The sequence below is a fragment of the Halobacteriovoraceae bacterium genome, from assembly GCA_020635115.1.
Lineage (GTDB): Bacteria > Bdellovibrionota > Bacteriovoracia > Bacteriovoracales > Bacteriovoracaceae > JACKAK01.
Genome location: JACKAK010000005.1, coordinates 115,343 through 230,685, shown reverse-complemented (window position 1 = coordinate 230,685; position 115,343 = coordinate 115,343). Strand labels below are relative to the sequence as shown.

Sequence of the window (115,343 nt, the reverse complement as noted above, 5' to 3'; positions counted from 1 at the left end):
AGATTTTTTATCTAAGTATATTGGTTTATTTTTTTGTTCTCGCAAAGATGCAAAATGTCAAAAAACTTAACTGTATATATAATGATTTCAAAACAGGAGCGTGAGATCTAAATAAAGAGGTATAAAAGAGTATGCGTAACTTAATGATATTAATCATCTATTCATCAATTTTATCGAATTCTTATGCTGCTCTTAAAAGTGATAAATTCCTGCGTATTTGCAAGAAAATATTTGCAAAAGCACCTGTCTTACAACCAAAGTTTGAAAATTATATTAAGGTCGACTTAAACAAAGAAGATGAACATTATACTGTCACCCGCAGAGCATATCAGAATATTGGGATTGGAGTGATAGATACTATTTTTTTAGATGTTTTGGGATTTCATCCTGCATTAAAGAAAATAGCTGATTTATATCAAGTTAAAGGTATAGAAAAAGAAATAGTTAAAACAAATAAAGATGGTGAGTATGTTGATTTCACTTATAAGCTCCCCAACTTTGAGCACTTTATTGATATAATGATGGAGCAAAGAAAAATATATCAACAAACGACTGGAAAAGATGGTGTACCTTGTTTATTTGATTTTTATCCAGTTACTGCTGTCGTAAATAATATTGTCTATCTCGAAAGATTTCTTAAAAATGAACTGCCTATCGGTGATGATTCTAAATGGTTTGCTCACGATTATGTTCTTCATAGCTTTAATAATCAACTGTTCGAAGGTCGATTTTTCATACCGATAAAGAGTATAGTCAGTACTTTTCTTTCTCTTAGGGAAACGACGATAAATCTTAAAAAAGAATATGCTCCAAAAAAATGGAAGAGTTTAGGAGGGCCAACATTAGAACAAATTTTATTAAAATGGGAAGATGAATTATCTTCAAAAGTTGATACCTATACCTTTTATCCTCTCAGACCATTTACTTATAACTATAAATCTCAAGTGTTATTGATTAAAGCTCTAAAAGAAGAATTTCATAAATCACTTCATTTTAAACCAAGTTATGTTCAAAATCCAACAACATTAACCACAAATGGCCAGGATTTATTGAATTCAATATTTCAGCTCAGTAAGAGAGGGAAATTTAGTTCAATACTCGCTGATGAAGTGACTAAAAGGACCCGATATCTACTAACTTCAGACATTCTCTTCGAAATACGTCTAAATGAAAATGTTGAAAATAATATTTTCGAAAATATGAAAAATAAATTGTTTCTTTTCGATTAATACCTTTATAAAGATTAATCTGATCTTTTTTTTAAAAATACATTTCTCTATAGAAATATTTAAACTTAGGTTATTCTACTCTGTATGAAGAGTTTGTATCTTATTTTCTTGATCCAATTTTTAGCAATGGACGCTAATACTCAGGATTATTTTGATTTGAATAATATATGTACTCAAGTCACAAATGTTCCACAAAGAAATGATAACACTGTTGAAATTCTTACTAATAAATTATGTAATATTCAATTCCAATATTCTCAGAACCAGGACATTGTCACAAAGGCACAAGAGATTAGCCAAATCTTAATCAAATATTCTCCCTCTGAAAAGGTAAATAATCTTAAAGAATTAAATACTCTTTTTACTGATCTTACTCAACTTACGAGTTTGATTAATGATGTTGATTTAAAGCAACTTAATTCCTCTGTAGATTATAATGAATTTCCTCAGAAAAAGGTGATATTTGATTTTTTTAGTAAATATAATGATTATAATAAAAGAATAGGACTGTTGGATAATCTCCAAATGGCCAATGGATATGTAAAAGAGTTAGAAAAGATAATTTCGATGAGTAAGATCGGCAAAGAGGTTTTAGAGTGTTTTTATAAAGACACTCCTGAGAGTCAAAGAGAGATAAAAATTCTTGATCCCAAGAAAGACAATAATAAATCTATGGGATTAGTTGAAGAATACAATAATGGGAAAGTTTATAAAAAAATCTATTTTTCACTAGTGATTGATCCAATATATGCTTTAATTGCGCTAGTGCATGAATTAAAGCATAGTTGTGCCATTCATGAACAAAGAGAAAGTGTGCAACTAATCGAAGAATATGAAAAAATTGATGAAGTATATCAAAATAAGTATAAGTCTGATGAACATTTTAAGAATACTGTTAACCAATTTATTATGTTAGAAGAAAATAAAACAAAAGTTTCTATTCTTATAGATCAGAAAGCAAAAAAAGTTCAATTAGAGAAAATGATAAAAATCAAAGCAGACATTGAGGATAGAATCAGAATTTTATCTGAAAAAGATAAATCCATAATTGATACCTATAAGCAAAGAAAAAAAATATCTAAAGCTAAAAATGCAGATAAATTAAATTATGATCAACTTAGGGCAATAGATGAGCTGAAGGCATATAGATATGGAGTGCATTACTTTTCAACTTTAGCTCAGTTAATGCCAGAATTTTTTTGTAAGGCCAGTCTTTTCAGCCCAAGTGCTATGGGGGGACAACTTTTGAATTATGGAGGTTTTAATATTTACATGTCAAAAATGCTTAGGAGTGGATTTTTCGCCCAAGAAATGCTCTTGAGGTATGTTAGCATTGGACTTTATGATTCTCAAAACATTTTTAAACTTGATGAATTTGGAAACATTATAATGGACTCAAATGGATGTGCAATTTTTACAGATGAATTTTCTAAGAAGGTTAAAAAAGATCCAGAGTTAAAAGATGTGAGTTTGAAATGTGGTTAAAACAAAAATATGTACTTATATTTATTTTGAGTTTTAAACTTCTTGGGAATGAACCGAGTATAATAGATAAGATTGTTCATGATCTTAAGATTAATAAAAATCAAATTCATATTGCACCAAGAAAATCGATCTTTGGTGATATTCAAATCTATCAGATATTTTTTAAAGAGAATTTTCATAAAAATGGTGTACTGATTGCGAAATTGAAAACGAATGAATTGAAATATTTTTATTTAAATTCAAAATTGGAAGATTATATAAAATTTATAAATGATTTAGTTGAATTAGAATCAGTAATGATCAACGAAATTAAACTCGAAACATATTTAAAAATTTATTTTTCACCCTGGCCTGGAGGCCTAAATTTTCAATGTTTGACAGATGGAAAATGTGAAATTAGAAAGAGAGCAGAAGCAAGAATGAAAGTGTACATTGTAAAACGTAGCACAAATGGAAAATTAATTATTAATGAGAATTCATAAAAAATAAATGAACTTCCTAAAAGGTTGCTAAAAATGATTCAGGCCGTTTCAATAGTCTTTCGTCATAAAGAAGAAGTCTATCTTATTAAAAGACAAGAAAACCTTAGAGACTTTCCAGGATATTCAGCGTTTGTGGGAGGGAAAGTTGAAAAAGAAGATTTCAAAGAATCAATTAATCCTTTATTCCCATACATTGAAGATCAAATCGAGCTTTTAAATTGTTTAGTGAGAGAAGTTAAAGAGGAAGTTTTATATGACCTCACTCATTCTCAAAATATACTTAGTATAAAAAAAATCGCAACGACTTATTCTCCGCAATTTATTCCAAAACGTATGCATATAAGTTATTTTTTAATTGAACTTAAAGAGAAGGTTGACTTTAAATTTTCTCCTCATGAAATCGTACAAGCCCAGTGGATTAATCCAATTCTTGCAATGAAACAGTGGGAGAACTGTGAACGTTTAATGGTACCACCTACACAGAAAATACTAAAGGCAATGGGAAGTCATCAAGCAATTGATTACTGCTTGGACCTTTCTTTAAGCTCCCCAGAGGATAAAACGCCAATCGTAGGCCCTTTAAACGGGTTATTTCAGATATTACCATTTAGCAATACTCTTCCACCGGCCGAGATTACGAATTGTTTTGTTTTAGGTACGGAAAAAAATGGTTATTTTGTAGTAGATCCATCTCCGAGAGATGAATTTGAATATCTTAAACTAAAAAAAAGACTCCATGATTTTAAACTGAATTTTATATTTATTACTCATCACCATCCAGATCATCATGAAAGGGCCGTTCAGTTGTCTAAGGAATTAAATATTCCTATAAAAATGTCAAATTTGACTAAAAAGTGGATTGTTGAAAAGTTTGGTGAAGATTATCTTAAAAACTCTCAGCTAAAGACAATCATTGATGGGGAGATTTTATTTGATTGTGTTGACTATAAACTCCTTGCGATGAGTATTCCAGGCCATGATAGCGGACAGATGGCCATACATCGAGATGATTTTAAATGGATGATAGTGGGAGATCTTTTTCAAGGGATTGGGAGTGTTGTTATTGCAAATCCAGAAGGAGATATGAATATGTATTTCCGTACACTGGAGAAAATAATTAAAATATCCCCAAATGTCATTATACCCTCACATGGAATTGCATTAGGCGGAGTTCATTATTTGAAAAATCTACTTAAACATCGTCTTGAGAGAGAAAAAAAGATTTATGAAACTCAAAAAGATGGAAACTCTCTAGAGGAAATTTTAGAAATAGTTTATGGCCCACTACCACAGGCCTTAAAACCTTATGCAATGAAAAATATTATTACACATTTAGAGAAAATTAAAAAACATGGAATTGGTTAAAACCAGATTATAAAATTATTTTAACTTCCAAGTCATTGCATAGTTATTGTATCGTCCTCCAATATAAAGAGTTGAATCTGAGGATTTATAAGAGGCCGACCAACCTCCATTAAAATCGTCATTGGTTTGCACACTATCCCCAGCGATTTTAAAAAGGTGTCCACTTTCTCCAAAGTTTGTATCCAGTGTTCCACTGGTATCAAATTTTGAAACGATTAAATGCCCGAAACCGGAGGTGTGTAGCGTACCACTTACATATCCAACTGCATAAAAATTTCCATTTCCATCAGGGATAATTTTCAAATAGGTAATTTTACTGTTTGCATTAAACCCTGTGTAGTTCAATTGATAAAGGATCTTACCATCCGAATCGAAGTCGGTGTTAGCGGTTCCATCGAGATTTATACTATACACATATCCATCATTTCCGGGGATATATAATTTATCATTATGGAGAATCATATCATACTCATTTGAGGTTGTTAAAAAAGTGTATTTATAGTGTCCTGAAGTTCCAAAACTTGTATCTAAGGCACCACTGCTGTTATATTTATAGACTGTCCAATTAAAACGTATATATAAGTTTCCGGAAGTATCTTCAACCAAGTAAGTGTAGGTTGAGCCACTTGAAGTCGCACCGATTAAGACAGGGGAAAAACCTACATCATCAGTCCCATCTAGATTTAATTTATCAAAATAAAGATTAAAATTTGCGAAATCATAATAATGATAAGTAAATACAAGCTTATTATTTTGATCTATGATGAGATCATAAATGGCAGAAGGATTGATTGCTGTTGTCCAGATACCAGTTCCATTGAAACTGGTATCTAATTGGCCAGTTGAAGTGTCTATTTTCCAAATAGTCGCGTAAGAAAATGAACTAGGTGTGACGTGCCCATACACATAAATATTTTCACTGGCATCAAAAATCATACCTTTAGCGTTTAATACGCCTGACACTGGTGATACCGACATCTTTCCATCACCACTGAATGAAGTATCTAAATTGCCATTGCTGTCATATTTCCAAATAATATAAGAAGGTGCATTTGAAGGTGCAACTCCAAGATAATATTGATTTCCAGCTGAATCAATTAACGTATCTTTGATAAAAAAGTCTTCACCTGTATCACTTTTATAATCAGAAATAACAGCAATTGAAGAAATGTTTAAACTGTAGGTTGTTGCATTTGAGTCAAGACCATCATTTGCTCGGTATGTAAAAGAGTCAGATCCGATGAAACCTGAATTTGGAATATAATTACATGTTAAGTCATCACTACCGGTAGAACCTGATTGATTCATACAATCAACCAGCTGCCCATGACTTGGAGCTTGTTCAAGAGTGTAGGATATTGGGTTTCCTTCCACAGAGGTAGCTGAGTTAAGAGTAATTGAAGTTGTCGTATCACTTGGAGCGCTAATACTGGCATTGCTTGCTGCAGTTGGAGGTGAGCTACTTGAAATATCCATACTGATAGGTACTTCTAAATTTGAAGATGAAGAAGTGATAGAAATATCTACGTTCGCACTTTTTTGTCCAGGTGAAGCAGACGGATTAGATTCTATTGAAATAGTACATTGTCCTCCTGGTGGGATGGTTTGAGATGTACATGAATCTGAAGCAATCGTAAACTCAGAATTATCTGCACCAGTTATACTAACAGATCCAATCTGAATTGCACTGTTGGTGTTATTTTCAATCACAATTGGATCATTTTTATTTATGCCTGCACCAACTGATCCAAAATCAACAATAGATTGTGAGAGTGATATGGTTTCATTTGCTTCAGAGGTAGTGTTGATAAATGGAACTGCGTGAATTGAACTCTTTCCACAAGAGGACAAGATAGCTGTGATTAGGATGAAGCTAAAGATATTGATTAATTGTATTTTGCTTATAATACTTCTCATATGGATGAGATTTTAACTCAATTTAGATTTTTCTGCTAATTTTTCTGCTAAATAGATGAAATGACAATACTAGTTTTTGTTATAAACTTATGACAAGCGCCAATTTTTCAAGCTATAGTGATTTTTCTAACTGTGATATTTCTAGTCATGCACATAGTGAGATAAACCTAACAATATTCTACATATGTCTATTATTTGATCAATTAGTTGACATACTCCAAATTCGTTTTTAATAAGTTTCAATTGGTTAAAGGTATGGCATTTGTTTTGCATAATTATTGGAAACTGAACGGGAGATTATATGAGAAAACTACTTTTTGTATTTGTATTAATTAGCACTTCAAATATTTCATTTGCTCTTAGTTGTAGTGACCTTAAGCAAAACCATGAGAGTTTAAAACATGAATTTGAAGTTATTCTACAAGATACAAAATTAGACATTGAGCGTAAAGATCTGAGAGCTTATTCAGATATAGAAAATATAAAAGAAGACCTAAACGAAAATTTAGTTTATCTTGAATCACTTAGAACTCGTTTTGAATATTTAAAAGAACCTATAGAAAAAAGTGAGTGTGAAGACGTTGGAGATGAAATCAAAAAAATTAATGAGAAAATTGAAAGTCTAGATTATTGGATATTGATAGTCAATATGATTATAAATAATTTGGGCGTGACAAGCATTCAACAAAAGAATAAGACAAATGAAAATTTGGCCAACATATTGACCAGATTTGACAAACTTTCTGAACTTGCCGTTTTGCAATCTGTATCAAATCCAGAGTATGATCCAATTAATGTTGATTTTCAAAGAACACTTGAGAATAAGAATATTATGGAAGATAGAGATGATAATTTTGTAAAAGACTTAAGTATTTTGACTACGACATGATCTAAGAGTTTTTCTATACAGTATGATTGGAATGATAACAATATTTAGCTTTTAGATAATTTAAAGATAATTATTTCACCACAACTTGAAAAAAAGCGACGTTAAGTCGATCCGCCCACTTAAACTTTAATAATAATTCAATGACTGAGCATCTATTTTTGTATTAATCAAAGTGCCAACCACAGTACACATATTGTGATTTTCTTCCGTCAGGAAGTATATCGTAATATCAGGATGTTAGACTTCTAAGAGTATTTTAGAAATGAATATTTTGATCTATTCATAAAATGATCCAGAATATCGATAAGGGTTATAGGGTTTTGTTTTGAGGTTTGATATGTCTGTGAGAGGGGTTCTAAAAAAAATTATTTTAATGATATTAAGTTCATTTTTATCCATGAATTTAATATTAGGCAATGATGCTGATATGTCCGGTCCCTGTTTGTTCTCTACAAACTCACCTTATTCCACCCAAATCTCAGACTTAACCAATTATATAGGGTTTTCTGTTCAAGAACTAAAAGAATGCTCAGCATTTAATTTTAAGTCTCAAACAGATTTTAATTCCAATCAGAAACTAAATAATTTGTACAGCGCCTTTTTCACAGGGGATCTCCAATCTGATCAAAAACAAAAAACACTCGGAAATAAAATGAGAAAACTGATGTGCGACTGTCAGTATAAACTTTTTGAGAAATATACAGAAAATGTTGAAATCCTGATGGAGGAGTCTTTAATAGATTCTTCACAGGTTTATCTAGAATATCTCAAAAATATGAGTATAGATGTAGATCTCTACGAATCAATTGCTGGAGAAAAAAAAGGAAAATCAAAAAATGAGTGTGCTGGAGAAAAATATTTAACAGATTTGTTTCTTTCTAATAAAAAATCAGGAAAGGCATGTTCAACTATTGAATTATCAGATTTTAAAAATAAGGTATCCGCACTTGTTATTAATCAAACTGCATTTTATACATCAACAAATGAAGAAGGAAGCAGTCCAGTTATATCTTCTCAAGGTTTTGTTTTTGAGTATTCTAAAGGTGATATCGAGAGTTCAAATTTAATTGCTCAAGATGCAAAACAGTTCTTTTCTCTTGATAAAACTTTAGAGCAAAACAAGGGTACTCCTCAAAAAGAATTAGTTGAATTGTTTATAGAAGAATATCAAAGAGATAAGTACTCTAATAAAGAAAATTTAAAACGATGTGCACAAGAAGGAAATTTAGACTTCAATTTAATTCGTTTTGCAGGTGATGAGACTCTGAAAACAGCTTTAAGTAATATCGATCAAGCGAATAAGGTAATTTCAGGGATCAATCTTGATAATCTTACCAGAAATTTGGCAGCAGATATCTCTTCAGATAGAAATACTAATTTAGATTATTACAAAGAACAGATGAAAAAGGCGTTAAGTTCGGTTCAGAAAATTTTAATAGAGATGACTGAAAACTTACCTGAATTTAAGGAATTTGAAAAAAATAAAAAAAATGAATTTTCAAAAGATGAACCCTTAAGGAAATATTCTGAATTTATAAATGATTCCAAGACTTTACATCTATTTGCTGTAACAAATCCCATGATCGATGTACTTTTAAAGTCTGGCATTCGTAAAGTATTCGACAAAAGATTTGATCAAGTACAGGACTCAAATGACTCGAATCGTGTATTTGAGAGTCTTAATGATCTCAGAAATATTCAAATGCAGATAACGTATGCTTCAAAATTAGCAAAAGAGCAAGATAAGGAGAATCCATACAAGGCACACTGTGAAAAATCAAAATTGGTTGTAGATCGATTATGTAAAGTATTTACTGGCAAAGTTCTCTTAGATGAATTAGCAATGGCGCCAGGGTCAGATGTAAATAGACAATACTATCAGAAGATAACTAGCGATCAAAAAGAAGTTGATAATTCTCCATATTTATATACCAGTAATATTTTATGGTGCTCTAAAAATGTTCCAGAATTTAAAATTTCTAATAATGAGATCGATTATTATTTTAATCAGTCAAAAAAAAGAACAAGTATTGATCGTCTCGATACGGTAGTTGATGAAGAATTAGAAAAACTTGCTAGTAATAATTTTCTAAATGAAGATAGTGATGAACATTTTTCGCAAACTCAAAAAACAGAAGAAGATAGGGATGAATTTCACAAGTTTAAAGATTTTGAAAATCATTTTAATAAAGAAAAATGTATAGGTATGTTAGATAATTTTAAGTTAATGATTGAAAAAAAGAATGTGCCGGCAGGGGATGAAGAGCAAAAAAGTAAAATTAAGGCATATATTGAAAAATTGGAAAAAGGAATAAAAGAAGTTCAAGAGGATAAAACTGGAATATATTCAAATAGAAATCAAGCAAGAGATTACGCAGCAAATATGAGAAAACAGTTAAGTGGAAATTCCTCTGAAAGACATGAAGTTTCACAATCAAAATCAGACCCTGAGAAAATTGTGAAGAGCAACAGTAATTTGATAAGAGAAACTTCTGGAGTTATGCAAAATACAATCCAACCACAAAATAATGGGCAACTGCCACAAACAGATGTTTCAGGTTTTGTAGCAAGTTCAGATAATTCAGAACATATTGGAATTTCAGATGATTCAGACTCACGTGCATTAATGAAAACCTATGACGATCAATTAAAAGAGAAGCAGCAGAAACTTGAAGAACTTGAAAAAAGCATAAATGAGCAAAACGAAAAATTAAATGATCTGGAAAAGAAAAAACAAAAAGAAGAGATTACAAAAGCAAATAAAGAGGTTGAAGCTTTAAAAAATAAAATGGAAAAAGTGAAAAAAGAAAAAGAAGAGATTTCTAAATTAATTGAAGAAGAAAGAAAAAAGAACTCAAGAAAAATACTTCCACCTAAAACTGTAAAACCAAAGGCATCAGATTCATCTTCGGATGGAGTTGGAAACTCTAAAGCTTATACTCCTAGTAGCTCGGAAACTTCACAATCAACAACCTCTCAGGGCATTAGCTCTCGACAGCAGCAAGGGGAGGCAATTCATCCGTTGATTGGAGAAAAACCTAAGGTAACACAAACAAATATTTCAGTTTATAACTCTGGAAATGGTTTTTTCAGCTTATCTGTAAATGGAGGGTATGGAGATTTACTTGCTGAAATTGATGAAAAAAAGGAATTTTATATCATTAGACCTGATCTCAGCAAAATGCCCCTTGAAGAATACTTTAAGGAATTCTGGGAGAATGTAAAACCTGATTTTATTAAAAAAGTGAAAGAAAGCATTCTTAAAAATAACAAAGAAGAGAGTATTAAGAAGACTGAAAAACTCGGTAATTCTAAACAGACAAAAATAGAGTCAGCAAAAGAATTTTACAGAGTTAAGGGAATTAATTTGATTATAGATGAAGCAAGAGAATGATTCTATCTAGGTTTTATCATAAACCTTTAAAGTCGGTTAAGAGACAGATTTATCTAAATGCATTTAAGTTTTTTGTCGATAGGCAAATAATGAAAGCATTTGTAGTCTTATATTCCGCTCTTAGATTGTGTTTAATATTAGAATTGGGCGATTTATATGCTGAAAATTTCTTCACACAAAGTAAAAGATTAAAAGACATCAAGTGGCAGAGTTCTGAGATTGAGCAAGAATCATTTCTTGGTGTTCAAAGCAATACATGTGGATTTAATTTTTCAACGATACCTGATTTAGAATACATATCAAGTGAAATAGGTCTAAGTGTTTCTCAAATTAAAGATTGTTCAGCGTTTAAAATTGATAATTCCAACATAAAAAAAAATATGGAAAGACTAGACATGTACAATAAGTATTTAAAAAATCAGTTTCTTTCTGATAAATCGCAAAGGATATTAGCTGAAGAATTTCAAAAGTTGACATGTAATTGTCTGTCTAATAACTCAGTTATCAGTATTAAAAATTCAAGTGAAATATCAAAGAATTTGCTTTTAGAATCTCTTATAGATTCATCACTTGTCTATATTGATTATATCAAAAAATTAGAAAGAGAAATTGATATGTTGCCAGGTGAAGGTTCGGGTTTATCATGTAGTTCAGATACCTTTCTTTCTACTCTTTACGAATCCTCAAAAAAAAGGGGAGGTTCTTGTTCAAATGTTAGTCGAGAGGATTTTAAAAACAAAGTAGCAGCACTCGTAAGTAATTCTAAGGAGGCTTTACTTATTGAAGATGGTTTTGAATTGTTTAAAAATGGTTATAAGTATAATTACAAGAAAGAAGACATTGAAAAAGCTGTTTCTCAATCATTATATATGAATCAAGGATTTGTTGTTAATGAAGGTTTAAGCTCAGAAGAAAAAGTTAACTTAATTTTTAATAAATTTAATTCTGATAAAACTGGAAGAAATGAAAATTTAAAAAAATGTATTGATAAGGCAAAATTAGATTTAACTACGATCAATCAGATAAATTCTTCTGTCATTAATAGCTTTACATCTGAAATTAAATCTTTGAGCAAGAGTCACCGTGAAGAATTAGATTTTTGGATAAATGAATTAAGTACAAATCTATCTACAGAAAAAGATACAAATTTAAATATCTATGCAACGACTCTTGATCTTAAGGTGCATAAAATTAGAGACATCTTATTAAAAAGCTTTAAGGATCTACCTGATTTTAAACAAATTCCGCAAGAAGACAAACAAATTGGAAGATACTATGAATATTTTCGGGATTCTCCATACGTAAATCTTATTGGTTCAACCAATCCTTACTTTGGAACATTACTTGAAAATGGTATTGGTAATGTTTTTAGTCCTTATTTTGAAAATGCTGTTAAAGGAGATGATCCAAAAAAACTTTTAAAACAATTGGAAAATATTCGAGAAATTTACAGTCAACTCGAATTTATTAACGCTTATACACAGCAAAAAGATTTAAATCAATTAAGACAAAAAAAATGTCAACATTCAAATGTTGCGGTAGAGAAACTTTGCGATATCTTCTCCGGAAAAATTAATTTTAGAGATCTGCCTATGAGTGCAGGCAATGATGTTTCAAGACAATATACTCAGAATGAATTCGAGGCAGATCAAAATAAGTTGAATTCTTTTATTCAAAATAATAGATTTTGGTGTGAGTTGAATATAGGGGAAGACGCTCTTTCTAAAAATGCTCCAGAAATGATTCAAGAAATTGGCGAAGAAGAAGATTTACAATTTATTCCAGAACAACAAGGTCCTTCAATGATTTCTGATGAAGTTTTAAACTTTGCAGAAAATAGATTTAATTCTCGAAATAGTTTTAATAATATTTCAAAACCAAGAATAAAAAGGGATTATGAGAATGATGAAAAAAGCAAAGTAATGTGTAGAGAATTGCTTTTAAACTTAGAAACATTTGTAGATAGTTCTACAAATTTTACAAGTGATAAGAAAAAAAGTCTTATTGCAATGTTAAAAAAAGGTTTCAAAGAGATTGACTCTATTGAAGGGAACTCATTACATCAAAAAACACAGAGTGTTTCAGGCAAATTAAGTCCACAAGAATCACCTCCGCGACCATTTAGCTATACTCCTCCTATTAGTAAGCCTACTCCTGGGTCTGTTTCGGAAATTGATGAAATAAAACCTATTCAAACTCCAACCCCTTCAAGTTTAGGGCCACTTGCAACACAACCTATAACAGAATCAAATCAACAAAATACCCAAACTCCACCACCTCTACAGAATGATGATGAAATTCAAAAAAGAATCAGTGATCTCGAAGAAAAATTAAAGGCAAGTGATGCTCAAATTTCTAAACTTAACACAGAATTAGAGAGGAAAAAAACTGAAGGATTAGAAAAGAAAAAAATAGAAGAATTAGAACAAAACCTAAGAGAAGAAAGGGAAAAAAAGAAAAAACTTAAAGAAGAACTTGCTTCAATCAAAAATAATCCTGAAAATAATATTAAAAATAATTCAGATAAAAACGATTCTCAACCCACTCAGATTCCAACTACTAACATTAATTCAGGAAAAGGTTCTGGAGGACAACAAACTGTAAGTACACAAAATGGATCTGATTCAAATAGTTTTTTAGGTTCTTCTTCAACTTCCACATCTGGCCCGATTTCGAGAACTGGTCCTGAAAATGTCATTAAAATCCGGCAATCGATTGATCCGGTCGTAACACAAGATGTGCAAAATGGAAGTTTTTCACTGAGAATTTCACCTGACGATATAAGAAGTTTTCAAGTGATAAAAAATGAGAAGGATGAATATTTTGTCTCTTTTAAAGATGATCTAGATAATAAAAAATTTAAAAAATTAGATGAATATCTTACAAAATATATACAAGATTCATATACAGGAATAACTCCTGATAGCATTATTGAAACGATTACAAAGATAAAAAAACGAATTATAGAATCTTATAATATTTCTCAGGGACCAAAAGACGAAGATGTTAAAGAAGTAAAGCAACCAGATGAAAATACTCGAAAATTCTATAGAGTAGATGACCTAAACAAAGCATTTACACCCTTAGAATAAAACTGCAACACACCGAAAACATTCTATAACGATCAATATTTGACATTATAATGTAAAAAATGCAAAGAGTCTTTCATCAAAAGAGATAATCAGCTATTTTGAATCATTCGAAATTTTTGGAGGTTTATTATGTCAAAATTTATTTTGTTTTTAGTTCTAGGTGTATTACTTCACAGTAATGGTTATTCAATCACGAGAGAAGACGCTATTAAAGAATTGGAACAGATGATTTTAAAAAAACATCACATTCATGTTAGTCCTGCTTATAATGATGCTTGTATGGAACATCTTCTTGGTGAACATTTTTTTCAAGATAGTCATAATAAATTTTTAGAATTCATAATTGATTTATTAGATAATGTTTATTACAAGTTTGGCGGTGATTACTCAACTACTGAAATCGATAAAGGTTATGTAGTTTTAACTGAAGTTTATACAGCTTTTAAAAGATTTCTTAAACCAAATCTTAGCGAGCAAAAAATGAAACAAATATTTAAACAGAAGCTTGGCAATTGGGAAAATGGTGGAAAAACATATGAATTATGTAATATGTTCAATTTAGAAGATAAAAATTAATATATACCTGAGAAAGAAAAAAACTGAATAAGTGGAATTTTTTCTTTCTCAATTTTTTTTTTCAATTTTTCATGCACAATAATTTCTGTATTGTGATCACGCATCCTAAAAAACATTTTTTTAGCTGCTAGATCAACTTCACCCTGATCAACAAAACCTATAGTTTTAAACGCTTGATACTCATCTGATATTATTTCTCCTGATTGCGATTCCAATATTACCGGATAGAAATTGATGTCAACAATACCCATTAATAATATTATCTCTTTCATCCTATGATTTAGTATTGGTACAGGCGTTCCATCAAAGCTTGGAAGTGGAGCATGTTGTGGAGACTTTTGAAAGATTAAATGTATAGGAGTTTCAGGCAACCTTTTATGAGCATATTTTTCACTAGGATCTGTACTGAACTCTAATCCATCTGTCCAGCTCATACCTCTAACAGGATTTTTCAACTTAAAACTGTGCATTTTTCCTTTGGCATCAGTATCACTATCCATTATGTAGAACATAAAATTTCCTTGATCAAAGAGATATCACTCATCTGCGCAATCAAAATAATATCTAAAAATTATTTTAAATCAAATTTTAAAAATAATTTCCAGTTTGAATTTACAAATCTAATGCATTGAGGTGTGTAGCGTTACTACATTTTTGGTAAGATCGTGACGTATACAAAGATAATTTGGAGAATAAAAATGGACGTGATTTCGAGGCCCGTTGATAAAAATTCAAAACAGTTTAAAGAAAATAAGGCCTACAATGTTAATTTAGTCAATTCTTTAAAGGAAGCACTAGAAAAAGTTAAATTAGGTGGTGGTGAAAAATATGTTCAAAAACATAGAGATCGCAAAAAACTACTTCCAAGGGAGAGAATAGAAAGAATTATCGACGAGGAATCACCTTTTTTAGAATTATCCCCACTTGCAGCACACTGCCTATATCATGATGATGTTCCTGCTGCAGGCATCGTTTGTGGAATCGGGAGAGTACACGGGGTTGAATGTATGTTTATAGCAAATGACGCAACAGTAAAAGGGGGGACTTACTTTCCAATGACTGTTAAAAAACATCTAAGGGCCCAAAAGATTGCCCTTGAAAACAGACTTCCCTGTATCTATCTTGTAGATTCAGGTGGAGCATTTCTACCTATGCAAGATGAAGTCTTTCCTGATGAGAACCATTTTGGGCGTATTTTTTATAATCAAGCTCAAATGTCTGCTGCAGGAATCCCCCAAATTGCTATCGTTTGTGGCTCTTGTACTGCCGGAGGGGCCTATGTTCCAGCAATGAGTGATGAAACAGTTATTGTTAAAAAAAATGGAACAATTTTTTTAGCTGGCCCTCCTCTCGTCAAGGCCGCGACTGGTGAAGAAGTAACTGCTGAAGAACTTGGCGGGGCCAAAGTTCATACCCATGAAAGTGGCGTCGCAGATTATTTTGCTGAAGATGAAGAACATGCGCTTCATTTAGGTCGAAATATTATAGAAAACTTGAATTACAAGTCTGAAGGTGGCCTTTTAGGTCAGAAAGATAATTCCAATTTTGAAGAACCACTATACCCAATTGATGATATTTATGGAATTCTCTCTAAAGATACAAAAATACCTTTTGATGTTCGTGAAATTATCGCTCGCCTAGTTGATGGATCAAAGTTTAGTGAATTCAAAAAAAATTTCGGCACTACTTTAGTATGTGGTTTTGCAAATATATACGGGCAAAAAATTGGAATTGTCGCTAATAATGGAATCCTCTTTAGTGAAAGTGCAGTAAAAGGTGCACATTTTATTGAGCTCTGTGGACAAAGGAAAATACCTCTCGTGTTTTTACAAAATATAACTGGTTTCATGGTTGGGAAAAAATACGAATCCGAAGGTATCGCAAGACATGGCGCCAAAATGGTCACGGCCGTTTCAACTGTGAGTGTACCAAAATTTACAGTTATCATCGGAGGATCCTTTGGCGCCGGAAACTATGGAATGTGCGGTCGTGCTTATTCTCCACGATTTCTTTGGATGTGGCCAAACGCCCGAATTTCAGTAATGGGAGGGGAGCAAGCTGCAGGAGTTCTTACAACTGTTCGCCAAGGATCTTTGTCCCATAGTGGAAAAGCAGAGATGACAAAAGAAGAAGTTGATGAATTTCAAAAACCAATTTTAGAAAAATATGAACGAGAAGGAAGCGCTTACTATAGTAGTGCTCGCCTTTGGGATGATGGTATTATTGATCCAATTGACACCAGAAAAGTTCTAGGTCTGGCCATTAGTGCCTCTTTGAATGCCAAAATAGAAAAAACCAATTTCGGAATATTTAGGATGTAATATGAACAAATTTATCGAAGTTATTCAAAATAGCGGTGTTGTCACAATTTCACTCAATAGACCTGAGATACACAATGCTTTCAATAGTGAGATGATTGGCCAATTAATCAAAGTATTCAAGGATATCGAAACTAACAAAGAAGTTAGAGCTGTTGTCTTAACTGGCAATGGGAAGTCATTTTGTGCTGGAGCAGATCTCAATTGGATGTCTGAAATGATTCACTTTTCTCAAGAAGAAAATCTCATCGATAGTTTGAAACTTGCAAATCTTTTTAAGCAAATTAATCATTGTCCGGTACCTATTATAGGTAAAATCAACGGTTCTGCCTTGGGTGGCGGAGTTGGACTGTGTGCAGTTTGTGACTATGTCGTTGCAATTGAAAACGCTAGTTTTGGATTCACAGAAGTTAAACTTGGACTTATTCCTGCAGTGATTTCACCCTACGTCATTAGTAAAATTGGTGAATCGAATGCGAGAAATCTATTTTTATCTGGAAAGCGTTTTAACACGACATTGGCAAAACAAATTGGTCTAATCCATGAGGTTGCCAGTAGTGATACCGACCTCAATAATTTTGTGAATGAATATATAAAAGAAGTACTATCTTCTGGCCCTGAAGCTGTAAAAAGTGCAAAGTCCCTCATTAAAAGTGTCATTAATATTCGACACGATGGAGAAGAGGCCCTGAATCAATTTACGAGCGAGTTTATTGCCAAAGTAAGAACGCGCAATGAAGGACAAGAAGGTATGAAAGCGCTTTTAGAAAAAAGAAGACCAAACTGGAGATCTTCAGATGAAAGCTATTAAAAGAATTCTCATTGCAAACCGAGCTGAAATTGCTTTAAGGGTGATGAGAACTTGCAGAGCAATGGGAATTGAAACAGTTACAATATTTCATGAAGATGAAATCGGACTTCCTCATACATTTGAAGCAGATTATTCTATTTGTTTGGGAAATGGAGAACTCAAAGAGACCTATTTAAATATTTCAAAAATCATAAATATTGCAAAAGATTTTAAGGTAGATGCTATTCATCCAGGTTATGGTTTTTTATCTGAAAATGCAGAATTTGCAGCACAGGTCGTTAAGGCCGGAATCATATTCATAGGGCCAAGACCTGAAAATATTGTCATTATGGGTGATAAAAAGACTTCAAAACTTGCTCTTGAAAAAATAAATGCACCACTCATACCTGGTTATCATGGCGATAATCAAGACAGTAAGTTCTTAAAAGAACAAGCGAAAAAAATTGGTATACCTGTTCTAATAAAGGCCTCCGCTGGTGGAGGTGGGAAAGGGATGAAGATCGTCGAGCGGATTGAAGATTTTTTACCTCAGCTTGAAAGCGCAAAACGAGAGGCCCTAAAAGCATTTGGTGATGATACTGTATTAATCGAAAAATATATTCAAAATCCTAGACATATAGAAGTTCAAATAGTCTCAGACAATCATGGACAACATTTTCATTTTTATGAAAGAGAATGTTCTATTCAAAGAAGACACCAAAAAATTATTGAAGAAACACCTTCCATGGCCCTTGATGATTCACTCAGAAAAAAGATCTGTGAATCCGCAGTTGAAATGGCCAAAGGAATAAATTATCTTGGTGCCGGAACGGTTGAGTTTATTTTATCTCCAGACAATGAATTTTTCTTTTTAGAAATGAATACGAGATTGCAAGTTGAGCACCCGATTACAGAAGAAGTGACAGGGTTTGATTTAGTTGAGTTACAAATTAAAATTGCTAAAGGAGTAAAACTTAATCTCAAGCAAAAAGATATCAAACAAAAGGGACATGCACTTGAAGTAAGGGTCTACGCTGAAGACCCGGATAATAATTTTTTGCCTACTGTTGGTAAGATTTCATATTTAGGTAAAAGTGAACATTGTAGATTAGACATTGGTATAAAATCTGGTAATCAAGTACTTTTAAATTTCGATCCAATGCTTGGGAAAATTATTACTCATGGAAATACAAGAACACAGGCCATAAATAAAATGAAAAAGGCCCTCACTGAAATTCCATTTTTAGGGACAAAAACAAATATTCAATACCTCTTAAGGATTTTAGATCATCCTAATTTCAAAGAGGCAGAAACATATACAAGTTTTGTTGAAACACATAAAAGTGATCTTTTGCCAGCTAAGTTAAATAATGAACAACTCTCTCTCGCTCTTGCTGCTTTTCATCTTTCAGAAAAAGAAAGTCAAAAATTGTGTATCGAAAAAAGAGACGACATTTGGGAAAAACTGAACTCATTTAGGAATGCATGATGAAAAAAAAGATCAATAATGAATTGGTAGAATATCAAATTCACAGAACAAACTCATCATTAAGTATTATGATTGATGATACAGAGTATAAATATGAGCTTGTCTATCAAGATGAAAATTCAATTGTTTTAAAAGACTCACAAAATAAACTTCAAAAGGTTTTTAAATCTAATCATCTCTTATCAATCAATGGCGAATCATTTGAAATCACTTCTGATAAATACATTTTACAAGGAGCTTCTGAACATCACGAAGGCGAAATGATCTCACCTATGCCTGGAAAAATCGTAAGCGTTCTTGTGAATAAAGGACAAGAAGTTAAAAGAGGTGATAAACTTGTCATCATGGAGGCCATGAAAATGGAGCACACCATTCTTGCAAGTGAAGATGGAATTGTTCAAGAAGTCTTTTGTCGACCAGGAGATCAAGTCGATGGGGGAGTTGAGTTGATAGGACTCAAAGTGTAACAAAGGAGGTTAAATGGATTTTAATCGTTTTCCTAAAGAAGTCACAATTATTGAAGTGGGGGCCAGAGATGGCCTACAAAATGAAAAAAAATCCATTTCAACTGAAAAAAAAGTCGAGTTTATCAATGGACTTTTAGATAGTGGGATAACAGAAATAGAAATCACTAGCTTTGTAAGACCCAATAAAATTCCTCAACTATCTGATGCTACAGAGGTCTACACTCAACTGAAGCCTAGAATCAAAAAAGAAAAAATCAGAGGGATCTGTTTAATTCCTAATTTAAAAGGAATGGAAAATGCCGTTGGTTGTAATGTGAAATCAATTGCACTATTTACGGCCACAAGTAATGAGTTCAATAAAAAAAACATTAACGCAACAATTGAAGAATCAAAGATTCGAATTAAAGAAGTCTGTCAAATGGCCAGGGAAAATTCAATTGAGATGCGAGGCTATATCTCTACCGTGTTTGGGTGCCCCTACGAGGGAGAAACATCATTTAAGAATTTAGTCGATTTATGTCAATTTTTTAAATCCGAAGGTGTTCAAGAAGTATCACTCGGAGACACGACAGGCATTGCAAGACCAAAGCAGGTAAGTCAATATCTAGATGATTTACTGAAAGAATTTGATAAAGATTATTTCTCTATGCATTTCCACGATACTTACTCACTAGCACTTCCCAATACACTTATCTCTCTCGAAAAAGGAATCACTCGATTTGACTCTTCTGCTGGAGGATTAGGTGGCTGCCCTTACGCTAGGGGAGCAACTGGAAACTTAGCGACTGAAGATCTTGTCTATTTTCTTCAAAAACTAGGTGTCAATTGTGGAGTAGATCTTGAAAAACTTACCCAAGCATCAGAAAGAATTATCGAAGAAATTAAAAAAATATCTATGTCTAAAGTACATAACACTCTAACAAAGTAGGATAGATGAGTAAAAAACTTGTTTTAAAAGAAGTGAGAGACTCTGTCTGTTGGTTAACTCTAAATCGCCCAAATCAAAGCAATGCTCTGAACTCTCAACTAATTCATGAGTTTATTGAAGAACTAAACATATGCGAAAGAGATGCCTCCATTAGATGTGTTGTTGTTACAGGTGCTGGAAAAAATTTTTGCGCAGGTGGGGACATTGATAAAATGCTTACAAAGGAAGATATTTTTGCTGGTGAATCTAATGAACTCCGAAATCTTTACGCTCAAAATATTCAAAAAATCCCACAAACAATAGAGTCAATGCAGACTCCAATTATTGCTTATATCAATGGAGCGGCCGTCGGCGCTGGTCTAGACTTGGCCTGTATGTGTGATATTCGTGTTGGAACAGTGAACTCCCGCATGGGTGAAACTTTTGCCAACCTTTCTCTAGTCCCAGGTGACGGAGGTACTTTTTTTCTGAGCAGAATTGTAGGTTTTGCAAAAGCAATGGAAATGTTTTTAACGTGCGATATTTTGTCTTATGAGGAATCTTTAAAAGTAGGTCTTTTAAATCATGTCTATGATATTGATACAGCAAGAAAAGACTGTCAGAAATTGGCCCTAAAGATAGCTTCTAAAGCACCTGTTGGTATTGCCCTAACAAAACAGGCCCTAAAGCAAGCTCAGAATTCAAATCTATATGATCATTTGCAATTACTTGCCGCTTTCCAAGGAATTGCTCAAAGAACACAAGATCATTTTGAAGGGCTAAGGGCATTTAGAGAAAAGCGAGATCCTAAGTTTTTCGGAATTTAAAATAAAGAGGATACCTTTAAATTACAATAGGTTATGAATTAGATGACTTCGCTTTTTGACAAAAAAGATAGACTCTTACGCTTTAATTTTCCAGAACCAGATAGTCTCCCTGTTTGACTTGCTGAACGAGGTGAATAGGAAATCGAACTAAAATTCTGTCACACGAAATTAATCAGACAAACTGAACAATTGTCCAATAAGGTGCTGATTTTATTAACAATTTCATATATATCATTACTCGATTGTAATGTTCTGAGTTGACAGAAATAGTTGGCTTAATCCCAATGTTTCTATTGTCATAATTCTGAGAGTTATTATTACTTCTAGAAGGGTAAATCCATAATTTCCCAACGTTCTATTATTTTTTCAAAAATATGCTTCCTTCTAAATTTTTAAGATTAATGTACAATGTTATTTATATATAGTGAAACTGAGAAATAAAATCTATGCAAAATATATTTTTATATTCGTTTTTAATTCTCTTGTTATTTAAAAATTCTGCTTTTGCTGTTCCATTGTCAGCGGTCAACTTGCAAGATTGCACTCCCAAACTTAATGACACCAACTGCAAAAGTGTAACTTGTGGTGAAACATGTTATTATGCTTCTTGTTCTAGTAATAGAAATGAGAACATTAACATTACGAAAATGCCTTTCACATTTTCTGTAAGTGATCTAAACGAATGTTCTACGGCCACAGTATATAATTTAACAGAAATTCCAAAAACGATAACAACACCTGCGGGATCAAGCGTTCAAATAAGTGAAATAATCAAAAATTTTCAATTGGATTATTTTATTTGTCAGCCTCTGACAATTTCTTGGCCAAAAACAAATCCTGGTTGGTCATTAGTGAGTAGTGGATCTGGCTGTAATACTGGTTGTCCATGTGGGGGCAATAGAGGATCTAATCATAGAACATATACTCAAAACACTTGTTCTAACTCGACTCCTAATCCCTATAATTTAACTAATGGGCAAAGTGGACAGTGTTGTGAATATAGTGCAGATCCATCCGTCGGTAATACTTGTCCTGCTTGTTACTGTGCACCGACTCCTACACCGACTCCTACACCGACACCGACTCCTACACCGACTCCTACACCGACACCGACTCCAACAACTTGTGATCAAACAGTAACGAAAAGTTGGGGCATGACCTATGGAACGATAACATTTTCATGTTCTGGAAATCTGAGTTCTATGACTTCCCCTGTTCCGAATGGAAACTATACTTTTCATGACACTACATCTTCTAATGCTAGAGGGCTTGCTGTTTACTCATGTTCAAATGGCTCTTGGAGTAGTAATCCAACTTCTCCAGCATGTGGTTGTCGTTCAGGTTCAAACGTAGGTGGTGGAAGTTGTACTGAAGTATTTTGCCCTGAATGGGGTAACACAACTTGTGGATGTCCATCAATCCCAAGCTCCAATTGGGTCTTTACTGGTTGGGGGGGATCAGGCCCAAGTTGCGGTTACACTGGTGTTGTTAGTAATCAAAGATACAGCTCTTCGACAGGACTCTTAATTGGTTTTGACTGTATCTGCAATTAAGCAATAAAGACCTTGCTCATTTAATAAGGCCAAAAAGTCTTGGCCTTATTTTTTTGTTTTTCTGTTTTGTCTGCGTCTAGTGTCTTGGTCTTCTAGGAGGTCTATTTTCAGGAAAAAATACAATTCTCTCAACAAACAATTCCCCTTGATTCACTACCAATTGCCATGGGCCACGTGCTTGCCAAGGATTTACGTAAAAAACGAGCGGGCCAAAATCTCTATAGAAAGAACTTTTTGATCTAGTTCCTACTGGAAATCCATTAATTTCTAGTGTGATCGTTACATTGCCATAAACAGGTCGAGCAAAAACTTCAACTCTTTGTAGTGGAAAACTTTCTAAATTGAGACCACGTCCATAAACTTGAAGTAAATCTCTTTTTAAAAATATTCTATTTGCATAGTGGGATGAAAACCTTTGACCTCGATAATTTACTATCAGAGGCCTGAAGGGGATTCGATTATGACCTCTATCATTTAGTTCAGTGTCTCTTCCTCTGTCTCCGCGTCCCGGGCCTGGATGAGCTTTTTCAGGTTGCCGATTTTGAGAATGATCATTTACTTGAGCAAACATTGGTAAATGAAATGCCAATAGAAATAATAAAAGTGTGTACTTCATAAATTCTCCTTTTTGTGTTCCTGCTTTTGCAATGTTTTTTATAAAGTCCTTTCGATTATATTTTTATAAGCAATAAATATGCCAATAATATTAACAAGATATCAACAAGAAGACGCATTGTATCCAAGAGAAAAAGGGATACTGGTTTCATTTTGACCTCAATTATCAGAGCAAAGTGTTACCATTCAAAAAAAAATCTTTATCTTTTCTTTAGCTTATTGACAACCGAGGTCACAGAAGAAACAATTTAAAAGAGAAAACAAAGGACATTTTTGAAGTTTATTTTTTTCTTTTTTTTGTTCTTATCCACTTCGTGTACCCAACTCAAAATTTCATCAAGTGGGGGTATTCTCACACATACTTCAGAACCAACAACAAAAGAGCATATTGAATTTGAAATAAAAAAAGAGATTCCATTCTACCTTTATGGAGCTTATCCACGTATGCAAAAAATTAGTTTTGATAAAGAACTTTTAAGAGCTGGTTTTGTCGACGTCACTCAAGTCTCGTTTGAATTTAAGCAAACTATTTATCAGCATATTCTTTCATGGATAACTTTGGGAATGTATCTACCTCATACTGTCTATATCTACGGATATGGGAGAGAAAAAACAGACGAAGAAAAAACAAAGAGGATTGCTCTATGAATCTTCTTCTTTTTCTTTCACTCTTAATAATTTGTAGTTGTAGTGGACATCATATTGTCACTGCAAAAGATTGTGCAGGAGATGGGATTTGGTATGATAAAGAGTTGAGTGATGAAAACATCTCTGATGAGGCCGGATTTGAGTACGAAACGACGAGTACTGCATTTTTACCGATACTTTTTTGGGATACAACTTATGTGAGTGAAGTTCTTGAAGATAATAATGTGAGCTGTGGCGATTTGGAACATCTTAGCATACAATATAGTACGGGTATATATAGTTTCTTTACCAGAATTTTACCTTTCTTTAATTCATATACTGTGAAAGTTACTGGTACACTTAAACATAAAATGATTCAAGATCAGGAAGATAATTGATACCAAGGATGGGATTTTTTCTCGGGGCCATGGATGGCCCCTCTTTTAAAAAAATATATTATAGCTCAAATGTAAACTCAGGGCCCTAGAGCTAAATTCCTGTCAACCCCCAAATTTCGGACAAAACTCTCGGCATTTAAGCTGACACCTGATAATTTTGATAACTTCCTTTATTAAATTTATTTTTAAACTCTATTGGTGAATTGTAATCGAGTGAACCATTCAATCTATCAGTATTGTAGAATTCAATAAAATTAACCAACTTTTCAAACACATCACTCATATTTTTAAAGTACCAAACTTGTAAAAACTGAATTTCTAAAATAGAGAAAAAACTTTCAATATAAGCATTCTTATTTGGGCATTTAATGGGAATAAATTCATATTCAAGACCTATTTCTTCTACATAAATGATATCATCAGAGGGTCATTATCAGATCGAATTGCAAGATCATCTAAGTTTGGATTATGTTTATCTATGGCCTCGTTAAATGTGACTAGCAAGTCTTTAGTTTTACAGCTGTGGCCAATGTGATAATTTACTATTTCTCTGTTGAAGACATCAATTATGGCCAAGAAATAAAAATATTTATTTTCTCCATTTTTGTTCACTGTTAATTTCATCATAAAAGCTTAGGAACGAGAATTTTTGATAATCCATAGGCCATCCTCCTTGAAAATACCATTACCAATTATAGCTTTTTCATGTTTCACGGCCAAGTCATGCTGCGTGATTTCCTGCGCTTAGTGGATAGTGGCACAAAATTATGGCAGATTTGATAGTATAGTTTTAAATATTTGTTTCTAAGTATTTAAAACTAATTAAGTAGAACTTTTGATATATAATCTATCTATGTATAAGAACTTTAAATTGGGCTTCGTCCTTTTTTTTTTTTCACTACTTAATTCGTGTGGCAAAAGTCGCATTACAATCACTCTAAAAGAGCGTAATTCAAATTTGAATAATTTTAGATCTGTTGATATTTCTTTAAAAAATTTTGGGGGGATATCTACGAGTATTACTAAGGTTGGAGATTATGCTTATATTGGTAAAGGTCGTCGTGGATTATCAGTTTTCGACGTCTCTAGTCCAAATGAACCTATTCTGGTAAAAAAAATAGACAATGGTTTTGACTATCAGTTTCTTCTCTATGAACAAGGACTATTATATGTTTGTAGTGCATCGGATGGACTTCTTGTATTTTCGATTAGTGATCCAATTAATCCGCAACTGCTACGTCAAGTCGATACACCCGGTGAAGCAAGTAAAATCATATCCGATTCGGGATATCTATATCTAGCAGATGGAACAAATGGTCTTTTGATATATGATATAGTCGATCCAAGTAATCCTATTGAATTAGGCGGATACCCCGCTTCAAATTCAGTTTTAGATCTCGCCATCTCAGGAAATACACTTTATCTTGGGGATGTTTTTGAGTATATCATCGTAGATATTACCAATAAGGCCTCTCCTTCACTTCTTGGAGGTCCACACTATATTCCTGCTTCTAATCCATTTTTATTTATTGAAGGGCATAGTATGTTTGGGTTTGCGTCTTCATCACAGACTTTACACCCGTTTGCGTATAATGTATCAAATCCTTCTTCTCCCTCTCTTGTTTCTTCTTCTACTTTATATCGATCGACCCTTTCCAATATGAAAAGAGTTGAGAATTATCTCTACGTAAGTTATTCCTATGCTATTAATATAAGAGATCCTAGAGCATCGGGTATAGAGATATTTGATATTACCAATCCTCTTAGTCCAACATCCTCAGGATATTTTTATTCTCAGGCCGGTTGTAGTGATTTATTTGTTGAAGGATCTTATATTTATTGTGCCAGTTATGAGGGAGGTGTCGAGGTATTTGATCAAACAATGCCAACGAGTGCTCCGGTTCAAATCGGTGGATATGATAGCGGTAGTAGGGATTACGATATTGGTATGTCAGGTAATTTCCTTTATACTGCATCTTATGCTAATGGTCTGATTATACTTGATGCCAGCATCCCTTCAAATTTGACTGTTCACGCACAAGAGAACACTGTCGGCTCTGCATACAGGTTGCATGTTGGCGCAACACATGTTTATGTATTAGACTACATTAGCAATCTTCATATTGTAAATGTATCAGATACTACTAATCCTCTTTCGAATCCAATCAATGAATCAACTTATAGTGGTACTTTTCTTGGCGTCACGGTTAACGGTACTGAAACGATTGCATACTTGTCCTCTAGTTCAGGAATTGAAATAATAGACATTTCTGACAAAGCTAACCCTACTTTGATTACAACATTTACAGATTTTTCTTCAGTTACAGATCCGATTTGGTCTGCAAATAATCTATATGTTGGTAGTGGAACTGCTTTACAGATATTGGATGTGTCGGTGCCATCTAGTCCGACGGTTATCGGATTTGTTAATTTGTCTGGTAGCATTGTTGATATAGAAAGTATTGGTTCATATATTGTTGCTTCCACTAGTGCAGGAATTGAAATTATAGACGTTTCAGACACATTTTCTCCGAACGTAGTTGGTTCACTTTCGATTCCAGGTTTTAGTCATAAAGGTCTTGCTGTAAAAGAAGACTCAATCATTATAGGAGGGTTTAGTGAATTTAGTATTATTGATATGTCCGATAAAACAGATCCAAAGTTGGCTTTTAGGAGCGATGTCCCCCACGGGATCGCAGAGGATATTATCGCAAATAGTACACATTTTTTTATGGCCAATAATCTTTCAGGTACACGTGCATTTTCATTTTCAGAGTTACCTGGGCAAAATATTGGAATAAACTTCGAGGCCGGAGAAATTACAGACATCATAGTTAGTGATGACAAACTGTATTATAGCGATAATGTAGGTGGATTTGGTATTGCAAATTATCGAACATCAGATTTTCCTCTTAGCGAATTAAGACATAAAGATACAAGAAAACTTGATATCGCTTTCGAAAGAAACAGGATCTATACTGCAGATGCAGAGTTAGGTTTTAGTATTTACGATATCACAAATATATCTTCACCTGAACTAATTGGGCAGCTGGCACCTCCTGGAGGCTTCTCACCTATGAAAATTGTGGTTAGGGATTCTATTGTTTACGGATCTTTTGAATCAATTGGAATTCGAATTTATGATACATCTACTCCAAGTTCGCTCACTCAAATAGGATCCCTTGGCTTTAAAGGCAATGAGGCACTTTTTATATTTGGAGACTATCTTTATGGTGCAGATGGAAATAATGGTGTTGGAATTGCAAATATAAGTGATCCAAGTTCACCCTTAATGTTAGGCCAATTTGATACTACAGGGTTTGCCAATGACATTGTGGCCAATGATTCGTATGTATTTGTCGCAGATGGTTCTAATGGACTTGTTATCCTGGATGCAAGCGATAAAAATAATCTCATCCAAAAGAATATTGTCAATGTTGGGGGAACATCAACTGCACTTGCTTTAAGCGACAATATTCTTTTTGTTGGAGTATCCACAACCAAAGAACTTCATGTATATGATGTTTCTAACCCAACATCGTTGCAATTACTTGGAACTTATGGAGGGCTTGATACCATTTATAGTATGGCAATAGAGAGAAAAAGATTATATTTGAACCTCTCAAAAAATGGGATAATCGTTTATGACTTTACTAACCCTTTGCACTTGGTTACTGATTAATGGTCTTTTTAAATATTAATTTTATCACAAAGTCCTTACGAGGAAATTGTCCAGAGTATATAAAGGGCAGAAAGAATTCACCTAAGTAAAAACCATCTAGTCTCGTTCCACTTGCATTGGCCGATTTAGTTTTTTCAGAGTGATCAGCAGGTTCTCCTCTATTAGAAAGATAATCAAGGGCAAAATTAATTTCAGTTTTCTTAGATAAGGTGTAACCTGAACCAATGTGGTAACCAATAGTAGGACCTGGAGCAGTAAACGTATTTTTTGCCGTAGGGTTTGGAACAACTTGTGAACTCCAACTCAGTCTGAAACGGAGAGGAATTTTTTTAGTAATTAAATATTCATGACCAAAAATAATGGCATGATAGTCATTCCAAAATTGAGGAATATTTGCTGCTCAATTATCAAGTAAATTTGAACATTCTAATCCTGAGTTTAAAAGTAATGTTCCTGAAATCTCAAGTGACTCATTGATGGAATATTTTGCAAAAGCATGTTTAAGATGAAAAATGTTTTTAGAATTTATTTTATTTGTCAAAATTGTATTGTAAACAGTCCCTTAATGATACAAAGCAAAATAGGCCAAGATAGATAAAAATCTTCATAGAATATTCCCTATACTTTTTCTTTTATTTTAGGGGGTTTATGTTTTTTCGCACGACACAGTACAGCTTTAAATCGTTCACTTTGCGTCTGTAAGAATCAGTTTAAAAGGAAGATTGATTTTAAATAAAATTGACAAAACCAATACATATCTATGTAATTGGGAACATTCAAAAGACCCTAACAAAGGAATGTTTAATGAAAATTAAGTCAATCTTGCTTACTTTGCTTCTTTCACAAAATGTGTTTTCAACGACAGTTGAAGAAGCCGATAAACTCTATAAAAAAAGAGGCGAAAAAGATATTAATTCATATCTTGCAGCTCAGGCCTATTTGAAACTTGCGGCCGATGAAACAAACACCTTAGAAAAGGCCAAACTCTACAACAAATCTTCACGTTCTTTTTATTATATTGGAAGAATTCGTAAAAAACTCGACTTCTTAGAAGATGGAGTAAGTGCTGCAAAGAAGGCCTATCAATTACTTATTAGTTCAAATGGTGTTCCGGCCAAAGAAGAATATAAAAAAGAGGCCGCTGAGGCCTATTATCAATACTCAGCGAATCTAGGGAAATGGGGACAAATTAAAGGGCCAATCCGTTCATTGTTTCGTTGGCCAGAGCTAGAAAGACATCTTAACTGGTCAAAAGCGATTGACATCACAGTATCTGATTATGGCGCATTGAGAATCCTCGGACGGGCCTATATTAAGGTTCCAGGTAAAAGTGCCATCGAAGGATTAAATTTCCAAAAAACCGCTTACGAAAACACTCTTGTCGATGTGAACTTGCCCAATGGACAAACGATCAAAGTTTCTAGAAATTTAACAACAAATCTTTTTTTGATGGAAAACTATATTGAAGCTGGCCAAACAGCTCCTTTTTGTGAACTTTATGACAAATTTGTTCAAATTTATGAATCATCTGAGGGAAATGATAATGTCTTAAACCAAATGAACGCAGACATTGTTCCTGAGGCCAGACTTGATTTTGTAGATTTTGATGAAAATAAAGATTTACACGAAAAATATGATGAAGATTGTTAAGCTTAAGTAGAGGGGAAGATGAAGTATTTTTTCTTAGGATTTATTAGTGTTTCTGTATTGGCCGGAACTTTAAAGGTCCCTATAGATTTACCTTCAACCAAGGTTCTTCCAAAAGGTGTGAGAAATATCTCCTTTAAAGGGCTGGCCGTAAATGGGAGTACAAAATACTCAAATAGCGGAGAAAGTGTAGGCGTTGGGGATGCACTGAATACGACTGTTACATATGGTGATTTGATTTCAGGACAAAGTGATGCAACAAAAGCAGCTACACTTGAAAATTTGATTATGGATCTTGGAAAGAGTGATGATCAGATTCTTACAGAAACTATTGGACAAGTCGATATTAAAGCGTCTGCTTACGTACCTGTCATTGCCTATGGACTTACTTCAAAAGTGACCCTTGCATTGGCCATTCCGATAATTGAAACTTCAAGGAACATTATTGTTGGAGTGAATACAATAAATCCTAATGAAGTGAGTGAGTTAAAAAATAAAATCGAAGAAAAAAGTGTTGTAAAAGCAGAAGAATTTGTAGAAAAAATAAATAGTCCAATTCCGAGTAAGTTAAGTGAATATGGCTATGATGAATTACAAAATTACAAAGAAACTAACCTCGGTGATATTAAACTCGTTTCTAAGATCAATACCTTCGAAAATAAGATTAATGCTATCACTCTGGCCACTTCAGTGACTCTGCCTACAGGACGTGAATTAGATATTAATCGTGTTGCGGATGTACCAACTGGAGATGGACAAATAGATGTTGGAGTTGGTCTTCACTACGATTATTTTCTAACAAATTCAATTACACTTTCTTCTCTCTCCCAATTGACGTGGGAATTATCCGATATTGTGGAGAGAAGGATTCCTAAAAATTCAAAAAGTTCTTTATCAGATGACATCGATAGTGTTGTGGTGAGAGATATTGGAGACTCTGTCTTGCAACAAATTGCCGTTTCATACAATAAGAATGGATTTAATGCAGGTGTAGGCTATTCTTTCCAATATAAAAGCAGGGATGAGTATCAAGGAGATAAATACCAGCAAGAACGTTATGATCTGTTAGGAAAAGAGACATTTAGTCGCATGCACGCTGCGCAGGTCGTTCTGGGTTATGACACTTTGTCTCTTTTTAAAGAAAAGAAGTTTCCCGTGCCCTTAAGACTTTTAATCAATCAATCATGGGTTATTGATGGGAAAAATGTCGTGAATGATCCATTAACCTCCGTAGACTTTGCTCTGTTTTTCTAGGAAAAAAATATGAAAAATATTTCAGTAATCTTTATACTTTTAGGTTTATTATCTTGTGGCCGTGAGGCAGAAAATCTTAAATTAAAATCAAATCTGTATGATCCAGGAATTAACCGAGGAATTACGGCGAACTTTGATTTTGAAGAAATTTTTAGGGCCGGTACTATTCTGGCCATTCCTAACGAAGATGAATTAAATGGCGTCTCATTTGAGGCCCCGAAGTCTTGGGATAAGTATTTTGTAGAGATGAAAAATGATAGGGGAAACCCATTTTTTAGTAAGCTCCCTAAAGTCAGTTTTAAACCAAATACAAGCAATTTTGAAAAAAGAAAAATAATTACTCGAGTAATTCTACTTGCAGGTGAAATTAGGGATGATTTGTATTTACAACTCTCAAAGCTTGAAAAAGATATCTCTCTTCTAAAGTTAGAGATTAGTGAAAAAGTATCTCCTTATTTAGAGAAATATATTTGTTACGAGCCTAAACGTCAGGGAAGAAGAAAATTATATAATTGTCTTTCAAATGGTTCAAAATCACGTGTACCTGAAAAATGTTCGGATATTGATTCATATACATTTACAGATTTTACACCTGAACAAAATCAACAGAAGGAAGAAGACTATATCAAGTGTGAAGAAATTGAAGCACCTTTTGATATCAAGATGCAAGAGCTTATCGATATGAAAACGAAGCTAGAAGGTGACAGAAGATTTGCCAAATCTATGGTAACAGATATGCTCATAGACATTCAAAAACAAAATAATATAACGTATTTATTCACATCCATCGGCTCAGAAGATAAAGGGACAGCAAATCAATCTCTACTAAAATTGACTGACGATAAATCATCAATTGAAAATCTAGAACTGAATATATCATTCGGAAAGGGGAACGAAGTTTATTCTTCTGAATTAGGTACAATTGAAATTAATAAATTTCAAATTCTACAAACTCCCTCAGTTTTAGATTTTACAATAAAAACAAATGATCATTGTTTTTCGTTTGAAACAAGTGGTACTCTCACTAAATATGGACTTAGATTCATTGGTGATTTGATCGTAAAGGACATTGATTGCACTCATCAAATCAGAAAAGGCGTTGTGAAATTAGAGTTAAATGAGAAATCAATCTAGTAAAGACATGAGGCCACTAAAGAATTCTTTTTTGTAATTCTTGGCCTCTTCCTCTGTCAAATGACCAAACGTCGTTCTGTCTTGTTCCAAAAAAAGATTTTTGTCTTTTAAATCAATTAAAAATCGAGAAATATTCCTTTTAATGGTTTTACCGTAAAGATTTCTCTCTTTACAATAACTCATGATTAGCTTTTCTTTCGCTCTTGTAATTCCAACGTAGCACAGTCTAAGCTCTTCACTAATGTCTGATCCCTCTTTGATTACTTTTTTATGTGGAAGAATCTCCTCTTCAACGCCAATGAGGTAGATGATGGGAAACTCAAGTCCTTTTGATGAGTGTAAAGTCATAAGAGTGACTTCATTCTTTCTTATATCATTATCTTCTTGAGATTCATTTTCTTTATCTTGAGAATCTTGAAGTACGATTCTTTCAATAAATGTTTTCAGAGAGGCATGCTCCATCTGAAATTTTTCAAATCTCTCGGCAGATTCAATAAGTCTCATGACATCTTCTTTTCTTCTCTCAATTTGCTTAGGATTGTCATATTGTTTTTCAATAAATTTAAAAAAATCAATTCTTTCGATAAGAATTGATATCGCTTCAGGTAATTTTTTGTCTCTAAAAATGGATTTGAAATCATTAATTATTTTGGTGAACTCTTCAATTGAATGTTTTCGTTTCGGATCAATATCTGGAAATTCTTCAAGTGATTGAAAAAGAGAAATTGAATGCTCATTAGCTTTTTCAATATATTTATTCAGTGTGGCCACACCGATTCCTCTATTTGGAATATTGAGAATTCTCCTTAGAGAAAGTTCATCTCTCACATTTTGAATCACCATTAAAAAAGCAAGCAAATCTTTGACTTCTTTTTTTTCATAAAGTTTTTGTCCACCAATAATTGTATAAGGAACATTTTGCATACGTAGTTCATCCTCAAAAACTGGAACTTGTGTTTTTGAACGATACAAAATGGCAATATCTGCAAGGTGTTTGCCTTGAGATTGATACTTGGCAATCTCATCGACAATCACTTGAGCTTCATGATCCGAGTCTCCCATTGCCCACAATAGTGGGACTTGCTGACTACCATTTTGTGACCATAAGGTTTTATCCCTGCGGTTTTTATTTTTTTTAATAACTTGATTGGCCAGATTTAAAATGGGAGACGTAGAACGGTAGTTTTCTTCAAGCTTAATAATTTTAGCTTCAGGGAAATATTTTTCAAAATTTAAAATATTAGAAATATCAGCTCCTCGAAAAGCATAGATTGCCTGATCGTCATCTCCAACAACACAAAGGTTTTTATGAGTCGAAGTTAAAGCGAGAACAAGCTGAAACTGAAGAGTATTTGTATCTTGATATTCATCAATCATAATATATTTGAAATTCTCAGAATAACGATGGGCAATTTCAGGGTTTTCTCTAAAGAGTTTTACCGTTAAAAATAATATATCATCAAAGTCTATTGCATTATAAAAACGAAGTTTTTCCTGATAATATTTATAAGCATATTCCGTCGCGAGATCATATGAAGATTCAGGATCAAAGTGAAATGAATTAACATACTCACTCTCTGAAATCCCATGGTTTTTAAGAAGTCCAATCTTACCTAATATTATTTTATGATCATAGGCCTTCTTGTCGGCAGAATAGTTTTTTAAAGCAGCTCGAATGATGCTCAATTGGTCAGAAGTATCATATATTGAAAAATTTTTATGATACCCAAGGTTAGTGATTTCATTTTTGAGTATTTGTACACCTAGGGAATGAAAAGTCGCAAGTGTCATACCTCGAGTTCTACTTTTTCCTAATAAAGTTTGAACCCTTTCACGCATCTCTTTTGCGGCCTTATTTGTAAAACTAACCGCTAAGATATCTTTTGGAGGAATATTTAAATTGAGCACCATATGACCAATCCGATAGGTGATTGTTCGAGTTTTTCCGGTACCTGCGCCGGCCAAGATGAGTACTGGCCCCTTAATTGTTTCGGCTGCTTGTCGCTGTGCTTTGTTTAGTCCTGCTAATGAAATCATAACGTGCAGTCTACTCAATTATGTAGAATTTGGCCTATGTTTTATATATTATTTCCGAATGATCCAATGTGTAATGTTGTATTGAATCGGATAAAAGAACAGGCATGAAGTTAAGGTCGTTGATATTGCAGACCGTTGTACTGAAAGTGTAAAGAAAAAAGCATTTAATCTTGCAGTAATTTGGTATCACAACTCGCGATTTTTGAAAATTTTGGCCGGATATAAAATGTATAGGTAAGCACCAAATCTGACATTCCGAGACTTTAGTAAATAAAGGACATCAGGCCGACTTAGAAATATTAGATGAATAGTACTTTTTAAGTGCTGCTTCAAAAGCTTTTTTAGAAATTGGTTTTGAAACAAAATCATTCATTCCTACATCAAAACAACGCTGCTTATCCTCTTTGAAAGCATTGGCCGTCATTGCAATGATATAGGGACGATCAGAAAATTCACTGCGCAAAAGCTTCGTGGCCTCAATACCATCCATAACCGGCATCTGCATATCCATTAGAATAATATCAAAATGCTCTTCTTTATACTTATCAATTGCATCTCTTCCGTTTTCCGTCACAGATAACTCCACCTCGTAATGACTTAAAAACTTAGTAACTACTTTTTGATTGATCTTATTATCTTCCACTAAAAGAATTTTCAGGCCTTTGCAATCTAGTCTTTCTTCTTTTTTGGACTCATGGACTTCATGAATTCTGGACATATCAATCTTACTCTGATCATGAGGCAGGGAAATATCTATTGTCGTTCCTTCATTCAATTTAGACTTAATATTGATTTTTCCTTTCATTAATTTGACAAGAGAATTACAGATCGCCAAACCTAAACCTGTTCCTCCATGCTTTCTTGAAATCGTTGAATCTGCCTGTCTGAAAGCATCAAAAATATAACGTAACTTGTCTTTTGGAATCCCAATACCCGTATCTACAACTTTAATCGTTATGTCCGATTGATATGTACTCAATTCTAAATTAACTAATCCTTCAGATGTGAATTTAATCGCATTGCTCACTAGATTAGTAAGGATTTGTTTTAAACGCAATTCATCTCCATAGAAATACTCTGGTGCTCCCTGTAGATTAAGCGTTAAGTCAATGTTTCGAGAACGGGCCATTGGATAAAAGATTTTATAAACATCATTAACTGCTTCTTCTAAATTAAAAGTTCTATACTCTATTTCAAGCTTACCAGCTTCAATTTTTGAAAAATCAAGAATATCATTAATAATATTAATAAGAATTTCTCCTGACTTTTTCAACGTCGTGATCATATCCCTCTGTTCCGAAGTGAGTTCAGTCTCAAGAAGTGAATCGGTCATCCCAATAACTCCATTCATCGGAGTTCTAATCTCATGACTCATATTCGCAAGAAACTGACTTTTAAGCTCACTCATTTGCTCAATTTTTTCAATCGCTTTACTTTGTATATATCTGGCCCTTTTTTGTGTTGTAATATCTTCGGCCAGTGTTAAAAAACCTGCAATATTTCCCTTTTTATCTCTTAATATTGTATTCGTCACACGAACCGGAAGGACTCTTCCGTCTTTTCGCGTAAATGTCCACTCCTTGATCTCTGGTTTTTTTGTGATATTTGATTTGAATAAAATAGCGTCTATTCCCTTTTTAAAATTCGTTCCATAACATTCATTAACTTCATTTATATAATCTTCATTTTCTTTTGTATTATAAAAAGTATCGATTGAAAGAAGATGCAATACTTCTTGAGATGTATACACTAGCATCTTCTCCGCTTCACTATTGTAATACGTTATTGTCCCATTTAAGTCTGTTGCGATAACTGCATTTGAAGTTGAATTCAAAACAGCATCCTGAATATAGTTGAGGTCTTTTAATTCTATGGTCTTTGCTTCTAATTCTCTAGACTCTTTGACAAAATATTTTTGCCCCAAAATATAAAAAAGAATCATACCTATTGCAAGAATGAACAATACAATGAATATATCCAATTTCAGATTATCTTCGATGGCATTTCCAAAATTATATCTATTGTAATAGAACTTCACATAGTGATCATTATTGAATTTGATTTCAGAACTATCTTTAAAATCTTGATCACTTATTTGATCAGGCAATTCAACAATCCCGTGTTTTGTGAAGTAGCGAATTGGCATCACTTGATGAAGTTCCAATTGTCCATAGAAATCAGTCAGTTTAATATCTGAAATGAGTATTCCCACAATTTTTGTACTTACCGTAACTGGTACTGCAATTCTTAGATATTGCGATTCTTTTAAAATCACAAAGTCGTAATAATATTGTGCATTTTTACTAAAAATTTCTTGCGACCATGGAGCTAATTCTATATTTTTACCAAATATTAATTGCTCTTTATCGTCGTAGATGGATGCATTGCACTCTAGACCTAAAAGTTTTTTGTCTTTTAAAAAGTTAGCTTCACTTTGAGAGAGATTATCTCTTTTCATCAAGAGGTTTATCACTCGATCGTCACTAGCAGTATCTTTCAATGATCGAATTAAATTTTCAATATGTGTATTAATCGTAAATCTGATAATATTCGATTTTACAACAATATTTCTTTTTTGCTGGTTGAGCGAAAATGAGAAGTTCCAATAGAGTGCTAGACCTATAAAACATATCAGCAGTGGCGTAAAAATACCTAGAGCGATATAATTTAATTTTTTTTTATTTCTATCCATAAATTTAATGAAACTCCTTGAATCTACTCGGTTTTTCTCAAAAAAAAATGATAGAGTTTAAACATGACTGCCTGGGTCAAGTAACAATAAAACAATCTGGCCGCCTTTAGGAGATTTTGCTAAATTTAAAGCACAATTCAATTAATTTTCAAAAGGTTATGCCATGGCCAAAAAGACCAAAAAAAAGAAGGTTTCTAAAAAAGTAAAAAAGAAAGGACCTATTAAAAAGTTGACTAAGAAAGTCAATAAGAAAAAGGTCGTAAAGAAAACGAAATCAAGTAAATCGACTAAGAAAAAAGTTGTAAAAAAGTCGGCAAATCAAAAAGTATCTAAGGACAAAGTTCTCTTCGATACTCTACTTGAACTTATTAGAGTAACATCTACTGTTATCCCTGATGATGTTCAAAAAGTTATCCTTGAGGCACTAAAAAGAGAAGAGAAAAAAACAACTGCCGAATACGCTATGAATATTATTAAAGCAAATATCGAGTTGGCCAAGAAAAAATCTCAGCCAATTTGTCAGGACACTGGTACGATCTTGTTTTTTGTTTCACATCCAGTAGGCTTTGAGCAATCTAAATTTGAAAAAGTTGCAAAAAAAGCTGTTGTTAAGGCCACTGAACTTGGTTATCTAAGACAAAACTCTGTAGATTCCCTAACTGGTGCAAATAATACAATGAATATTGGGCCAGGACATCCTTCAATTCATTTTCATGAACATTCTAGTAAAACGGTAGAAATCAAACTCATGCTCAAAGGCGGTGGTTGTGAGAATGTTGGTGCACAATATTCTCTTCCCAATACTCCCCTTGAAGCAGGTAGAGATTTAGATGGTGTTAGAAAAGCGATTCTAGATGCTATTGTAAAAGCACAGGGAAAAGGTTGTGGCCCTGGTGTTCTAGGGGTATGTATTGGTGGTGATAGGGGAGCTGGATATATCGAATCAAAAGAACAATTATTACGACGTTTAGATGATCAAAATTCAAATTCAGATCTTAAAAAACTAGAAGAAGATATTGTGAATACCGCAAATAAATTAGGTATTGGCCCAATGGGATTCGGAGGTAAAACAACTCTACTTGGTTGTAAAATTGGTGTGCTCAATAGGTTACCGGCCTCTTATTTTGTTTCCGTTTCCTATATGTGTTGGGCCTACAGGAGACAAGGGGTTTCAATTGATGCAAATAACAAAATTAAAAAATGGTTATATTAGGAGAGAGGCATGATTCGTTTAGAATATCCGTTTAAAAAAGAGGACATCAAAAATCTTAAAGTTGGAGATATGGTTCTCATTTCAGGGAAGCTTCTCACTGGCAGAGATGCTGTTCATAAAAGATTACATGAAGGGACAAAACCTCCCATTAATCTTAATAATCAAATTATCTATCACTGTGGGCCAGTTGTTTTAAAAGATAAAAAAACCGGAAAATACGAAGTAAAGGCCGCTGGCCCTACAACTTCTATACGAGAGGAGCCCTATCAATGGGAAGTCATGAGAGACCATGGAATTGTCGGTGTTATCGGAAAAGGTGGAATGGGCCCTAAAACATTAAAAGGCTGTCAAGACTATGGTTGTGTTTATTTTCATGCTATAGGTGGTGCAGCACAAGTTTTAGCAGAAAAAATTAAATCTGTTGATAATGTCTATTGGGAAGATTTAGGTTCACCTGAAGCAATTTGGGAGTTAAGTGTAGAAGAATTTCCTGTGGTTGTAACAATGGACTCCCATGGAGGATCTCTCCATGCAAATATAGAAGAGCAAAGCCAAAAAAAATTGAAATCATTATTGTAGAGAGAATTATTTGTGAAAAAAAAGTTACTAGTTACCTCGGCCCTGCCTTACGCGAATGGGCCACTACATTTTGGGCACCTCTCTGGTGCATACTTACCAGCTGATGTCTTTGTGAGACATAAAAGATTAAGTGACGTTAAAACCATGTATATATGTGGATCTGATGAGCATGGTGTTGCAATTATGCTCAAAGCAAACGAGCTTAAAAAAGACTATCGTGACTATGTTAACCAGTGGCATGAAAATCATAAAGACCTATTTAAAAAATACCGGGTTGATTTTGATTTTTTTGGACAAACATCAAAAGAATACCATGCAAAAGAAGTAAAGATTTGGTTTGGAAAACTCCATTCAAAAGGTTTTATCGAAACCAAAGACGAACAGCAATTATTTTGTAATAGCTGCAAAAACCATTTACCAGATAGGTTTGTAGAAGGAAAATGTTACGTTTGTGGGTATGAAAAGGCCAGAGGTGACGAATGTCCAGACTGCGGAACTTGGATTGAGTCCATCAAACTCATTGAACCTACTTGTCAAATATGTGGAAGCAAGGAAATTGAAGAAGTCACTGTGACTCAGTATTATCTTATGCTCTCTAAGTATCACAACGAGTATAGGCAATGGCTTAAAGATAAACAGACCTCTTGGCGAAAAACTGTATTTCCATACGTTGAATCATTAACAAATGAAAACCTACATGATAGGGCCATCACAAGAGATCTCGATTGGGGAATTGATGTTCCTCTAGATGAGGCCAAAGGTAAAAAACTTTATGTTTGGTTTGATGCTCCGATTGGCTATGTTTCAAACACGAAACAGTACTTTGAAGAAAAAGGAATACAGGAAGATTACCTCAAGGACTGGTGGCAAAATCCAGATACTGAAATAGTAAACTTCATTGGGAAAGATAATATTATATTTCATGGAGTGATCTTTCCAATGATGTCTATGGCCTCTGAAAGAGTAAGACCAGTGGATGTCGTTGCTGCGAGCCAGTTTTTAAACCTCAATGGAAAACAGTTTTCAAAATCCACCGGTAATTATGTTGATGCAATTGAGGCCTTTGAAAAATATGGTGACGATGCCCTTAGATATTATCTTTTATCCATTTCTCCTGAAACAATGGATAGTAGTTTCACTTGGGAAGGCATGGCCGCAAAGGTAAATGGAGAGTTAGCAAATAATATTGGAAATTTAGTCAATCGCTGCCTCAAATTTTGGGAAAAAAATTGGAAAGATGGGATTGATTGCCAAGTCATTCGAGACTTTTCTGATCGAGAAATTGCCAAGAAAATTCAATCCAAAGTCAATGAGTTTCATAATTGCTTAAATAATTATGAAATCAAAAAGGGCCTTGAGACTGTTATGTCTATGGGGCATGATGTGAATCTATATTTTACTGAAAAAGAACCTTGGGCCGTTTATAAAAATGATCAGGCCAAGGCCAGCGAAATTATTGCCGAAACAGGGATGGCCATTTTGATACTTTCTGTTTTCTTATCTCCATTTATTCCAACCTTGAGTGAAAAAATTCAATCTCATTTTTCTGATGTTGTGACAGACGATTTCAAAAAGGCGATTTATAAAGGAGATTTTTCTATCATCAATAGTGTATTTAAAAACAATTTAGCACTTAATGGAACACCACAAGCTCTCGTTCCTAAAATTGAACTGAAATAATCTTAAAGAAGAGGTGTTTTTATGCAATCAAAAAACACAAGCATGCAAAAATTCATGGAAGATATTTGTGCAAAAGAGGGGATAGAATCAAACTATTTGTCACTTCATGAATGGAGCGTCCGCAGGCCTGTTGATTTTTGGATAGAACTCATCAAATTTTACAATTTAGAAGTAACAGGTGATTTTTCTCACGCAATAGATCCAACTGATTTTAATGGATATCATTGGTTTCCAAACTTAAAGCTAAATTTTGCTAAAAACCTCCTGAGAAATTCTGATTCAGATAGAATAGCTCTTAAAAGTGTGGTTGAAGGTAAAGCTGTTAGGGAACTTTCTTATAAGCAACTTTACAATGAAGTCGCTAGGTTTCAGAGGTCATTAAAAGGACTTCTTTTACCGGGAGATGTTCTCGCATGTTATATGCCTAATATCTGTGAGACAGTCATTTCAATGTTGGCCAGCAGTGCTTTAGGTGCTCAATTTACCTCAACTTCTAGTGACTTTGGTGTTGAAGGTGTCGTTGATCGTTTTGGGCAGTCAAAACCTAAAGTTTTAGTCGCAGCTGTTGCTTATCAGTATAATGGAAAAATCTATGATCAATCTGATAAAATTAAACGCATTTTAGAAGAACTACCTTTTATCGAAAAAATTGTCCTGGTGGATTTTTTAGATACGGGTATAAAATTAGAAGGTGAAAAATTTGTAACGTACAAAGAGTTCGTTTCAAATGAGTTCAGTACTGTTGAGTTCGAAGAATTTCCATTTTCCCATCCCCTTTACATTATGTATTCATCAGGAACAACAGGAAAACCAAAATGTATCGTTCACAGTGCTGGGGGAACTCTACTTCAACATGTTAAAGAACTAGGTTTACATTCGAATCTAACAGAAGATAAAACTATTATGTATTTCACAACATGTGGCTGGATGATGTGGAATTGGCTTGTTTCTTCGCTATATTTTGGTTCAACCATTGTTCTTTATGAAGGCTCTCCCGGTTATCCTTCCCCTCAAGAGTTCACTGAAATAATAAATTCAGAAAAAATTAATATCTTTGGAACTTCCCCTAAATTTTTGAGGGCCTTGGAAGATTATTTGATAACTGGCCATAAAACATTAAGTCATTTCCGTACATTGGAACTTATGTTAAGCACAGGGGCACCCCTTCTTCCAGAGCAATTTGATTTCGTTGATCAACATTTTAAAAAAGGTCTGCATCTATCATCTATTTGTGGTGGGACTGATATTATTGGTTGTTTTATGCTTGGAAACCCCATTCTTCCTGTGAAACGTGGTGAAATACAATGCCTTGGACTTGGGATGGATGTGGGGTGTTTTAGCGAGCAAGGTGAAGAATCCGTTGAAAGTGAAGGGGAGTTAGTTTGCAAACAAAGTTTTCCTTCAAGGCCTCTGTATTTTTTAAACGATGCTGATCAAAAGAAAATCAAGGCAGCTTATTTTGAGCGTTTTCCAGGTGTGTGGCATCATGGTGATTTTATTAAAATCACTGAGGAAAAAAGTGTACAGGTTTTTGGGAGAAGTGATGCGACTTTAAATCCTGGTGGCGTTCGCATTGGAACTTCTGAAATCTACCGACAGACGGAGACAATTCATTATTTAGAAGATAGTATTTGTGTTGGAAAGCAAGTTGAAGGAGATGTAGAAGTTCATCTCTACGTAAAACTACGTTCAGGAGAAGAACTTACACAACAGAGGATTTCAGAGATTAAGTCAATTATTCGTACAAACACAACTCCAAGACATGTTCCTAAGATCGTTAAAGCAGTATCAGATATTCCTTATACACGCTCTGGGAAAAAAATGGAGATGGCCGTTACGAGATTAATAAATGGCAGAGCTCTTACAAATATAGAGGCGGTTGCTAATCCTGAATCACTTGAAAATTGGAAGGAAAAGTAGCTCTTGATATTTTTTTTAATGTAATAAGTAGCATTAAGGAGCTTCTGTGATTGATTTAAAAGCTACTCCTGAAGAGGGTTACCTTTAAATTTCAAAATATCATTTTTAAACTGCTGGCCATAAATAGATCGATCCCAAGTGGATATCAATGCACCTGATTCAGAATCAACCATGGCCCTAAAACCCATAGTCTTGTTATCAGGATTCAAATATCCTACATTAACGACTTCAACATACCTGCCAATTCCATGTTCAATCTTGATAAGACTAGCTTCTTTTTTAACCATGACTTTAGTTTCAGCATCCTGGAAACGCATGAGATGCTCTGCTAGATTTTCCTTCCAATCTGCATTTATTTCATTAACCATTTTAATTCCTACCATTGGATCCTGATACTTTGCTAGATCTGTACCTATTAAAATTCTTCCGTGCCTTGAAATACCCGCAGGAGCTGTTGCAGCAGGTTTTCTAATAGTGTCTGTTTCAGTCGTAACCTTATTCTTCGTTAGTTGTTCAACTTCCGACTTAAGGCTTGGATACTTTTTGACTTTCTGATCATTAATCTTCTTGAAAGTTGTGAAACTTTGATCTTCTAGATTATCGAATTGATCTTTATATTGAGACAAATCTTTGCTCTTATGTAAAGCAAAAGGAATAGAGAATAATATAACGAGACTTAAAAAAATCAATATTTTTTTGATATCCATGAATCGCTCCTTGATTCATCTTTTTATTTGTTTTTTTCACCAATTGTAAAATGAACATGCAGGATTTGAAAAGGTTTCGCTCCCGAATATTCATAGTCATAATACTCATCGTTATTATTTTCAATATCATGAAAACAATCTGAGCAGTTGGAAAATCTTGCCCTAAAACGACACTCAACCTCAGTAGCATGAGGAATTTTAGTATTAATTTCAAGTAAAAAGATATTAGAAACATTAAAGATTAAATCGTCGCTGTTAACCCCCATAGTCTCCGCCCAATTTGATTTAGGATTGAGTTTTGAAAAGAAGGCCTGATCTGCACCAGGAATGACCCTTACAAAACAGTCATTGTAATGTCCGTTTTGTATGAGACAATTTGACTCATCTATCGCATTTTCTTCCATAAAGACACTCTGTAAAACATATCTCTCTCCACCGTCATCATTGAGTTTTAACATACAAACGGGGGTAAGGTTCTCTTCAGGTTCATCACCGTTGAGTCTGGTCGTATAGGAACATTCTCCTGGATTCGTTCCTGTTTCTCCTCCAATATCAGCAGCACCATTTGTTGGAAACCCATCACCTAAATTACTACAAGGTCTACCATTTCTGGGATCCCCATTTTGATACTTAGCATGGTCCCAATCATTTGCGAGTATCTGAATTCCACCAAGCGGACTGTTTGAATTATTGTATATATTCAATGTCAGACCAACGATTTCACCTTGATTGACAACAGCATCATTTGTTCCATTCCAAGGAATATTACTTGGGATTTCAGGAGATAGAGATGTAATTTGCCCCGTTTGTTGTAAATTCTGTAAAATCGTATATATTGTGTTTCTATCATCAAAGACATAAGCATTGGGTTGATTTGCTCTAGTATCGATAATTAATTTATTTTTAGGTTGTAAGACAGAATTTGCTCTGTTGAATTCATTAACACTTTGATTTGTAAGAGTGTGTTTGTTTAAATCATTATTATAGGTTCTAAAAAGAAGTAGTCCATAGTCATCTAATAATTTTTCAATTCGGTCTCTAGAATAGAGTCCTCCATCAATTGGACAAAGACCTTCTGTGTTGAATATCAAATCCATCTTTCGAGCAAAAGTTTGGAAAAATGATCTATACGTAATCGGGTTGACGGTTTTGTTCCAACTAAGTGCGTGTTCTGGACTATGATTAACCAAATTATAGATAGGTTGTTGAAAACCATTGCTCGAGTGATCCGATGATGTAGTCGTTAAGTCTCCTAAATGAGCAAGTGTTTCAGACATGATTCTCACGACCATTGCCTTGGCCTGATCTTTTGGAAATGAGCAATCAGTAATCAGATGTTCAGTCAACGCAACAAAGTAATGTGAAGCTATTTGGCCAGCATAATGGACATCCTGAACAGGGGTGTCCTTAGCGTAAACATCATAGTTTAAATAATCAGGATATTTTAATCTCCCTTCAGAAGTTTTAGAAAAGAGATTGGCGTGTAGACCATCTTCCTCATTTAATGGTCTGTCACTATGAAAAAATCTTCCAAGTGCCCATTCTCCAAATCTTGATCTATCTCCTTTTATATAAGCGAAATAATCAGCAATACCTTCACCAATTGCACCGGCCTCATCATAAAAAAGTTGTCCTAACTGAGTCCTTTCAGTCATCCTTGAAACGACATCAGGTGAAGGAGGATTTTTATCAGTGATGAGAGATGTATTTCTCATATTGAGCATGATATGAGTGAAAGCATGGCCTAATTCGTGATAAATAACACTTGGATCCTGTGCAAATTTAAGACCTTTATTGACAGGGTCTACTCCCATACATAGAGAAAAATCTGCAGGCTCAAACCTTGAGTTTGAATATTCCTCACAATATGGATAGAGAGAAAGTGTAAAGTTTTGATTGCTGCCGTATACACTTGTTCTTCTGGCCCAATTCCCTCCGTCATTTGCTTTAAAAAGATCAACTGGAAATGAGCTTAAAAAGATCAGAGGAGGGGATGCCAAATTATAATCAGAGTAATATGAATTGTATCCTGATTTTAAATGTGACTGAAATGTCTCAACAGCTCCTTTGAGGTGATAAAAGCTATGTGCTTCTAAAAACTCTTTTGTATTGGGAGAATAACCCCATTTCCCTTCAATACTAGAAGTGAGAGGAGCGTTGGCATTTTTTCGAACCTCATAACAAGCACCCGTAACGCCTTCGCAAGTGCCTTGAAGAAATTGGTTCGTTGTGATGTCTACTGGTTGAGCAGGTAAGATTTCAGCGATATCAAAGTCGGCCTCAAGTCCATAGTCGTTTGTAATGATAATTGGGTTTTTTAGGAGTGCCCTTCCTTGTCCAATACCAAGACCAACGTTTTCATTTTTTGAACCTAGGATATTGTCGTATTTTTCACTTCTATTTTGACGGGGTTCAATACAAGAGTTTAAGAACAAGAGTATCAGGATTGCACTAAGCATTCCTAATTTCTTGTGATTTCTATAAGTTATATCCTTCATACGTCCTACTAAATCCTCATCTGATAGAATACTCCTATTTGTTCTATTCTTTACCTCTGTTCATACTTTCAATAGTTTGCTGCAAAATAGATCCTATGGCACCGCCAAGTTGTTGTGCCGCTCCTCCTTGTGCTGAGTTGCGATTTAAATATGATAAAGCTTTACAAGGAGGTGGGTTTTCACCGAGTCCGGCCAGTGTGGCGTTTATTCCACCGTTAGCATTTATAAATATCTGCATATTATCATTAATTACTTTTGAGTTTGGAAGAAGATCTATATAACCTTCTTTAAATTTTTTAGGCTGATCGATAAGGATACATGAGCTGTCATATGCTTCGCTTTTACAATAGTTTATTGAAGAAGCAATTGCTTCGTTTCTAAGTTGGCCACAAAAATCTTTACCTTTTCCACCACCATTATTTTTAAGTTCCTCTTCAAGTTTAGTGATTTCAGCTTGTTTGGCATCTTTTATTTTCCCTAATGTAGATTCAATTACTTGAGTAGAATCTGATAGGCTGGACGAATTTGAAGGATCAACTTTTTCTGCTACTTTTTCTGCTACTTTTTTTGCTTCATCAACGGCCTTATTTTTTTCGTCAAGCTCATTTTTGAGTTTATCTATAGCGTCTTTGTTAGGGGGAGTATTTCCCGGAGCGGTATTAGTAAGTTTATCTAGAAATGTAGACATTTTGTCTGGTTCTGAAGGGAGACTAGAGATATCTAGTTTTGGAGTGCTACTTCCCAACTTTGTATTTATAGCTGTAAGGTCCGTATTAATTTTATCCATTAATTCTTTTCTATCTTTATTCGCTTTTTTATGTTCTTCGCGTTTTTCAATCAAGGTTTTTATATTTGCTGATAGTTCGTCTTTTTCACTAGTTAGTTTAATCAATTCGTCAATTTTAGAATTTAACTCTCCTGAAATACCCATCTGTTCTTTGATATCTGTAAGTAGAGACGTTTTTTCTTCTGTTGAAAAACTTTTCGTACTTGAACTTTCTTTGTTTTTTTCATCTGTGATTGAACTTTTGACTTCAACATCAATAAGTTTATCAACTTTATTTTTTGCTTTTATAAAGTAGTGAATATTGTCTGAAATACCCTTTTTACTTTGTAAAATCTGAGCATAACTGAAAAGCTGTTGAGGAAGCTGGTCGTTTTCTTTTGCCAAATCTGAATCATAATGTTGGATAATTTTAGTAACATCACTAACATGTTCGATTTTACCCGAATTTAATTGTTTTAAAATATCTGGGACTTTATTTTCATCTATTCCTGCTAAAGTTAAAAAATCTTTCGCTTTGCTTTTTAAGTATTTTTCAACTGCCCTGGAATCGTCTCTTGCTTTATCACACAATTTTGGCAAATCAAGACCATCTTGAAGTGCTTTTAATTGTTGACAACCAAGTACCTTCTGAGTGTAAGCACTTTTAGCATAAGCATTTACAAAATTTCCACCTGAATTTAATTTCTGGGTCAATTCAACTGCCGAGGCAGTAGAATTTTCAGTCAAATCTCCAACTATAGAATCACACATTGGATCTTTCATTTTGAAGTCATACTCTATACATGACTCATCTGCTGCTTGTTGCTGTTTCATTTGAGCGTCTTGTGCTTTTTTAATGTTTTGGTTGTACTGACTTTTCATCTCTAGAACAAGATTACTACACTTGTTCATTATAGTTTCCCACTTGCTCTTATTTTCATCAATACTATTTTCAACTTCCTGAATATGAGCGATTAACTTTGCTTTAACTGCATCAGTTTGTTTTTGCATAGCTCCCATGAGGAGATCCATTTTTGATTCATATCCATTTTGCAACATCGCATTTGGGTCACCATTCGCAATCAGTTTTAACATTCCTCCTGGGGTTCCATCTGTATTTTCAAAATCAATTGCTCCACCAGCAAGTTGTGCTTCTTTTGGAAGAAGCTCATCAATTTTTAAACCTTTTGGCAAGACAAATGAGGGGCCATATGATTGTTGCAGTTTCTTTCCAAGTAGTTCTGCTCTGGCCTGTTGATCAGCAACCATTTTATTTTGCATTTCATGAAACAATTTATACTTATTATTAATGGTTCGCGACTTATTGTACATTTTTTTAAGCTCATTTTTAACGAGCACATCTGCCTTAGCATGACATTTCCCAATGTCTTGTGCACAACTCACTGCTGTTGTGATACAAAAAGAATCTGACTTAGTGTCATAAAGTGATTTATCACTACAATCCATCACTGTTCCAGAAGTCGGTCCCTCACAGAGAATTTGCTTGTCAAGTTCTCTTAAAAGAGAATTTGAAAATTTTGCAACTTCAGCAGTTAACTGATCCAAGTCTTGTGAAGCTTTTTGAATGACATCTTTTTTCGAACGGGAAAATAAACTTTGTCCGTCACTATTTAATCCTGAAATTTTCTTCTCACAATAACGGACATGTGTAAGAAGTTGATCGTAAGCACTTTGCTTCTGTGGACTATTGGAATCGATATATTTATGCTGGTTATATTCAACCTTACCTTCAAATGACTTCATTCTGTTTAACAAGTCATAAGTTGACACTCCTTGTTTGGGAACGCAACCTCTTAAATCATCATCTGTTACTTCTGATCCACTCTTCATTCTTGATGTATCACATAGGATATTATACATCTCAATTGCATACATTTTTTTTCCATGATCTCTCGTATCTAGATATGATCCTAAAATCTGTCCATAACTGAGTTGTTCTTGGGTTACACATTTATCAACCTCAATTTTAATAAACGCTTTCTCAATAACTTCTTTTGAAATTCCTCCATTCTCACTATTGAATCTTCTAATATTTGTTAAAAAGTTATTATCTAATGGAGGAATATCACTGAAATTATACGACTTAAACACACTAAAAGCATTATTGTATTGTGTTTGCATTTCAGCTTTTCTTTCATCGAGTAGTTTTGAAATAGAGTTCACAAAATTAGTACCATATCTTCGATTGCCTATGAGTTTATTTATATTGGCAGAAGAAAGTGAACTGATTCCATTCTTTTTAATCTGTTCTTTGATAAGATCTTTTTGTTTTCCCCAATCTTGTTTCATTTTTGCTTCGTTAGATGTGATTTCTCTCGATTTTTCAAGCAATCCATTTTGAATACCATCTCGAATATTTTTTAATCCTTTTTGTCTGTCTCCTCCCTTGACAACATTTTGACAAGCAGGGTCACGAAAAAGATTTCTGGTAAGAGGCGTATCAGAGCTGTTAAATTTTCGAGCATCAGAATTTAAGGATTCCATAAGATCATTCATTTCACGTTTGAACTCTTCTTCTTTTTCCTTATTCATTTCAATCGATTTTTTTAGATCAGTCATGTTTTGCTCAAGTTGTGCTAAAAGATTGTTTGAGCCATTTTCTAATGAATCATACATACACTTAACACCAAAATTTGTATTCACTTGGCCAGTGTTTTTTGCAAGGGCGACTGTGTATCGATCTTTGAAAAGTTTAGCTTGATCCATTATAAGCTTTGCCTCTTGCATTGCTCCCGTCATGTCAGATTCAGCATCGGGACTTTCACAATATTGTCCGTCGATCGCTTGATCAATCGGAGGAGGGGTCTTGCAATTGGGAAATAATTCATCTTGCATTGTTGCACTAGGATCTAGTTTGCTAAATCTGGAAATATTTGCAGATTGCTTTGGCGTTTGCATGTATGAGATAGCAGCATTCGTTAGGCCATCAAAAATATTATATATAGTTTCATAGGCAGAGTTGGGAAAAGATCCAGCAGTTTGTTTTTGCTTGCCATATGAATTATTTTCATCAATTAAATCATCGTCAGCAAAAGAAAGTGGTGTTGTCGCAAACAATAACGACGCCTGCAAAAAAACTATCTGTATTTGATATAAAAACCTGAACTTCCCCATCCGATCCCTCTATTTTAAAACCCAAATACTCATCGACTTTACAGGGGAGAATTTAAGTGTAAGTCGAGAGAATGGTTGAGTTTTAAGTCTCTTCCCCAAAGAAACTCTATGGCCCACAAACCATTTTATACCAGATTCAAATGCTCGCCTAATGAGCTAAAGTAATCCTATGCTTTTGGAGATAAATGACCATGATTCCAGAGAGATAGAGACATGAATTGATTTTTATACATAAGGTGCTGTTTGCCAATTATTTGTGGAGTTTATGACAGGAAAAATTGCCTAGGTGCGGCGAATTGCTACTTTCACATTACATGGATCTTATCCCTGTAATTTCGACAACTTTTATTCTAAGATAATGTCATATCTCAAGAAGTGATATTGATTCAAAGAGTCGGGTATTTATGAGTAGAATTGGTGAAGTGACCAAAAGACTAAATTTGAGGCGAAAACAACGAAAAACAAGGGCAGAAGAGGGCCGTAAAATTAAACTCAGAAGCCTTGATAAGAGAGTTGTTCTTAAAAGGAATTACCATGCCAGAGGTTTTAGCTTAGGTGCTCTTATCTTTAGGACGATGGCATTTTTAATAGATTTTTCTGTCACTTATGTTGCTCTGTCTTTTTTAAGGTCGTTTGAGGTTCATTACAATAAATGGCTCGGAAACGTCGCAATCGTTTTGAAACTTATTAGAACATACTATCTCGAAATTGATAAAATTGATCTGCTCTACATTGATTATATTCTATTGTTCTTTTGTCTAAAAATTCTAACAACGTTTATTTTATCAGTGAGTTTTGGGCAATTTGTAATGGGACAAAGAAGTGAAAATGGATTTATCTATTCCAGGTTTGGAGGAATTCTTAGAGTACTTTTATCTCTGGTTACTTTACCTACTCTTTTACTTGAGCTTCCAATAATTTTTGGAAGAAGAAGCTTTAAAGAAATCATTACTCTAACTAGTGTTTATCAAAAATCTAGATTTCCTCTTTTTGGTTTTATATTGTTTGTTCCCATAATATACCTTTCATTTGCTTCTCCTTTGCTTGAAAACCTCTACTATGCTAAAGGTGTTGCAAAAGCAGATTTTTATAAAGTTGAAGATAAATTTGATAAGAAAAACTCACATGAATATCGCCATTTAACTTCAAATAAGTTTTCCTTTAAAACATTTACAAATCTAGCAAATAATAGATTTCTACTCATACCTACTTACAGTATGGAGAAAAATAAAGGAACTCTTAGAATAAGGCCCTATTTAGAAATCTATGACCAAAAAAATAAAACCTTTGGAAGATTCAAATACATGAAGAAATTTTCATTGTTAAGTACATTAGAGGAAGGTCAAATTGAAAATCCACTCTATAGCAAAGTCTACCCATATCTCACTCTGGCCTTGAAGGATAAAAAAAGAAGCCCTCAGAAATATCGTGAAAAATCAACCCAAAGAGATGAAGACAACCTAAATCTACTCTTTAGTGACAACACAAATAGGGATGTGAGAGATTTTGTAGAGGAAGCTTTTTCATTGAATTTAATGAACTATGGGCAACATGCTATCAAAAGAGGGCCATTTATTAGGGGGCATGTTTTAGTTCGAAATGCGATTTTGAAAATGACAGGAAATAGTGATCCTGAAAGTATAGGTATTGTTCAAATGGGAAAAATAAGCAATTTTCTCTCACTCGTTCAAAAACAAACTGATCTCAAGGGACAAAATTTAAAACATGTCGAAGATTGGTTTTCATTGGGGTCTGAAAATGCTCGTTACTATCAATTATCATGGGATGATGGCCCGTCTGGAGAAAAATCGGCGCGTGAATTTAAAAAAACATTCTTTTTCACAATAAAATGGTTCTGGGATTATAAAGATGTGTTTCAATTTCCGGAAGATGAAAAACAAATGAGTGCTTTTAGTATTATTGATTTTTACAATTCATCTCATCTAACAAAAGATCAAAGAAGTACACTAGGAAATTTTACCTATCATTATTACTTTGATCTTGCTAAAAATGCGATGGAGACAAATGATAAACCTTTGCAAAGAAAAATTGAGTCAAATATTGGTCGACTTATTGATATTGCTAGATTAAGGAAATCAGACTTAGGAAATGCTTATAGTTTGAAGCATTTAAAATTTATGAGCTCGTTAAAGAAGGCCCTTGATAATCAAGATCGCGCTTATTTTAACTTATAGAAAGATAGATTATGGGATATTTTGATGCGTTTGTTTATGGACTTGTTCAGGGACTGAGTGAGTTTTTGCCAGTTAGTAGCAGTGGGCATTTGGCCTTATTGCCTCGTCTAATGAGTTTGAAAGATCCTGGAGTTGCATTTGACCTGGCCATGCATGTGGGAACTGCCCTGGCGATTGCAGTTTATTTCCGCCATGAAATACTCAAACTTATTAATCCAAAAATCCTTCACAAAGATGAACTTGGAAACAGATCAAAACATTATTATCTTTTAATGAACTACTCTTCTTCAACAATTGCTTCCGTGTTACTCATTCTCATTCTAAGGCCAGTATCAGTATTTGCAAGAACTCCAATGTTTATTTCTTTAGACCTTTTCGTTTTTGCTCTTCTCATGTGGTGGAGTGACAAGAAAAAAGATCATGAAGAAAGTCACATGTTTGAAATACAATGGAAAAAATCAATTCTAATTGGTCTTTCTCAGGCCCTCGCGATATTTCCCGGTGTGAGCCGCTCTGGTGTGACTATTTCCATGGGACGCTATCTAGGGCTTTCGCGTAAAGAATCTTCCCAATACTCTTTTTTGTTATCACTTCCCCTTATTTTTGCCGGAATGATTTCCAAAATGCCTGAACTCATGATTCAAGATAATACGATCACTTTTGATATTATTCTATTTGGTGTGTTTATTTCTTTTATTGTTGGTCTCATTACACTTCATTATTTCTTGAGTTTCATAAGAAAAATGGGACTTAACCTTTTTGTAGGTTACAGAATTCTTCTGTCTATCATCATATTTTATGTCTTCATGGTATAGCAGGAGAACACAAAATTTCTGTATCAAGTTTTAGAGATTCTGGTACACAGTAAAGATGTACATTCCATTTAAGTCCTGCCTTATAGAGCGCTAAGGCACCAGTAATATCATCAGCGGTACTATTTTTATCTAAGTAACGGCAGACTTTGTTACCGGATTGAGATCCTTCAGCTACTCCTGGCACAACATTTTTATTGATGACAAGTCCGTAAGCTATTTTTCCACTGGCACATAATCCTTTATCGCTAGCGAAATTAATGATTTTATTGTTGTATTCAGATTTTATAAATCCAGTCTCTTGATCGTAGAGATTGTCATCAATATCTTTACCTATACTTGAGACATATCGATTGAAATAGACACTCAGATTCGTGTAATCGTTAAAAACACATTTGTTTTCAACGGCCAGACCCGTACAGCATGAATCGTTATTTCCGCCTTCAGGAAGCTCATCTCCGGCCTTTATACAACAGCGTACTTTATCAGGTGAGAAAACTTGTTTGATACCATCACCAAAATTTGTCATGTCTGAAGCTTTATAATATTTTTTCTTAACCTTTGGATCTTCATATTCAGCAATCGCGCTGCGTTTGATTGTGTATTCACTTTCAGTTCGAGTGGTTCCGGCCACGTAATTATAGTTATCTTCATCTCTTACTGTGATGAATTGATAGTTTGGATGAGTGATACATTGAGTTTCACTGAAATCCGCAGATTTAATTCTGACTTGTGGTATTCCAGTTAATTCAAGTGAACCAAGCCACTCAAGTGTCAATTTAGAGTCACTATTGTCGTTTGGAGTGATATAATTTTTGGCCATACAACGTGGATCAGATAAGTCTTGAGTATGAGCGCAAGTGAATTTTTTATTGTCATTTTCAGGCTCAACCGACTCAGCACATTGCTCAACTAGAGGATCACATCTTAACCAGTTGAGACATTCAAAACCATTTACATTTATATTTTGGAATTTTTCTGGTTTCCAAACTTTGTCACTTTGACCATTTTCTTCACTCCATTCGCGAACCCAGTCTTGCGAGCAACAGGTACGGGAAGCAATTTCTTGAAAACTATTGTTTTGTTTTCGATCTTTCTCATCAATAGAATTACAACTTAGAGAGCTTGCACCACATTCGTTATCTTGTGCTACAACTAATGGTGGATATTCAAGAGGTTCACTTTTAATCAGAGAATAGATAACCTGCATTCTTGTATTTCTCTTTGGGTCAGAGTAGGCGAAATCGATACCTCCAACTTTGTCACTATAGACTTCAGGAACAATAGTGTTTTTCGAAGTCGGGATAGTTATAGTTTTCCCTATCTCACGGCAACATTTGTTTTCTTCTATTTTAAAATCTGCATGATCTATAGGATTATGATTTCCACAAACAAGTTCTTCTTTCCAATATTGAAGTTCTTGGGAGTTAAGAAGTGAGCTCTCATTTGGTAGATTGTTTAGTTTATTCTTAAGGAAGCTGGATGGAGAGCAATCTAAATTCGTATGACATATAGAACCTGGAACTCTCAAACATCTACCTTGCTCTAGGGTTGGGGTAAGAATTTGATTAACCCTGAAGTTTTGAATTAAGGTTTGTCCGGTAATATCTTCGAGAAGTTTTAGTGCATTCGTACTAATTGATTGTGATCCGGCCAGAATTCGTACACTTTCATCGGATAAAAATTTATCTTTAAAATCACTTCTATTTCTTAGGAAATTTCCGTCTTCATCCATAATACTACATTGCGAGAGATAACTTTGTTGTGCCACACTTGCATTGTTTGGAGTCACACCCATTGCGAGGACTTGATCTCCACCATAATCTGTCTCAGTACTTGTTCCAACTGGTGGAGGTTGTGCTGAATTACTATTTATAAAGGTTAGGGCATCTGCAAATGGGTTTCTTCCAGGGACGCAGATTGAGTTAATTCTGTTATTATTAAGACTTGTTGAAGCAATATCCGGGGCCAGATCAGTTCCGTTATATTTATATGGTCTCAAAATGTAACGAGCACCTTTTCCAAATGTATTAAGGTCGTTTTCACTTATGTATGGGCTAGAGTTTTGCGCAGCAACCGAATAGGGAAAACGGGCAATTTTTGTATTGAATTTTGCTTGTTCATCTGCAAGTCCGATAGACTGACAGTATGTATCTGAACTGCATGAATGGAGAGCTAATTTGTCGGTCATAGAGTAGCTTGTAGCACTTGGTTTATCATATTTTTCATGACAAGCTGATCCACGCCCTCTATAGACACATCTTTTGACCGAACCAGTAAGTCCAAAAAGATCTTTCAAATATCTTGTTTCAGTTGTTTCAGTGATTTCTTCACCGTTATCATCAAATGCGGGCCATTTCGTTTGCATTTGTGATACATCAGCGCAAGAGTATTCCCATCCTAACTTGGTAACACAATCAGAATCAACTTCACATAAGTGGAGTTTTCTACATTCTGCCCCGTCACTTTCCATGTCACTTCTAATCGCTGAACCAGAGTTAAAAATACTTGAAGATTCAGTGACGATCACAGTGTAAGCGCCCTCGCTAGTCAAATCACCCATAAAACTGTTCACAGCAAGAAAGAGTCTATTCGTTTTTGCTGTGATTCGACGGTTGTTTCCAATAGAAAACCAACTAAGTCCATCAAAAGATCCAATAAGTGACCCGTAATCAAATCCATACCAATCTCTTTGGTAGCCATTGGCAAAAAGAAAATGTTGCGCTTGAAGTCTATTTCTTCTCTGATCAACTAGGTTTCTGTCATGTTTATGAGTCCAGGGGATCATTGTGGCCGGAACAAAACAAGCTCTTCCAAAAATCAGATCATCTGACCTATAATCTTTGGAGTTAAATCTATCAAAAAGATTCGTAACAGGAACATATCCTCCACCCTTATTGGCAAAATTGTTGGGGAAAAGTTTTGAAATACTCGAATAATAATCAACTCCGCAGTTTGCACATGGGCTAAACTGTCCATTTGAAGTCACAATGTCGTAAGTTTTTCCCTTTGTCACTTTAAGCATTTTTGCAGGTCTAGCTGATCCTGTTTTATACTCCAAGGTTCCATAGATCTCATGAAATCCGACATAATTATCTACATTATTTGGTTTATATTTGTTTCCATCTACATAATAAAATTTTCTTGGTGATTGTGGGTCAGGTGGATTGATGCTTGAGTCTTCTTGTGCCTGAGTATCAATATTAATTTCTGATTCATAATTTCCACTTTTGTCAAAAAAGAGGTGAGGGACTGTCTTGGTTGAAAGATAAATTGTTTGTTGAAGTGGTACAGATCCAAATACGATATCTGGATAATCACAAAGATAGTCAACTGTTTTTCCAGACTCATCAATTTTTGGAATTAACTGACATTCATCTGTTGAACAATTGCAAAAACTGTTTGATGAAATAGTCGCCATCGCCTCAAATTTAGGAGCAACGAGATCCTTTTTGCTGCTATTTGTGTCCACTCTATAGGAAATAATTACTTTTCTACCCATTCCAACTTTTGAACTCGAAAAGAATCGAATCACATATTTTCCTTCAGTATTTTGAGCAACTTCAAAATGAACATTAATATATCTTTTGACCCCATTAACTTCTACTGAAATATTTTGTTCAGCTTCATTGTAGGATTCAGGTATTATGAAATCTTGGTTATCTCCAGGGTAATGGTCTTCTGAAGTTCCTTCGTTTTTTCCCTGAATGTATGTTTTCTTACATGTAGCTAATGAATTATTTATTTTTGTACAACTTCCATCTGCGTAATATTCAATCTCGAGTTTATCTTCAACATCACTATTTGTAAGAGGGACGTTGAAATTTGAAATTACTGTTGGTGCAGTATAATCATCAACTGCATCACTAATATCAAAACTTCCAATTCCCGTTTTTTCTCCATTTTCATATAGGACCTGACCACCATATATTATTTTATGAACAGTTGGTAGTCCTTTGAGAGAATTACATTGGGGTGATAATATTGTGCCCGAGTAAGAATAACAAAAGTTTTTGTCGCCATTTGGTGTATTGAATGAAGTTTGTCCTGATGTTTTAATATTTTTATAAATAACAGCACATATGGATTTTTCACCCTCGCCAGCAATGGGATTTGTACATGTATAAAGTCTCTCTTTTGAAACGGACATTTCATAATCATCAGTATCTGGATTTTCTGGTTCATAAGGATCATCAGGAGGAATATACTTATTAGGACAGAAGTAAAAGATTGAGTTATATTCAGATAATTTTTCAAAGTTTATGGTTCCATCTTGATTTGTTACATCTGCAATTGCCTGTAGATATTCAGATGAACTAGTGTCGACTTCTGCTTTAACTGCTCCATGTTGGACACAGCGATTTTCGCTACAACAGTCATAGGTGGCGTTACACTGAGAATCTAATGTACAAGATGAACCAATCGGCGTATCTTCTTGTCCTTCTGGAGCTGTCAGTTCAAAATTAAGATGTCCAAATTGACCAGTTAACTCTTGCCCAGATGCCGAGAAAACATAAATCTGATCTGATGAAATTAAAGAGGTGTTACAGACTGTTGAATTTGGGCATAGTGATTGAAAATCATATGCTCTGGCCACGTAAGTACTTTCGATATTTGCAATAATAGTCAATATTGAAATTGTTTCACATTTTCCTTGATTAGTCGCGGAGCGAGTTGGCCCTGGGTTAAAGGAAAGATAATATTCTTTCGAATTATTTGCTCCATTTAATTTGCTCTCAATGTTGAGATGAGCGATAAAAAATCTGGTTCCAGTATTTATCGGAAATTTTGCTATCAAACAATATTCAGTAGGATTATCTCTCACAAAATTATGAATTTGTTTTCCTCTTAGATTTATTTCATTGTCGAAGTTAATTGGAAAGAGTGCATTTGAGGTGATGACTTCACTTCCATTTTCAAAATAGTTTACATTAATATTAAAAGTTGGATCATTGAGAAGTGAGGATTCATTGTCAGGAGTTCCTACTGCGCCAGTTGTTTTTGATTTCGCTGATCGTGTTCCAGATGAAGGAACACAAGAAGAAAATGTAAACATACCGATGAATAAAATTATCCATGCAAACTGATTTGATATTTTAATTTTCCCCAAATAATTCATCAACGAAATCCCTCGGTCTCTAAAGGGTAAGACTTTCCACTACTTATCGGCCCTTTAGGATTCGTCTTTACATTATCAGCTGAGTTTTTGATGATTTTTCTTATATACTCACGAAAAGCAGAATAATTCTTTAAATCTAGGTAGTTACATATACCCCAAATAGTTTATTTTTGATGTACTTCAATTTTGATTTGCCAATTTTTTGAGCATTGGGCGAATACCTGATTTCAAGAATTTGAGTGCATGAATGAAAAGGCCTAGTAACAAGGGTAATATGAATGTAAAATAGTCTTAACAATTTATAAAAATGGATGTGCTATGAAATACTTAATGACATTTATTGCAGTTTTTTGCTCGATTATATCCTTTGCAAGCGATATGGACCCGAAGATGGAGATAAATCCGACCCAGTTGGAAGCGATGAAGGGACAGATTGAGGCCTTACAAAAAAACCCTGAATTCAAAAAGCAATTTGCTGATCCCAATAGTGATTTTATGAAGCAGATGAAGACACAGATTTCACAGACAGTAATTACTCAAGATGCCCTAAGAGAACAGATAACGCAATTTCATCAAAGTGGTGCAATTTCGGATGAAGACTATGCTAAAGCACTAGAAAAAGTTAATAGTATGACTCCCGCTGATATTGAAAGAGCAAAAGCTGAGGCGATTCAAAAAATTCCATCCATAGTTAATGGTAACTAGTATTAGATATAAGTTCATATAATATTTTAGTGTACATCTTCTATCTATGGACTTGATTATGTGTCCAGTAGTTGGCACTACAATTTTATTACATCGATTATTTATTTTTTTAAAGACAGTAACCATATGTTTACACATAAATTTATAATAGTGTTGAAAATACATCTATTTGGGTTAAAATTTATTGATGAGAGTTATTAGTTATAGTCTATTAATACTTACTTTATTTTCTTCTTGTGGAAAAAGTAGAATTAATTTAAATATCTATGATTTTCTTAAATACGAGAAAACAAATTCTTTATCAATCCAAAAAATTGAAATTTCACCAATTGACAATACGAAAACCATACAAGTACATGCTAAATATAGTGGTGACGATAATGATAATAGTAGTGTGAATTTTTATTTTTGTAGTATTAAAAATACACCTGGATGTGATCCGCTTACTGGAGAAAAAATAGTACTACAAAAAAATGGAACTATTTTTGAAGGAAATATAAATCTTTTAACGTCAACGATATCTCGTGGAGATTTTTTAAAATATCAACTTATTTCGACAGATATTGATGGTTTAAATGGAGGGAATGAATCTGGAAGTGTTTTTATACCCTATGATAATTCTATGGCCAGATCAATTCGGCAATTATCTAGTTTTTCTTTTCAACTTAAACCTATTGATACAGGAGGAAGTGAAAAGGCCTTTGCTTTGGTAAAGGGTGCTGATGGTTCAATATATTTGGGAGGATATACTACTTCAAATCTTGCAGAGTTTGCTGGTGGAGGCAAGGACATACTTATTATAAAACTAAATCCACTTGGAGAGTTGGATACAAGGTTTGCAAAATCTGGATATTTTCATTTAGGTGGTATTAGCTCGCAATATACTCAAAATGAAGATCAAATATTCGGTTTGGTGTTTGATAATGAAGGAAATTTATATGCTTCGGGCACAACTACTGGCAGTTTGGGAGGACCTAATGGAGGTTCTTCTGATGTTTTTATAATGAAAATAAATTCGTTGTCAGGAACTCTTGATACGTCTTTTGGCAATGGGGATGGTAGAGATAATGATGGAATCCTTCAGATTAATAATATTAATTCGAACGATGCGTCTGGTTTGGAAATGTTGAACTCTAGATTAATCTTTGATGGAAATTCCTCACTTTTTTTAGGAGGAAGTACTGTTGGAAATCTAGGGGGAGCTAACGCTGGTAATTTTGATGCATATATTATTAAGGTTTCAACTTTAACAGGATCTTTAGATGAAAATTTTGGAGATGGGGACGGTAATGATAACGATGGTATTTTACAAATAAATAATCTTAATACCTCCTCAACTGCAACCGGACAAGAAATGAATTCATCTATTGTTTACGATGGGACTGGGAATATTTATTTGGCAGGTTCTGTTTTTGGAGGAAACCTTGGTGGACCAAGTGCTGGGGCGAGTGATTGTTACATTGCAAAAGTTAATTCTGTTTCAGGTTTATTGGATTCTCAATTTGGAGATAGTGATGGTGTAGATAATGATGGAATTCTAAGAATAAATCATATTAATAGTGTTGACCCAAATACATGGGATAACATAAATGACATCGCAATTGATATTGATGGAAATATTTTTGCTGTTGGGGAAACTAAGGGGGGAAATTTAGGAGGACTTAATAGTCATCCACCTTTTAGTAATATTATAGTTTTAAAATTAGAGAGTACAAATGGAAATTTAGATAGTAGTTTTGGAGACGGTGATGGAATAAATGACGATGGAGTTGTACAGTTTAATGATTCTAATACTGAATTATGGGATATACCATACAAGGTAATTATAACAGATAACTCAATACTGATAGCAGGGAATACATCAAGTGCATTATTTGGAGGAGTGGATTCCGGTGGAGGTGATGCTTTTGTCCTGAAACTTGATAAAATAAATGGTCTTCTGGATTCAGATTTTGGTGATGGTGACGGGACTGATAACGACGGAATTGTGAGATTTAATAATATTAATTCTAATGATGCTATTTATGCAGATATATTCACTAATATGTTAATAAATAGTTCAAATGAGATTTTTGCTGTCGGATATACTAAAAGTTTACTTGGTGGATTAAATGCTGGAAGTGAAGATATTTTCATTGCTAAGTTAGACTTTGTAGATGGCCTTTTAAAAAATGATTTTGGTAGTGGAGATGGAATAAATAACGACGGAATTATTCAGTTTAATTCTACTAAGTCAACAAATGCATATTTTTCAGACAACGTAACTTCTGTGTTTGTAGATGATAACGGGAAAATGTTTATAGCAGGCCATACGAATAGTTCTTTAGGAGGTAAAAATTCAGGAGGTAGAGATGCTTTTATTGCAAAATTAAATTCAATTTCAGGTGTGTTAGATCCAAACTTTGGGTCAGGGGATGGACAAGACAACGATGGAATTCTTCAATTCAATTCATTTTTAGTTTCTGATGCGTTAGGAGATGATTCGATTTTTTCTATAGCTCAGGATGATAGTGGAAAAATATACGCTGTAGGGGAAACCCGTAGTTCATTTGGAGGGGCCAACGCTGGAGCGAGCGATGTATTTATACTTAAAATAGATTCAAACACTGGGAGTCTAGATACTAGTTTTGGAAATGGTGATGGGTCTGATAATGATGGAATTGTCCAATTTAATAATTTTAATGTTAACGATGCATCAATGCCTGAAACTTCATATGATCTTGAGATAAATTCTAACGGAGATCTATTAGTAACTGGATCAACTTATTCTTCTTTAGGAGGAACAAATGCAGGTTCAAGTGATATTTTCACTGCAAAAGTTGATTCAACAAGTGGAAATTTCATCACAAGCTTTGGCAATGGAGATGGACATAATAATGATGGGATTTTGCAATTTAATAATATAAACACCAACAATGCTTCTAGCACTGAAACAGCTTTTAAAACAGTTATTGATCAATCAGGAAATCTCTACATATCTGGAAGAACAATGAGTGCTTTGGGAGGAACTAATGGGGGAGGATTTGACGGTGTTCTAATAAAAGTAAACAGTATAACTGGGGTATTAGACACAAGCTTTGGAAATGGCGATGGACATAATAATGATGGGATTTTGCAATTTAATAACTCAATTTCAAACTCTTCTGCTCACGAAACATTCACTTCGATTGCACTAGATGGGATCGGCAATTTATATGGAGTCGGTTATACAAATGGTGATTTTGGAGGTACAAATTCAGGGCTTACAGAAGGTTATATTTTTAAATTTAATCTTGCAACAGGACAATTAGATACCAGCTTTGGAAATGGAGATGGGGCCGATAATGATGGTATTTTTCAGATAAACAATTTAAATGCACTTGATTCATCTAGTTACGAATATTTCACAGATCTCAGTATCGATAATTTAGGATATATATACGTAGTTGGAAATACTGAAAGTTCACTAGGGGGGAGCATTTCTTCCGCATATGAGGATGCTATCATTATCAAATTAGATTCATTTGGAATTATTAATGATTCATTTGGAAATGGTGATGGAAATGACAATGATGGAATTTTACAGATCAACACATCAAATACTTTAAGTGCAAATAATATAGATTTATTAAATTCTATCTATATAGATTCAGAAGGAAATCTTTTTGCAGTGGGAGATACTAGAAGTAGCTTATCTGAAAAAAGTGCAGGTGAGTATGATATTTTTAGTATCATGATAAAAAGTGGAAGTAATGGAATTACACCTTAAATCTCATTATAATATGCCCTCTAAATATGTGATTTGCTCACCAGACTTACTATAAATATACCCAATCCCCTCGGCGTAGTATTGATCTATTGAAGAATCTTGTGAGGTATTAATTCTTAATTTCCAGACACCTTTATACTTTATTCCATTTGGTGCTACAAAAGAACCTATATATTGCCATTGGTGGAGATTATTTAATGGGCCAGCTTTAAATGTTAAATCATTTTTTGGGCCAAGAATCGGACTACTCCAGTGATAGGAACCATCATCAGAAGGTATCCATGATGAAATATTTTCGTTTTCAATTGAGGAGAAATTTTCTGATACTACCGTTGGAAGATTGTATTTATAACTATCCTCCTTTGAATATTCTAGTGTTGTAGTGTACTTGTAAGCATCTCTACCTTGGTAACTAACTTTATCAGAAGTGCTTATATGCATAATCAAGTTATCCTTGAAAACACCTCCAATTTTCATGACATATCGATAGGTTTTTCCAGGCCTAGGGAGAAGGGGATTTTTTGAAAACAGTTTGATAGAACTTGCTTGTTTTTGAAGATTTCTTTGTAGTTCATCAATTTTTTGTTGAGAAATATCTGTGATTCCTTTTCTAAGAGCAGGATTTTCTTCTCTTTGTTTTTGCATTTGCTCTTCAAAAATAATTTCAGTTTTAACCTGATCAGCGAATTCTTTGAACATTTGACGGTCATTGATCTTAGAATCCATTTGATCAGAAGTAACACCAGAGAATTCATTTTGAGGATCAAAATTGATATCTGTAGGGAAGATTTTTGACAACAATTTCTCAGCTAAAGACACTTCCAATTTATCAAACTGAGCATCTTTATTTTTTGCAATTTGAGCAATTTGTAGAAATGCTTCAGGAACAACATACTCTTGATTAACAAGAATATCAAAAGCTTCACTCCTCGTATTCACATTTAATAATAATTTCGCAGCTTGAATTTGAACCTTTGGACTATTTGACTCAAATTTTGTAAAAATCCGCATCGCATTTCTAACTTTTAGCATATTGTCTGAAAAAATTAGATTTTCTAATATTTCTAATTCATCCCTTCCAATTTCACTTACCCTCTCAAGAAGTATGGTGCCCATTTTATTAATATCAACATCTTCATACTTTTCATTATTTTCAGTTTCTGCAAAAATATCTATAGCAACACTGATAGGTAATATCCTAAATTTATGGGGTCTAATTTGTGACGTTGTTAAGAAATTTCTAGCTTCTTCAAAACTTAAAACACTCCTTAGACTATCTTCTTTGCTACTTGTAACCGGTTCTATTGAAAGTAATAGACGCTCAGGATCTTCAGTCCATCTCGGTTTAATTCCATGTTCAATATTTTCTTTTGCTAATTTTACAATTTCACAGAAAATATAATCATCGACAACCTTATGGGCCTTAATTACATCGTACGCCCTTTCGGCGAAGTCTTTATTACGTAATAATTGAAGAAGCTTTAATTGGGTTAGAAAATGAAAAGGCCCTTTAATTTTTTCTAATATTCTTAGGGCATTTTCTATTTTTACTTTTGAATTAAGCTCTAAAATTTTAGGAAATATTTCTTTATGCTCTTTGGTTAATTCCTTAACCCTATTTATAATGATAGTTGTAATCTGATAGTAATCCTTACCTAAAAAAGTTTCATTATCATCCATTTTTAAATAGAGATCAATTAGATCATCAATCGACATTGTTAAAGTTATATCGGGATTTAGTAAATGAGTTTTAAATAGATTTTGAATTTGAATCTCACTCAGTCCTGCTTCAAGAAGCAAATCATTTTTATTCTCACTTTTAGGTTCTAATATGACTAATAGTCTTTGGGGATCTTCGAATTGAGAAACTACCAGTTTAAAACGAGCATTGTATTTGGCCATTTGAATGATCATCTTATAAGTTTCATTTTCTACGACTTTTTGATATTTGAGTACATCGAATGCTTGCTGTGAAAATTTGGAATACCCAAGTTTTTCTACAACTTTCAACTGAGCTGAGGGTGATAGAGGATGTATTTTTTCCAAAATGCGGAAGATTTCAAGTACATGTTCATCTGAATCAATTAAAGATTCTAAAGTTCTTCTGTCATCAATAGAGAGTTCACTTGAACGATTTTTTATACTCATACTCAGATCTCTCATACTAAAGTTATCGAGATCTTTTTGGTTGCTATTTTTTAATTCACCTAATCTTTCAACTAATTTACTGATTTCAAGCGTTTTTAGCGGCCCCGGATTAAGTTCCCCATGAATTTTAAAATTTTCATTCTGGGTCTCTGTGATGCCACTTTGTTCGAGAAGTATATTTTTGTTTTTGATAACAGTTTTTGGATGGTATTTCATTTCACATTCATTAAAATCTTTCTTCTCAGTTGCAAATATGTAAAAGGAATAAAAAGAAAGTAAGACTACTTTTAAAATGATTCTTTTATAGTTTGAATGAATCATACCTGCTCCTGCTTAAAGACTATATGGAATGTATATACCTAGTTTTAGTTTCGAAATATATGAAAAATACTCAAAATTTTTAATTTTACATGTTTCAATTACTTAGCAACATTTTTTGTTTGTGAAACAAAGTGATTTTTATGCGGTAACCTCTAGTAGTGCATGAGCACACTAGGAATCCCCTCCGTTTCGGAGGGGAGGACGTCAAGAAATCAGAAGGCCTTAATAATATCAAGACCTTTTTTAAGACAACAAAAAGCAAATCGAGTCTTTAATTTTAATCGATCACCCCTAAAATATTGTATGTCTGCCCCGGAAATGATTTCTCCATTTTTCCGATAGGCCCATCCAAAGGATAAAGTTCCAACTGGCTTTTCTTTCGTACCACCTGATGGGCCAGCTATTCCTGAAGTAGAGAGGGCCATATCTGAATTGTAGGCCTTAAGGGAGCCTATGGCCATTTGTTCAGCTGTTTCAACACTCACTGCTCCTACTAGTTCAAGTGTACTTCTTTGGACTCCCAAAAGATTTACTTTGGCCTCATTAATATAGGTGACCATGCCCCCTAAAAAATGTGAGGAAGAACCAGATATATCAGTGATAAGTGATGATAAAAGACCTCCTGTACAACTTTCTGCAAATGAAAATTTTAGATTTTTTTCTTGAGCTCTTTTTAAAAATAATTCGGGTAATTCATCTTCACCAATATGCCAAATGTGATTGAGAAGTAAGCTTTCATTAATTATTTTATATAATAGATTTTTTTTCTCATTTGTAGTGTTCTCAATAGTAACAACGATATCAACTCCAAAAACCCGTGGGAGTGAACTTACTTTTCCAAACTGTTCGAGATCTGGCCAAAGAGTTGGACAAAGCTCATAAAAGATTTTCTCTTCTGGTATTCCAAATGTTCTAATGCGAATTTTTTCACTTTTTGTTTTATCAAAGTTTAACTTTGTTGTGAGTTCAGGGAAAAATTCATCACTTACCATTTTTTGAAATTCGCTGGGTACTCCTGGTGCACAACAGATAAATTGATTTTCTTTTTCATATAAAATCCCCGGTGCTAATCCTCCAGGATTGTTAATGGGCCTAAATTCTAGAGGCAGAAATTGGTAAGGGTTATCATGCTTTGCATCTTTTTCCAATGACCAATCCCTTTGTGCACGGAGATAATTGGACGCTGCCACCTTTTCTGATTCCTTATTTGGAACAATTTTAAGTCCAAATGCTTTTGCCAGGGCAACTTTTGTCCGATCATCTTTGGTTGGGCCTAGGCCTCCAGTGACAAAGGTAATATCGTATTTTTCATCAATGGCCTTTTTAAAAGATACTTCTAGATTAAAATCTTTATCTGGTAAGATTTGAACCCGTTCAAGCTCTAAAGAATTTTCATGTAGAAAATTGGCCAACCATTTAGTGTTCATATCAACAATTTGGCCAGTTAATAATTCATCACCTATAACTAAAAGCTGAATTTTCATAAAAATTGTCCTTCATCAAATTACGCAAGATCACTTTATAGACAAAAAATTAGAATAACGATAGGATGCTGCATATTATATTATAAAATAACCAGGTGTATCATGAATTATCAAGAAGTCAATTTCGATGGTCTTGTAGGGCCAACACACAATTATTCAGGACTCTCTCATGGAAATCTTGCCTCTTTTGACAATAAAGGACATGTTTCTCACCCCAAATCTGCTGTTTTGCAGGGGTTAAAAAAGATGAAGTCATTGCATGATATGGGTCTACCTCAAGCGATTATTGCGCCACATGAACGACCAAATATTTCTCTACTTAGAAATTTTGGATTTTCTGGTAAAGAAGATGAAATTATTGAAAAAGTTTACAAAGTTGATCCAACTTTGTTGGCAATTGCAACCTCGGCCTCTCCCATGTGGACGGCCAATGCGGCCACAGTTTCGCCAAGTCCTGATACTAAGGATGGAAAGGTTCATATTTCAGTGGCTAATTTAAATAGTCTTCCTCATAGGTTTCAGGAAAGTGAACAAACGCAGAGGATTCTTAAGGCCATCTTTAATGATGAAAAATATTTCACAATCCACTCTGCGATACAAGGTGGAAATGCTTTTGGGGATGAAGGTGCTGCAAATCATACACGTCTATGTTTAGATTATGGTCAAAAGGGAAAAGAAGTTTTTGTTTTTGGAAAATATGCTTTAGACATATCTAAACCAAGGCCCCGAGGACTGCCGGCCAGACAAACTTTTGAGGCCTCTAATACACTAATACGACGTCATAATCTTAAAAAAGACGTGGCCATTCTTGTCCAACAAAGTCCTGAAGTTATCAATAAAGGAGTTTTTCATAATGATGTCATCTCTGTGGGAAATAAAAACGTCCTTTTGTACCATGAAGATGCTTTTATTGAAGGTGATCATCATATTGAGAATCTTAAAAAATCCTTTGATGAATTTATACCAATTAAAATCTTAAATAAAAAAGTTACTGTTGAAGATGCGGTTAGATCCTATCTGTTTAATACCCAACTTGTGAGTTTGAAGGATGGTTCTATGGCCATCATCGCACCCAAAGAGTGTGAGGAAAATTCTGCTGTAAGAAAACAGATTACAGAAATCATTAAGGATCAAAGTAACCCAATTAAAGGAGTTCATTTTTTTGACCTTAGAGAAAGTATGCAAAATGGGGGAGGGCCTGCTTGCTTGAGATTGAGAGTGGTTTTATCTGATGAAGAACTACAAGCAATCAATCAAGGTGTTCTTTTTACAGATGAACTTTATGAAACTCTTGTTTCTTGGGCCAATAAACATTATCGAGATAAAATCAGGCCATCTGATATTAAAGATCCCAATCTTTTGAAAGAATGCCGACAAGCACTAGATGAACTTACAAAGATTTTAAAGCTTGGTAACATCTATGAGTTTCAAAGGTAAGTGATTAAGTGCCAAAAACAACTCAGTTTACATTAAAATATGATCAAGATCTTGATGAATATCTGAATAGAGAATTTCCAAAGATGATTGATTATCGCATTCTTTCACAAAGTTTAGATGCGAGGGGTTCTAATAAGGGGCGAGTTCCAACTTTTCAATACAGAGTTGAAATAATTGAAAATGGTGAAACTTTTACTGTTTATAAGGAGTCATTTACTCAAAAGAAACCCTTCATAAAAAAACCAATTATTATTGGCACTGGGCCTGCGGGTCTTTTTTGTGCTCTAAGGTTTGCTGAATATGGTATACCTTGTACGCTTATAGAGCGTGGAAAAAGAGCACATGAACGAATGAAGGATATTGCGCAGTTTTGGCGATATGGAAAATTTAATACCGAAAGTAATGTGTGTTTTGGAGAAGGTGGAGCTGGACTTTTTAGTGATGGGAAATTGATTACAAGAGTGAAGTCACCTTACGTACAGTATGTCATGAATCGCTTAGTTGATTTTGGGGCACCTGAAGAGACAGCATATCTATCAAATCCTCACTTAGGTTCAAATAAAATTCGTATCCTCATTGGTAAGATTTCAAAATATTTAGTTGAAAATAAATTTGATATTAAATATGAAACAAAATTGGAAAAAATTATTTTTGAAAAAAACAAAGTGTGTGGAGTAGAACTCTCAAATGGTCAAAAAATTGAAACAGATCATGTTATATTGGCCACTGGCCATTCTGCTGGAGATATCTATCAACATTTAGTAGATGAAAATGTATCTATGAAACAGAAGGATTTTGCTGTCGGTGTACGTGTTGAGCATCCTCGTGAACTTATTAATAAAATACAGTATGGAAATTTTTCTACTGATGACCGATTGGGGACAGCAAGGTATCGTTTAAGTTATGAAAATAGAGAGCAAAAAAGAGGGACATATAGTTTTTGTATGTGCCCTGGAGGCCATGTTTTATCTTCTGGAACTGAGGCGGATGGAATTGTTGTAAATGGTATGAGTAATTATTCTAGAAGATCTCCCTGGTCAAATGCAGCGCTAGTGGTTTCAGTAAAGGCCGGTATAGATTTTTCTGAAGAAGATGTTTTGAGTGGGTTAAAATTTCAAAGAGAAATTGAACAAAAAGCATTTTTAATTTCAAAAGACAAAGCGAGTGGAAAAGAACTTCCTTCTCAAACCCTTTATGAATTTTTGGATGATAAATTAAATCATCATTTTTCAGTTCTCTCTTCAGCACCTTCAAAACTTGTTCACGCTAGATTAAGTCAAGTTTTACCAAGCTTTATTACAGATCACTTGAAAAATGCACTGATACATTTTGATCGCAATATGCCCGGTTTTATTTCAAAAGATGGTCTTTTTATAGCTCCAGAAACGAGAACATCTGCTCCTGTTTCTATTTTGAGAAATCGTGAAACTCTTGAATCAGAGAGTCACAAAGGACTTTATCCTTGCGGGGAAGGGGCAGGACACGCAGGAGGAATCACATCTGCTGCTGTAGATGGAGTGAAGGTCGCAGAATCAATAATAATGAAAAATCTTTAAACATTCAGTGGTGAGTTCAAATAGGCCGTAGGATCTTGATTTGTAAAATCAATATTGTAGTAATCATTAAAACCACCTCTAATCGGTGAGGTTTGGTAAAATTCAGCTCCTCCAAGCTTAGACCAATAATACTCACTTCCTCTAATCGCCGCTGGTCCTATTCCGTAGGTATTATTCACAAAGCCATTTTTCCAGTAGTAATAACCGTTATAATTTCCATAAGGATTTGAAAAATCAAATTCTGTTGAATTGGCATAAGTTGAGGCGTAATTATTAAAAATAGAGAAATTATACTTGAGGTCTTGGATTGCTTTTCCTCTTTCAAAATAAAACGTCTGATTAGGCATGGAGGAATTTAGATAAGTATTTCCAATCGTGACGAGACCATTAGCAGTTTCATTCCAGAAACTGGGCTGGTTATACCAAGCGAATGCACTTTTAGGACTATTCCAATCGTCATTATAAAATTCCGTAATCTTTGTAAATTTAGTGTCTAGAAACCTTACGTTTTTACAAAAATTAGGAGCTAAAGCTTGATAAGTTTTGCTCCCCTTTCCAATACATAGATTAGATACTACTTTCCTATTGTCCTGTGGATCCAATTTATTCGTCTTATCAAATGAGTCTTGATCAAATTGTACTGCCCAATCGAAACCAAGTGGGTTTTCTTTTTCTAGAATTTTTGATGTATCCTCTATCAAATTGAATAAAATTTCATTTTTGTTTGTATCAGCATCATGAATACTACATGTTTCATAATAATTTGATCCATGATATTCTTTTTTACAGCGAGAACGGTAATCTATTACTATCAAATGAGCAAGTTGTTCCAAATCTTTAAATTCTTTTTTGTCTCTAATATCATTGATTTGATTATTGATTTTCTCCCGTTCCTTTTCTTTTAATCTGAGGTCATCTTTAAAAGGAGAGGCCTCATATCCACTTATTTCCATAAGGCATTTGGCCAGAGGTTTCTTAATGTCGATCTCTTTGGATTTAACTATTTGTTTCATACCGTCAGCTATTTGAAGATAGTCTACACATCCGTCAAATTTGTTTTTTGTTTTTGCTTTAAGATCTTTTATAAAATCTTCTGGTGTTTTGTTCACGCCCGTTGCAAAATTAGCTACATTTGGAAGTTTATTTTTCTCTAGATACTCTTTGACTTTTATTTCACCTTCTCGATTCATCATTTGGTTGATAAATTCTTTAGATTCATTAATCTTGTCTTCGTAAGTTTTATAATCCTCAGACAATTGTGATTGTGCTGCACTCTGATCCAGGTAGATTCGATTATTTTCATTCATAAGGTCATTAATCGTATAATAAATGCTTCTAAAAAAACCTTTTACGCTATTTTTATCACTGTATTCAAAATATTCCTTCATTTCATCAATATGCTTACTTAAATTGTTAACGATGGTTACTGCTTTTCTTTTACAATCATTTCTAACATTTTCAAACTCCACCTTGTCAGCTAAGTCTCTCGAGGTAACATCATACTGCTCTTGTTTATCCTTGTTTCTTTTTCGAAATATTTCAAAAATTCTATCAACTGTGAGATTTCCACATTTATTATTTGAGGGGGGCACAGTATCTGAAACGAAATCTGTAATCAAGTTTCTTATTTGTTTGGCATAACTTACACCTTTATCTAATTTTTTTATAAAATCTTTTCGATTTTCCCTATTTTTTAGATCAGGTTTGTTTTTAACTCCATCGAAATACTTATCAGTGTAGAGATCAAATTTTTGTTTAAGTGTTAAGCTTTCCCGCACTGTAGGACTAAAACCATCTTCTCTATCTTTTTCTCTTTGAATCTTTAAAGTTTCAAGCAAGCCTTTTGTTGAATCAATGAAATCATTTCTGAGACTAACTGGATCAGCAGGGATTTGATCATAGAACTGAGTTTTAAAATAACTGCAACTGTCTATTTGACCACGCCCTATACAGTTACGTATTTCTTCAATATCAAGAAGATTTTGATTTGTACTTTTCAATTTGTCACTACTGATTTCTCCAGTCGTATCTTCTTCATCACTTAATTTATCATGGAAGCTCGAGAGTAGCTTTAATCTTTGAGCATAGAGAATTTCTTTGCCTAATTCATTATTAAGAGTTGTGAGTTTAATGTCACCTTTATTTTTTAGATTATTGAGTTCTTTTACTTTATCACTTAGCTTGTCATAAGTAGCTTGCAGTCCTTTCATAAAATTAATTTCGGCCATTAGATAATTAGACTTTTTCATTAATGTAGCTAAATCGTCACTACCTCCATCTGAATGTAATGTATATTGTTCCGTCGTTACATTCTTTAGATCTTTTGTCAGCTCAGTACAACTGGCCCTATAGTTATCAAAATAATCATCTCCAATGACAGAATTGAAAACTGACATGCTTATCAGAACAAATATTAAGTGAGTTGAATTTTGAAAAAGATTAATAATCTCCCCCCGACATACTCATTATATATCAGTAACTTATCGGCAACAGAGTGAAAAAAACTAAATGAGTTAAATATTTGAAATAACTCATGTTATAAAAAATATGACTGCCATAAATTGTGGTCATTTTCAATCGCAAGTAATGTGTGATTTTCAAGGATTAACTGTTTTACAGAATATTCAAAAACTTAAAATATCCCAAATCCATGTCATTAAAATTGTGCTCTAACTTTTCCTAAATATTATTGAGTATGTTTGAAAGTCCAAAAATATACCAAGTAGGACTTTGAAATTATTAATTTTTCCACACTATTATTTCTATGTTTAATTTCTCCATATTTCGTGAACATTCTTCTTACATACTAAATCCAGCAAAGGAGGTCGCATGTATAAGCTACCAAATCTTATCACGAGTTCAAATGATTTTGCATTTGACTCTACTACCGGAACAAGTTACTCGCTCAACTCTGCAGGTAAAGAGGTTATCGAACTTTTAAACAAGGGCCAGGGGATTAGTCAAATTACTGATTACCTTATTTCTAAGTATGAACTAGACAAACAAGAAACCCATATTGAAGTTGTTGAATTTATCACAAAATTAAAAATTTATGGGCTTACGGTGCAATCATGAGAATAGCAATAACTGGAATCAATGCCACTGATAATCCTGGCCCTGGAGTAGGGGTCGCCAGATGTATAAGAGAAACTTTTCCTCAGGCAAAAATATTTGGATTGAGTTACGACCTAAATGATCCTGGCAACTATATGGATTTTCTCTTTAATGAAACTTTTATTCTTCCTTATCCGAGTAATGGATTTGAGAGAATATTAAGTAAAATTAAGCTAATTAAAACACAATATGGATTAGATTTTATTATACCATGCCTAGATGCTGAACTTCCTTTATTTATCAAACATAAAAATGCATTAGAGGAGTTGGGAATCAAAACACTTCTGCCTAGTGAAGAACAATTTAATCTTAGAGATAAGCAATTACTTACAGAACTTTCTAAAAATATTGGACTTTTTCACCCTCAAACAATTGTCGTCGAAGACTTAAATCAATTATTAACTCTGGCCAATGAGAACTTAAAGTTCCCGATGCTTGTGAAAGGTCGCTATTACAAGGCCTATATTGTGAAAAATGTTCAGGAACTACTTGGTCGGGCCTATGAAATTTCAAATGAATGGGGACTTCCTCTTCTACTCCAAGAAATGGTCTCTGGTGAAGAGTTTAATCTAATTGGCGTTGGGGATGGAAAAGGTGGCCACCTAGGAATAGTGGCCATTAAAAAAATATCTACAACTCATCTTGGAAAAATCTGGATGGGAGTCACCATTGAGAATGAAAAAATTATTGAAAGTGCTAATAAATTTATAAAACACACAAAGTGGCGCGGACCTTTCGAAATTGAATGTATTTTTAATAATGAACAAAATTTCCTAATTGAAATTAATCCTAGATTTCCTTCTTGGGTCTATTTCAGTAAATCAGTAGGCATTAATTTACCAGTAAATTTAATCAATATTTTAAAAAACGAAAACTTTCGGCCCTTAAGCAATGAATACGAAAGAGGAAAACTTTTTGTGCGCTATTCTTATGAACTTGTAACTGATGTGTCAAAAATGGGAATGCTCATTGCTGGCGCAAATTTAAAAAACCAAGGATAAATTATGAGTATTCAACCAAGTAAAAAACTAAAATATGAAAGACCAAATATAGTAAGAGTGTCCAATTATCTCACATCAAAGGCCGGGCCTGCGATTGCTGCTGATCTAGAATTTAACGATGTTATTTCTGGAATTAGTGTTGAAGAACTGAGTGAAAAATATGGTTCACCTTTATTTGTTTTTTGTGAAAAAACAATCCGCGATACTTATAGAAGGGCCCATAAGGCCTTTTGTGAAAATTATGAAAATGTACAATTTGCATGGAGTTATAAAACAAATTATCTCAAAGGAATTTGCGCCATTTTTCATCAAGAAGGTGCGATTGCGGAAGTCGTAAGTGATTTCGAGTATGAAAAAGCAAGAGCTCTAGGAGTACCAGGAAATAGAATTATTTATAATGGTCCTTTAAAATCAGTAGATAGTCTAAAAAGAGCAATAAGGGAGAGGGCCTATATTCATATAGATAATTTCGATGAAATGACAATGATTGAAGAAATTGCCAGAAAAGAAAAAATAATTGTCCCTGTGGCGATTAGACTTAATTTTCATATTTTGGGTGCGACTCAATGGAGCCGGTTTGGATTCAATTTAGAAACAGGACAAGCACTAGAGGCGGCCAGGAAAATTATTTCATCAGATCATTTGGAACTCACAGGGATTCATGCGCATATTGGGACATTTATGATGGATCCGACGAGCTATGAACAATCCGCAGAGAAATTGATAGATTTTTATTTAATGATTCAAAACAAATTTGGAGTAAGACTCCACTATATTGATATGGGTGGCGGAATACCATCAAAAAATAATTTAAGAGGAGTATACCAACCTGCAGAAATTGCGATAAAGAATATTGAAGAATATGCCAGTTGTATAACTAAAAAGTTCAAAATATTTGAAAACTCTGAACATAGGCCAAAACTAATACTTGAAACGGGTAGGCATTTAATTGATGAGGCCGGATTTTTGATTACACAAGTATCAAATAGCAAACTATTGCCTACAGGTAAACGTTCTTATGTTTTAGATGCAGGAGTTAACTTATTGTATACGAATGCCTGGTATAATTTTAAATTTCAAATTAATAAAAAATTAGAAGGTATAGCAGAGCCAGCAATCTTTAATGGGCCTTTGTGTATGAATATAGACATTTTAAAGGATGGTTTTTCTACTCCTTATATCCCTGTTGGTACTCATATAACCTTGCATCCTGTGGGGGCCTATAATATTACTCAGTCAATGCAGTTTATCCGTTATAGACCTGCAGTGGTCTTAATAAAAGAAAATGGAGAGACTTGCTTATTAAAAAGAGCTGAAAATTTGGAAAGTATAGAATTCGATGAACTTTTACCAGATGAGTTAAAATTCGAGCTATAGATGAGTACTTCTAAGTTTAAACAACTATTTAATTTAACAAATATCTATTCAGATATCTTTTTAATAAGAAACCGAATCCTAGGTATTGTTGTTTTTCTTTCAACATTTGTGTCTTTAAACATTGCAGCTAATGGGTTGATTTCGATTATTGGTATCTATCTGTTTACTTACTTTTTAAATGCAAAGAAATTAGATATACTTGAAGATTCTCTGCTTTTGTATAACCCACTTCTTGTGGGCCTATCAATTGGTGCTCTTTTTAAATTAGATTTAACAATATTATTTTTAAATCTTTGTTGTTCACTATTAACCTACGCTTTGACACTATTTCTGAGAAATATATTCTCAAAATATGAATTGCCTGTTTTATCTTTTCCATTTTCGGTTGTAAGTATGGCCATATATGGGGCCTCTCATGATTATAGTAATCTTTTTGAAATCATTGATTATCAAACGAACTTCATAAATGTTGATATTTCATTTTTACCCGTATTTATGACAAATTATTTAAAATCCCTGGGGGCCATTATTTTTTATCCAAATGTGGTTGTGGGATTTGTAATCTTTTTATCTATTCTCATGATATCCAGACAGGTGATCTTTCTCTCAATGTTGGGCCATTTTTTTGGAAATATTTTCGAACATGGACTTTCTGGTGGCCCTCTTGGAGGAGAATATATAACTTATTCGTTCAATTATATACTCGTCGCAATGGCCATGGGAGGAGTTTTCTTAGTCCCATCACGTAAAACACTTATCTTCGTTCCCTTTTCTATAGGGCTAAGTGTTTTTTTGGCCACTAGTTTTAATGTGCTCTTGAGACCCTTAAATATTCCGGTATTCGCCCTACCGTTCAATCTTTGTGTTATCGTTTTGGTTTTTTTATTAAAACAGCTTAAATATAGTGAAATCGTTAAAATATTTGGAAAAACGCCCGAGGAAAATTTTCATTTTAAATGTTCAGGTGAACTCAATACAACAGAACTTCCTTGTATTAGTTTACCATTTAGAGGTCGCTGGAATACCTATCAATCCTTCAATGATATATGGACACATCAAGGTCGATGGCAACATGCACTTGATTTTAACATTTTAATAGACAATAAATCATTCACAGGCAAAGGATCAAGAGTTGAGGATTATTTTGCTTTTGGCCAAGAAATTTATTCACCAATAAATGGTTATGTTGTTGCCTTTCAAAATGAAATAAATGACAACAATATTGGAGAAGTTAACCATAAGGATAATTGGGGAAATTATATCATCCTCCGTTCAGTGTATGGCCTATATATATTAATTGCTCATTTGCAAAAAACAAGTGTCACAAAAAAAATCGGTGATTATGTTACAGTTAATGATATCTTGGGAAAGTGCGGAAATAGTGGTTATAGTCCTGAGCCACATATCCATTTACAAGCACAATGGAGTGGTTTTTTAGGAGATGATACAACAGAATTTGTAATTGATAAATATGTCGAGAACAATACGATACATAGATATTCAATTCCTCAAAAAAATGCACTGATTTCAACTTACGAAGGTGAACAGCTAAATTTATCCAACTCTAATTATGTTTTAGGTCAAAAAATAACTTTTCAAGTACAAGGAAGTAAAATATTTCAAGGTCAACTCATAGTAAAAATGTGTAAAAAAACTGGTGTGTTCTATTTTGAAGATCAATTTGAAAATAAACTTTTTTTTAGTAAAGATAACGACTTTATTTATTTCTACAACTTTGAAGGGAAAGAAGATAGTGTTCTTAAGTATCTTTCACTTTCAAGCCCTCTTGTACCCACTAAGTTCTATAAAGGGTTAAGTTGGACATTTGTTATCGCACCGAAAGACCAATACTTAGGACTTTTGAAAGTTCTTAAGGATATTATTTTACCTTATAGCTCATTTCGTTCAAAGTATATCGCAAAATGGGAATTTGACAACAGTACATTTTCTTTCAAAGGCTATACTTTTAAAAATGGAAAGCAAGTTCCAGTAAAGGTCGAGCTTGATCAATTCATTGGGTTCAAAAATATATTTTTCGATGGTATAAAAATACAATTTAATTTTTCGGATGAGAGTAGGAAATGAAGTTAATATTAATCCTATCTTTCATTTTTTATTCAAACGAACTTTTTTGCTCAAAAATAGATATTCTCATTCGCAGAGTACAAGTCTCACCTTATAACGCTCAAGATATATTTAATCTAGCTTATGAATTTCAAAAAATGAAAAAATATTCACAGGCCATAAAAGTATATAATTCAAAAACTTTACAAAAAAGTGAAATGAGACATTTAGCAAGTTATAATAAAGCGATTTGTTTTTACAATGCAGGGAGAAGGTCTTTGGCCTATAAACAATTCGTAAAAAATCTTAATGAAAATCCACCTAAATATATTAAACAGGCCACTGTAAGAGTGATGAATTCTAAATGGCCTATGATTTCATATCGTCAATCAACTAAAATTGAGAGATCTACTGACGTAAAAGAGGTGATGTATACATTTATTTCACCATACTATTCATCAATCGATTATAATGGACAAACAACTAAACAAAATGCACAAGTAAAAGGTATTTATGGAAGTTTCTTTAAAGGAAATCATTTCTTAGAATTAATAGTTGATTCAACTGAAATTTCATATAAAGATAATTCTCTCCTTGAAGATATTACTCAAAAAAATATGGCCATCTCATATTCATATTTTTCAAATTATAAACATCAATTTAAAATCGGTGGGCATTATATCAACTCAAGTGATAACTTAACAGATGAGGGTATTGCTGTTTTTTCCGAGTATAACCATTTCTATGCATCTTTACTAACGTTAAGGATGTTTGCTCAATACACATATTATAAAAATTATTCAGTACTTCCTGTTCGTGTCTACCAATTTACTCCCTCCATTAAACAATCATTAAGCATTATAGACCTTTCAGCTGATGTAACTTTAATTAATATCAATCAATCTGAAAATACGAGTGGTTCACAGAATCTAATAAGTTATGAAATGCAGGCGACTTTTAAATTAGAAAGCTTAAAACCTTACGTTTCCTATTGGTCTGGAGAGAGAAAATTTGCCAGTGATAATGGAGGACTTGTTATTTATAATTCGAGTGATAAGTACACAGAAGGACTCAAAATGGGCGTAAATTTACAATTAAGTAAATCAGTATTCACAGATATTTCATATACAAAGAGCACTTTTCAAGTTTTAGGAGAAAATGATGAATCTACTAGTAAGACTCTCTCCCTTAGTATTGGGTTTAGTTTTTAATTTTAGTCTTTTTTCAGTAGAGTTTCAAAAAATTGAGACTCAAGCAATGACAGATTCCTATCAGCTAGAAAAAAAGGGAAATTTTAAGGCATCAATTAATTCTTTAATGTCGTTATATCTCATGAGGCCTACAGAGTATTTTTTAAATTTAAGATTGGGTTGGCTCTATTATCAGAGTCAGAAATATAAAAATGCACTCTATCATTATTCTTTAGCTCAAAAAAGTGAGAAAAGCTCAATTAATGCTGTATTAGGAATGTCTTACTCACATGAGCAACTAGGCGAGATTGATGAGTCTATTGCAGTATTACTTAATTTTAATAGTCAAAATCCTTTCAATCTGGAACTTAATATAAGACTGGCCTCGCTTTTTTTGGGGATCAGTCAATATACAAGTGCGCTCGCTGTTTATGAACAAATTTTACGTTTTTATCCAGAGAATACATCCATTTTAGTAAAAAAAGCAGTTGTGCTTTCTAAATTGAAAAAGATAAAAAACAGTAAAGAAGTTTTTTATAAGATCTTGCAAATAGATCCTTCCAATACGACGGCCTTAAAGTACATGAATACAGATAGGAGTTTAGCTTTTAATCGTAATAACTAATTTTGCTCCTACAACGACATCCTTTTCATAACTATTTCTGATGAATATATGTCCACCATGAAGTTCAGAGATTTTTGCCATAATGACTGATCCAAGCCCAATGGAAATTCTACCCTTGTCGAATTCATCAAATTTTCGGGAATACTTTTTATGTCCAAAGGAGCTGACTTCTTCTTCATTTATTCCTGGCCCATCATCTTCAATATATAAAGAGATAAAATTTTGATTTTGATCTTCTATCCCAATCTTAACTTTAGATGCTGCAAATGAAATTGCATTTGTAATACCATTTCTTAATAACCTTTTAAGAAGGTGACGATCTCCACGTACATTTAATTGGTTTGGTAAGTCTAACTCAACTTTAATCTCTTCAAAGGATAAAGTATTTACTTCTTCAGATAGAAGTTCATTCAATGAAGTTGAACAAAATGAATTTTTATACTTTGGATCATTTACTCCGGAAAGAAAGAGTAAATCTTCCACAAGTCTATTAAAATAACCGGTTTCTTTAAGAGACAAATTTAAAAATTCTTCAATTTTTTGTTGTGGTAGAATTTTAAATTTATCAACCAAGGTTTCTAAAAAGGATCGCAATGATGCAATCGGTGTTCTTAGATCATGTGCCAACTCTTGCAATAATAATCTTCTTGAGGCCTCGGTTTCTTTTACTTTTTCAACCAGGGACTCGATTTCATCGGCCATTTCATTAAATTTGAGCATCATTTTCCCAACTTCGTCTGATTTAGAAGTTTTAAATCGAGCTTTTAAATCCCCAGAGTGAAGTAGAGTTAAAACATTGTCTGCTTCTTTTGCTTTTTTTCTAAAAAGATATAACACATGGATAAATGACAATATAATACTTATTAAAACGCAAATGATTATAGGAAAAATATATTTAAAGGGCCCATTTGGTCCTCTATCCTCAGGAGGCGGGGGCCCCATTGGTCTATCTTCTCTTGCAAAATGATTTCTTGGAGGGGGAGGGGGACCTCTATGATGCATTGGAGGGCCAAAACGGGCCATTAAATAATAATCTGAACTAATTTTTATAATATATTGCCTTGGCCTATTTGAAAAAACTTCAGCTTTATAGAGTTTATTTGGTAATTTGACAGACTGTAGGTCGCCTTCAATCTTTGCACCTTTATAAGGGAAGATCACTTTTTTTTGTTGTGTGAAAAGAAATTTTTCAAAAGGGATATCTTCTATCTTTAAAAAAGCTATTTGATGAATTGATTCAGCGTAACTAATGTTATTGTTTAGTTTCACTTGATTCAGAGTTCTCACAAAGCTCTGTACTGAGTTTTTAAACTTTTGCTCTTGTTGATATTCTTGAAAATAATCGAAACCAAGAAATACTAAAAGAGAAAGAACCAGAGTTATTCCTCCAGTGAAGACAAACACTCGAAAGAGTAGAAATTGTTCAAGCAGCTTTTTCAAGTCTGTATCCTACGCCATAAACTGAATTAAGTTCAATACTTGAAATATTACATTTTTTTAGATTCTTTCGAATTTGACTAATATGAGAGTCAATTGTTCGGTCGACGATTTCGCTATCTTTATCAAGATAATTTATAAGGGACTCACGCGTGATAACTTTCTCACTATTGGCCATTATGAAATACAGGACATCAATTTGCCTTCGAGGAAATGAAATTTCCTCACCTCTGTAAAAGACTTTTCTTTTTTCTAAGTCAACTTTCAAACCTTGATACTCAACTTGGGTAGGATTTGTATCAGTCACCTTTAAAGTGGCATTGATTCTTGCAATGAGTTCCTTGTTTCCAAATGGTTTTCGAATATAATCGTTTGCTCCTATTTCTAAAGCTTTAACGACAGAGTCTTCATCTACAACCGCTGTGAGCATAATGATAGGTAAGTGAGGAAATTTTTCTTTTACCTCACCACAGAAATCAATACCATTTCCATCTGGTAAACCCACATCAAGTAGGGCCAGATCAAAAGTTTTCTGTGACAAATATCCACGTCCTTGTTCTAGATTGATGGCCCATATAATATTGTTTCCTTCTAATTCAAGTGCTGTAAAAATTGCTTTACCTAAAATCGGATCATCTTCGACTAAGAGTAGGTTTTTCATGAGAATTTCCTTTTTCTATTCTTTTTAAGATTAACTTCCGTTTTAACTTGGCACAAGGGCGAATAATTAGGATAACAACCGATAGAAATACTAAGATAAGTAATAATTTAATTATAAAAAGGTTCGAAAGTTGATAATGTTTATTTCGTGGCAACAAATTTTTGATTTAAAAAAGTTACGAATGATTTCCAGGATTGTTCATCGGCAACTTTCTGATAATTTTTTCCACCGTAAACAGTAAATGCATGATCTGCCCCTGGATAAAGATAAAATTGATTTATAATCTTATTTTTCTCTAATTCCTTTTTCAGATTTGTGTATTCTTCCATCGAAACGACTTTATCTGCTTGCCCATGGTAGACAATAACTTCACCTTTTGTATGCGAATAATCCTGGCCAGGAGGAGTACTTAATCCTCCATGAAAGGTAATATGTGCAAGTAAGTTTACTCCGGATCTGGCCCATTCTAAGACAGCAGCGCCACCAAAACAATATCCTATAGAAAGTGCTTTTTTAGTATTGAGTCCCAATTCATTTGCTTTGCTTAGTGCAGCATTCATTATTGAGCGCATTTTATTTCTGTCTTTATAGAGTTCTGCCGTATGTTGTTTTTTGTCTTCAAGTTTAGTTGGACGTATACCTTTCCCAAAAAGATCTATGGCAAAAACTGAGTATCCAAGGTTCTTAAGCATTTGTGACCTTTTGATCTCATAATCAGTAAGGCCATCCCAATCGTGAATGATAAAAATGGTTGGAGAATTTTTACCAGCATTTAGGTAGTAACCTTCATAATCAATTCCCGAATCTTTATAGGTTACACTTTGTGAATAAACAGAAAAAGAGATAAAAAGTAAGATAAAATAATTCATATATATCCTTATATTTTTTGATTATATTGTAGTGCTGTAAAATAAAATCCACAATATATAAAAGAAAAATTATTAATTACTGAGGAGCAAGGTAAAGATTTTTTCGTTTCTCAACAGCTTGATCAAGTTGATCAAGATAGTTATCATATTCATTTAACCATTTTAGACCAATATGAAGTTCTTGTTCTATAGTTTGTAAATCAACCTGCTTATTTGCCTCAAAATTTTTCAGATCAATTTGAGTGGAACTGGCATTGAGATTTGTGGGATCTAATAATATATTGGGATCTTCAATTCTCTGCTTCTCTATTTTTCTTAGTAATATAATATACTCTTCAAGCGCATAATTTAAAAAATATCGAGAAATGTATAAATAGACTTCGATTTTAAAAATTAATATTTTTCTATTCAAAATTGTACTTCTAGACAAGTCATCAAATAAGTGAAGATGATACAAGGCATTTTTTATATATGCCCCAATTTCTTCAATGAAATATCCATTCATTTGATTTTGATAGAGCTTAAGATTTTTTTCAGACTGAATTACAACTCTATTAAAATGTTCTTTCCTTAAGTCTTCGATTGCCTGCTTCGCTGATATGACATCTTCAAATTTAGGCGCAATTTCTGATTTTATATCATTTTTTAAATTTAATAAGTTTTTTATTTTCTCTTGAATATTTAAATCATTCCTAGATAAAGCATTTGAGATCAAATTAATTGAACTAGAAGTAAAATTCTCAATCAATTCATCAAGGGATTCTATAAAACGATTTGCTTCAATATGTAATTTCATCTTATTTCTAAACTCATTAAGAAAGACTGTAGACGGACTCAAAACGATTCGGTGCTTTGGCCAAACTCCTCTTGGTCCCTTATGTATTTGATAGTCTTTATTTGAATTTAATTTTCTTACTTGTTCTTGCTGAAGATGAAAAATTTCATGTGCTGGTATTTCAGATTCCCCATGTATTCCAGTCAGTGGATTGTAGAGAATTGTGTTCGTTTCTTGGTTATAAAAACCAACCGATAGAGGTATATTCATTTTAACTTTTTGTTTAGATGAAGATTGTTGCTTTTGTAGTGCATTTGAAATTTTGCTTAATGGATGTTTTGACTTCTCTAATGGTAAAATATTCATTTCATAATTGCTGTCCATATCATCAAGTTTTAATCCTGTACTCATTTCAAGATATTTTCTCACCAAAATTGAATATAGGTTTCTGATATTTTCAACATTGTCATAGATGTGATCGTTGTCTAATAGAGAAGTTTCTAAATATAAATTTTCAATTGTAAAATCAGCAAGTGCTAGTGAATAAACACCGCCCATGCTTAAGATCGTTTGACTCAAATTGAAAAGTTTCCTAAATTTTTTTAATACACCTTTTTGATTTTGAGGAACAGAACCATGGAAGCTCATCAAATATTCATTTCCTAATAAGTTTTGAGGAGGAAGGAGATCTTTTGAGAATTTCCAACTTGCTTTATCTTTTTCACTAAGCGGTAAGAAAAAATCTATACAATTCTCAATTTGGGGAATGGCCCAAATTGATGGGACATAAAAAAATAAAATCATCGAAATAAATAATGTTTTCATAAAATCAATTCTTTTTATTCATTTAATTTTATAACAAATTATGAGCGCACGAAAGAATGCTTGAATTTTTTATATTATTCGAAAAAAATTGATAAAATATCAGACAGCAAATGGCCTCTCTAACAAAAAAGTTGAAATTATTGAAATTTTAGAATGTCATGAATTTAAAGTTATTTATTAATATTATGTAACTATTTGGTATGTCGAATTTTATGAGAAACTTTTTGGGTTGCTCTTATGAGAAATTCTCTAAATTTTCTTAGATATTGTATAAACCAATCAATAATATCAATTGCAGGATTCAGAATCGTAGGTTTAATTGCCACTAAAATACTCGAGGCCAAAATCAGACCTGATAAAAGCAGATGACCTTGGTTAAGTTGCAAGACTCCATAGGAGAGAGATTCAATGACTGGACTATGTGGAGAAGCTGCCTGAGCTAAGAAGAGTGCATCAAGTGCAAGGAAAGGCAGAGCTATGATATTTGAATATGCCCTGGCCTTCAAAGTTCGCTCCTCACCCTGTTGGAGGGTTACCCACTTTCTAATCCCTTTTGTCATTGAAATATAATAAAAGAGAGTTTGAAGTGTAAAAGTAAGACCTTGAGTCGCTGCAAAGGTTGCTATTTCAGAGGGCAATTGCTGAAGGAGGCCACTTAAACCAAATTCAGTATAAAAATTTGAAATTGCACTAGCATTTTGAAAGATATTGTAGTTTGCAATAAAGGCCAGACCAATAAGGGATTGCTTTGTAAAACCTTCAATATTACTTTGAGAACGTTCTAGCCAGTTTTGGGTACTTCTTTGATATATTGTCAAAAATGAGAGAAATCCAACGTGTCCTACAAGCGTTAGGGCCGCATCGAAAGGATTGTTATTTTCAACCAACCACTTAATTGAGGCCATTTCAATGAGCGCATTTGTGGTTAATCCCGTGGAGACTTCACCCTTTGTCGGTTTTTGATAATCGCGCTCTATACTAGGAGCAAAATATTTGATTCTCTCCCAAGAGTATTTGGAGAAGTCGTTAAGTAAATTGAGTAGAACTTTGGGATCAACTTGTGAAATCGTGTCTCTTATTTTCGCTAATTCCTCGTTGAGTTTGTTAAAATTTTCCATTTGCAGTTCTGGTATAGTGAGTAATTTGTAGTGAGGTAGATTTGAATCTATTCCTTCTTCTTCTAAAATTTGTTTATATTCTTCCAATCTGGATTGAGCGTGTCCCATATTCACGCCAGTAATATATATTGTTGCATTTTCAAAAAGGGAAACTTGTCCTTTTTCTCTTATTTCTCTAATACTGGACCTAAGTAATTGAATATTATCCTTATGGAGTTGAATACCTACCGAATCTGTAGGGGAGCTTTCTTTAGGAATTAAATATGATGCACATTGCGTAATATTTTGACGAATATTGATACGTTTATCTGAATCTATTTCAACAGCTAAAAGTTTGATTGAAACTAAAAGAAAGGTGATAAAAGTATTAAAAATTTGCATAGAGTAATCCTTACATAGAAAGTCTATTTACATGATAATGAAGACTATTTAAAGTAATTGCGACTTAAAATTTTAGTTTGAGTCAAAAAACCAATAAAAGGAATAGTATGCATTTATCTAAGATTTTTATTTTATTCATATTTCTTCTTCCATCATGTTCTTCTACCAGAAAATTTACACCTGTTTTTTCTGATGACGCGGTTGAAAGACCCGTTTTGACAGACAAAATAAAGTTTTTTCTGAATGATGAAAGGAAAAATCAAGAAAATCAAGAACAGCTTTTTACAGGAATACGATTATCTCTCAACTTAAAATACAAACAGTCATTACAATGGGTTGAAGCAGAGGATATACCAGAAAAGGGACTATATATTCAGATGAATATAAAGGAGTTTGATGGTACTCAGAAAAATATGTATTGGAATGGATTAGTACTTATTGAAATCTTATCTGTAGATAAAAGAAATCCTGAAAAAGTAAAAGAGTCTACCCAGAAGTTTGAATCAAGTCATAAAAAATTTAACTTTGCAGGTGAAGAGACTCAATTTGAAGTTCTTGAAAAATCTTGGGGGCAAGTATCTGACGATATACTAAAATATCTTGATAGCGTTATTTTTGGCGAAAAAGCTATAAAGAGCAATAAGTGATTAAGATTTTAATATTCTTATTTTGTTTCACTATAAGTACTTTTGCTTGCCAAGAGAATTTTGAATCCAAACTTGATTATGACTATGAAATGTACCGAGATGGCCCAGTTTTAAAAGTTAAAAATAAAGGAGTCGTTAAAAAAATTGAAGAAGTAAAAAAAATTGTTCTTGGAAGTTATAATATATTTAATTTCAATGAATATTTAGGACTTACGGAAGAGGGGCGCTTAGAGGGAGAGTACAATTTTATAAATATGAAAAAAGAAGAATCACAAAGAGTTGAAATGGCCAATGCGATTATATCTACAGAAATGGACATAATTTGTTTTCAGGAAATTGAAAGTTTAAGTGCCATTAAAAAATTTAACGAACAGTATTTAAATAGTTCATATTTCCCACTTGTTATTTTGGGTAACGATTCAAGGGGGATTCAAATAGGTTTTTTGATAAAAAAAGATTTACCATTTAACTATGAACTTCATAGTCATAGAGATACCAAACATTTTCATCCCACTCGAAAAATGAAAACGACATTTTCCAGAGACCTACCTACTCTTTTAGTTAAAGATCAAAATAGTAACAAAGTTTATATGGCCATTTTAGGAACACATTTTAAATCGAAAAGGTCACAAAAATCTGATCCTCTTTCACAAAAATTAAGGGCCAAACAAGCTCAAACAACTGTCGCAATCGAAAAAAAGTTTTTCAGGCAATATAAGAATATTCCGATATTTGTAATGGGGGATTTTAACAATGATGTAATGTCTTCCCGGGAGTTTGATGTTTTTCGACATGAAGGTTTCATTGATAGTTTCGATATATTTTTTGATGTTAATGTCCATGATCGTGTTACTCATACATTTCATTCCAGAAAAGGAACAAGTTTTCAGCAATTAGATGCGATATATTTAAATAGAACTGCAGTAAGTAAGGATATACTTCTAGATTCAGGAATTTATAGATATAAGGATATCAATGGAACAGTAAAACCTATTCCATCAAATTTTGATGAGCGTAATTTAAATCCATCTGATCATTTTCCAATTTATGTGACAATAGATATGAATAAAGTTTTAAATTTATAAAAATACAACCTTATCGTAGCTGCATTTTTTCAGATGATATTTCACGTCCTGAATCTAGGTTTACAGAATTCGATTCAGCGATACCTCTTAACTTCGCCATCACTGTTCCTGCATAGGTTGCAACAATTGCGCAAAACTTTCCATTTCGGGCAGTTTTAGTATGATAATACCCTGGTCTATTTGAATCTTGATCGACAATCAATTCTACACTCAAATCACCGATGACAGGACCTTGTACATATCCACACACTTCTGCTGACAAATTTTGAATATTATTCGAGATTCGGCCGAAAGATGTTAATTTAATAGAAAAATTTTCACTTGCCATTGAATGAAAACAAAAAGTTAAGAACATAACCGGCAAAAATTTTTTCATAAGCTCTCCATGCAAATTCATTATTTATGAATATATATTTTCATTGAAAAAGTTTAACGTCAAATGATTACGGATAATACGGTGTGTTGTTATAAGCCTAAAGATTCTTCTGTATAGAAAAGTTGATAATTCTTTGTCTCATTTCAACTTCAGTTTGGTTAGTTGGCATAATCCAACCATTAAATATGCTAGATTCATGTAAGCGTTGCATTTTTTGAAAATCTTTCAAAAGATATAATGTTCCAATATCAGAAATAGAAGGTATTTGGATATTTTGCTGATAAAGAGGGTAGAGAAATTGAGCAATTAACCTACGTATGGTGTTTGATTTTTTACCATGAGTATCGGATATTTCAAGTAAACCAAGAATATTTCCGGAGTTAAAACCTTGTTGGTGAATGTCTCTTTGGTAAAATTTAATAAGCTTTAGTTCAATCTGAGTGACTCTTTCTTTGAAATGTTTTGCTGATAAATTATTTAAAAATACATTGTTTATACTGTGTGAAATATGTCTTAATTCATCATAATCGTTCTGTGTTGGATTTATAATTTTACCTAACCAATGATCAAAAAATTTATTATCTAGAAAAAACTTTAAAGAAATCATCGACCAATATTCTGGAGAATGCTTGTTGAATTCAAATATTCTATCCATTCTCTGATTTCTAGAATCTTCTAGTAATTTTGTTTTAAATTTTACAGAATTAGATAAAAGCGCGTCTGCTAAATCTAAAAACATTATATATGTTTTTTTGATATAAATATTATACTTGTCTAGGCCTAAAATTTCTTCAGCGTAGAATATGAAGTGACCTATAATTTGAACAAGTAGTGTATTTTTTCTCTCTCCAACAGATAAAAGTAGTTTTATTACTAATTCTGTCCATTTTTCCAAGTCTTCAATTGTCAAAATATTTTTTTTCTCAAAACTTAACAATAATAAAAGTGAAATATGTTCAACGTTTTCAACTGAAAATTTAGAAAGTAGGGTATCCGAAATATAGTTTGAGTTATACTGTGGATTGAACTCTGGGTACTTGCTATAAAAATCATTCATGGAATTAATTTTTCTCTCTCCAAAGTGACGTTGGCAATCTGGATACTCAACTCCGTCATATCCATACATTTGGGAATGAGAAAGTAAAATAATCAGTAAAAATTGAGTTAACTTGAATATTGATTTCATCGTGTGTTCTTATATCAGTTCTATAAAAGTATCAACCTATATGTATATTCTAAATATCTTATCAAAAAGTTGAATTTTTTCATTTATGTTTTTAAATAGTTATATCGTTTCCAATGATAACAATCCTTGAACTTAAATAAATATTTTGGAGAGTACAAGGAAAACTCAATGATTTTAATGAGCTAGATGACTTTTTGCCTTCTAACCCAAAGTGACATAATTGCTCATCATTCACAACTTCACTTACTTCATTTCCACTAAAAATTGGCATAAACCTTCAGAAGTATAGGATATATTTCTTCGTATTTTAAATCACTTAGATATTAAATTTAATGGTTTATAAATTCATACTACAATTTGATAATATGAAAACTCTCTTCCCAATATTTCTAATTCTATTGCTGATCTCATGTGGTAAATCAAAGATTAATATCAATTTAAAAAAACTTGATATCAGCAATAAGGCCTCAAACGTTCAAATTTCTTCATTGGTAGAGTCTTCAATCTTTCAGGGCCTTGGTGGAGAGGCCAAAGATATTTTAACTCATGGAAATTACGCCTATTTGGCCAAGGGAATAAGAGGTGTTGAAATATTCGATATTTCAATTATCACTTCACCGGTTTTAGTTTCAAGATATCAAACTCCAGATACATGTTATTCGCTGTCTATTTCTAGCGATGCGAACACTCTTTATCTCGCAACTGGTTTTTCAGGAGTAGTAATATTAGATGTTTCTAATCCAGATTCTCCTAGTTATCTAGGTCGTTATGATACCCCCGGACAAGTACAAGATGTGGAGTTAACACCCTCAGGTACCTCATTACTGGTTGTTGATTATTATAGTGGCATTCATTTATTAGATATAACTAACCCATCAGCTCCTTCCCTTTTAAGTTCATATGACTCACCTGGAACAGCATTAGGAGTAGAAGTTTCTGCTGATGGAAACTTTGCCTACTTGGCCGATTACAACCAGGTTATCATCATGGATATTTCTAATCCATTGTCTATAGCTCCAATTGGATTATTTTCAAATTCAGTTTTTATATATAGTGTAAAAGTTTCTGCAGATCAAAATTATTTGTATCTTGCTAATTACAGTTTAGGAGTAACTATCTTAGATATATCTAATCCTTCTTCTCCATTACAAGTTGGAACATACGATACACCAGGACTTACATATGATATTGCTCCATTTAATAACGATAACAAGTTAATTGTTTCTGATTCATCAGGCGGCATACGTATTCTAGATATTTCAAATAAAGCATCTCCTTCATCAGATTCTGTGTTGAGTTTGTTATACTATTTGAGAAAACTATTTATTGTTGATAATCAATACGTTTTTGCAATGGATATCAATTATGGAGTGAGATTGTATGATTATTCATCAAATATTTCACCTACAGAGGAAGGGACAATTCCGACTACATTAAATGCAACAAATATTACAACCACAAAAGATAATAAATACGCTTTTGTATCAGATATGTACTCTGGTTTAGCTATTTTTGATTTAAAAGCGGAAACTGCTCCCAAGGCCATTTCAAAGATGATTTTTTCTGGTTCAGCTTGGATTACGGAAGGAGTTTTATCAGCAGATGAAAATTACCTCTTTTTAGCATCATATGGCGAGGGCCTTAAAATTATTGATGTATCCAGCCCTTCATCTCCTGCTTTAGTAGGATCTTTAGATACAAGTGGGGCATCTTGGGGAGTTACATTATCAGCAGATGAGAAGTATGCCTATATGAGTGATGGGAATAATGGAATTGTAGTTATAGATGTCTCGAATGTTTCTAACCCAGTTTATATTACAGCATTGTCCTTTGGAGGTAGTGGAACTGCGAGAAAATCAATTATTTCTTCAGATAATAAAACTCTTTTTGTTGCAGGTGGACTTAGTGGTTTAGTTATCCTTGATATTTCCACTCCATCATCTCCATCAATTTTAGGTTCATATAATACTTCTATAAATGCCTATGACTTAGCTTTAACATCTAATGAACAAATTGCATTTGTTGCAGATGAAAATGGTTTTTTAAAAATATTAGACATTTCTAATAAGAGTTTACCTGGATTTATAAATTCATACGCGACAGCTGGAAATGCTTATGATGTTCAATATCTTGAAAGCAAAAAAGTAATTTTCGTTTCCGACTCTAGTAAAGGACTTAGCGCCTTGGATGCGACAAATCCTCTATCTCTAAATTTATTGGACACTTTTACAACAGATCGCACTTGTACAGGTTTACACTTGAGAGAAGATTATAATCTCATCTACATGGCCGTTTCATCAGAGGGAGTAAAAGTAGTCAATATACAAAATCTCTCTGATTTAAAAGATAGTCTATAATAAATAAGTCCCTCAAAATGTATCTTATTAGTATCTAAGTATGTTTTTTCCTTCTTATTTTGCAGCAATTTCAGCAAGCATTTTTATATTCAATTATTTTCAAAGCATTTATTAAAGTTTCCATATTTTTTCTTATCCAAATTCCGCTCACTCCTCTTGCACTTTAGATCGAAAGTCCCTACGCCTTTAGTTCATTAGATGCCCTCATCTGACCACATGTCAATTTAACAACCTATAGAGATTTGCAAGAGGTCATCAACTACCTAAATGAATCTGAATACTATTTTCAATAACCGCTTTATTCAATTGATGTGAATAAAATCCATCATGGCGAAAGGAAAATACATTCAAAAGCAATCATGATCTATCAACATCTGTTCTTCAGAGCAGATTGGATGCTTTTCTGGGGGCATTAAAAAATCAGGTTTTGGAATAGGTGGATATGAGTATGCTATCAGAGATATGGAGTTGGAAAAATTGGTTGTTACTAAACAAAATTATATAAAAACAAGATCCTATTTAAATTAACGCCTTGCTTTTTATTCTGTGTTCAGCTACTAAGTTTGAATGATTAAAACACTTATTTTTTATCTATTTTGTGTTCAAAGCTCTTTTGCAGCTAGTTTTCTAACAACTAAGACTGATGTTTGTCAGTCTCTCATGGCAACTCTTGTAGAGTTTCATAAGAATCCTCTCAACAAGAAAAAAACAAATCAGGCCTTAAAATTTCTTAGTGAATTTAAAGATTTTTATATTTTCAATAAATACTATGACAAACCCTTAGTCGAACCATCGTTAAAAAATGTAAAGGCCTTTCAAAACTCATCAGCAAAAAAATATGTAAAAGTAGCAAAAAGAATTCAAGGTCTACTGAAAATACATGAAATGAAAATTCAAACTAATGTAGTAGACGATATGGCCAACCAAGATGATCTTCAATTTATTGGTGTGACTTTGCAAGGTGCAGAAATTGATGAATTTTTCAATGGAGTAGAAGAGAATATTAAATATCTTAAATCGACTAATGAATATCCTGGATTATATTCCACAATGAATTTACTTAACTTTGTTTTGGTAAATAAACTTTATGAAAAAATGATTTCCGGTCAGCTTTCAGAATTTGAAATCCTGACAACACCGATACTATTTGTTGGAATGCAACTGATTTTTCAAGCATGGGCCTATCCAAAAGAACTCATCTTTTTGACCGATAAAAAATATCATTCATTCATAAAGAAGATTAAAAAGAAGCATTTGAGCGCACGTCCAGGAGATTGGTTCTATCAATCTTTTGATATGAAATTGAACTCGAGAGCTGTCCATGAAATCCTTGAAAAAGGTAGAGTTAATCATGTTTTTGTTCCTTTACTCAACTTATTTAATAAAAGTTCTTATTTTTCAAATTCACATACTGCAAGTAGATTTCAAGACATCGAAATGATGAAGAAAAAATTAGTTTTGGTTGATATGCTCTACTTGCAAGATGAAGTAGAAGGAGAAGTTGTCTCCACATTGACTTTAATGATGCGGATTCAACGTAAAAAACCAATATTGCCAAAAAGTAGGCCTGTTCATCATGAAAAAAAGAATAGTAATGTAGTTATTCCTGATGGCGATACAATTTCTATATAACACTACTTTGTCATTTTAACCCAAAATACTCCAAAAAAATCACCAATTTCTAAGCCTCTTGCTTTATCGTGCATGACGTTTTGGATTTCAAAAGAAAACATTTTTCCATGACAATTTAAACATAGGTCTTTTATGTAAATATGCCCTATTTCGAAGATGTATAATATATGATCATAGAAGTTTTCAGTTCTTACAATGTCGGTATTATTTGGTTGCAGAGAGGAGTGTCTTTTTTAAAAGTTTCATTTTTTTAAAATCTTCTAAATTATAAAAAACGTTATTTTCAGAAAAAGAAGGAATTTTAACCCCTTTTTCTTCAAGTGAATTTAAAATATCCATAATGACTCTTCGGGTAGTGATTGATTTCTGCCCATAGCTATTTGCAATTTCTAAAAGTCCTAGAATGTTTCCAGTGTTTGGGGCATTTCTTAAAATGTCTTTTTTATAAAAACCAATTAATTTATATTCAATCTGTGAGATTCTATACTTGAAAATATTTGCAGCAGAATGATTTAAAAAAACATCATTTATATTGTAAGCAAGATGTCTTAATTCATCGTAATCTTTTTGAGTTGGATTAGTTAATGTCGATAACCATTTATTTAAGAATTTATAGTCCAAATAAAATTTTAGAGAAACTAAGGACCAATACTCAGATAAATATTTATTGTACTTAAATATACGATCCCTTGGATTGAAGAATTTATCGATCAAAACGATTGTCTCAAATGAAATGAGTTGTGTGGATAGAGCATTTATGAGGTCTAGAAACATCTGAAATTTTATTTTGATAAATGGATCACTTTTATCTAAATTCAATGATTCTTCGGCATAGTTAACAAAAAAACCAACGATTTGGACAAGCATATAACTTTCTTGCTTACCAACAGTAAGAAGTAGTTTTATTGCAAGATAGGTCCATTCGTTAAGATCTTTAATATTCGAAAAAGAAATACTTTTACTTTCAAGAAGATAAACCAAAGACATGTAGTTAATCTCATTAACAGAATATTTTTCAAGAATGTGCTTTGGAAAATATTCATCAGTATTCATACTATTTGAATTCAGTTCAGGATATTTTTCAAAAAATTCTTGCATAGTATTTATCTTGCTCACTCCAAAATGCCTTTGGCATTCAAAATGAACCGATCCATCACTTCCTTGAAGTTCTAAAAGAAATAGAAAAAAGATCAAGAAATACTTTGAAAATCTTAAATGTACCAACATAAAAAGGTTCTATAACAGTTCTTCGTATGTATCAATATGTATTATATTTACAGGAATTAAGTAAAAAAAAATATATTTTATTAAATATACTTTATAGACAAGAAAAGAAGAACTTACAGTATCTCTCAAAAAAATATATTTTATCAAAAATTTGTTGAAAGATTTATGTTTCGTATTATGTTATCAAAATTCATGCAATATATTTTTCTATGGAGATTAAATGAACTCGAAAAAGATTAAAATTTTATTTTCAGCATTTATAATATTAGTGTCCTAATCTAATTTAGGAGAGGATACTCATGTAATTAGACCTATTTTTGCTTCCGTTGAAGCTCAAAAAGTAATTGCTGTTGTCGATCTCTGAAAAAAGTTAGATTTTTTAAGTTGTTCTTTTATAGACGGTGCGATTGTAAAAGAAACATGTGAAAAAATAAGTGAAAACAAACTGCCAAAGAATACATCGTTTATTGAAATATTTAAGAAAGTTTTTGAAAAAGAATTAATGAACGAGTTTTCAGGACAATCGAAAATTGATTCTGCTCTCAAAATGGGAGGAGCTACATTCTCAGGTTTAATCCTTGGAGCGTTATTTTTAAATCCAGCAATCAATTATACAGTAAAATCTGTTAATGAGTACAAAATTTACAAAACTTTAGCTGATTATACTCGTGTAGATGGAAAAATAGTTATTCCAAAAAACATAAGATTTGGGACAAAAATTTTAGCAGGAACAACTAGTGTTGCTCTAATCATATCTGGATTATATTCCTTGGGAACTTTCGCTGGAGAAAGTATTAAAGAGGGGTTATTGCAAATCTCTAATGATTTAGATAACATAGATATTAATGTTGTTCTAAAAGATTTGACAGAGATTACTTTGAACGAAGAAAAAGCGATGATAATAATTGAGAATGCGCTAAGAAATTCACTTGATAAAATTATTATTGTAGAAACGAACGATCTTGATGGATCAAGTTACTATACATCAGAAAATTTGTAAGTACTTATTTTGGATTCTTATTTTGAGGCCCCAATTCAAAATTTCCGTATATATTCTTTTCTCAATTTTAGATATTTCTTTTTTTTTACATATATTCATCGTATATCAACTTTTATGAAATATATTCTTTTCTATAAACCTTTCAATGTAAACTGCCAATTTTCTGGTGATAAAGATACGCTCTCGGATTTTGGTATCCCTAAGAATGTATATGCTGCAGGAAGATTAGATAAAGACAGTGAGGGGTTACTGGTTCTGTCTGATGATGGAAACTTTATCAATAAGCTAACAAACCCCAAATTTGAAAAAGTTAAAACTTATTGGGTTCAAGTTGAAAATATTCCTACTAATCAAGATATTTCTGTATTGATGAAAGGTGATATTGTTCTTTCTCATAAGGGGAAAAAATACAAAACCAGGCCCTGTGAAGTTAAAAAAATTGATCCTCCACTAGTCGTTGATAGAAATCCACCCATTCGTTATAGAGCTTCAATTCCTACATCTTGGCTTGAGATCAAAATTTGTGAGGGTAAAAATAGGCAAGTTAGGAAAATGACTGCGGCCATAGGATATCCAACTTTAAGACTTATTAGAGTGCAAATTTCAAAAGCTAAATTGCGAGATTTAAAACCCGGAGAATGGGCAGAAGTTAAAAAAGAAGAAATACTATAGTTCCATTAAATGAATTTTTTCAGTAGGGATAGAGAACTTAATTTTTTGACCTTTTTCAAGACAATAAATATGTGAGAGAAAACTAATATAAATCTGTTTAGTTTTGTATTGTACAGTACAAAGTGTAACTGGACCTTTGAATACTGTTGATTGAACTCTTCCGGAAAATTGAAATGAAAAATCAATGGATTCAAAATTAACCATCTCTGGTCTAAAATGAAGCAAATACCTTCCATCAGGTTTATCTACTGGCAAACTTAGTTCTTTAAAATCATCAAATATTAGTTTTTGTCCCTTGACTTTAACGGCAAAGATATTTGTTTCGCCCAGAAATTTTGCGACAAACGGATGATTTGGTTTGTAATATAATTCTTTATTTGTTCCTATTTGGAGACAAACACCATAATTAAGACACATGATTTTTCCTGGAATAGATAAGGCCTCTTCAATGTTGTGGGTTACAAAGATTGCACTTGTCTTAGATTCAATCAAATAATTAATAAGGAGATTTCTGATTTCTAAAGTATTGTTTTTATCAAGATGAGAAAATGCTTCATCAAATAATACAAGCTTAGGTTTATTAATAAGTGATTTAATAATAAAAATTCTCTGTAATTGTCCAGCGGAGAGGGTTTGTAGTGCTCTTAATTGAAGATATTCAATATTAAAAATAACGAGTAATTCTCTCAAATGATTAATTTTAGATTTTTTGTCTTTTACATTTTCAAGGATAAAATCTTGTGCGTTTTGAGTTGGATCAAAATTGAAAGTCTGTTGCATTAAGGATATTTCTGATTGCACTAATGTTGACTGTAGTTTTCCATGCGTCGGGGAGAGCTGTCCTTGAATAATTTTCAAAAGTGTACTTTTCCCCGCTCCAGATGGTCCAAGTAGGCATATGATTTCACCGGGTAGGAGAGATAAATTAATATTGCTAAGAGCAGCAATTTCCTTATCGTTGAAAGAATGTCCAATTTGTACAAGTTTAAGCATTGTGCGTTGTGTAGCATAAGTTTTGAAAACTGTCTAGCGTAAGTATTCTTCAAGTCTTGGGAACATGTCTTTTTCGACGTATAGAGTTTGAATTTTTTTCTTTATATATTTTTGAAGGATATCTTTGTATTCATCAGCATTTGCATTGATGATTTTAATCATTTTTCCTGAAGATTTAAGTTTGATATAGACATCGCATGGAATGAGTTTACATCTGGCCAGTTTTTCAATTTCAACACCAATCCAACCCTCCTCTTTATGTTCAGCTAGTTCAAGATCAGATCCGAATGCTTTTCTGAGTGCTTCCTTGAGTTGTTTTTGAGAGACAGGTTTAGGAATATGTGAATTGGCGCTTGAATTTCTTAGAAGATCTTTAATATTTGGATCTGAGCTTAGATCAATTGTTGAAATGAGGATAAAGGGCATTTCAAGCATTTGCATTTGGGTAAAACGGTAAATTTCACCGCCATTTTTATGATCAAGTTCATATTCAGTTACAACTGTGCCATAAGATTGATCTCTTGCTATAAAATCAATTGCTTCCTGGCCATTTGTAGCGAAATCAAACTCAACCTCAGGAAACTCTGATTTTATCATGGACATACTTTGTTTTCTTTCATATTCATCTTTTAAGCATACGAGTATCTTCATTTGCTTATTTTAACGTCAATTTTAAGAATTGTGTAGACGGAAGCTATTCGATTTTTTCATGCATAAATCGTAGGATATCTATGATACTGAGGTTTCCAAGTGGGTAATTATCCTCATTAACGATTATGATATTTCGATTACCAAATTCAAGCATATTGTTGATTGCAAACGCTATAGGGTGTTTTTTTAGCAAAGTTAAAGGATGTTTTGTCGCAATACTGCTAATTGGAGCATTTGGGTCAGGATTGTGTGCCAAGTAGTTTTTTACGATATCTCTTTCAGTAATGACACCTTTTAGAACTGAAGTAAACTCACAGACAAAAATAATGGACTGTTTAAGTTTTCTTATTCCAGACAAGACATTTGAAATTGGATCTTTGCTGTCAACTATCATGGGTCGAGAGAGAGTAAAATTTCTCAATGTAGTATTGAAAAATGTGTAAGTATCAGAAAATGTATTCTCTTGGGAAAGGGAAAGGTCACCTAGTAGATCATCCACATCGTATGACTTCCAATGGACTTTTGTCCCTCTATCTTCTAAATATTTTGTAAAATTTAGTTTAATATATTCTAAAAGATCTCTACTTGAAAAAATTCCAGAGAGTGTATTATCAGTTTTTACAATAGGTATATGTCTAATTTCTCTAATTGCCATAAGTTCAAGTGCATCAAGAATAGTGTTGTCTTTATAGAGGGATAAAACTTTAAGGGTTGCAAAATCTATTGCCTTTAGATTTCTCCAGTTTTTGTCATTGAAATCTATTTTTAGAACGATATCTTTTTCAGAAATTATTGCTTGAAGTGCTCCTTGTTCATTTAAGATAGGTAAAGAGCCGAAGCGATTTTCTGAAAAAATTTCAGCTGCTTTTCCGATAGAATCATTTACTGATATTGTTTTTACATCCGTCACCATATATTCAGAGATGGGATGAAGAAAGTTTTTTTTGATGAAAAATTTATTACCCATATCAGAACCTTAAATAGTGATTAGTCTCTTATTCTAAATGTTTCTCCTAATAATTTCAATATTGCATATATTGTTTAGATTGGAAATATGATGTCTTCTCTACAGTTTTTTGATATTTTAGACTGAAAATATTTTTTCAAGGGGGAGAGGTGAAAAAAATTGTATTTTTGAGTTTTTTAATCATCTCAATTGGTTTTTATATTAATTTAAAAATTAAAAAAAATTCAGATGAAATAATTCCTAAAGAGAGTTTAAAAGACAATTCTTCTACTATGAATGATTCTTCATTGAAAGATAATTTAACCCAAATACTTCATAAGAAAAACTTGTCACAAAATTCGAATGATTCCAAAAGAACAAGGCCTTCGAAAATAATTTATGAAATCCCTAAGAATGTTAATTGGGATAAAGTTGATATTCTTGAAACGGATAATGAAGGGAATGTATATCTAAAGAAGGATTCTTTGGAAGAGCATAAGGATTTCTTTACCTTCCATGATACGTTAATTTTAAAAGGAAGTCTTAAGGGCAAACCAAATAATCAAAAAATAAAAATAGAAAAACCATCACTTTGGCCGGATGGAATAGTTCCTTATGTGATTGATTCTCGTCTCGAAATTGAAGGTCAAGTGTTAACTGCTATCGACTTTATGAATCAACAAACTAATCTACAATTCATTCCTAGGCAAGGCCAGAAAGATTATATTTACTTCACTTCTGGAAAAGAACATTGCTATTCCTTTGTAGGAAAAGTTGGAGGAAAGCAAGAAATCAAACTTTCCAATGGCTGTCGAGTCGGGGAAATACTCCATGAAATGAATCATGCTGTTGGGAGGTTTCATGAACAATCGAGAGAAGATCGGGATAATTATATTGAAATTTTTTGGGGTAATATAGAAGAAAAATTTCATGATCAATTTAGAAGAGTTCCAAAGAGCGTTTTTAATCTCTATAACGATGAATTAGATCTCCAATCCATTATGATGTATGATCCATACTCATTTGCACTTGATAAATCACACCCAACAATTATTTCAAAAGATGGTAGTGTTTATACAAAAAATGAATCAGAATTAAGTTATTGGGACATTGAAGTACTCAATATGATGTATAAAAAATAGGGATAGGTTATGAGAAAATGGAGCTTACTTTTATTACTTCTGATACTAAATGGTTGCGCAACGCATTCAAATAAGGAATATGAAAACTACTCTCATCTAGAAGAGCTCCCACTTCCTCTGAGAGAAATCGGCTTTTCTGACAATGATTTTAAAGTGCAACTAAATCATATTAGAACGAAATACAAAGAGTATATCAATGAAGCGATTTACAAAAAAATATTAGAAGTTTTTAACCAAAAGGATTTTAACAAATACTTAATGGATAAGGCCTTGACAACTAATGGATATGAAAAATTTGCAGATGATATTTCCAAAATGATGAGTAGTTCAATTATAAAAAAAGTGAATAAGCTTAGAGTTAAGGAAATTGATGAAAAAGAAATTAAGGATTATTTAGATTCTTATGCAGATCAAAAAGATCATAAGGAAAGGGCAGAGTACATTCGTAAGTTGCTCCTCACAAGTAACCCTTCTCAGGTTGGTCTTAAGGGACTGATTGATTTAACATTAAGGATGACAAGTGATAGTAAGCAAAAAGATTATAGTGCTAATAAAATTTCACATGAAATTTATTCTCATTTTATGAATACATATTATTTCATTGGTTTATACGCTTACAAGGACCTCTCTGTTGAAGATTTAAAAGAATGGTCAGATCTACAGGATCAACAATATTACCAAAATACAAGGGTTTTTTTGGAATTGATACAACAGCAAACAATTGAACATTTTATGAGGATGATTTGAAAAATAAACTCACAAGAATTCCATATACATATATTTAGATATGTCTAAAAAACCACAATGATGAATTTTATACAAAAGTTAAAACAATTTACTGACTAACTATTGTGCAAGAATGAATCAGATAGAAATATTGAAAATAAAATTAATACATAATATATCAAGATTTGGAATATTGATTATTTTCTCAGTTCATCTAGGACTTGGGATGGGGCTATTAAAAATTTAAACTAACAATCGAAAAAGGTATGTTTCCTTTTATCTTTTTGTGCACAAGTTGGCCCTTCAAAAAAAAGCAAGAATTTAGTTGTCGCTACTACAAAGAATTTCGTTCCAAGAGATAATTTTAAAATTAGGCCAGTAGGGGATTTTAACAAAACACGATTTTCAAAATTGAGATTATTTTTGTTCACTTGCAAGATTTCTATTATTTTGTCTATAACTTGAAAAATGTTTACTGTGAAACTCCCAGTATTTTACCCATTTTTCAGGATCATTGTTAAATGCATTTTTAAGTGCTGGAAGGTAATTGGCCTCAACTTCTCGCAATCTTTCAATTCCTTTTTCTGGTTTGTCAATATTAATTTTGACTCGAATATCGGCCATTTCCCTGATCATATTTGTTTCATTACTCATATATGGAATGATAGCATTTTCAGACAAATTTAACTCATTTACAATGAAATTATTTAAATCAATTGTCCATTGCTTTCTATACTCTGAATTCAGTTTAATAATTTCAAAACCACGATTATATAGAAGATTGTCAGTGAATGTATTTTTAAAATCATCTGTTTTTGCTGGATCAAAGATAGGTTTATTTTTCTTATTTTCTTTGATTTGATTGAGGAGTTCATCTGAATCAGATTGTTTTGAACTCACAATATTTAAAACACCATTGTAAATATCTCCAGAAAAAATGATCAAAGAAATGACTGATAATCCCACAGCAATTTTGATTCCTGTTCTTTTGTAAAAATCTTTTACTTTTTGGGCCGCATCTTGATTAAAGGGAAGAGCTTTTTCGAGGTTTTTGTCTTTTTGAACATCATCTGTAGCAAAAGCATATTTAACTATTTCTTTTATTTCCTTAGAGGGTAAAACGTTTTTAATCGCACCATGATGATTTTTAATATCTTCAAATTTATCTAAAAGTAGAACATCTAAATTATCTGCGATATTCGAAATTTGCATTTTTACTCTGGCCTTTTCAGCTTTTCTCATCTGTTGCCTTTCTGCTTCGATAACTTCTTTCTCTTTTAATTTGATACGTCCTAATTCTAGCTCTTGTTCTTTTTTTCTTTCTTCAAATTCTTTTTCACCTTTAGCTTTTATGGCCTTAATACTTTTCCTTAATTCAGTTTCTTCATTTTGAACTCTTTCCATCATTTTTAATCTTTCTTGTTCAACCTCAATTTGAAGATTATTTTTTCTTTTATTAATTTCTGATTCAAGTTCTTTTTTCTTTTTATTTGCAACGTCTAATAATTCATTTGCAGAGGCGTCTGTATTTTGAATTGTAGTCTCATGATATTTGTCTGCGTTGGTTCTTTTATGTTTATCATAGACATCAGCATCCTTTTTTATTTTGTCAGATTCCTCTATTACTTTTTCTTTGTGTATTCGAGCATTTTTTATAATTGTTAGTGCTTCTTTGTTTGCTTTGTCTAAGATTTCTTTTTTTCTATCTTGCGCTTGTTTTTCATTTGAAATTGTTGCTTCTTCAAGTTTTATATATTCTTGTTCAAGATGTTTTTCAATTTTTAATGTTCCACTTTCTAATTCGTCTTGAACTATTTTATGTCTTTCTTTGATTTTTTCTTCATAATTATCTTTTTCAACATTAAATTGTTTAATCTTTTCTTTTAATTCACTTTGCTTTTGTGCAATGTTAATTTCATGTTCTTTAATTTTAGTAGATATTTCTGTTTGTTTTTCATTGTAGTAGTTGTTTGCTTGCGTTAGTTTTTCATTGTAGTATTGATCACCTTCTAGTTTTTTACCAATATAGTATTCATCACCAAATTTAATTTTTTCATTTTCATATGAATCAGCAGATTGAATTTTATCTCTTTCATATTTATCTCCCTTTTTCAGCATTTCAGTATAATATTCATCCGCATCACGTTGTTTTTTTTCTGTTTCTTTGGCCACAACTTTTTCAAGATTTTTAATTTCTTGTGATCTTTGATCGAGATGTTCTTCTAGTTCATTAAGTTTTGTTTCTTTTAGCTCATTTTTATCATTGGCCCTTTGAATCATCTCGTTGGCCCTCATTTCGGCCTCTTTCATAATTAGTTCAGATTTAATTTCTAAATCTTTCTTCTGATCAATGAGTAATTCTTTTTCTGAGGTGATCCTTAGTATATCTTGATGTATTTCTTGAAGCTTTTCGTAGGCCGCGGTTTTGTCTTTTTCAATCTTATCAACTTCATCTTTTAAGTTAATTAGTTTTCTTTCGTTTTCAGCTAATTTATCTTTTTTTGATGAGATTTCCGTTTTTATCGTTTGAAGTTCCTCTTCATGATAAAGTTTTTTCTCTTCAAAGTCTCTTTTCTCTTCGATAAATTTATTTCTAAGATCATTAATTTTTGCTTCAATGGATTCTCTATCATGTTCTAAAGATTTTTGATGAAAATCTCTTTCTTGTTTCAAATCAATAATTTTTTTCTCTTCATCGGAAACGATAAATTTTAGTTCATTTTTTTGTTCAATGAGTAATTTGATATCTTCTTTAATATTGTGATATTCATTTTTTATATCACTTAAATCTTCATTATAAAAAACCTTATCTTGTTCATATTTAGATTTTATTTCGTCATATTCTTTTTTGAGAACAAAGAGTTTTGCATCGGCCTCATGTGTTAGGAGTTTTGCTGAAACATAGGCCTCTCTCACTATATTATCCGCTTTTTGTTGGGCATCTTTTCTTAATTCTATTGCTTCTTCTTTTGCATTAAAAAGTAACTCTTGTTTTTCTTTTTCTATAATCAGTAGATTTTTTTGTTCAATTGCTTCTGTTTTCGCCCTCATTAGTTCAGCATATTCTTCTTGCGTTTGTAATTGTAAGCTGGAGTAGGCAGAATTTCCTTTTTTCTGATAATCTTTAAAAATTTCTTTAAAATTACTTTCTGTTAGATCTTCATTTGTTTCATTTTTAAGTATAACAGAAGCATTAAAAGCATTTTTGATCACAAACTCTGCTTTTTCATTGGCCTCAACTATAAGTTTATGCGCATCATTTTGTGCTTTTTCAAGAATTATATTTGCTTCTCGATCAGCTTTTTCTTTATAAAAAGAAAGTTCATTTTCAGCACTTTTTCTCATATCTGCTGCAAAAAGTTGTGCTTGTGCTTCGATATCTTTTGCCTTGGCCGTGGTGATTTTTTCAAGTTTTTTTGCGCTTTTTTCGGCCTCTTCTAAAATCATTTCTCGATGTGCCTTGGCCTCTTCTAGCAATCTTTCGCTATCGGCCCTAGCTTGTACAATAAAATTTTCATTTTCTATTCTGGCCTTCTTAATTTCAGATTCATTATCGGATAGAAGATTAACTATTTGCTCATTTATTTTTTTTATTTCTGACTTTCTAATTTCTTCAATTTCAACTTCATACTGTTTTCTTTTTTTCTCAATTTCTTGTGCTGTCTCAAGACGTTGCATTTCAATATCTTTTCTGGCCTCTTCTTTTTTTTCATCTAATTCACTTTCGAACATTTCACGCTTTCGTTCAAACTCTTTTTCAAGTGATTTTTTTGCTTTCTTTTCAAAGTGTTCATGATCTTTTTTTAGTTCTTCAAGTTCATAGATGATTTCTTTTTTCTTTTTTTCAAGATCCTTAATCTCATTTTCAATTTTATCTTGTTCATTTTTTGTTTTCTTAACTTTTGAACGCATTTCATCGATATTATCTTTTAAGTCTGTTACTTCATTTGCAAGGATCTTATTAATTTCTAATTGTCCAGAAATATCAATTGATCCAGAACGGTCAATTGGCATCTCATGATTTACTTTTGCTTCAGGTTTGTAATTTTGATTGTCCTCCTCTAATAATTTGTCAATATTTTCAAAGGCCGGAGAAGAGATTTCGGCAGGGACTCTCTCCGATCCTGTGCTATCAGATTTTGATGGGCGATATTCTTTTGGGGCCAAATCTAAAAGATCATTATCCATTTTTTCTGTTACTCTTACTAATGTAATAACAACTTCATCAATTCCAATTTTAATTTTTTGACCAGTGTATTTAATTGGTATTCCTGGATCCATTGGTACTCCATCTAATAAAGTACCATTTGAAGAGTGGAGGTCTTCAATATAGGTTTGTCCGTTAATCTGAGCTATTTTAAGATGTTTTCTACTAACACCAGGAACTTTTAAAATGAGATTAGACTTCTTTGAACTTCCAATGACAAAATCAGCTCCTTTGATTGTTTTATCAAACACACCATTATCGGTGATAATATTAATGTTGTAATAACCTTTTCCTGCCATGATCCTATACTTTTAACAAACCTAGTCTCTAGGTCTCATCGGACATAACACAAAAATAATTAAAGTCTTTTTATCAATTAAAAACTAATTTCAAAATAATACGAATAAAAAAGGGCCAGTTAAATTGGCCCATAGTTTCGAAATTTCAATATGTTACTAACTTGCTTGCTTTTTTTCATCTTCATTTGAGGGAATCGATTGTGATACAGCAGTAGATTCATTTGAAGCAGATTGAGGTGTCGAAGGAAGATTTGCAGCTACTGTGTTCTCTTTGTTTTCAACTGGACGTTGATACTGCGTTTCTTGTTTTTGTATATTCTGTGTATCTAGATTGTCTTGCTCATCAACAATTTTTTGCTGATGTTCACCTATAGCAGTATTGCCTTGGATTACTTCTTCTGTGCGATTTTCTTCTTCTACAAGTTTATTTTGGCCAGTATTTTTTTCTTTTTCTATTATTTCCTGAATCCCTTTTTCAATGAGATGTTCACCTTGTAGATGTTCGGCCCTTTCCTTTCTGAATTTCTTTGCGAGTTCGAATTCTTTTTGGACTGCATTTTCTGCAAGGGCCTCGATTGGATCTCTGTTTTCATCGAAATCTTTAATTTCTTCAGGAAGAAAGTTACTGTCACTTCTATTCCAAAGAATATCAAGTGAGTTTTCAAATCTAAAAATTATGTCATAGAATAATTTTTCAGGATTGAGTAGGGTATTCATAATTGTCATTGTTACAGATAAAACAATACCTGTTAGTGAAGTACTCATTGAGAATGAAACCTTACTAAGGAAATCATTCATTAGATCTTGTGTACCAGCTACATCTGCTATATCCATATTCGTAAGGTCAAAAAGACCTTCCATAATCCCTAGAAATGTACCAAAAATACCACCAATGACAAACATTCCTGGCAAAACGTTCAAGACATCATTAATTGTTACCGGAATTATACCAAAAACTTTATTAAAACATGGATTGTTTTGACAAACAGTTTTCGTAATTTCTAACATTTTAGGTGGGTGTCCCTGATGTTTTAAAAACTTTATTTGTTTTAAAGTATCTTTAACTATAAAAGCAGCACCTTGTTGTATTAAAAATATCCGATCACTAATAGACATGATGACATCTGGTTTTCTACGTTTCATAATTGCTCTAAGAATGAAAAGCTCATAAAATGTTTTCTCAAGAAGCTTTTTGGTGGCCAAATAGAAAGAAAAATGACCATCCTTTGACATGAGCTCTAGAAATGCATGCGCCCTTCTTTCAAACTCACGTGCAAACCAATCTTCTCTTTTTATAGTCCAATACACTAACGCCCTTAGTGATGTACCAATAAAAAAGACAACAATCATTGTCGGTGTTAATAAGTCGGCAAGCCCTTTTAAAATTTCTTGTTGACCTGAATCGACCATCTCCGTCTCCTAGTTCTTCAAACTGAATTTTACAATAACCCTTTGGGCCTTTTTACAGTCATATTCTTTACAAAAATCATCAGCTGACATTCCTTCATACTTATCTATGTCTTTGATTTCTTCTGTCATAAAAGATCTCCCTGTCACTTTAACGAGAGGGAAGAGTCTTTGTTGATGCTTGTATTTAAGTTTTTTTCTATCAAACATATAATTGAATACCGAGTTAGCTCTGTTTTGAGATAATTTTAGGTTAAACTCCGCCGCTTTTTTATCACTGGGATCCAAACTTTGTGGATTGATAAACTTTCCATTATAAGTAGGTGAGGCAAAACCTATAATTTCAACAGCTTCTATTTTTGAAGCTATTGCTGGATCAGAAAACAAACTCTCAGAGTAAGAGGGGACAAATTTTTGGAGTGAAGATTTCATTCCATTTTTTAAATCAGCTCGTCCGCTATCAAAGTACTCTCTACCAAAGCTAATTGTTACGTCTCCTGTTTGTAGATCGACATCAGCACTCACACCCTTTTTCTTGAAATTTGCCAGCATCTTTTTTGCCAACTTTTTACGTGTATCGATAAGTGATTGGGCCTGTTTAAGTTCATCACTAAGTTGAGATTTGTCAGTTTCAAGTTTTTTTATGCTTGAAAGATAACGACCAGATTCTTTTTTCGCTGCTTCAAGATCATCTTGTGCTTTGGCCAGCTTCCCTTCAGATTCAGAAATTTTTTCACCCAAACCGGCCAATCTACCTTGTAACTCTTTTTCCTTCTCAGCTGCTTCCTTCTGAAAAGCTGCCATTTTTCTGGCCCTAGCTGCTGCACTAAGTTTTTGTTTATTTAAACTATCCTCAAAAGCTGCTTTATCTCTGGCCATTTGAGATTCAAAATCACTTTTCATTTTTGCCATTTTATCTTTGTATTCCTGTGTCGCCTGAGCTAAATCCTCTGCAAGTTTTCTTTTCTGATTTTCAGCAGCAGAAAGTTGCGTATTCACATCTTTCACTTTCGTGTTTAACTTAGCAATTTTGCCAGCGAGCTCTTTTTCTTTTTTGTCTGCTTCTTTTTGAAACGCAGCAAGTCTCTTTTGTTGTTCTTCAAGACTAAGTTTTTGCTTCTTTAAATCGTCTTCGAATTTCTGTTTTTCAAGCTCCATTTTTCTTTTATGCTCATCTTGTAATTTATCAATTTGTTGGTCATAAGCAATTTTTGTGTCATATAAATCTTGCGTGGCCTGTGCAATTTCTTGATTAAGTCTCTGTGTTTGAAGATTTTGTTGTTCAATTGTTTGTTCAGCACTTTTTAACTGATTTTCAGCTGAATTTAATGAGGTGTTAACAACATTTAATTGTTTATTGACCTCTAGATTAATTTGTTCAAGTTGAGCAATTTTTTCAGAACTTTTCTTTTTTAAACTACGTATTGCAGCGTTAAGCCTTTTTTGTGATTTTTTATTTCTTTTATACTCATCTGCCAATTTAGCAATTTGTTCATCTAAGTCTTTATTGATTTTTTCAATTTGCGCTTCGTTAGCTGCAATTTTCATTTTTTTATCTTCAACATCTTGTTCTAGTTCTTTAATTTGTGCTTGCTTCTTGATTAAAAGGGCCTGTTTAGTTTCAATAATTTTTTGTTTTTCTATAATAGTTAAACGTTTACTCTCAATATCTTGTTCTTGTTTAAGAATTGTATCTGTTTTTTGTGCAATGGTAATCTCTTGTTCTTTAATAACTTCTGACTTTTTAGAAATAGTTTTGTCACGCTTTTGAATTCTTTGTTGAGCTAGCATATTTGAATCAATTATATTTTTTATTATTTGTTGATATTCATTTAAGGCCATTTCTTTCTTTTCATTTTCAAGAGCTCTTCTTCTCAACTCATTTTTCTCTTCTTTTGTTTCCTCTTTTAAGAGTGAAAGTTTTTCCATTAAAGCTTCATAAGTTTCTTGTTCTTTTTGTGAGGCCTCTTTTGCGAGGTAGTCTTCTTTTAATGTTTCATAGGCCTGAATTTGTGATTCAAGTTGCTCATTTCTTTTTTGTAGTTCTTGATATTGAATAGATCGTTGTACAGTGTTTGAACCGTTTCTCATTGAAGAAACAACATATAATAACAAAAAGACAACAGAGAGGACCATGAACAAGTCACTGTTTGATGTCCAAGAATCATTAGATTCTACTTTAGCTTTGATTTTCTCGTAATCAAAAGACATTTTCTTCCCTCATATACGTCAAAATACCTAGCTACTATTCGGTAACGTATCTATATTATTTAACTAAATAAGGGAGAAAAAAAGTCAAACTCGTAAAAATCTAATAATTTGAGGAGTTTAGAATATTATTGTCTAAGTTTTTTGCGCTAATTTTTTGTACACCACTCGCGTTCAGTATATAGTCTGAAATTTTGTGATCTGATCTGTTTTCAATAAGGTAGGTTTGAATATCATTCAAAAATTCTTTAACTACTTTAAACGGAGCAATCTTGGCCATTTCATAATCGGTGAGTCCTTTGTCAATCTCACCGGACTTCAGATACGCCAGGGCCCTATGGGCCATTGTTAAGTAGTAATGTGATGTGCCTCGATCATTTTTCATATATTCTAAAGCTTGCGTAAAATATTTTATCGCAACTATGAAAGAACCTATTTCATAATACTCTTTGGCCATATTAGCAGTTGCTATACCGGCCATGTCTGTATCACCTAAGGCAAGGGAACGATTAACAATATAGTTATATTCAAGGTTGAAATTTTTATTCTTATCTAATAAATTTTCACTTACTATACTATTAAGCAACGCCTTATTTGCTTTCTTACTTGAACCTAATTCTTTTAAAGATTCATAGGCCTTGTAGAATGTATCTTTTGCCAATTTATATTCTTTTTTTACAGCAAATGCTTGTCCGATAACAAAATAAACCTCACCTTTATAATCATTGAGGTGATCAGAAGATTCAATTTTTTCTTCTAAATTTTTAATTAACTCATCATCGACTTCATTCAACCGAGTTTGTAATCTCAGTCTACCTAATTGGGCCATCAATGTTTGAGGACATTCTTTTTCTAATTGATCAACTTTCTTTCTCAATTTTTCAATATTACCTGAAAGATAAAATCTTAAAATATCTGCATAATCTTTATAGTCAGAGATTTCCTTATTGATATCTTTTGTAACTTTGATAACTGTGAGTTCATTCAACGAGAGTTCAATTAATCTAGAAAAATGTGAGTTATTGCCCATGGATCTTCCCTCTATAAAGAGTTTATTTATGCGATAAAAATTATACTTGCAAGTATAAATGAAAAAAATATATTGAGTTCCTTTAAATTACAATAGGTTTACTTTGACAGTAAAACTTGAATATGCGACGAGAGGGAATGAATAGAATTCCAGTTGTAAATAAAAAATATTGTCAGACAGGTGACATAGTCGACATTAGAGAAGAATTAGTTGTTCAACATTTGAACAATATTCTTAAACCACACATGGGTGATAATCTGAAAGGATTTCAAATAGGAGGGGATTTACTTGAATTTGAACTTATAGACCTCACTAAAAAAAATGCTAAAGTACGGATTATAAAAACGATCAAAAGTATTCCAAGATATGAGATCGATTTTGCCATAGGGGTGTCAAGACCTCAAACAATGAAAAAGATTATTGAACATCTTAGTGCCTGTGGAATTAAAAGAATTATCGTATTTAAGGCCGAACTCAGTGAAAAGAGCTATTTACAGTCTAAAATATTTGATCAATCTCAAATGAATCACCTCTCCCTCTTAGGTATGTGTCAGTCGGGGCAATTTACGACTCTTCCAGAAATAATTATTAAAGAGAATGTTCATGCATATATGAAATGGGACTTTGATAATCCAGCACAGAAGTTTCTTTTATCCTTAAATTCTCGTAAAATGCTTAATAATACTGGTATAAACTTTAAAAGAAAAATGCGCTTTGTATTTGGGCCAGAAAGAGGACTGACTACTGACGAAGAAGAGTATTTTTTACAAAATGATTATGAAGATTTAAAACTCTCAAATATTATATTAAGAGTTGAAAATGCAGTAATTTCATTAATGGGTCAAATTGAGCTTATGAAGACTATAAAACAGAAACCTGATGAAATTCTCTAATATCTCCGAAACTATATTCAATCGTGTCTTGACATGTGTTAAGGTAAGGTGAGTATTCTCCTTCCTCACTTATTGTCCCACATCTAGAATCCCATTGTGCATACTTCGTTACATCATATTTTTCATCATTTATGAGAGCGTAAAGTTTTAGTTTTTTATGTTCTCCTTTATAGACGATTCTAGGTGGAATGAATTCGAGTTTATTTACTTTTCCATATCCTTTAAAAAACTGTCTTTTTGCATATAATTGTTCACCCTCACGCAATTTTACTTTTATCATAAACTCACCAGAGTGTCCGCTCCACTTGGGAGTGATTAAAAAGGCACCTGTTCCAACTTGCTCAAATGGTGAGAAAAATTTGACATACTTTGTGACTTCCGTCATTTGTACTCCATCATTTAAAAAAACTTCAACTCGAAAAACTTTTCCAACATGAGCACTATTTTTTGCAACAATCACAAGTTCTTTAGCCCTGACATTAGTGCTAATTAAAGTTAAGAAGACAAAAAGTAGTAAATTCATAAAAGCTCCAAAAGAGATATTAACTATAGAATATTGTTCTTTTATAAAAAAAAGAAGTTTGGTAAAATTGGCCGTGACACGTTACAGGAGTAAGAAATTGAGTAAAATACTTCTTATAAGGCATGGTGAAGCTGGACAAAAAATTCCTGATCATTTGCGTGAGTTAACTTCACATGGCAGAGAATCAATGCTTACTCTAGCACATAAGATGAAAAGATTGAATTTTAGCCCAGAATTTGTTTTACATAGTAATTTTATACGAGCTCAACAAAGTGCAGAAATTTTTGCAAAAAATGCTTTTCCAAAGGCCCGAATTGAAGTTCGAGATAATTTGCATCCATCTGCTAGTGTAGAGCAATGGAGTGAATATATCCAATGTTTAGATACTGATTGCGTTATCGTTTCACATAATCCTTTTTTATCAAATTTGGTTTATGAACTTTGTCATGATACTACTTTTGTTGGCCTAAAAACCTCTGATGCCGTTATGATAGAAACTAGTAGTGATGGACCGAAAATAATTTATAGGAGCCAATAATGGATGAACAACGTACCCCTCAAGGTGAAATATCAATTAGAACTTTGGCGATGCCTGCTGACACAAACCCAACAGGGGATATTTTTGGAGGATGGGTTCTTTCGCAAATGGATATTGCCGGTGGTATTGCCACAAAGAAATTTGCAAGAAAAAGAGTTGTTACTGTTGCAGTAGATTCAATGATTTTTCATTTACCTGTTTTTGTAGGAGATACACTTTGTTGTTACACTAATATAATAAAGACAGGGCGTACTTCTATCACTGTTAAAATTGAGGCCTGGGCCGCCAGAGAAATTGCAAAAGAAAGAGTTTTAGTAACTGAAGGTATTTTTACTTATGTTTGTGTCAATGAAGAAAGAAAACCAATTCCAATTAAAGATTAGTTTCTTTATATTATTATTAATCATCACTTTTCAGTCGATGGCCGAAGATTCTGGGGCCGAATTTACTGTAGATGATGAAGATAGTTATTATTTTTCAGATGATGAAGAAGAGATCAGTGTCAGTACTCAACGAAAACAAAAGATAATAAAAAAATCAAAAAATAAATCTCAGGATAAGCTTGAGATTGTAAAAATTAACGATTCACCAGATGATATTGATGATAAGTCAACCAGTGTTACGCAATTAGAATCTGAAACAGATCCTATCGAATATAAAAAAGAGAATAAGAAAGAAATAGAATCAAAACCATCTCCAATACCAAAAGAAACAATTATTACAAAGAATAAAAATCAGTCAAAAGAAGTTGAGAAGAAGGATCCAGTTGGAAATGTTGCAAAGGAACAAAATTCTACTGTCAAAGAGGAAAATAGAATAGAAGATAAGGGCCTTGAAAAACAAAATTTAACATTATTTCAAAAAGTTAAAAAATTTGTTAAAACGAATTATCAAACAACAAAGAATTGGGCATTACAACAGTTTGAAAAGTTTTTCAATTAATATTCCATATTTTTGAATTCTTCTTTAATTTGACGTTCTTCTTCCTTAAACTTTTTTTCAATAAAATTATCTAATTTGCTATTTATTCCATTTACAATAACTTTTGCAAATGGAAGAGCAAAAATCATTGTTCTTTTTATTTGTGGATGATTATCAACATACTTTCGTACTGGCCAAATTTGAAGGTATGAAAAAAGGAGTAAAATATAAAGGAAAAATGAAAGTAGAGATAATTTTCGAATAAGTTTTCCCCAAGGGTAGGAAAAAGTTGTCTTCTTTTTTCTGTTAGATCTTCTTCTTTTCCTTTTCTTTGTGTTTGCAGAAGATAAAACGGGACGTTTTCTAATTTCAGTTTTTGATCTTAGAGTATTACTTTTCAAAACCTCTTCTAATGTTGGTTTACTATGTGTGGGATTTTTTCCATCACTAAGTTCCAGAGAGATTTGTTTTTCTCTCATTTCTTTAAATTCTGGATAAAATCTCTCAAAGAGATGATCAATATCAACTTGAGGAAGTCCATCTTGAAGAAGATTAACTTTTATATTGGTCTGTGTACCGGCCTCTTTGTTTATAGTCATACTAGGTGCTTCAATTCCATCTACCATTTCTTCAATATAAGGCCTTAAATCAACTTCACCCATATCTCTTAAACTCTTACGATTTTTTGAAATAATTTCATCAAATTTTTCAGATAGAAATCCACCTAAATCAGAACTACTAAACTCAGGATTAATTTTATAAATTATTTTGATAAGTTCTCTACCAAATTGATCCATATCACTATAACGTTTTTCTCTATCTCGACTTAAAGCTTTAAGTAAAACAGTGTCTAGTTCTGGTGGGATATTCGGATTTATAGATGAGGGGGTTGGAATATTACATTCATAGATATTGCGAAGAGTGATCATTTCATTTTTATGAACAAACAGGCGTTGTCCGGTAATGAGTTCCCATAAAATAAGGGCCGTTGAAAATTGATCATATCGGTGATCAATTGTCATCCCATCCATTAAACATTCGGGGGCCAGATAGCCAAATTTACCTTTTATAGTGCCTTCTTGGGTTTCTTCCTGATTTGTTTCTGCTTTAGCTATTCCAAAATCGATGATTTTTATTATACCTTGATAATCAATCATAACATTAGAAGGAGACATATCACGATGAACAATATTACTTTTCTTTCCTGTCAATTTATCTGTGTATTTATGTGCATAATCAAGTCCCATACAAACTTGGGATACAATATGCAATGCCATATCAATTGGAAAATGTTTGCTTTCATATTCAAGTATATCAATAAATTCTCTCAACGAACGGCCATCAACATATTCCATCACACAGTAGAGTCTATTTTTTTCTTCACCGTAACTATAAATTTGAGCAATGTTAGGATGTTGCAATCCATAGGTTACTTGAATTTCATCTAGAAACATTTTTTTGTATTGCAAGTCTTGTGAAAAAACCTGTTTGATCATTTTGACAGCAATAATTTTTTTTGTGATGATATCATTTTCATTAATAGACAACTCTCTGGCCAAATATATCTCGGCCATACCACCATCAACAAGGTGATTTAAGAGAAGATATTTTCCATATCTTTTAATTTTGAAGCTCTCTTCACTGCTCATCTATTAAATCCTTATGGATACTCTTCGGCAGTTTTAGTCAAGTACTTAAGATGAAATTGACTTGAAAAAAATGTCTAAACTTTAGTCATTTTTAGTGGGAAATGTTCAGAAATTCAGTATCTTAATTTGTTAATATCTAAAATGGCCTTTTTGTATAAATGGGCCCATAATACATTTCTACTGAAAAGATATAGGTGTATTTATGGATATTCTTACTGTTACGAATCCTTATGATGGAAATGAAATTTCAAAATTAAGATTAGATTCTTATGAAGATGTTCAAAAAAAAATAATTAACCTTCATCAATTCTTTTTAAAAAATTGTGGACCTGTAAACAAGGTTGAAAAAGTTAAAACACTAGAGAAATTTAAGGATCTTGTTTTAGAAAATAAGGAAAGTCTTATTGAACTGGCCATTTCTGAAGGTGGAAAGCCAATAAAAGACACAATAATTGAATTCACAAGGGCAGTTGATGGTATTAATCAGTCAATTATTGCGTTAAAAAAGTTAAGGGGTGACATCATTCCAATGGGTGAAACTTATGCTTCTTCAGGTCACTTTGCATATACTATATTTACCCCACTAGGAGTCTGTCTTGCAGTAAGTGCATTTAATCACCCACTTAATTTAATCATTCATCAAATGCTTAGCGCTTATATAAGTGGTTGTCCTTTATTGATGAGACCAGCACTAAAAACTCCTCTTAGTTGCAAAAAGTTAGTTGAATTATTTCACCAGGCCGGTGCAAGTGAGAATGAATGCATTTTTTCGCTTTTTACAAATGAAGATTGTCAAAAACTAGTATCTCAAAAGCAAATAGCATTCTTTTCATTTATTGGACACTATAGCATTGGTGAAATGTTACAACGAAAATTGCCGGAGGGTTCTAAATATTGCCTAGAACACGGAGGTACTGCCCCAGTTGTCATTGATATTGATGTTGAAATTGATCAAGTTTTACCTGGTTTGATTAAGGCCTCTTATTATCATGGTGGGCAGGTATGTGTTTCTGCTCAAAATATTTTTATTCATGAAAATATTTTCTTAGATTTTCAAAAAAAATATTTAAAATTGGCAAAAAATTTGGTTGTAGGTGACCCGAAAATACATGAAACAGATATTGGGCCAATGATTACAATTGAGGCAAAGATAAAGTTCTTAAACACATTGGAAAATGCAAAGAAGAGGGGAGTAAATTTCATATTAGAAAGCACTTCTTTCGAAGGAAATTTGGTTGGACCAAGTATAGCCTTGATCCAGAATTTACAAGATTCACTACTTACAAATGAAATTTTTGCACCCCATGTGAATTTAATATCATATACTGATCTTGATTTACTGATAGATTATCTCAATACATCAGAATATTCTTTTCAATCTTCCTTCTATTCAAGAAATATTAACTTAGTGAATTCAGTCATCAGTAAACTCTATTCAAAAGCAATTCTAATTAACCAACATCCAGCATTTAGAGTTGATTGGATGCCATTTGGAGGAGTTAAAAAATCTGGTTTTGGAATTAGTGGATACGAATATGCAATTAAAGATATGAGTTTAGAAAAACTAATCGTAATCAATCAAAACTAGATTCAAATTAACTATTCCTTAATAACACTTACTGTTCCATCTTTTTTACGGGCAACAATTGATAATTTATTTCCTTGGGTCTCTGAAAAATCTTCAAATTCATTTATACCAGACAAACTAGAGTAGTAGATTTTTTTACTATCTCTATATTCTATTAATAAACCATTTAATGTTTTAATCATTTTTTTCACGTTATCAGATTTGAAAGAGATTTTTTGATCTGAGGAATAAATCATCAACTTTCCATCTTTCGAAAGTAAAGCATAGTGCCCGTTAAACTGATACCCTATATCGATAGAGTGTTTCGTAATGAAATTCATGACTTCTTTGGAAATTGTTTTGATTGTCGGTTCAATCGTTTCAGTGGATAAAATGCCAGGGACTTTACCATTAATTAAAATAAGATCACCCACATTACTAATTAATTTTGAACTAATAGGTATCAAAGAATTTTCTATTAGATATTTTGATTGCTTAGAATTATAAAAAACTTTATCACCAATAATATACGTAGAATCATCACTGGCCAATAATGCCTTATGGGTAGAAAAAACTTCTATGCGAGTAATCTTGTTGAACCATGATTTATTTTTTGTGTGATAAACATCACCTTTTGTATATTCAACGAATAGGTCTTGGCCTACGGGATAAACTTCTAAAAGATTCTTCACCCCAATATTTAGAGTTTGATCATCTAGATTTTCACCATAAAGAATTAATTTATCATTTAATATGAGTGATTTTTGAGAAGACATCCAAAACATTTTAACATTGCTAATTTTCTTTTGATGACACTTTTTTGATATTAAATTGATAAGAAATAGAGAATTTTCTTTAGTTAATATACCTAAAGTATGATCATTTGAATTAACCGAACGAATATCATTTGATTCAATCTTTGGTAAACAATAAGGATTAAATTGAAACAAGTCCCATGAAAAATTAGCATTACCTTTTGGCCCAATCCAGAAGATTCCGTCTTTAAGCGCTATAATTTTTTCTGCTTTGAAGCTATCTTCCTTATTTAAAAATCTAAAATTATTACTATCCTTATATTTATAGATCGTTTGAAATTGTGACTGATAAATCTCATCGATCTGGCCTGATAAATTGG

The 115,343-nt window shown here is 32.9% G+C and carries 83 protein-coding genes and 1 pseudogene (1 of these 84 cut by a window edge); 49 read left to right on the top strand and 35 right to left on the bottom strand.

Annotated features, from left to right (window positions below):
• The first annotated feature begins 131 nt into the window (after nt 1-131).
• From H6622_09605 to H6622_09590, 4 genes are all read left to right on the top strand, one after another.
• On the top strand, nt 132-1,229 hold the full coding sequence (locus H6622_09605) for a hypothetical protein (protein ID MCB9061764.1): 1,098 nt from the start codon (nt 132-134) through the stop codon (nt 1,227-1,229).
• A gap of 84 nt (nt 1,230-1,313) precedes the next feature.
• Entirely contained in the window at nt 1,314-2,714 is a 1,401-nt protein-coding gene (locus H6622_09600; protein ID MCB9061763.1) for a hypothetical protein, read from the top strand.
• Complete coding sequence (locus H6622_09595) at nt 2,705-3,196, top strand: hypothetical protein (protein MCB9061762.1); 492 nt, start codon at nt 2,705-2,707, stop codon at nt 3,194-3,196. Before H6622_09600 ends, H6622_09595 begins: the two co-directional genes overlap by 10 nt.
• A gap of 33 nt (nt 3,197-3,229) precedes the next feature.
• The gene (locus H6622_09590; protein MCB9061761.1) at nt 3,230-4,561 is read left to right on the top strand and encodes an MBL fold metallo-hydrolase; all 1,332 of its coding nucleotides are present in this window, start codon (nt 3,230-3,232) and stop codon (nt 4,559-4,561) included.
• Between the two features lie 15 nt (nt 4,562-4,576).
• On the opposite strand, the gene H6622_09585 is transcribed toward H6622_09590, so the two are convergent.
• Nucleotides 4,577-6,478 carry a choice-of-anchor D domain-containing protein gene (locus H6622_09585; protein MCB9061760.1) on the bottom strand — a complete coding sequence of 634 codons (1,902 nt, stop codon included), beginning with the start codon at nt 6,476-6,478 and terminating at the stop codon, nt 4,577-4,579.
• A 301-nt stretch (nt 6,479-6,779) separates the two neighbouring features.
• On the opposite strand from H6622_09585, the gene H6622_09580 reads away from it, so the two are divergent.
• From H6622_09580 to H6622_09565, 4 genes are all read left to right on the top strand, one after another.
• Complete coding sequence (locus tag H6622_09580; GenBank protein ID MCB9061759.1) at nt 6,780-7,367, top strand: hypothetical protein; 588 nt, start codon at nt 6,780-6,782, stop codon at nt 7,365-7,367.
• A 397-nt stretch (nt 7,368-7,764) separates the two neighbouring features.
• On the top strand, nt 7,765-10,761 hold the full coding sequence (locus tag H6622_09575; protein MCB9061758.1) for a hypothetical protein: 2,997 nt from the start codon (nt 7,765-7,767) through the stop codon (nt 10,759-10,761).
• An 89-nt stretch (nt 10,762-10,850) separates the two neighbouring features.
• Nucleotides 10,851-13,853: a hypothetical protein gene (locus H6622_09570; protein MCB9061757.1), complete on the top strand. Its 3,003-nt coding sequence runs from the start codon at nt 10,851-10,853 to the stop codon at nt 13,851-13,853.
• Nucleotides 13,854-13,982: 129 nt separating this feature from the next.
• Nucleotides 13,983-14,429 carry a hypothetical protein gene (locus H6622_09565; GenBank protein ID MCB9061756.1) on the top strand — a complete coding sequence of 149 codons (447 nt, stop codon included), beginning with the start codon at nt 13,983-13,985 and terminating at the stop codon, nt 14,427-14,429.
• On the opposite strand, the gene H6622_09560 is transcribed toward H6622_09565, so the two are convergent.
• On the bottom strand, nt 14,426-14,941 hold the full coding sequence (locus tag H6622_09560) for a hypothetical protein (protein MCB9061755.1): 516 nt from the start codon (nt 14,939-14,941) through the stop codon (nt 14,426-14,428). The genes H6622_09565 and H6622_09560 overlap by 4 nt on opposite strands.
• 186 nt (nt 14,942-15,127) lie before the next feature.
• Here H6622_09560 and H6622_09555 point away from each other — a divergent pair, with 186 nt between their 5' ends.
• The 6 genes from H6622_09555 to H6622_09530 are packed head-to-tail and all read left to right on the top strand — an operon-like array spanning nt 15,128 to nt 21,227.
• The gene (locus H6622_09555; protein MCB9061754.1) at nt 15,128-16,750 is read left to right on the top strand and encodes a methylcrotonoyl-CoA carboxylase; all 1,623 of its coding nucleotides are present in this window, start codon (nt 15,128-15,130) and stop codon (nt 16,748-16,750) included.
• Nucleotide 16,751: 1 nt separating this feature from the next.
• The gene (locus H6622_09550; protein ID MCB9061753.1) at nt 16,752-17,558 is read left to right on the top strand and encodes an enoyl-CoA hydratase/isomerase family protein; all 807 of its coding nucleotides are present in this window, start codon (nt 16,752-16,754) and stop codon (nt 17,556-17,558) included.
• Nucleotides 17,545-19,026, top strand: a complete 1,482-nt coding sequence (locus H6622_09545) for an ATP-grasp domain-containing protein (protein MCB9061752.1) — start codon at nt 17,545-17,547, stop codon at nt 19,024-19,026. The genes H6622_09550 and H6622_09545 overlap by 14 nt, the downstream gene beginning before the upstream one ends.
• A complete protein-coding gene (locus H6622_09540; protein MCB9061751.1) occupies nt 19,023-19,493 on the top strand; it encodes a biotin/lipoyl-binding protein in 471 nt (156 codons plus the stop codon). Before H6622_09545 ends, H6622_09540 begins: the two co-directional genes overlap by 4 nt.
• Before the next feature lie 13 nt (nt 19,494-19,506).
• Nucleotides 19,507-20,421: a hydroxymethylglutaryl-CoA lyase gene (locus H6622_09535; protein MCB9061750.1), complete on the top strand. Its 915-nt coding sequence runs from the start codon at nt 19,507-19,509 to the stop codon at nt 20,419-20,421.
• Nucleotides 20,422-20,426: 5 nt separating this feature from the next.
• Nucleotides 20,427-21,227, top strand: coding sequence for an enoyl-CoA hydratase/isomerase family protein (locus H6622_09530; protein MCB9061749.1), 801 nt, complete (start codon nt 20,427-20,429; stop codon nt 21,225-21,227).
• Nucleotides 21,228-21,461: 234 nt separating this feature from the next.
• On the opposite strand, the gene H6622_09525 is transcribed toward H6622_09530, so the two are convergent.
• Nucleotides 21,462-21,578 (bottom strand): prepilin-type N-terminal cleavage/methylation domain-containing protein, encoded by a 117-nt coding sequence (locus H6622_09525; protein MCB9061748.1) that lies wholly within the window; start codon nt 21,576-21,578, stop codon nt 21,462-21,464.
• A gap of 95 nt (nt 21,579-21,673) precedes the next feature.
• Between H6622_09525 and H6622_09520 the strand changes: the two genes are divergently transcribed.
• A complete protein-coding gene (locus H6622_09520) occupies nt 21,674-22,780 on the top strand; it encodes a hypothetical protein (protein MCB9061747.1) in 1,107 nt (368 codons plus the stop codon).
• Nucleotides 22,781-22,856: 76 nt separating this feature from the next.
• On the opposite strand, the gene H6622_09515 is transcribed toward H6622_09520, so the two are convergent.
• Entirely contained in the window at nt 22,857-23,396 is a 540-nt protein-coding gene (locus H6622_09515; protein ID MCB9061746.1) for a hypothetical protein, read from the bottom strand.
• 272 nt (nt 23,397-23,668) lie between these two features.
• Between H6622_09515 and H6622_09510 the strand changes: the two genes are divergently transcribed.
• Both H6622_09510 and H6622_09505 read left to right on the top strand, forming a co-directional pair.
• Entirely contained in the window at nt 23,669-24,043 is a 375-nt protein-coding gene (locus tag H6622_09510) for a hypothetical protein (GenBank protein ID MCB9061745.1), read from the top strand.
• Nucleotides 24,040-24,420: a hypothetical protein gene (locus H6622_09505; GenBank protein ID MCB9061744.1), complete on the top strand. Its 381-nt coding sequence runs from the start codon at nt 24,040-24,042 to the stop codon at nt 24,418-24,420. Before H6622_09510 ends, H6622_09505 begins: the two co-directional genes overlap by 4 nt.
• A gap of 136 nt (nt 24,421-24,556) precedes the next feature.
• Here the strand turns inward: H6622_09505 and H6622_09500 are convergent, their stop codons facing one another.
• Together H6622_09500 and H6622_09495 are read right to left on the bottom strand one after the other, a co-directional pair.
• Entirely contained in the window at nt 24,557-24,835 is a 279-nt protein-coding gene (locus H6622_09500; protein MCB9061743.1) for a transposase, read from the bottom strand.
• Entirely contained in the window at nt 24,823-25,032 is a 210-nt protein-coding gene (locus H6622_09495; GenBank protein ID MCB9061742.1) for a hypothetical protein, read from the bottom strand. Before H6622_09495 ends, H6622_09500 begins: the two co-directional genes overlap by 13 nt.
• 346 nt (nt 25,033-25,378) lie before the next feature.
• Between H6622_09495 and H6622_09490 the strand changes: the two genes are divergently transcribed.
• On the top strand, nt 25,379-28,102 hold the full coding sequence (locus H6622_09490) for a hypothetical protein (protein MCB9061741.1): 2,724 nt from the start codon (nt 25,379-25,381) through the stop codon (nt 28,100-28,102).
• A 400-nt stretch (nt 28,103-28,502) separates the two neighbouring features.
• Here the strand turns inward: H6622_09490 and H6622_09485 are convergent, their stop codons facing one another.
• Nucleotides 28,503-28,643 (bottom strand): hypothetical protein, encoded by a 141-nt coding sequence (locus H6622_09485; GenBank protein MCB9061740.1) that lies wholly within the window; start codon nt 28,641-28,643, stop codon nt 28,503-28,505.
• Nucleotides 28,644-28,906: 263 nt separating this feature from the next.
• Between H6622_09485 and H6622_09480 the strand changes: the two genes are divergently transcribed.
• Genes H6622_09480 through H6622_09470 form a run of 3 tightly spaced genes read left to right on the top strand, consistent with a single transcriptional unit; the run spans nt 28,907 to nt 32,137 of the window.
• Nucleotides 28,907-29,752 (top strand): hypothetical protein, encoded by an 846-nt coding sequence (locus tag H6622_09480; GenBank protein ID MCB9061739.1) that lies wholly within the window; start codon nt 28,907-28,909, stop codon nt 29,750-29,752.
• An 18-nt stretch (nt 29,753-29,770) separates the two neighbouring features.
• Nucleotides 29,771-31,003, top strand: coding sequence for a transporter (locus H6622_09475; protein ID MCB9061738.1), 1,233 nt, complete (start codon nt 29,771-29,773; stop codon nt 31,001-31,003).
• 9 nt (nt 31,004-31,012) lie between these two features.
• A complete protein-coding gene (locus tag H6622_09470) occupies nt 31,013-32,137 on the top strand; it encodes a hypothetical protein (protein ID MCB9061737.1) in 1,125 nt (374 codons plus the stop codon).
• On the opposite strand, the gene H6622_09465 is transcribed toward H6622_09470, so the two are convergent.
• Together H6622_09465 and H6622_09460 are read right to left on the bottom strand one after the other, a co-directional pair.
• On the bottom strand, nt 32,129-34,174 hold the full coding sequence (locus H6622_09465; protein ID MCB9061736.1) for a UvrD-helicase domain-containing protein: 2,046 nt from the start codon (nt 34,172-34,174) through the stop codon (nt 32,129-32,131). The genes H6622_09470 and H6622_09465 overlap by 9 nt on opposite strands.
• Before the next feature lie 280 nt (nt 34,175-34,454).
• A complete protein-coding gene (locus tag H6622_09460) occupies nt 34,455-36,866 on the bottom strand; it encodes a response regulator (GenBank protein ID MCB9061735.1) in 2,412 nt (803 codons plus the stop codon).
• A gap of 163 nt (nt 36,867-37,029) precedes the next feature.
• Here H6622_09460 and H6622_09455 point away from each other — a divergent pair.
• The 3 genes and pseudogenes from H6622_09455 to H6622_09445 all read left to right on the top strand — a co-directional run bounded on the left by H6622_09455 (nt 37,030) and on the right by H6622_09445 (nt 42,258).
• Nucleotides 37,030-38,658: pseudogene (locus tag H6622_09455) on the top strand (fumarate hydratase).
• A gap of 12 nt (nt 38,659-38,670) precedes the next feature.
• A complete protein-coding gene (gene metG, locus H6622_09450; GenBank protein ID MCB9061734.1) occupies nt 38,671-40,338 on the top strand; it encodes a methionine--tRNA ligase in 1,668 nt (555 codons plus the stop codon).
• Nucleotides 40,339-40,359: 21 nt separating this feature from the next.
• Entirely contained in the window at nt 40,360-42,258 is a 1,899-nt protein-coding gene (locus H6622_09445; protein MCB9061733.1) for an acetoacetate--CoA ligase, read from the top strand.
• A 62-nt stretch (nt 42,259-42,320) separates the two neighbouring features.
• On the opposite strand, the gene H6622_09440 is transcribed toward H6622_09445, so the two are convergent.
• From H6622_09440 to H6622_09430, 3 genes are read right to left on the bottom strand one after another with little or no spacing between them, the layout of a single operon-like run.
• On the bottom strand, nt 42,321-42,965 hold the full coding sequence (locus tag H6622_09440) for a hypothetical protein (GenBank protein MCB9061732.1): 645 nt from the start codon (nt 42,963-42,965) through the stop codon (nt 42,321-42,323).
• 23 nt (nt 42,966-42,988) lie between these two features.
• Nucleotides 42,989-45,463, bottom strand: a complete 2,475-nt coding sequence (locus H6622_09435; GenBank protein MCB9061731.1) for a hypothetical protein — start codon at nt 45,461-45,463, stop codon at nt 42,989-42,991.
• 43 nt (nt 45,464-45,506) lie between these two features.
• Entirely contained in the window at nt 45,507-49,307 is a 3,801-nt protein-coding gene (locus tag H6622_09430) for a hypothetical protein (protein MCB9061730.1), read from the bottom strand.
• Nucleotides 49,308-49,768: 461 nt separating this feature from the next.
• Between H6622_09430 and H6622_09425 the strand changes: the two genes are divergently transcribed.
• Nucleotides 49,769-51,559, top strand: a complete 1,791-nt coding sequence (locus tag H6622_09425; protein MCB9061729.1) for a hypothetical protein — start codon at nt 49,769-49,771, stop codon at nt 51,557-51,559.
• An 11-nt stretch (nt 51,560-51,570) separates the two neighbouring features.
• The gene (locus H6622_09420; GenBank protein ID MCB9061728.1) at nt 51,571-52,374 is read left to right on the top strand and encodes an undecaprenyl-diphosphate phosphatase; all 804 of its coding nucleotides are present in this window, start codon (nt 51,571-51,573) and stop codon (nt 52,372-52,374) included.
• On the opposite strand, the gene H6622_09415 is transcribed toward H6622_09420, so the two are convergent.
• A complete protein-coding gene (locus tag H6622_09415; protein MCB9061727.1) occupies nt 52,364-57,490 on the bottom strand; it encodes a hypothetical protein in 5,127 nt (1,708 codons plus the stop codon). The genes H6622_09420 and H6622_09415 overlap by 11 nt on opposite strands.
• Nucleotides 57,491-57,808: 318 nt before the next feature.
• On the opposite strand from H6622_09415, the gene H6622_09410 reads away from it, so the two are divergent.
• Entirely contained in the window at nt 57,809-58,195 is a 387-nt protein-coding gene (locus H6622_09410; protein MCB9061726.1) for a hypothetical protein, read from the top strand.
• A gap of 187 nt (nt 58,196-58,382) precedes the next feature.
• Nucleotides 58,383-61,943: an SBBP repeat-containing protein gene (locus H6622_09405; protein ID MCB9061725.1), complete on the top strand. Its 3,561-nt coding sequence runs from the start codon at nt 58,383-58,385 to the stop codon at nt 61,941-61,943.
• Nucleotides 61,944-61,949: 6 nt separating this feature from the next.
• Here the strand turns inward: H6622_09405 and H6622_09400 are convergent, their stop codons facing one another.
• On the bottom strand, nt 61,950-64,412 hold the full coding sequence (locus tag H6622_09400; GenBank protein ID MCB9061724.1) for a hypothetical protein: 2,463 nt from the start codon (nt 64,410-64,412) through the stop codon (nt 61,950-61,952).
• A gap of 212 nt (nt 64,413-64,624) precedes the next feature.
• The gene (locus H6622_09395; GenBank protein MCB9061723.1) at nt 64,625-65,896 is read right to left on the bottom strand and encodes a nicotinamide-nucleotide amidohydrolase family protein; all 1,272 of its coding nucleotides are present in this window, start codon (nt 65,894-65,896) and stop codon (nt 64,625-64,627) included.
• 102 nt (nt 65,897-65,998) lie between these two features.
• Here H6622_09395 and astB point away from each other — a divergent pair, with 102 nt between their 5' ends.
• Nucleotides 65,999-67,333 carry an N-succinylarginine dihydrolase gene (astB, locus tag H6622_09390; protein MCB9061722.1) on the top strand — a complete coding sequence of 445 codons (1,335 nt, stop codon included), beginning with the start codon at nt 65,999-66,001 and terminating at the stop codon, nt 67,331-67,333.
• A gap of 83 nt (nt 67,334-67,416) precedes the next feature.
• Nucleotides 67,417-68,889, top strand: coding sequence for an FAD-dependent oxidoreductase (locus H6622_09385; GenBank protein ID MCB9061721.1), 1,473 nt, complete (start codon nt 67,417-67,419; stop codon nt 68,887-68,889).
• On the opposite strand, the gene H6622_09380 is transcribed toward H6622_09385, so the two are convergent.
• The gene (locus H6622_09380; protein MCB9061720.1) at nt 68,886-71,285 is read right to left on the bottom strand and encodes a hypothetical protein; all 2,400 of its coding nucleotides are present in this window, start codon (nt 71,283-71,285) and stop codon (nt 68,886-68,888) included. The genes H6622_09385 and H6622_09380 overlap by 4 nt on opposite strands.
• 433 nt (nt 71,286-71,718) lie before the next feature.
• On the opposite strand from H6622_09380, the gene H6622_09375 reads away from it, so the two are divergent.
• Genes H6622_09375 through H6622_09350 form a run of 6 tightly spaced genes read left to right on the top strand, consistent with a single transcriptional unit; the run spans nt 71,719 to nt 78,260 of the window.
• Entirely contained in the window at nt 71,719-71,964 is a 246-nt protein-coding gene (locus tag H6622_09375) for a PqqD family protein (protein ID MCB9061719.1), read from the top strand.
• Nucleotides 71,958-73,004 carry an ATP-grasp domain-containing protein gene (locus H6622_09370; GenBank protein ID MCB9061718.1) on the top strand — a complete coding sequence of 349 codons (1,047 nt, stop codon included), beginning with the start codon at nt 71,958-71,960 and terminating at the stop codon, nt 73,002-73,004. Before H6622_09375 ends, H6622_09370 begins: the two co-directional genes overlap by 7 nt.
• 3 nt (nt 73,005-73,007) lie before the next feature.
• Nucleotides 73,008-74,381, top strand: coding sequence for an alanine racemase (locus tag H6622_09365; protein MCB9061717.1), 1,374 nt, complete (start codon nt 73,008-73,010; stop codon nt 74,379-74,381).
• Complete coding sequence (locus H6622_09360) at nt 74,382-76,466, top strand: urea transporter (protein MCB9061716.1); 2,085 nt, start codon at nt 74,382-74,384, stop codon at nt 76,464-76,466.
• Nucleotides 76,463-77,656: a tetratricopeptide repeat protein gene (locus H6622_09355; GenBank protein ID MCB9061715.1), complete on the top strand. Its 1,194-nt coding sequence runs from the start codon at nt 76,463-76,465 to the stop codon at nt 77,654-77,656. Before H6622_09360 ends, H6622_09355 begins: the two co-directional genes overlap by 4 nt.
• Nucleotides 77,607-78,260 (top strand): hypothetical protein, encoded by a 654-nt coding sequence (locus H6622_09350; GenBank protein MCB9061714.1) that lies wholly within the window; start codon nt 77,607-77,609, stop codon nt 78,258-78,260. The genes H6622_09355 and H6622_09350 overlap by 50 nt, the downstream gene beginning before the upstream one ends.
• Here H6622_09350 and H6622_09345 read toward each other — a convergent pair.
• The 5 genes from H6622_09345 to H6622_09325 form a co-directional block, all read right to left on the bottom strand.
• Nucleotides 78,237-79,700 carry a HAMP domain-containing histidine kinase gene (locus tag H6622_09345; protein ID MCB9061713.1) on the bottom strand — a complete coding sequence of 488 codons (1,464 nt, stop codon included), beginning with the start codon at nt 79,698-79,700 and terminating at the stop codon, nt 78,237-78,239. The genes H6622_09350 and H6622_09345 overlap by 24 nt on opposite strands.
• The gene (locus H6622_09340) at nt 79,684-80,358 is read right to left on the bottom strand and encodes a response regulator transcription factor (GenBank protein ID MCB9061712.1); all 675 of its coding nucleotides are present in this window, start codon (nt 80,356-80,358) and stop codon (nt 79,684-79,686) included. The genes H6622_09345 and H6622_09340 overlap by 17 nt, the downstream gene beginning before the upstream one ends.
• Nucleotides 80,359-80,498: 140 nt before the next feature.
• Nucleotides 80,499-81,227, bottom strand: a complete 729-nt coding sequence (locus tag H6622_09335) for a dienelactone hydrolase family protein (protein ID MCB9061711.1) — start codon at nt 81,225-81,227, stop codon at nt 80,499-80,501.
• A 76-nt stretch (nt 81,228-81,303) separates the two neighbouring features.
• Nucleotides 81,304-82,827 carry a hypothetical protein gene (locus H6622_09330; GenBank protein MCB9061710.1) on the bottom strand — a complete coding sequence of 508 codons (1,524 nt, stop codon included), beginning with the start codon at nt 82,825-82,827 and terminating at the stop codon, nt 81,304-81,306.
• A 191-nt stretch (nt 82,828-83,018) separates the two neighbouring features.
• A complete protein-coding gene (locus tag H6622_09325) occupies nt 83,019-84,326 on the bottom strand; it encodes a hypothetical protein (GenBank protein MCB9061709.1) in 1,308 nt (435 codons plus the stop codon).
• A 107-nt stretch (nt 84,327-84,433) separates the two neighbouring features.
• Between H6622_09325 and H6622_09320 the strand changes: the two genes are divergently transcribed.
• Nucleotides 84,434-84,973, top strand: a complete 540-nt coding sequence (locus H6622_09320) for a hypothetical protein (GenBank protein ID MCB9061708.1) — start codon at nt 84,434-84,436, stop codon at nt 84,971-84,973.
• Nucleotides 84,970-86,058: a hypothetical protein gene (locus H6622_09315; GenBank protein MCB9061707.1), complete on the top strand. Its 1,089-nt coding sequence runs from the start codon at nt 84,970-84,972 to the stop codon at nt 86,056-86,058. The genes H6622_09320 and H6622_09315 overlap by 4 nt, the downstream gene beginning before the upstream one ends.
• Before the next feature lie 10 nt (nt 86,059-86,068).
• On the opposite strand, the gene H6622_09310 is transcribed toward H6622_09315, so the two are convergent.
• The 3 genes from H6622_09310 to H6622_09300 form a co-directional block, all read right to left on the bottom strand.
• Complete coding sequence (locus tag H6622_09310) at nt 86,069-86,434, bottom strand: hypothetical protein (GenBank protein ID MCB9061706.1); 366 nt, start codon at nt 86,432-86,434, stop codon at nt 86,069-86,071.
• Between the two features lie 97 nt (nt 86,435-86,531).
• Nucleotides 86,532-87,620 (bottom strand): hypothetical protein, encoded by a 1,089-nt coding sequence (locus tag H6622_09305; protein MCB9061705.1) that lies wholly within the window; start codon nt 87,618-87,620, stop codon nt 86,532-86,534.
• Between the two features lie 91 nt (nt 87,621-87,711).
• Complete coding sequence (locus tag H6622_09300) at nt 87,712-87,891, bottom strand: hypothetical protein (GenBank protein ID MCB9061704.1); 180 nt, start codon at nt 87,889-87,891, stop codon at nt 87,712-87,714.
• Between the two features lie 94 nt (nt 87,892-87,985).
• Here H6622_09300 and H6622_09295 point away from each other — a divergent pair, with 94 nt between their 5' ends.
• Both H6622_09295 and H6622_09290 read left to right on the top strand, forming a co-directional pair.
• Nucleotides 87,986-89,977, top strand: a complete 1,992-nt coding sequence (locus H6622_09295; GenBank protein MCB9061703.1) for a hypothetical protein — start codon at nt 87,986-87,988, stop codon at nt 89,975-89,977.
• Between the two features lie 567 nt (nt 89,978-90,544).
• Nucleotides 90,545-91,609, top strand: coding sequence for a hypothetical protein (locus H6622_09290; GenBank protein ID MCB9061702.1), 1,065 nt, complete (start codon nt 90,545-90,547; stop codon nt 91,607-91,609).
• Nucleotides 91,610-91,813: 204 nt separating this feature from the next.
• Here the strand turns inward: H6622_09290 and H6622_09285 are convergent, their stop codons facing one another.
• On the bottom strand, nt 91,814-92,803 hold the full coding sequence (locus tag H6622_09285; GenBank protein ID MCB9061701.1) for a hypothetical protein: 990 nt from the start codon (nt 92,801-92,803) through the stop codon (nt 91,814-91,816).
• Nucleotides 92,804-93,338: 535 nt separating this feature from the next.
• Between H6622_09285 and H6622_09280 the strand changes: the two genes are divergently transcribed.
• Both H6622_09280 and H6622_09275 read left to right on the top strand, forming a co-directional pair.
• The gene (locus tag H6622_09280) at nt 93,339-93,836 is read left to right on the top strand and encodes a hypothetical protein (protein MCB9061700.1); all 498 of its coding nucleotides are present in this window, start codon (nt 93,339-93,341) and stop codon (nt 93,834-93,836) included.
• Between the two features lie 114 nt (nt 93,837-93,950).
• Nucleotides 93,951-94,508, top strand: coding sequence for a pseudouridine synthase (locus H6622_09275; GenBank protein MCB9061699.1), 558 nt, complete (start codon nt 93,951-93,953; stop codon nt 94,506-94,508).
• Here H6622_09275 and H6622_09270 read toward each other — a convergent pair.
• Genes H6622_09270 through H6622_09260 form a run of 3 tightly spaced genes read right to left on the bottom strand, consistent with a single transcriptional unit; the run spans nt 94,503 to nt 97,119 of the window.
• Nucleotides 94,503-95,501 (bottom strand): ABC transporter ATP-binding protein, encoded by a 999-nt coding sequence (locus H6622_09270; GenBank protein ID MCB9061698.1) that lies wholly within the window; start codon nt 95,499-95,501, stop codon nt 94,503-94,505. The two genes, H6622_09275 and H6622_09270, sit on opposite strands and share 6 nt — an antisense overlap.
• A 33-nt stretch (nt 95,502-95,534) precedes the next feature.
• Nucleotides 95,535-96,152, bottom strand: a complete 618-nt coding sequence (locus H6622_09265) for a hypothetical protein (GenBank protein MCB9061697.1) — start codon at nt 96,150-96,152, stop codon at nt 95,535-95,537.
• A gap of 43 nt (nt 96,153-96,195) precedes the next feature.
• Nucleotides 96,196-97,119 (bottom strand): CBS domain-containing protein, encoded by a 924-nt coding sequence (locus tag H6622_09260; protein MCB9061696.1) that lies wholly within the window; start codon nt 97,117-97,119, stop codon nt 96,196-96,198.
• Nucleotides 97,120-97,268: 149 nt separating this feature from the next.
• Here H6622_09260 and H6622_09255 point away from each other — a divergent pair, with 149 nt between their 5' ends.
• Together H6622_09255 and H6622_09250 are read left to right on the top strand one after the other, a co-directional pair.
• Complete coding sequence (locus tag H6622_09255) at nt 97,269-98,240, top strand: M12 family metallopeptidase (protein MCB9061695.1); 972 nt, start codon at nt 97,269-97,271, stop codon at nt 98,238-98,240.
• A gap of 9 nt (nt 98,241-98,249) precedes the next feature.
• Entirely contained in the window at nt 98,250-98,987 is a 738-nt protein-coding gene (locus H6622_09250) for a hypothetical protein (protein ID MCB9061694.1), read from the top strand.
• A 396-nt stretch (nt 98,988-99,383) separates the two neighbouring features.
• Here H6622_09250 and H6622_09245 read toward each other — a convergent pair whose 3' ends face one another.
• From H6622_09245 to H6622_09230, 4 genes are all read right to left on the bottom strand, one after another.
• Nucleotides 99,384-103,472 (bottom strand): FHA domain-containing protein, encoded by a 4,089-nt coding sequence (locus H6622_09245; protein ID MCB9061693.1) that lies wholly within the window; start codon nt 103,470-103,472, stop codon nt 99,384-99,386.
• Between the two features lie 156 nt (nt 103,473-103,628).
• Entirely contained in the window at nt 103,629-104,882 is a 1,254-nt protein-coding gene (locus H6622_09240; protein ID MCB9061692.1) for a hypothetical protein, read from the bottom strand.
• A 9-nt stretch (nt 104,883-104,891) separates the two neighbouring features.
• Entirely contained in the window at nt 104,892-107,090 is a 2,199-nt protein-coding gene (locus tag H6622_09235; protein MCB9061691.1) for a hypothetical protein, read from the bottom strand.
• A 100-nt stretch (nt 107,091-107,190) separates the two neighbouring features.
• Nucleotides 107,191-108,117 (bottom strand): hypothetical protein, encoded by a 927-nt coding sequence (locus H6622_09230; protein ID MCB9061690.1) that lies wholly within the window; start codon nt 108,115-108,117, stop codon nt 107,191-107,193.
• 137 nt (nt 108,118-108,254) lie between these two features.
• Here H6622_09230 and H6622_09225 point away from each other — a divergent pair, with 137 nt between their 5' ends.
• Nucleotides 108,255-109,010: an RNA methyltransferase gene (locus tag H6622_09225; GenBank protein MCB9061689.1), complete on the top strand. Its 756-nt coding sequence runs from the start codon at nt 108,255-108,257 to the stop codon at nt 109,008-109,010.
• Here H6622_09225 and H6622_09220 read toward each other — a convergent pair.
• Nucleotides 108,979-109,533: a hypothetical protein gene (locus H6622_09220; protein MCB9061688.1), complete on the bottom strand. Its 555-nt coding sequence runs from the start codon at nt 109,531-109,533 to the stop codon at nt 108,979-108,981. The genes H6622_09225 and H6622_09220 overlap by 32 nt on opposite strands.
• Before the next feature lie 97 nt (nt 109,534-109,630).
• On the opposite strand from H6622_09220, the gene sixA reads away from it, so the two are divergent.
• The 3 genes from sixA to H6622_09205 are packed head-to-tail and all read left to right on the top strand — an operon-like array spanning nt 109,631 to nt 111,013.
• Nucleotides 109,631-110,071, top strand: a complete 441-nt coding sequence (gene sixA, locus H6622_09215; GenBank protein ID MCB9061687.1) for a phosphohistidine phosphatase SixA — start codon at nt 109,631-109,633, stop codon at nt 110,069-110,071.
• Nucleotides 110,071-110,454, top strand: coding sequence for an acyl-CoA thioesterase (locus tag H6622_09210; GenBank protein ID MCB9061686.1), 384 nt, complete (start codon nt 110,071-110,073; stop codon nt 110,452-110,454). The genes sixA and H6622_09210 overlap by 1 nt, the downstream gene beginning before the upstream one ends.
• A gap of 37 nt (nt 110,455-110,491) precedes the next feature.
• A complete protein-coding gene (locus tag H6622_09205; protein MCB9061685.1) occupies nt 110,492-111,013 on the top strand; it encodes a hypothetical protein in 522 nt (173 codons plus the stop codon).
• Here the strand turns inward: H6622_09205 and H6622_09200 are convergent.
• The gene (locus H6622_09200) at nt 111,010-112,641 is read right to left on the bottom strand and encodes a serine/threonine protein kinase (protein ID MCB9061684.1); all 1,632 of its coding nucleotides are present in this window, start codon (nt 112,639-112,641) and stop codon (nt 111,010-111,012) included. The genes H6622_09205 and H6622_09200 overlap by 4 nt on opposite strands.
• Nucleotides 112,642-112,843: 202 nt before the next feature.
• Between H6622_09200 and H6622_09195 the strand changes: the two genes are divergently transcribed.
• On the top strand, nt 112,844-114,229 hold the full coding sequence (locus tag H6622_09195; GenBank protein ID MCB9061683.1) for an aldehyde dehydrogenase family protein: 1,386 nt from the start codon (nt 112,844-112,846) through the stop codon (nt 114,227-114,229).
• 11 nt (nt 114,230-114,240) lie between these two features.
• Here H6622_09195 and H6622_09190 read toward each other — a convergent pair whose 3' ends face one another.
• A protein-coding gene (locus tag H6622_09190) for a hypothetical protein (protein MCB9061682.1) crosses the window boundary here: on the bottom strand, nt 114,241-115,343 show its 3' portion. It continues 58 nt past the right edge of the window; only the last 1,103 of its 1,161 coding nucleotides appear in the window; its start codon lies beyond the right edge, outside the window; its stop codon occupies nt 114,241-114,243.

What these genes read in the sequence shown, in the direction of transcription:
- H6622_09290 (MCB9061702.1), top strand. Translation starts at nt 90,545, where the DNA reads ATGATTAAAACACTTATTTTTTATCTATTTTGTGTTCAAAGCTCTTTT.
- astB (MCB9061722.1), top strand. Translation starts at nt 65,999, where the DNA reads ATGAATTATCAAGAAGTCAATTTCGATGGTCTTGTAGGGCCAACACAC.
- H6622_09250 (MCB9061694.1), top strand. Translation starts at nt 98,250, where the DNA reads ATGAGAAAATGGAGCTTACTTTTATTACTTCTGATACTAAATGGTTGC.
- H6622_09535 (MCB9061750.1), top strand. Translation starts at nt 19,507, where the DNA reads ATGGATTTTAATCGTTTTCCTAAAGAAGTCACAATTATTGAAGTGGGG.
- H6622_09600 (MCB9061763.1), top strand. Translation starts at nt 1,314, where the DNA reads ATGAAGAGTTTGTATCTTATTTTCTTGATCCAATTTTTAGCAATGGAC.
- H6622_09275 (MCB9061699.1), top strand. Translation starts at nt 93,951, where the DNA reads ATGAAATATATTCTTTTCTATAAACCTTTCAATGTAAACTGCCAATTT.
- H6622_09200 (MCB9061684.1), bottom strand. Translation starts at nt 112,641, where the DNA reads ATGAGCAGTGAAGAGAGCTTCAAAATTAAAAGATATGGAAAATATCTT.
- H6622_09570 (MCB9061757.1), top strand. Translation starts at nt 10,851, where the DNA reads ATGAAAGCATTTGTAGTCTTATATTCCGCTCTTAGATTGTGTTTAATA.
- H6622_09260 (MCB9061696.1), bottom strand. Translation starts at nt 97,119, where the DNA reads ATGGGTAATAAATTTTTCATCAAAAAAAACTTTCTTCATCCCATCTCT.
- H6622_09265 (MCB9061697.1), bottom strand. Translation starts at nt 96,152, where the DNA reads ATGAAGATACTCGTATGCTTAAAAGATGAATATGAAAGAAAACAAAGT.
- H6622_09540 (MCB9061751.1), top strand. Translation starts at nt 19,023, where the DNA reads ATGATGAAAAAAAAGATCAATAATGAATTGGTAGAATATCAAATTCAC.
- H6622_09445 (MCB9061733.1), top strand. Translation starts at nt 40,360, where the DNA reads ATGCAATCAAAAAACACAAGCATGCAAAAATTCATGGAAGATATTTGT.
- H6622_09565 (MCB9061756.1), top strand. Translation starts at nt 13,983, where the DNA reads ATGTCAAAATTTATTTTGTTTTTAGTTCTAGGTGTATTACTTCACAGT.
- H6622_09400 (MCB9061724.1), bottom strand. Translation starts at nt 64,412, where the DNA reads ATGATTCATTCAAACTATAAAAGAATCATTTTAAAAGTAGTCTTACTT.
- H6622_09440 (MCB9061732.1), bottom strand. Translation starts at nt 42,965, where the DNA reads ATGGATATCAAAAAAATATTGATTTTTTTAAGTCTCGTTATATTATTC.
- H6622_09310 (MCB9061706.1), bottom strand. Translation starts at nt 86,434, where the DNA reads ATGAAAAAATTTTTGCCGGTTATGTTCTTAACTTTTTGTTTTCATTCA.
- H6622_09295 (MCB9061703.1), top strand. Translation starts at nt 87,986, where the DNA reads ATGAAAACTCTCTTCCCAATATTTCTAATTCTATTGCTGATCTCATGT.
- H6622_09425 (MCB9061729.1), top strand. Translation starts at nt 49,769, where the DNA reads ATGAGTAGAATTGGTGAAGTGACCAAAAGACTAAATTTGAGGCGAAAA.
- H6622_09240 (MCB9061692.1), bottom strand. Translation starts at nt 104,882, where the DNA reads ATGGTCGATTCAGGTCAACAAGAAATTTTAAAAGGGCTTGCCGACTTA.
- H6622_09575 (MCB9061758.1), top strand. Translation starts at nt 7,765, where the DNA reads ATGAATTTAATATTAGGCAATGATGCTGATATGTCCGGTCCCTGTTTG.
- H6622_09465 (MCB9061736.1), bottom strand. Translation starts at nt 34,174, where the DNA reads ATGATTTCATTAGCAGGACTAAACAAAGCACAGCGACAAGCAGCCGAA.
- H6622_09280 (MCB9061700.1), top strand. Translation starts at nt 93,339, where the DNA reads ATGAACGAGTTTTCAGGACAATCGAAAATTGATTCTGCTCTCAAAATG.
- H6622_09555 (MCB9061754.1), top strand. Translation starts at nt 15,128, where the DNA reads ATGGACGTGATTTCGAGGCCCGTTGATAAAAATTCAAAACAGTTTAAA.
- H6622_09410 (MCB9061726.1), top strand. Translation starts at nt 57,809, where the DNA reads ATGAAATACTTAATGACATTTATTGCAGTTTTTTGCTCGATTATATCC.
- H6622_09270 (MCB9061698.1), bottom strand. Translation starts at nt 95,501, where the DNA reads ATGCTTAAACTTGTACAAATTGGACATTCTTTCAACGATAAGGAAATT.
- H6622_09320 (MCB9061708.1), top strand. Translation starts at nt 84,434, where the DNA reads ATGCATTTATCTAAGATTTTTATTTTATTCATATTTCTTCTTCCATCA.
- H6622_09365 (MCB9061717.1), top strand. Translation starts at nt 73,008, where the DNA reads ATGAGTATTCAACCAAGTAAAAAACTAAAATATGAAAGACCAAATATA.
- H6622_09530 (MCB9061749.1), top strand. Translation starts at nt 20,427, where the DNA reads ATGAGTAAAAAACTTGTTTTAAAAGAAGTGAGAGACTCTGTCTGTTGG.
- H6622_09415 (MCB9061727.1), bottom strand. Translation starts at nt 57,490, where the DNA reads ATGAATTATTTGGGGAAAATTAAAATATCAAATCAGTTTGCATGGATA.
- H6622_09590 (MCB9061761.1), top strand. Translation starts at nt 3,230, where the DNA reads ATGATTCAGGCCGTTTCAATAGTCTTTCGTCATAAAGAAGAAGTCTAT.
- H6622_09350 (MCB9061714.1), top strand. Translation starts at nt 77,607, where the DNA reads ATGAATCTACTAGTAAGACTCTCTCCCTTAGTATTGGGTTTAGTTTTT.
- H6622_09385 (MCB9061721.1), top strand. Translation starts at nt 67,417, where the DNA reads ATGATTGATTATCGCATTCTTTCACAAAGTTTAGATGCGAGGGGTTCT.
- H6622_09355 (MCB9061715.1), top strand. Translation starts at nt 76,463, where the DNA reads ATGAAGTTAATATTAATCCTATCTTTCATTTTTTATTCAAACGAACTT.
- H6622_09195 (MCB9061683.1), top strand. Translation starts at nt 112,844, where the DNA reads ATGGATATTCTTACTGTTACGAATCCTTATGATGGAAATGAAATTTCA.
- H6622_09325 (MCB9061709.1), bottom strand. Translation starts at nt 84,326, where the DNA reads ATGCAAATTTTTAATACTTTTATCACCTTTCTTTTAGTTTCAATCAAA.
- H6622_09210 (MCB9061686.1), top strand. Translation starts at nt 110,071, where the DNA reads ATGGATGAACAACGTACCCCTCAAGGTGAAATATCAATTAGAACTTTG.
- H6622_09220 (MCB9061688.1), bottom strand. Translation starts at nt 109,533, where the DNA reads ATGAATTTACTACTTTTTGTCTTCTTAACTTTAATTAGCACTAATGTC.
- H6622_09225 (MCB9061689.1), top strand. Translation starts at nt 108,255, where the DNA reads ATGAATAGAATTCCAGTTGTAAATAAAAAATATTGTCAGACAGGTGAC.
- H6622_09515 (MCB9061746.1), bottom strand. Translation starts at nt 23,396, where the DNA reads ATGAAGTACACACTTTTATTATTTCTATTGGCATTTCATTTACCAATG.
- H6622_09605 (MCB9061764.1), top strand. Translation starts at nt 132, where the DNA reads ATGCGTAACTTAATGATATTAATCATCTATTCATCAATTTTATCGAAT.
- H6622_09340 (MCB9061712.1), bottom strand. Translation starts at nt 80,358, where the DNA reads ATGAAAAACCTACTCTTAGTCGAAGATGATCCGATTTTAGGTAAAGCA.
- H6622_09235 (MCB9061691.1), bottom strand. Translation starts at nt 107,090, where the DNA reads ATGTCTTTTGATTACGAGAAAATCAAAGCTAAAGTAGAATCTAATGAT.
- H6622_09580 (MCB9061759.1), top strand. Translation starts at nt 6,780, where the DNA reads ATGAGAAAACTACTTTTTGTATTTGTATTAATTAGCACTTCAAATATT.
- H6622_09520 (MCB9061747.1), top strand. Translation starts at nt 21,674, where the DNA reads ATGCAAAATATATTTTTATATTCGTTTTTAATTCTCTTGTTATTTAAA.
- H6622_09380 (MCB9061720.1), bottom strand. Translation starts at nt 71,285, where the DNA reads ATGTCAGTTTTCAATTCTGTCATTGGAGATGATTATTTTGATAACTAT.
- H6622_09360 (MCB9061716.1), top strand. Translation starts at nt 74,382, where the DNA reads ATGAGTACTTCTAAGTTTAAACAACTATTTAATTTAACAAATATCTAT.
- H6622_09420 (MCB9061728.1), top strand. Translation starts at nt 51,571, where the DNA reads ATGGGATATTTTGATGCGTTTGTTTATGGACTTGTTCAGGGACTGAGT.
- H6622_09205 (MCB9061685.1), top strand. Translation starts at nt 110,492, where the DNA reads ATGGCCGAAGATTCTGGGGCCGAATTTACTGTAGATGATGAAGATAGT.
- H6622_09595 (MCB9061762.1), top strand. Translation starts at nt 2,705, where the DNA reads ATGTGGTTAAAACAAAAATATGTACTTATATTTATTTTGAGTTTTAAA.
- H6622_09375 (MCB9061719.1), top strand. Translation starts at nt 71,719, where the DNA reads ATGTATAAGCTACCAAATCTTATCACGAGTTCAAATGATTTTGCATTT.
- H6622_09395 (MCB9061723.1), bottom strand. Translation starts at nt 65,896, where the DNA reads ATGAAAATTCAGCTTTTAGTTATAGGTGATGAATTATTAACTGGCCAA.
- H6622_09470 (MCB9061737.1), top strand. Translation starts at nt 31,013, where the DNA reads ATGAAAAATATTTCAGTAATCTTTATACTTTTAGGTTTATTATCTTGT.
- H6622_09245 (MCB9061693.1), bottom strand. Translation starts at nt 103,472, where the DNA reads ATGGCAGGAAAAGGTTATTACAACATTAATATTATCACCGATAATGGT.
- H6622_09460 (MCB9061735.1), bottom strand. Translation starts at nt 36,866, where the DNA reads ATGGATAGAAATAAAAAAAAATTAAATTATATCGCTCTAGGTATTTTT.
- H6622_09230 (MCB9061690.1), bottom strand. Translation starts at nt 108,117, where the DNA reads ATGGGCAATAACTCACATTTTTCTAGATTAATTGAACTCTCGTTGAAT.
- H6622_09335 (MCB9061711.1), bottom strand. Translation starts at nt 81,227, where the DNA reads ATGAATTATTTTATCTTACTTTTTATCTCTTTTTCTGTTTATTCACAA.
- H6622_09300 (MCB9061704.1), bottom strand. Translation starts at nt 87,891, where the DNA reads ATGCCAATTTTTAGTGGAAATGAAGTAAGTGAAGTTGTGAATGATGAG.
- H6622_09505 (MCB9061744.1), top strand. Translation starts at nt 24,040, where the DNA reads ATGAATCTTCTTCTTTTTCTTTCACTCTTAATAATTTGTAGTTGTAGT.
- H6622_09475 (MCB9061738.1), top strand. Translation starts at nt 29,771, where the DNA reads ATGAAGTATTTTTTCTTAGGATTTATTAGTGTTTCTGTATTGGCCGGA.
- H6622_09330 (MCB9061710.1), bottom strand. Translation starts at nt 82,827, where the DNA reads ATGAAAACATTATTTATTTCGATGATTTTATTTTTTTATGTCCCATCA.
- H6622_09585 (MCB9061760.1), bottom strand. Translation starts at nt 6,478, where the DNA reads ATGAGAAGTATTATAAGCAAAATACAATTAATCAATATCTTTAGCTTC.
- H6622_09305 (MCB9061705.1), bottom strand. Translation starts at nt 87,620, where the DNA reads ATGAAATCAATATTCAAGTTAACTCAATTTTTACTGATTATTTTACTT.
- H6622_09405 (MCB9061725.1), top strand. Translation starts at nt 58,383, where the DNA reads ATGAGAGTTATTAGTTATAGTCTATTAATACTTACTTTATTTTCTTCT.
- H6622_09435 (MCB9061731.1), bottom strand. Translation starts at nt 45,463, where the DNA reads ATGAAGGATATAACTTATAGAAATCACAAGAAATTAGGAATGCTTAGT.
- H6622_09480 (MCB9061739.1), top strand. Translation starts at nt 28,907, where the DNA reads ATGAAAATTAAGTCAATCTTGCTTACTTTGCTTCTTTCACAAAATGTG.
- H6622_09550 (MCB9061753.1), top strand. Translation starts at nt 16,752, where the DNA reads ATGAACAAATTTATCGAAGTTATTCAAAATAGCGGTGTTGTCACAATT.
- H6622_09545 (MCB9061752.1), top strand. Translation starts at nt 17,545, where the DNA reads ATGAAAGCTATTAAAAGAATTCTCATTGCAAACCGAGCTGAAATTGCT.
- H6622_09560 (MCB9061755.1), bottom strand. Translation starts at nt 14,941, where the DNA reads ATGTTCTACATAATGGATAGTGATACTGATGCCAAAGGAAAAATGCAC.